Source organism: Acidovorax sp. NN32 (assembly GCF_057597245.1).
Window position 1 is genome coordinate 1,012,133 of record NZ_CP199679.1, and the last position, 115,343, is coordinate 1,127,475.

At 62.4% G+C, this 115,343-nt stretch carries 95 protein-coding genes (2 of these 95 running past the window's edge); 65 read left to right on the plus strand and 30 right to left on the minus strand.

Features of this window, described 5'->3' with window-relative positions; all coding sequences use genetic code 11:
• From ACT89O_RS04705 to ACT89O_RS04740, 8 genes are all read left to right on the plus strand, one after another.
• A protein-coding gene (locus ACT89O_RS04705; RefSeq protein ID WP_121422331.1) for a porin crosses the window boundary here: on the plus strand, window positions 1-742 show its 3' portion. 311 nt of this gene lie to the left of the window's left edge; the window shows 742 of its 1,053 coding nt (coding positions 312-1,053); its start codon lies off the left edge, out of view; the stop codon is at window positions 740-742.
• 361 nt (window positions 743-1,103) lie between these two features.
• Window positions 1,104-2,684, plus strand: coding sequence for an ABC transporter substrate-binding protein (locus ACT89O_RS04710; RefSeq protein WP_487261977.1), 1,581 nt, complete (start codon window positions 1,104-1,106; stop codon window positions 2,682-2,684).
• Window positions 2,685-3,002: 318 nt separating this feature from the next.
• On the plus strand, window positions 3,003-3,983 hold the full coding sequence (locus tag ACT89O_RS04715; RefSeq protein ID WP_055398533.1) for an ABC transporter permease: 981 nt from the start codon (window positions 3,003-3,005) through the stop codon (window positions 3,981-3,983).
• Between the two features lie 148 nt (window positions 3,984-4,131).
• Window positions 4,132-5,349 carry a M20 aminoacylase family protein gene (locus ACT89O_RS04720; protein WP_121507524.1) on the plus strand — a complete coding sequence of 406 codons (1,218 nt, stop codon included), beginning with the start codon at window positions 4,132-4,134 and terminating at the stop codon, window positions 5,347-5,349.
• Window positions 5,350-5,434: 85 nt separating this feature from the next.
• Window positions 5,435-7,015 (plus strand): ABC transporter substrate-binding protein, encoded by a 1,581-nt coding sequence (locus ACT89O_RS04725; RefSeq protein ID WP_029413932.1) that lies wholly within the window; start codon window positions 5,435-5,437, stop codon window positions 7,013-7,015.
• Window positions 7,016-7,146: 131 nt separating this feature from the next.
• Window positions 7,147-8,058 carry an ABC transporter permease gene (locus ACT89O_RS04730; protein ID WP_055398531.1) on the plus strand — a complete coding sequence of 304 codons (912 nt, stop codon included), beginning with the start codon at window positions 7,147-7,149 and terminating at the stop codon, window positions 8,056-8,058.
• Window positions 8,059-8,084: 26 nt separating this feature from the next.
• Complete coding sequence (locus ACT89O_RS04735) at window positions 8,085-9,071, plus strand: ABC transporter ATP-binding protein (protein ID WP_121422335.1); 987 nt, start codon at window positions 8,085-8,087, stop codon at window positions 9,069-9,071.
• Window positions 9,068-10,078, plus strand: a complete 1,011-nt coding sequence (locus ACT89O_RS04740) for an ABC transporter ATP-binding protein (RefSeq protein WP_121422336.1) — start codon at window positions 9,068-9,070, stop codon at window positions 10,076-10,078. The genes ACT89O_RS04735 and ACT89O_RS04740 overlap by 4 nt, the downstream gene beginning before the upstream one ends.
• Window positions 10,079-10,231: 153 nt before the next feature.
• On the opposite strand, the gene ACT89O_RS04745 is transcribed toward ACT89O_RS04740, so the two are convergent.
• Window positions 10,232-11,152 (minus strand): LysR family transcriptional regulator, encoded by a 921-nt coding sequence (locus tag ACT89O_RS04745; protein ID WP_056745237.1) that lies wholly within the window; start codon window positions 11,150-11,152, stop codon window positions 10,232-10,234.
• Between the two features lie 161 nt (window positions 11,153-11,313).
• Between ACT89O_RS04745 and ACT89O_RS04750 the strand changes: the two genes are divergently transcribed.
• The 11 genes from ACT89O_RS04750 to ACT89O_RS04800 all read left to right on the plus strand — a co-directional run bounded on the left by ACT89O_RS04750 (window position 11,314) and on the right by ACT89O_RS04800 (window position 24,168).
• Window positions 11,314-13,440, plus strand: coding sequence for a 3-hydroxyacyl-CoA dehydrogenase NAD-binding domain-containing protein (locus tag ACT89O_RS04750; protein ID WP_487261978.1), 2,127 nt, complete (start codon window positions 11,314-11,316; stop codon window positions 13,438-13,440).
• A 103-nt stretch (window positions 13,441-13,543) separates the two neighbouring features.
• Window positions 13,544-14,719, plus strand: coding sequence for an acetyl-CoA C-acyltransferase (locus ACT89O_RS04755; RefSeq protein ID WP_055398527.1), 1,176 nt, complete (start codon window positions 13,544-13,546; stop codon window positions 14,717-14,719).
• A 44-nt stretch (window positions 14,720-14,763) separates the two neighbouring features.
• Window positions 14,764-15,972 (plus strand): acyl-CoA dehydrogenase family protein, encoded by a 1,209-nt coding sequence (locus ACT89O_RS04760; protein WP_121507520.1) that lies wholly within the window; start codon window positions 14,764-14,766, stop codon window positions 15,970-15,972.
• A 10-nt stretch (window positions 15,973-15,982) separates the two neighbouring features.
• On the plus strand, window positions 15,983-17,116 hold the full coding sequence (locus tag ACT89O_RS04765; RefSeq protein WP_487261979.1) for an acyl-CoA dehydrogenase family protein: 1,134 nt from the start codon (window positions 15,983-15,985) through the stop codon (window positions 17,114-17,116).
• A gap of 4 nt (window positions 17,117-17,120) precedes the next feature.
• Window positions 17,121-17,957: an oxepin-CoA hydrolase, alternative type gene (locus ACT89O_RS04770; protein WP_218299088.1), complete on the plus strand. Its 837-nt coding sequence runs from the start codon at window positions 17,121-17,123 to the stop codon at window positions 17,955-17,957.
• Complete coding sequence (locus ACT89O_RS04775) at window positions 17,954-19,201, plus strand: CaiB/BaiF CoA transferase family protein (RefSeq protein ID WP_487261980.1); 1,248 nt, start codon at window positions 17,954-17,956, stop codon at window positions 19,199-19,201. Before ACT89O_RS04770 ends, ACT89O_RS04775 begins: the two co-directional genes overlap by 4 nt.
• Window positions 19,202-19,278: 77 nt before the next feature.
• Complete coding sequence (locus ACT89O_RS04780) at window positions 19,279-20,286, plus strand: Bug family tripartite tricarboxylate transporter substrate binding protein (protein WP_487261981.1); 1,008 nt, start codon at window positions 19,279-19,281, stop codon at window positions 20,284-20,286.
• 38 nt (window positions 20,287-20,324) lie between these two features.
• The gene (locus ACT89O_RS04785) at window positions 20,325-21,329 is read left to right on the plus strand and encodes a Bug family tripartite tricarboxylate transporter substrate binding protein (protein ID WP_487261982.1); all 1,005 of its coding nucleotides are present in this window, start codon (window positions 20,325-20,327) and stop codon (window positions 21,327-21,329) included.
• Window positions 21,330-21,376: 47 nt separating this feature from the next.
• On the plus strand, window positions 21,377-22,126 hold the full coding sequence (locus ACT89O_RS04790) for an electron transfer flavoprotein subunit beta/FixA family protein (RefSeq protein WP_487261983.1): 750 nt from the start codon (window positions 21,377-21,379) through the stop codon (window positions 22,124-22,126).
• Window positions 22,127-23,059 (plus strand): electron transfer flavoprotein subunit alpha/FixB family protein, encoded by a 933-nt coding sequence (locus ACT89O_RS04795; RefSeq protein ID WP_121419437.1) that lies wholly within the window; start codon window positions 22,127-22,129, stop codon window positions 23,057-23,059. It begins immediately after the preceding gene.
• Window positions 23,060-23,184: 125 nt separating this feature from the next.
• A complete protein-coding gene (locus ACT89O_RS04800) occupies window positions 23,185-24,168 on the plus strand; it encodes a tripartite tricarboxylate transporter substrate binding protein (protein WP_431151911.1) in 984 nt (327 codons plus the stop codon).
• A 36-nt stretch (window positions 24,169-24,204) separates the two neighbouring features.
• Here ACT89O_RS04800 and ACT89O_RS04805 read toward each other — a convergent pair whose 3' ends face one another.
• Window positions 24,205-25,050 carry a MurR/RpiR family transcriptional regulator gene (locus ACT89O_RS04805; protein WP_055394300.1) on the minus strand — a complete coding sequence of 282 codons (846 nt, stop codon included), beginning with the start codon at window positions 25,048-25,050 and terminating at the stop codon, window positions 24,205-24,207.
• A gap of 220 nt (window positions 25,051-25,270) precedes the next feature.
• On the opposite strand from ACT89O_RS04805, the gene ACT89O_RS04810 reads away from it, so the two are divergent.
• The 4 genes from ACT89O_RS04810 to tal all read left to right on the plus strand — a co-directional run bounded on the left by ACT89O_RS04810 (window position 25,271) and on the right by tal (window position 30,715).
• The gene (locus tag ACT89O_RS04810) at window positions 25,271-26,299 is read left to right on the plus strand and encodes an ABC transporter substrate-binding protein (protein WP_228898878.1); all 1,029 of its coding nucleotides are present in this window, start codon (window positions 25,271-25,273) and stop codon (window positions 26,297-26,299) included.
• A gap of 3 nt (window positions 26,300-26,302) precedes the next feature.
• Window positions 26,303-28,546 carry an ABC transporter permease gene (locus ACT89O_RS04815; RefSeq protein WP_487261984.1) on the plus strand — a complete coding sequence of 748 codons (2,244 nt, stop codon included), beginning with the start codon at window positions 26,303-26,305 and terminating at the stop codon, window positions 28,544-28,546.
• Window positions 28,547-28,677: 131 nt separating this feature from the next.
• Window positions 28,678-29,760, plus strand: coding sequence for an ABC transporter ATP-binding protein (locus ACT89O_RS04820; RefSeq protein ID WP_487261985.1), 1,083 nt, complete (start codon window positions 28,678-28,680; stop codon window positions 29,758-29,760).
• 7 nt (window positions 29,761-29,767) lie between these two features.
• A complete protein-coding gene (tal, locus tag ACT89O_RS04825) occupies window positions 29,768-30,715 on the plus strand; it encodes a transaldolase (protein ID WP_487261986.1) in 948 nt (315 codons plus the stop codon).
• Between the two features lie 223 nt (window positions 30,716-30,938).
• Here tal and ACT89O_RS04830 read toward each other — a convergent pair whose 3' ends face one another.
• From ACT89O_RS04830 to ACT89O_RS04845, 4 genes are all read right to left on the minus strand, one after another.
• On the minus strand, window positions 30,939-32,033 hold the full coding sequence (locus ACT89O_RS04830; protein WP_487260675.1) for an IS5 family transposase: 1,095 nt from the start codon (window positions 32,031-32,033) through the stop codon (window positions 30,939-30,941).
• A 640-nt stretch (window positions 32,034-32,673) separates the two neighbouring features.
• Complete coding sequence (locus ACT89O_RS04835) at window positions 32,674-33,768, minus strand: IS5 family transposase (protein WP_487260675.1); 1,095 nt, start codon at window positions 33,766-33,768, stop codon at window positions 32,674-32,676.
• 257 nt (window positions 33,769-34,025) lie between these two features.
• Window positions 34,026-35,420 carry a sensor histidine kinase gene (locus tag ACT89O_RS04840; RefSeq protein ID WP_121507508.1) on the minus strand — a complete coding sequence of 465 codons (1,395 nt, stop codon included), beginning with the start codon at window positions 35,418-35,420 and terminating at the stop codon, window positions 34,026-34,028.
• A 280-nt stretch (window positions 35,421-35,700) separates the two neighbouring features.
• Entirely contained in the window at window positions 35,701-36,420 is a 720-nt protein-coding gene (locus ACT89O_RS04845; RefSeq protein WP_055395176.1) for a response regulator transcription factor, read from the minus strand.
• A 224-nt stretch (window positions 36,421-36,644) separates the two neighbouring features.
• Here ACT89O_RS04845 and ACT89O_RS04850 point away from each other — a divergent pair, with 224 nt between their 5' ends.
• From ACT89O_RS04850 to gloA2, 7 genes are all read left to right on the plus strand, one after another.
• Window positions 36,645-37,895, plus strand: a complete 1,251-nt coding sequence (locus ACT89O_RS04850) for an ABC transporter substrate-binding protein (RefSeq protein ID WP_176888375.1) — start codon at window positions 36,645-36,647, stop codon at window positions 37,893-37,895.
• Between the two features lie 57 nt (window positions 37,896-37,952).
• Entirely contained in the window at window positions 37,953-39,137 is a 1,185-nt protein-coding gene (locus tag ACT89O_RS04855) for a carbohydrate porin (RefSeq protein WP_487257695.1), read from the plus strand.
• A 121-nt stretch (window positions 39,138-39,258) separates the two neighbouring features.
• The gene (locus ACT89O_RS04860) at window positions 39,259-40,140 is read left to right on the plus strand and encodes a carbohydrate ABC transporter permease (protein ID WP_121422357.1); all 882 of its coding nucleotides are present in this window, start codon (window positions 39,259-39,261) and stop codon (window positions 40,138-40,140) included.
• Window positions 40,130-40,999, plus strand: a complete 870-nt coding sequence (locus ACT89O_RS04865) for a carbohydrate ABC transporter permease (RefSeq protein ID WP_121422358.1) — start codon at window positions 40,130-40,132, stop codon at window positions 40,997-40,999. Before ACT89O_RS04860 ends, ACT89O_RS04865 begins: the two co-directional genes overlap by 11 nt.
• An 8-nt stretch (window positions 41,000-41,007) precedes the next feature.
• The gene (locus tag ACT89O_RS04870) at window positions 41,008-42,084 is read left to right on the plus strand and encodes an ABC transporter ATP-binding protein (RefSeq protein ID WP_121422359.1); all 1,077 of its coding nucleotides are present in this window, start codon (window positions 41,008-41,010) and stop codon (window positions 42,082-42,084) included.
• Between the two features lie 201 nt (window positions 42,085-42,285).
• Window positions 42,286-43,263, plus strand: coding sequence for a glucokinase (gene glk, locus ACT89O_RS04875; RefSeq protein WP_121422360.1), 978 nt, complete (start codon window positions 42,286-42,288; stop codon window positions 43,261-43,263).
• A complete protein-coding gene (gene gloA2, locus ACT89O_RS04880) occupies window positions 43,260-43,700 on the plus strand; it encodes an SMU1112c/YaeR family gloxylase I-like metalloprotein (RefSeq protein ID WP_487261987.1) in 441 nt (146 codons plus the stop codon). Before glk ends, gloA2 begins: the two co-directional genes overlap by 4 nt.
• Before the next feature lie 77 nt (window positions 43,701-43,777).
• Here gloA2 and ACT89O_RS04885 read toward each other — a convergent pair whose 3' ends face one another.
• From ACT89O_RS04885 to ACT89O_RS04910, 6 genes are all read right to left on the minus strand, one after another.
• A complete protein-coding gene (locus tag ACT89O_RS04885) occupies window positions 43,778-44,782 on the minus strand; it encodes a transketolase family protein (protein WP_487261988.1) in 1,005 nt (334 codons plus the stop codon).
• Window positions 44,779-45,633, minus strand: coding sequence for a transketolase (locus tag ACT89O_RS04890; protein WP_121422363.1), 855 nt, complete (start codon window positions 45,631-45,633; stop codon window positions 44,779-44,781). Before ACT89O_RS04890 ends, ACT89O_RS04885 begins: the two co-directional genes overlap by 4 nt.
• A gap of 37 nt (window positions 45,634-45,670) precedes the next feature.
• Window positions 45,671-46,930 carry a TRAP transporter large permease gene (locus ACT89O_RS04895; protein WP_487261989.1) on the minus strand — a complete coding sequence of 420 codons (1,260 nt, stop codon included), beginning with the start codon at window positions 46,928-46,930 and terminating at the stop codon, window positions 45,671-45,673.
• Between the two features lie 29 nt (window positions 46,931-46,959).
• On the minus strand, window positions 46,960-47,475 hold the full coding sequence (locus ACT89O_RS04900; protein WP_487261990.1) for a TRAP transporter small permease: 516 nt from the start codon (window positions 47,473-47,475) through the stop codon (window positions 46,960-46,962).
• 84 nt (window positions 47,476-47,559) lie between these two features.
• Window positions 47,560-48,546 carry a TRAP transporter substrate-binding protein gene (locus tag ACT89O_RS04905; RefSeq protein WP_487261991.1) on the minus strand — a complete coding sequence of 329 codons (987 nt, stop codon included), beginning with the start codon at window positions 48,544-48,546 and terminating at the stop codon, window positions 47,560-47,562.
• A gap of 44 nt (window positions 48,547-48,590) precedes the next feature.
• Window positions 48,591-49,340, minus strand: a complete 750-nt coding sequence (locus tag ACT89O_RS04910) for an SDR family NAD(P)-dependent oxidoreductase (RefSeq protein WP_121422367.1) — start codon at window positions 49,338-49,340, stop codon at window positions 48,591-48,593.
• Window positions 49,341-49,517: 177 nt separating this feature from the next.
• Here ACT89O_RS04910 and ACT89O_RS04915 point away from each other — a divergent pair, with 177 nt between their 5' ends.
• The gene (locus ACT89O_RS04915; RefSeq protein ID WP_121422368.1) at window positions 49,518-50,402 is read left to right on the plus strand and encodes a LysR substrate-binding domain-containing protein; all 885 of its coding nucleotides are present in this window, start codon (window positions 49,518-49,520) and stop codon (window positions 50,400-50,402) included.
• A 50-nt stretch (window positions 50,403-50,452) separates the two neighbouring features.
• Here the strand turns inward: ACT89O_RS04915 and zwf are convergent, their stop codons facing one another.
• Window positions 50,453-51,907 (minus strand): glucose-6-phosphate dehydrogenase, encoded by a 1,455-nt coding sequence (gene zwf, locus ACT89O_RS04920; protein ID WP_121422369.1) that lies wholly within the window; start codon window positions 51,905-51,907, stop codon window positions 50,453-50,455.
• 187 nt (window positions 51,908-52,094) lie between these two features.
• Here zwf and pgi point away from each other — a divergent pair, with 187 nt between their 5' ends.
• From pgi to ACT89O_RS04935, 3 genes are all read left to right on the plus strand, one after another.
• Window positions 52,095-53,744, plus strand: a complete 1,650-nt coding sequence (pgi, locus tag ACT89O_RS04925) for a glucose-6-phosphate isomerase (protein ID WP_487261992.1) — start codon at window positions 52,095-52,097, stop codon at window positions 53,742-53,744.
• 110 nt (window positions 53,745-53,854) lie between these two features.
• On the plus strand, window positions 53,855-55,084 hold the full coding sequence (locus ACT89O_RS04930) for an AGE family epimerase/isomerase (RefSeq protein ID WP_487261993.1): 1,230 nt from the start codon (window positions 53,855-53,857) through the stop codon (window positions 55,082-55,084).
• A 45-nt stretch (window positions 55,085-55,129) separates the two neighbouring features.
• Window positions 55,130-55,561 (plus strand): GNAT family N-acetyltransferase, encoded by a 432-nt coding sequence (locus ACT89O_RS04935; protein WP_487261994.1) that lies wholly within the window; start codon window positions 55,130-55,132, stop codon window positions 55,559-55,561.
• A 90-nt stretch (window positions 55,562-55,651) separates the two neighbouring features.
• Here the strand turns inward: ACT89O_RS04935 and ACT89O_RS04940 are convergent, their stop codons facing one another.
• On the minus strand, window positions 55,652-56,581 hold the full coding sequence (locus tag ACT89O_RS04940) for an SMP-30/gluconolactonase/LRE family protein (RefSeq protein ID WP_487261995.1): 930 nt from the start codon (window positions 56,579-56,581) through the stop codon (window positions 55,652-55,654).
• A gap of 99 nt (window positions 56,582-56,680) precedes the next feature.
• On the opposite strand from ACT89O_RS04940, the gene edd reads away from it, so the two are divergent.
• The 4 genes from edd to ACT89O_RS04960 all read left to right on the plus strand — a co-directional run bounded on the left by edd (window position 56,681) and on the right by ACT89O_RS04960 (window position 62,189).
• Entirely contained in the window at window positions 56,681-58,450 is a 1,770-nt protein-coding gene (edd, locus tag ACT89O_RS04945) for a phosphogluconate dehydratase (protein ID WP_487261996.1), read from the plus strand.
• Window positions 58,451-58,611: 161 nt separating this feature from the next.
• The gene (gene eda / locus ACT89O_RS04950) at window positions 58,612-59,241 is read left to right on the plus strand and encodes a bifunctional 4-hydroxy-2-oxoglutarate aldolase/2-dehydro-3-deoxy-phosphogluconate aldolase (protein ID WP_121422374.1); all 630 of its coding nucleotides are present in this window, start codon (window positions 58,612-58,614) and stop codon (window positions 59,239-59,241) included.
• A gap of 221 nt (window positions 59,242-59,462) precedes the next feature.
• Complete coding sequence (locus ACT89O_RS04955; protein WP_121507494.1) at window positions 59,463-59,762, plus strand: DUF805 domain-containing protein; 300 nt, start codon at window positions 59,463-59,465, stop codon at window positions 59,760-59,762.
• A gap of 321 nt (window positions 59,763-60,083) precedes the next feature.
• Entirely contained in the window at window positions 60,084-62,189 is a 2,106-nt protein-coding gene (locus ACT89O_RS04960) for a TonB-dependent siderophore receptor (RefSeq protein WP_487261997.1), read from the plus strand.
• A gap of 147 nt (window positions 62,190-62,336) precedes the next feature.
• Here ACT89O_RS04960 and groL read toward each other — a convergent pair whose 3' ends face one another.
• Both groL and ACT89O_RS04970 read right to left on the minus strand, forming a co-directional pair.
• Window positions 62,337-63,989 carry a chaperonin GroEL gene (groL, locus tag ACT89O_RS04965; RefSeq protein WP_055395159.1) on the minus strand — a complete coding sequence of 551 codons (1,653 nt, stop codon included), beginning with the start codon at window positions 63,987-63,989 and terminating at the stop codon, window positions 62,337-62,339.
• 170 nt (window positions 63,990-64,159) lie between these two features.
• The gene (locus ACT89O_RS04970) at window positions 64,160-64,450 is read right to left on the minus strand and encodes a co-chaperone GroES (protein WP_055395161.1); all 291 of its coding nucleotides are present in this window, start codon (window positions 64,448-64,450) and stop codon (window positions 64,160-64,162) included.
• Window positions 64,451-64,947: 497 nt separating this feature from the next.
• Here ACT89O_RS04970 and ACT89O_RS04975 point away from each other — a divergent pair, with 497 nt between their 5' ends.
• The 12 genes from ACT89O_RS04975 (at window position 64,948) to ACT89O_RS05030 (ending at window position 81,174) form a co-directional block, all read left to right on the plus strand.
• Window positions 64,948-66,180, plus strand: coding sequence for a hypothetical protein (locus ACT89O_RS04975; protein ID WP_487261998.1), 1,233 nt, complete (start codon window positions 64,948-64,950; stop codon window positions 66,178-66,180).
• A gap of 458 nt (window positions 66,181-66,638) precedes the next feature.
• The gene (locus ACT89O_RS04980) at window positions 66,639-68,927 is read left to right on the plus strand and encodes a M12 family metallo-peptidase (RefSeq protein ID WP_487261999.1); all 2,289 of its coding nucleotides are present in this window, start codon (window positions 66,639-66,641) and stop codon (window positions 68,925-68,927) included.
• A 9-nt stretch (window positions 68,928-68,936) separates the two neighbouring features.
• The gene (locus ACT89O_RS04985) at window positions 68,937-69,263 is read left to right on the plus strand and encodes a hypothetical protein (protein WP_147433773.1); all 327 of its coding nucleotides are present in this window, start codon (window positions 68,937-68,939) and stop codon (window positions 69,261-69,263) included.
• A 626-nt stretch (window positions 69,264-69,889) separates the two neighbouring features.
• The gene (locus tag ACT89O_RS04990) at window positions 69,890-71,344 is read left to right on the plus strand and encodes a mannose-1-phosphate guanylyltransferase/mannose-6-phosphate isomerase (RefSeq protein WP_487262000.1); all 1,455 of its coding nucleotides are present in this window, start codon (window positions 69,890-69,892) and stop codon (window positions 71,342-71,344) included.
• Between the two features lie 29 nt (window positions 71,345-71,373).
• Window positions 71,374-72,465, plus strand: coding sequence for a GDP-mannose 4,6-dehydratase (gene gmd / locus ACT89O_RS04995; RefSeq protein WP_487262001.1), 1,092 nt, complete (start codon window positions 71,374-71,376; stop codon window positions 72,463-72,465).
• A 10-nt stretch (window positions 72,466-72,475) separates the two neighbouring features.
• Window positions 72,476-73,570, plus strand: coding sequence for a DegT/DnrJ/EryC1/StrS family aminotransferase (locus tag ACT89O_RS05000; protein WP_487262002.1), 1,095 nt, complete (start codon window positions 72,476-72,478; stop codon window positions 73,568-73,570).
• Window positions 73,570-75,090: a hypothetical protein gene (locus ACT89O_RS05005; protein ID WP_487262003.1), complete on the plus strand. Its 1,521-nt coding sequence runs from the start codon at window positions 73,570-73,572 to the stop codon at window positions 75,088-75,090. The genes ACT89O_RS05000 and ACT89O_RS05005 overlap by 1 nt, the downstream gene beginning before the upstream one ends.
• Window positions 75,091-75,094: 4 nt before the next feature.
• On the plus strand, window positions 75,095-75,877 hold the full coding sequence (locus ACT89O_RS05010; protein WP_121507487.1) for an ABC transporter permease: 783 nt from the start codon (window positions 75,095-75,097) through the stop codon (window positions 75,875-75,877).
• Window positions 75,874-76,623, plus strand: a complete 750-nt coding sequence (locus ACT89O_RS05015) for an ABC transporter ATP-binding protein (protein WP_121507486.1) — start codon at window positions 75,874-75,876, stop codon at window positions 76,621-76,623. Before ACT89O_RS05010 ends, ACT89O_RS05015 begins: the two co-directional genes overlap by 4 nt.
• Window positions 76,624-76,646: 23 nt before the next feature.
• A complete protein-coding gene (locus ACT89O_RS05020; RefSeq protein WP_487262004.1) occupies window positions 76,647-78,920 on the plus strand; it encodes a glycosyltransferase family protein in 2,274 nt (757 codons plus the stop codon).
• Window positions 78,921-79,102: 182 nt separating this feature from the next.
• Window positions 79,103-80,560 (plus strand): glycosyltransferase, encoded by a 1,458-nt coding sequence (locus tag ACT89O_RS05025; RefSeq protein WP_487262005.1) that lies wholly within the window; start codon window positions 79,103-79,105, stop codon window positions 80,558-80,560.
• Window positions 80,557-81,174, plus strand: coding sequence for a NeuD/PglB/VioB family sugar acetyltransferase (locus ACT89O_RS05030; RefSeq protein ID WP_487262006.1), 618 nt, complete (start codon window positions 80,557-80,559; stop codon window positions 81,172-81,174). The genes ACT89O_RS05025 and ACT89O_RS05030 overlap by 4 nt, the downstream gene beginning before the upstream one ends.
• Window positions 81,175-81,303: 129 nt before the next feature.
• Here the strand turns inward: ACT89O_RS05030 and ACT89O_RS05035 are convergent, their stop codons facing one another.
• Window positions 81,304-82,224, minus strand: a complete 921-nt coding sequence (locus tag ACT89O_RS05035; protein WP_121507482.1) for a right-handed parallel beta-helix repeat-containing protein — start codon at window positions 82,222-82,224, stop codon at window positions 81,304-81,306.
• 267 nt (window positions 82,225-82,491) lie between these two features.
• On the opposite strand from ACT89O_RS05035, the gene ACT89O_RS05040 reads away from it, so the two are divergent.
• Window positions 82,492-82,848 carry a DUF2304 domain-containing protein gene (locus tag ACT89O_RS05040; protein ID WP_487262819.1) on the plus strand — a complete coding sequence of 119 codons (357 nt, stop codon included), beginning with the start codon at window positions 82,492-82,494 and terminating at the stop codon, window positions 82,846-82,848.
• Window positions 82,849-82,985: 137 nt separating this feature from the next.
• Here the strand turns inward: ACT89O_RS05040 and ACT89O_RS05045 are convergent, their stop codons facing one another.
• The 3 genes from ACT89O_RS05045 to argC all read right to left on the minus strand — a co-directional run bounded on the left by ACT89O_RS05045 (window position 82,986) and on the right by argC (window position 87,998).
• Window positions 82,986-84,794, minus strand: coding sequence for a glycosyltransferase (locus ACT89O_RS05045; protein ID WP_121507481.1), 1,809 nt, complete (start codon window positions 84,792-84,794; stop codon window positions 82,986-82,988).
• 67 nt (window positions 84,795-84,861) lie between these two features.
• Window positions 84,862-86,856, minus strand: a complete 1,995-nt coding sequence (locus ACT89O_RS05050) for a tetratricopeptide repeat protein (protein WP_487262007.1) — start codon at window positions 86,854-86,856, stop codon at window positions 84,862-84,864.
• 191 nt (window positions 86,857-87,047) lie between these two features.
• Window positions 87,048-87,998 (minus strand): N-acetyl-gamma-glutamyl-phosphate reductase, encoded by a 951-nt coding sequence (argC, locus tag ACT89O_RS05055; RefSeq protein ID WP_487262008.1) that lies wholly within the window; start codon window positions 87,996-87,998, stop codon window positions 87,048-87,050.
• A 102-nt stretch (window positions 87,999-88,100) separates the two neighbouring features.
• Here argC and ACT89O_RS05060 point away from each other — a divergent pair, with 102 nt between their 5' ends.
• On the plus strand, window positions 88,101-88,988 hold the full coding sequence (locus ACT89O_RS05060) for a LysR family transcriptional regulator (protein ID WP_487262009.1): 888 nt from the start codon (window positions 88,101-88,103) through the stop codon (window positions 88,986-88,988).
• 153 nt (window positions 88,989-89,141) lie between these two features.
• Here ACT89O_RS05060 and ACT89O_RS05065 read toward each other — a convergent pair whose 3' ends face one another.
• On the minus strand, window positions 89,142-89,849 hold the full coding sequence (locus ACT89O_RS05065) for a TetR family transcriptional regulator C-terminal domain-containing protein (RefSeq protein ID WP_487262010.1): 708 nt from the start codon (window positions 89,847-89,849) through the stop codon (window positions 89,142-89,144).
• Between the two features lie 361 nt (window positions 89,850-90,210).
• Between ACT89O_RS05065 and ACT89O_RS05070 the strand changes: the two genes are divergently transcribed.
• The 5 genes from ACT89O_RS05070 (at window position 90,211) to ACT89O_RS05090 (ending at window position 97,399) form a co-directional block, all read left to right on the plus strand.
• On the plus strand, window positions 90,211-91,560 hold the full coding sequence (locus ACT89O_RS05070; protein ID WP_487262011.1) for an NAD(P)-dependent oxidoreductase: 1,350 nt from the start codon (window positions 90,211-90,213) through the stop codon (window positions 91,558-91,560).
• A 33-nt stretch (window positions 91,561-91,593) separates the two neighbouring features.
• Window positions 91,594-92,907 (plus strand): NAD-dependent dihydropyrimidine dehydrogenase subunit PreA, encoded by a 1,314-nt coding sequence (preA, locus tag ACT89O_RS05075; RefSeq protein WP_063460801.1) that lies wholly within the window; start codon window positions 91,594-91,596, stop codon window positions 92,905-92,907.
• Between the two features lie 221 nt (window positions 92,908-93,128).
• Window positions 93,129-94,586 carry an NCS1 family nucleobase:cation symporter-1 gene (locus tag ACT89O_RS05080; RefSeq protein WP_121507475.1) on the plus strand — a complete coding sequence of 486 codons (1,458 nt, stop codon included), beginning with the start codon at window positions 93,129-93,131 and terminating at the stop codon, window positions 94,584-94,586.
• A gap of 78 nt (window positions 94,587-94,664) precedes the next feature.
• A complete protein-coding gene (hydA, locus tag ACT89O_RS05085) occupies window positions 94,665-96,116 on the plus strand; it encodes a dihydropyrimidinase (protein WP_487262013.1) in 1,452 nt (483 codons plus the stop codon).
• 26 nt (window positions 96,117-96,142) lie between these two features.
• Window positions 96,143-97,399, plus strand: coding sequence for a Zn-dependent hydrolase (locus ACT89O_RS05090; RefSeq protein WP_121423045.1), 1,257 nt, complete (start codon window positions 96,143-96,145; stop codon window positions 97,397-97,399).
• Between the two features lie 79 nt (window positions 97,400-97,478).
• On the opposite strand, the gene ACT89O_RS05095 is transcribed toward ACT89O_RS05090, so the two are convergent.
• From ACT89O_RS05095 to ACT89O_RS05110, 4 genes are all read right to left on the minus strand, one after another.
• On the minus strand, window positions 97,479-98,516 hold the full coding sequence (locus tag ACT89O_RS05095) for a bifunctional nicotinamide-nucleotide adenylyltransferase/Nudix hydroxylase (protein WP_487262014.1): 1,038 nt from the start codon (window positions 98,514-98,516) through the stop codon (window positions 97,479-97,481).
• A 219-nt stretch (window positions 98,517-98,735) separates the two neighbouring features.
• Window positions 98,736-100,436, minus strand: a complete 1,701-nt coding sequence (locus tag ACT89O_RS05100) for an NAD+ synthase (protein WP_487262015.1) — start codon at window positions 100,434-100,436, stop codon at window positions 98,736-98,738.
• Between the two features lie 4 nt (window positions 100,437-100,440).
• Window positions 100,441-101,634: a nicotinate phosphoribosyltransferase gene (pncB, locus tag ACT89O_RS05105; protein ID WP_487262016.1), complete on the minus strand. Its 1,194-nt coding sequence runs from the start codon at window positions 101,632-101,634 to the stop codon at window positions 100,441-100,443.
• A 46-nt stretch (window positions 101,635-101,680) separates the two neighbouring features.
• Window positions 101,681-102,538, minus strand: a complete 858-nt coding sequence (locus tag ACT89O_RS05110) for a cysteine hydrolase family protein (protein WP_487262018.1) — start codon at window positions 102,536-102,538, stop codon at window positions 101,681-101,683.
• Between the two features lie 164 nt (window positions 102,539-102,702).
• On the opposite strand from ACT89O_RS05110, the gene ACT89O_RS05115 reads away from it, so the two are divergent.
• Complete coding sequence (locus tag ACT89O_RS05115) at window positions 102,703-103,374, plus strand: NUDIX hydrolase (protein ID WP_487262019.1); 672 nt, start codon at window positions 102,703-102,705, stop codon at window positions 103,372-103,374.
• Window positions 103,375-103,533: 159 nt separating this feature from the next.
• A complete protein-coding gene (locus tag ACT89O_RS05120) occupies window positions 103,534-104,775 on the plus strand; it encodes a diguanylate cyclase (RefSeq protein ID WP_487262020.1) in 1,242 nt (413 codons plus the stop codon).
• Window positions 104,776-104,809: 34 nt separating this feature from the next.
• Here ACT89O_RS05120 and ACT89O_RS05125 read toward each other — a convergent pair whose 3' ends face one another.
• From ACT89O_RS05125 to metK, 3 genes are all read right to left on the minus strand, one after another.
• Window positions 104,810-105,268: a hemerythrin domain-containing protein gene (locus ACT89O_RS05125; protein ID WP_055399304.1), complete on the minus strand. Its 459-nt coding sequence runs from the start codon at window positions 105,266-105,268 to the stop codon at window positions 104,810-104,812.
• Between the two features lie 47 nt (window positions 105,269-105,315).
• A complete protein-coding gene (locus tag ACT89O_RS05130) occupies window positions 105,316-105,501 on the minus strand; it encodes a DUF1328 domain-containing protein (protein WP_010462162.1) in 186 nt (61 codons plus the stop codon).
• Between the two features lie 386 nt (window positions 105,502-105,887).
• Window positions 105,888-107,069, minus strand: a complete 1,182-nt coding sequence (metK, locus tag ACT89O_RS05135; protein ID WP_056060126.1) for a methionine adenosyltransferase — start codon at window positions 107,067-107,069, stop codon at window positions 105,888-105,890.
• Window positions 107,070-107,201: 132 nt separating this feature from the next.
• Between metK and ACT89O_RS05140 the strand changes: the two genes are divergently transcribed.
• The gene (locus ACT89O_RS05140) at window positions 107,202-108,056 is read left to right on the plus strand and encodes a lysophospholipid acyltransferase family protein (RefSeq protein WP_487262021.1); all 855 of its coding nucleotides are present in this window, start codon (window positions 107,202-107,204) and stop codon (window positions 108,054-108,056) included.
• Window positions 108,053-108,922 (plus strand): lysophospholipid acyltransferase family protein, encoded by an 870-nt coding sequence (locus ACT89O_RS05145; RefSeq protein ID WP_055399296.1) that lies wholly within the window; start codon window positions 108,053-108,055, stop codon window positions 108,920-108,922. The genes ACT89O_RS05140 and ACT89O_RS05145 overlap by 4 nt, the downstream gene beginning before the upstream one ends.
• A gap of 52 nt (window positions 108,923-108,974) precedes the next feature.
• Here ACT89O_RS05145 and ACT89O_RS05150 read toward each other — a convergent pair whose 3' ends face one another.
• Both ACT89O_RS05150 and yihA read right to left on the minus strand, forming a co-directional pair.
• Window positions 108,975-109,880: an alpha/beta fold hydrolase gene (locus ACT89O_RS05150; protein ID WP_487262022.1), complete on the minus strand. Its 906-nt coding sequence runs from the start codon at window positions 109,878-109,880 to the stop codon at window positions 108,975-108,977.
• A 50-nt stretch (window positions 109,881-109,930) separates the two neighbouring features.
• Complete coding sequence (gene yihA / locus ACT89O_RS05155; protein WP_121422409.1) at window positions 109,931-110,680, minus strand: ribosome biogenesis GTP-binding protein YihA/YsxC; 750 nt, start codon at window positions 110,678-110,680, stop codon at window positions 109,931-109,933.
• Window positions 110,681-110,752: 72 nt separating this feature from the next.
• On the opposite strand from yihA, the gene ACT89O_RS05160 reads away from it, so the two are divergent.
• From ACT89O_RS05160 to msrP, 4 genes are all read left to right on the plus strand, one after another.
• Window positions 110,753-111,382, plus strand: coding sequence for a c-type cytochrome (locus tag ACT89O_RS05160; RefSeq protein ID WP_055399289.1), 630 nt, complete (start codon window positions 110,753-110,755; stop codon window positions 111,380-111,382).
• Window positions 111,383-111,541: 159 nt separating this feature from the next.
• Window positions 111,542-113,695: a cytochrome c biogenesis protein ResB gene (locus tag ACT89O_RS05165; RefSeq protein ID WP_487262023.1), complete on the plus strand. Its 2,154-nt coding sequence runs from the start codon at window positions 111,542-111,544 to the stop codon at window positions 113,693-113,695.
• Entirely contained in the window at window positions 113,692-115,041 is a 1,350-nt protein-coding gene (gene ccsB / locus ACT89O_RS05170) for a c-type cytochrome biogenesis protein CcsB (protein WP_121507460.1), read from the plus strand. Before ACT89O_RS05165 ends, ccsB begins: the two co-directional genes overlap by 4 nt.
• Window positions 115,042-115,186: 145 nt before the next feature.
• On the plus strand, window positions 115,187-115,343 hold the 5' end (the start) of the coding sequence (gene msrP / locus ACT89O_RS05175; protein ID WP_055399284.1) for a protein-methionine-sulfoxide reductase catalytic subunit MsrP. It continues 848 nt past the right edge of the window; the window shows 157 of its 1,005 coding nt (coding positions 1-157); it begins with the start codon at window positions 115,187-115,189; its stop codon lies off the right edge, out of view.

The following is a 115,343-nucleotide window of genomic DNA, read 5'->3' on the forward strand; positions in this document are numbered from 1 at the left end:
GACCTTCAACCGTCGTTCGACCGTCAGCCTGAACGGCGGCTTCGGTGAAGTGCGTCTGGGCCGTGACTACACGCCCCAATTCTGGAACCTGACCGTGTTCGATCCGTTCGGCACGAACGGTGTTGGCACGACCCAAACCCTGAACTCCAGCCTGGGTGGCCCAACCACCGTGCGCGCTTCGAACTCCATCGGCTACTTCCTGCCTGGCAACCTGGGCGGTTTCTACGGCCAAGCCCAGTACTACATGGGTGAAAACCTGAGCAACGCAGCCAACAAGAAGGACGGCAACGGCCTGGCTCTGCGCGCTGGTTACGCCAATGGCCCCATCAACGTGGCTCTGGCTTTCTCTGACACCAAGTTCCTGTCGGGCAACATCAAGGCTGTGAACCTGGGCGGTCAATACGACCTGGGCGTGGCCAAGATCATGGCTCACTACAACCAAGACGACGTCAAGGGCGGCGCTGAAGGTAAGGGCTTCCTGATCGGTGGTCTGGTGCCCGTGGGCGCTGGCGAAATCCGTCTGGCTTACTCCACCTACAAGATCGACCAAGTTGGTGCTGACCCACGTTCGAACAAGATCGCTCTGGGCTACGTGCACAACCTGTCCAAGCGCACGGCTCTGTACGCAACGTACGCTCACGTGAGCAACAAGAACGGCGCTGCTCAGTCCCTGAACGGTTCCGTGACTGCTGCTGGCGACAACTCCAACGGCTACGACTTCGGTATCCGTCACAGCTTCTAATATCGAGACTGGCTTCTGGCCAGTTACCGGTATCAAAGCTAAAAAAGCCGCCTTCGGGCGGCTTTTTTTTGTCTGCTGATTTGTGCTTGGTGGTTGGTTGTTCGGACTTCCTGTATGTAACTCCGGGTACATCCTCCCTACAGATCGGTCGGTTGACGTCGGGCAATGGCATCCTTCGCACTGTCTCCGAGGTTTCTTCCTCTTGTTTGCTTTGGTGCAGATTCTTGGCACCATCCTTGCGTGCTGCTTCCCTACAAAATCAGCCCTTAGAGGCCCTTCGTAGTGCCCGGGATTCAGGGATTTCCCGTTGGCTATAGAGCAACCTTTACTGCATAGTAAAACTTTTATTCAAGAGGGTTCCATGAAACTCAAATACAGTCTTTTGTCGGTGGCCGCGGCTGCTGCACTGCTTGCAGCACCAGCCCTGCATGCCAAGCCCTTCAAATGGGCTAGCCAGGGGGAAATCGCGACCTGGGATATCCATTCCCAGAACAACGCGCTCCAGAATGGCATCCATGCGAATGTGTATGAAAGCCTGGTTTACTACAACAGCAAGACCTTTGACGTAGAACCCGTGCTGGCAACGGCCTGGAAAGAAATCAGCCCCACGCAGGTGCGTTTCACGCTGCGCCAAGGCGTGAAGTTCCATGATGGTTCAGCCTTCACCGCCGACGACGCGGTGTATTCGCTGCAGCGCGCGATGGCCAAGACATCGAACTTCACTCCCTACATCCAGGGCATCAGCAAGATCAACAAGGTGGATGCGCAAACCATCGACGTCATCCTGACCGCGCCCAACCCCGTGCTGCTGCGCCAGATGACCGAACTGCGCATGATGAGCAAGGCCTGGGCGGAAAAGAACAAGTCGGTCGACCCCAAAGACATCAAGGGCAGCGATGAAAACTTTGCCCACCGCAATGCCATGGGCACCGGTCCCTACACGCTGGAATCGTGGCAGCCTGATGTGAAGATGGTGTTCAAGCGCAACCCCAACTGGTGGGGCAAGATGGACGGGAACGTGACTGAAATCGTCTACACCCCGATCAAGTCTGCTGCCACACGCATTGCAGCCCTGCTGTCGGGCGAAGTGGACATGGTGCTCGACCCCACTCCCCAGGATCTGGGCCGCTTGCGCGCCAGCCCCGACCTCAAGGTGATTGACGGCATTGAGAACCGCACCATCTTCCTGGGTATGGATCAGTTCCGCGACGAACTGCCAGGCTCCAACATCAAGGGCAAAAATCCGCTCAAGGACGTGCGCGTGCGCAAGGCCCTGTACCAGGCGATTGACGCAGAAACCATTTCCCGCAACATCATGCGTGGCCTGGGCAAGCCCACGGGCACCATCGTGGCCCCACAGGTGGCGGGTTATACCGAGGCCGTTGGCAAGCGTTTCCCCTACAGCGTTGAAGCCTCCAAGAAGCTGCTGGCCGAGGCTGGTTACCCCGATGGTTTTGAGGTGGACTTTGCCTGCCCCAACAACCGCTACATCAATGACGAAGCCATCTGCCAGGCCGTGACCGCCATGTGGTCGCGCGTGGGCGTGAAGGCCAAGCTGCGCACGCTGCCCCTGGTCAATTACTTCCCGATGATCCAGCGCTACGAAGCCAGCATCTACATGCTGGGCTGGGGCGTGCCGACCTTCGATGCGCTGTACAGCCTGCAATCGCTGGTCCGCACTGTGGGCCAAGGTGGTGACGGCAACTACAACGTGGGTCGCTACAGCAACCAGCGCATGGACTATCTGGTGGACCGCATCAAGGCAGAAACCGATGCACCCGTGCGCGCCCGCATGCTGACGGAAGCGCTGCAACTGTCCAACGACACCGTGTCCCACATTCCTCTGCATGACCAGGTGATCCCATGGGCCGTGAAGAAGAACATTGAACTGGTTCACCGCGCGGATAACCGCGTGGACATGCGCACCGTCAAGGTGAATTGACCGGTGCCTGACACACTGAGAGCAAGGGCCTAGGGATGACCTGCATAACCCTCGTGAGGCTGTGGTAGTGCGGATCGGGATGGGCCGCAAGGCGTCTTTTTGCAGCCAATAGCCAAGCTATTGGCAAGAAAAGCAACGCGGCGGACCGCCCGAGGCCGCGCTATCACAGACCGCAGGGAGTGATACAGGTCATCCCTAGAGGCCCTTGCTTTCTTTGTTTTGTTTTCTGGTCCGGTTTGACGACCGCATATTGCCTGCCAGCGCCCTGCCATCAAAAGTGGCTGTGGCGTTCCCATCGAACACTCAATCGACTCTCCGATGCTCGCCTTTATATTGCGCCGCCTGATACAGGCTGTGATTGTCATGGTCACGGTGGCCTTCATCTCCTTCATGCTGTTCCAGTACGTGGGAGACCCTGTGGTGTTCCTGCTGGGCCAGGACGCCACTCCCGAGCAGATCCGCGAACTGCGCGCCTCGCTCGGTCTGGACAAGCCCTTTTTCATACAGTTCTGGCATTTCTTGGTCAACGCAGCCCAGGGCGAATTCGGCCTGAGCCTGCGCCAGGGTGCCAAGGTTTCGCGGCTGATTGCAGAGCGTTTTCCTGCCACACTGGAGCTGGCCTTGGTGGCTGCTTTCCTGGCCCTGGTCATTGGCGTGCCCATGGGCGTGTATGCAGCCCTCAAGCGCGGCACCTTCACAAGCCAGCTGTTCATGACCATCTCACTGCTGGGCGTGTCGCTGCCAACGTTCCTGATCGGCATCCTGCTGATCCTGGTGTTCGCTGTCACCCTGGGCTGGTTCCCCAGCTTCGGGCGCGGTGAAGTGGTACAGATGGGATGGTGGAGCACGGGCCTGCTCAAGGCCAAGGGCTGGCACCACATCACGCTGCCTGCCATCACGCTGGCGATTTTCCAGCTCACGCTGATCATGCGGCTGGTGCGCGCAGAAATGCTGGAGGTGCTGCGCACAGACTACATCAAGTTCGCACGCGCCCGGGGCCTGTCCAATCGCGCCATTCACTTCGGCCATGCGCTCAAGAACACGCTGGTGCCCGTGATGACCATCACCGGACTGCAGCTGGGTGGTCTGATTGCCTTCGCCATCATCACCGAGACCGTGTTCCAGTGGCCCGGCATGGGCCTGCTGTTCATCCAGGCCGTGACCTTTGCCGACATTCCGGTGATGGCCGCCTACCTGTGCCTGATCGCCTTGATCTTTGTGGTGATCAATCTGGTGGTGGACCTGTTGTATTTTGCGGTCGACCCACGCCTGCGCGTAGGCAAGGCAGGAGGGCATTGAATGAACTCCCCCTTGAGTCGCTTCGCGCCATCCCCCCAAAGGGGGGACGCTCCCAGCGCGGCGGGGCGGCCCTTGCGCGGGAGCGCTGGCCTGTGCCGCGCCGGTTTTGCCGGCTGCTGGCGCTGCACGAGCTTTCGGGACGCCTGACATGCAGTCGCTTCGATACAAAGCCGGAGGCCGGGCGTTTGCGCACATTGCGCAGTACCACCCCGAGCTGACCGCGCTGCGCCGGGACCTGCATGCCCACCCTGAGCTGGGTTTCGAGGAGATCTACACCAGCACGCGCGTCAAAGAGGCCCTGAAGCTCTGCGGCGTGGACGAGATCCACGACGGCATTGGCCGCACGGGAGTCGTGGGCGTGATCCGCGGCCGCAGCACCTCCAGTGGCAGCATGGTCGGCCTGCGTGCCGACATGGATGCGCTGCCGCTGGCCGAGCACAACGATTTCTCCTGGAAGTCGTGCAAGCCCGGCCTCATGCATGGCTGCGGCCACGACGGCCACACCGCCATGCTGGTGGGGGCTGCGCGCTACCTGGCCGAGACCCGCAACTTCGACGGCACAGCCGTGCTCGTGTTTCAGCCGGGTGAAGAAGGTTTTGCTGGCGCCCGCGTCATGATGGAAGACGGGCTGTTTGACCGCTTCCCGGTGCAATCCATCTACGCCATGCACAACTGGCCCGCGATGAAGCCCGGCACCGTGGGTATCAACTCCGGCCCCATGATGGCTGCGGCGGATCGCTTCACCATCGAGATCACGGGACGTGGCGGCCACGGTGCCCATGCCTATCAGACGGTGGACGTGCTGGTTGTGGCCGCGCACATCATTACGGCCGCGCAAAGCATTGTCTCGCGCAATGTGCGCCCCATTGAAAGCGCCGTGGTCAGCATCTGCGCCGCACAGGCTGGCGACCTGGGGGCCTTCAGTGTGCTGCCGGGCTCTGCCACGCTGGTGGGCACCGTGCGGACATTCGATCCGGTCGTGCAGGAGATGGTGGAAAAGCGCCTCAAGGAGCTGTGCAACGCCATCGCCCTGGGCTTTGGCGCCACGGCCACGGTGCACTACGAGCGCATCTACCCGGCCACGATCAACAGCGAAAGCGAAGCCATCTTTGCCGGCGACGTGGCCGAATCCCTGCTGGGTGCCGACCATGTGGTGCGTGACCTGGAGCCCAGTATGGGCGCCGAGGACTTCGCCTTCATGCTCCAGACCCGCCCCGGTGCCTATCTGCGCATCGGCCAGGGCACAGGGGCCAGTGGCAGCGCCTTGCACAACAGCCGCTACGACTTCAACGACGACATCCTGCCCCTGGGCTCAGCGCTGCACGCAAGCCTTATCGAGCAGGCCATGCCTTTGGCGGCAGCTTGAAGCACCGTCCAGCCAGCCTGCCCATTTGCACGACCGTGCCACGGCCCAACCCTTTCACCCCGCTTTCCCCAACCTGGAGGTTTCCATGAAATTCCATAAAAAAATCGCTCTGACCGCTCTCTTTACCGCGTTGGCGGCGGCGAGCCTGGTGGCCCAAGCTCAGACCATCCGCATCGCCAACCAGGGTGACTCGCTGTCGATGGACCCCCACTCGCTCAATGAGTCGCTGCAGCTGAGCGTCACCGGCAACGTCTATGAGCCGCTGGTCGGCCGCAACAAGGACCTGAGCCTGGCGCCTGCCCTGGCGACGAGCTGGAAGCAGACGTCGCCCACCGTGTGGCGTTTCGAGTTGCGCAAGGGCGTGCAATTCCACGACGGCACCCCTTTCACGGCCGATGACGTGGTGTTCAGCTTCGGGCGCACCCAGGTGGAAGGCTCGGACATGAAGAGCTACACCAACGACTTCAAGGAAGTGCGCAAGATCGACGACCACACGGTCGAAATCGAAACCAAGACCCCCTTCCCGATCCTGCCGGATGTGATCTCGCTCGTGTACATGATGAGCAAGAAGTGGTGCGAGACCAACCAGGCCCTGGGCCCGGTGGACCGCCGCAAGGGCATCGAGAACGCCGCCTCGTTCCGTGCCAACGGCACGGGCCCCTTCCGCCTGCGTGAGCGCCAGCCCAACGTGCGCTCGGTGTTTACACGCAACGGCAGCTACTGGGGCAAGATCGAAGGCAACGTCAGCGAAGTCGTTTTCACCCCCATCGGCAACGATGCGACCCGTGTGGCCGCCCTGCTTTCGGGCGAGGTGGACGTGATGGAACCCGTACCCGTGCAGGACATCGAACGCGTGAACGGCAGCGCCAACACCCGTGCCATCACCGGCCCCGAACTGCGCACCATCTTCCTGGGCATGGACCAAAAGCGTGACGAGCTGCTGTACTCCAACGTCAAGGGCAAGAACCCCTTCAAGGACAAGCGTGTGCGCCAGGCCTTCTACCAGGCCATCGACATCGAAGGGATCAAGAAGACCGTGATGCGTGGTGCATCCAACCCCTCGGCCCTGCTCGTGGGTCCCGGCATCAATGGCTTCCAGCCTGACGCGAAGCGCCTTCCCTACGACGTCGAAGCTGCCAAGAAGCTGATGGCCGAAGCCGGCTATCCCAACGGCTTCGAAGTGGCCATGAACTGCCCGAACGACCGCTACGTGAATGATGGCCGCATCTGCCAGACGGTGGCCGCCAACCTCTCGCGCATCAACGTCAAGATCAACCTGCAGGCCGAAACCAAGGGCACCTACTTCCCCAAGGTGCTGCGCCGCGACACCAGCTTTTACATGCTGGGCTGGACGCCCGCCACCTACGACTCGCACAACGCGCTCAACGCCCTCATGCGCTGCGTGGATGACAAGGGGTCCGGCCAGTTCAACCTGGGCGCCTACTGCAACCCCAAGGTCGATGAGCTGACACTCAAGATCCAGGCCGAGACCGACAAGGTCAAGCGCAACGCGATGATCAAGGAAGTCTTCGATCTGCACGCTGCCGATGTTGGCCACATTCCCCTGCACCAGCAAGCGCTGGCCTGGGGCGTGGGCAAGAACGTCAAGCTTGTGCAGCTGGCCGACAACTTCATGCACTTCAAGTGGATGAGCATCACCAAGTAAGAAGGGGTGCAGAAGTCCCTACGTTAGTCGATCGCAGAGAAAAGAGAGAACGACCGGTTCTTTGAAAGTCCACACCAACGCATGGCCGCTACCCGGGCTCTGCGTTGGTGCTTGTTTACTGGTTTCCCACAATGAAAACAACCCTTGCCCGCTGGTTTGACAGCGATGTTGGCTACAGCTTCCGCACATCGCCCATGGCGATGGTGGCCGCTGCCATCGCGCTGATCTGTGTGTTCTGTTCGGTATTTGCCGGATGGGTCGCGCCCCATAACCCCTTTGACCTGGCCACGCTCGAACTCAGCGACGCGCGGCTGCCACCGGCCTGGAGCGCCGAGGGCTCCATGAAGTACCCCCTGGGCACCGACGACCAGGGCCGGGACATCCTTTCCGCCCTCATCTATGGAGCGCGCATTTCCCTTGTGGTGGGCCTCGCCTCGGTGGTGCTCTCCGTGGTGGTGGGCGTGGCGTTTGGACTGCTGGCCGGCTTTCGCGGCGGCTGGATCGATGCCGTGCTCATGCGCCTGTGCGACGTGATGCTGTCGTTCCCCGCCATCCTGGTGGCGCTGCTGATTGCGGGTGTGGGCCGTGCGCTGTTCCCCAACGCGCACGAGTCGCTGGCATTTGGTGTGCTGATCATCTCCATCTCGCTCACGGGCTGGGTGCAGTACGCGCGCACGGTGCGCGGCTCCACCCTGGTCGAGCGCAACAAGGAATACGTGCAGGCTGCCCGCGTGACGGGCGTTTCGCCGCTGCGCATCATGCGCAAGCACGTGCTGCCCAACGTCATGGGCCCTGTGATGGTGCTGGCCACCATCCAGGTGGCCACGGCCATCATCACCGAGGCCACATTGTCCTTCCTGGGCGTGGGCGCACCGCCCACCTCGCCTTCGCTGGGCACGCTAATCCGCATCGGCAACGACTACCTGTTCTCCGGCGAATGGTGGATCACCGTGTTCCCCGGTGCCATGCTGGTGCTGATCGCCCTGAGTGTGAACTTGCTCGGCGACTGGTTGCGTGATGCCCTCAATCCGCGCCTGCGCTGAACAAGAACAAGAAAAGCGATATCCCCATGAGTCTCCTAGAAGTCAAAAACCTCGTTGTCGAATTCCCGGGCCGTCGCGGTACCCTGCGCGCCCTGGACGACATTTCCTTCTCCATTGCACCCGGCGAGATCCTGGGCGTGGTGGGGGAGTCCGGCGCGGGCAAATCGCTCACTGGCGCTGCCATCATCGGCCTGCTGGAGCCCCCGGGCCGCGTGGCATCTGGCCAGATACTGCTCGAAGGCCAGCGCATCGACAACCTGAGCAATGAGGAAATGCGCCACATCCGTGGCCGCCGCATCGGCGCGATCTTTCAAGACCCGCTGACCTCGCTGAACCCGCTGTACACCGTGGGCCGACAGCTCACCGAAACCATCCTGGCCCACCTGCCGGTCACGCCCGCCGAGGCGCGCCAGCGTGCCATTGCGCTGCTGCAAGACACCGGCATTCCGGCCGCTGCAGAGCGCATCGACCACTACCCGCACCAGTTCTCCGGTGGCATGCGCCAGCGCGTGGTGATTGCCCTGGCCCTGGCGGCCGAGCCCAAGCTCATCGTGGCCGATGAGCCCACCACGGCGCTCGACGTGTCCATCCAGGCGCAGATCATCACGCTGCTGAAAAACATCTGCAAATCGCGCGGTGCCGCGGTGATGCTGATCACCCACGACATGGGCGTGATCGCCGAGACCTGCGACCGCGTGGCCGTGCTGTATGCCGGGCGCGTGGCCGAGATCGGCCCCGTGCACGACGTCATCAACAAGCCCTCGCACCCGTACACCAGCGGCCTCATGGCCTCCATCCCCGACATGACGGTGGACCGTGAACGCCTGAACCAGATCGACGGCGCCATGCCCCGTCTGAACGCCATTCCCCAGGGCTGTGCCTACAACCCGCGCTGCCCCCAGACTTTTGACCGCTGCATGACTGATCGCCCCGACCTGATGGACGCAGGCTCCACCCGCGCCGCCTGCTGGCTGCACGCTGGTGCCACGACAAAAACCGAGGTGACCGCATGAGCGCAGCAATGAAGAGCAAGGCTTTGGTGCAGGCGCACGACCTGGCCAAGACTTTTGACGTGTCCGCCCCCTGGCTCAACCGCGTGATCGAGCGCAAGCCCCGCACGCTGCTGCATGCGGTGGACGGCGTGAGTTTCGAGATCGAAAAAGGCAAGACCCTGGCCCTGGTGGGTGAGTCCGGCTGCGGCAAAAGCACCGTGGCGCGCCTGCTGGTGGGTTTGTACGAGCCCACACGCGGCGGCCTCACGTTTGACAACCAGGATGCGCACGCCGCCTTCAAGGGCAACGACGCCAAGGCCATGCGCCGCCGCATCCAGATGATCTTCCAGGACCCGTATGCCAGCCTGAACCCCCGCTGGCTGGTCGAAGACATCATTGGCGAGCCGCTCAAGGAGCATGGCCTCATTACCGACAAGGCTGAGCTCAAGCAGCGCGTGGGTGAACTGCTCAAGTCCGTGGGCCTGTCGCCGCTGGACATGGTGAAATACCCGCACCAGTTCTCCGGCGGCCAGCGTCAGCGCATCTCCATCGCGCGCGCCTTGGCCACCGAGCCCGAGTTCCTGGTGTGCGACGAGCCGACGAGTGCACTTGACGTGTCGGTGCAGGCCCAGGTGCTCAACATCATGAAGGACCTGCAGCGCGAGCGGCATCTCACCTACCTGTTCATCAGCCACAACCTGGCCGTGGTGCGCCACGTCAGCGACCAGGTCGGCGTGATGTACTTGGGCCGCCTGGTGGAGCTGGCCGACAAACACACGTTGTTTGACACGCCCCGCCACCCGTACACCCGCATGCTGCTCGATGCCATCCCCAAGATGCACGACACCGGCAAGGCCCGCACCCCCGTGCAGGGCGAGGTGCCCAACCCGCTGAACCCACCACCCGGTTGCGCCTTCAACCCCCGCTGCCCGCATGTGAACGACCGCTGCCGCACCGAGCGCCCCCAGCTCAAGAGCATTGGTGGCATCCGCATTGCGTGCCATGCGGTGGAGGAAGGGCGGATCTGATGCCAGCCGCCACGCGGGTTTGCTGACGCGCGGCGGAGGGACTCATCCGGCATTGCTACTGTCGCAGTAGCGATTGCTATCAATAAAATAGCTGCTAGCGCAATGAATACCTGCGCTTGCGGCTATTTTTTCTTGTAAACGCGCAGAAGATGCTCATCCTGGCTCCGCAGTCACTCCTTGGCCGGCTGCCGGCAGGGCCCGCCCCAGCAGGTAGTCAATGCAGGTGCGCACCGCACGCGTCTGGTGGCGGTTGGGCATGTAGAGCATGAACATCTGGGTGCCAAAAATGCTCAACCGCCAGTCGTCCAGCGTGGTCAGCACTTCCCCACTGGACACGGCGTCCTGCACCACGTAATCCGGTACCAGCCCTACGCCCAGCCCTGCCAGGATGCCTTGGCGCAGAAACGGAAAGTGCTCCGAAATGAGGGTGGGCTCCAGCAGGGCTTCCTGGCGCTGGTCACCCCGGTACCCGCGCAGGCGCAGCTGCTTGCCCACCACCCCTGCGGTGATCACCGGCGCGGCCTGCAGCGCTTCAAAGCTTTGGGGCAGCCCATGCGCCTCGGCGTACCCCCGCGATGCGCAGGCGATGTAGCGCACGCTGCCTAGGTCGCGCGCCACCAGCGTGGGTGGGGGCTCGGGCATCACGCGGATGGCGATGTCCACCTCATCGCGGATGAGGTCGTCCACCCGATTTTCAAAGCGCACATCCAGCACGATGCCAGGGTACAGCCGCTTGAAGTCGATCAGCCAGTCTGACATCACCATCTGCCCGTAGCCACTGGGCACGCTCAGGCCCACGCGGCCCTGCAGGCCCTGGCCCAGCGTGGCAATGGTCTCGCGCGCGGCCAACATCTCGTTCTGAATGGCGCGGCCATGGGCATACAGGCGCAGGCCCACCTCGGTGGGCTCCACCCGGCGCGTGGTGCGGCGCACCAGCTGCACACCCACTGACTTTTCGAGCTGGTGCAGGTGGTAGCTGACGTTGGCACGGGACATCTTCAGGTTGCGGGCGGCCTGGCTGAGGTTGCCGGCATCGAGGATGTCGACCAGCACGGTGAGGGAGGTGAGTTCCATTGAACAGGGAGGTGGCGCGGGATGCCGTTGCGGGGGTGTTTGTCAAAAGGCGTTTGACAGTCTGTCAACGGGCTATGTAATTGTCAAGATAACTTCACGCATCAACAATCACCGAGTCATTCACAGGCAGTCAATAGCCATCGACCAGGAGACTTTCCAGCATGGGCGCCGCCATTCCCGCATCTTCCGTTGTCACCACCGCGCTGCAGGGCGATGTGCTTGTCGTCACCATCGACAACCCACCCGTCAACGCCCTGGGCGCCGCCGTGCGCCAGGGCCTGTTGGCCGCCATGCAGCAGGCGCAGGCCGACGCCGCAGTGGCGGCCGTGCTGCTGGTGGGCGCTGGCAAGGCCTTCATTGCCGGGGCGGATATCCGCGAATTCGGCAAGCCACCGGTTGCCCCCATCCTGCCCGAGGTCTGCCGCGCCATCGAAAACCTGAACAAGCCCGTGGTGGCCGTGCTGCACGGTGCGGCGCTGGGCGGCGGTCTCGAAGTGGCTCTGTCAGCCCATTACCGCCTGGCATTGCCTGCCGCTACGCTGGGCCTGCCCGAGGTGAACCTGGGCCTGCTGCCCGGCTCGGGAGGCACCCAGCGCGCCCCGCGCTTGATGGGCGTGCAGGCCGCCACCACCCTCATGCTCAGCGGCCAGCCCCTCAAGGCCCAGGCCGCGCTGCAGGCTGGGCTGGTGGACAAGCTGGTGGAAGGCACCGACCCGCTGGCCGCAGGCCTGGCCTACTTGCGCGAACTGCTGGCTGCCAATGCCCCCGTGCGCCGCACGCGTGACCTGGCCATTGCCGAGCCGCAGGCTGCACTGGCCTGGCTGGACGCACAGAAGGCTGAGACCGCCAAAAAGTCGCGCGGCCTGTTCTCACCCCTCAAGATCATCGAATGCGTGCAGGCCGCCGTGCAGCTCCCGTTTGACGGAGGCTTAGCGCGCGAACGCGCCCTGTTCATGGAATGCATCGACAGCCCGCAGCGCGCCGGTCTCATCCACGCCTTTTTTGCCGAACGCGAGGTCGTCAAGGTGCCCGAAGCCCAGGCCACACAGCCGCGCCCCGTGGCCAGCATTGCCGTGATCGGCGGCGGCACCATGGGGGCGGGCATTGCCGTGGCCGCACTGGATGCCGGTTTGCCCGTGACCATGATCGAGCGCGATGCCGAGTCCATCGCCCGTGGCCGCGCCAATGTCGAGAAGGTCTACAACGGCCTGGTGGCCAAGGGCCGCATGACCGATGCCGCCAAGGCCGCCGTGATGGCGCGCTACAGCGGCAGCACCAACTACGCCGACATCGCCCAGGTGGACCTGGTGATCGAAGCCGTGTTTGAAGACCTGGAGGTGAAGAAGGCCGTGTTCCGCGAGCTGGACCGCGTGTGCAAGCCCGGTGCCGTGCTGGCCACCAACACGTCTTACCTCGATATCGACGCGATTGCCGCAGCCACCAGCCGCCCGCAGGACGTGATCGGCCTGCACTTCTTCAGCCCCGCCAACATCATGAAGCTGCTGGAGATCGTGGTGCCCGCCAAGGTGGCGGCCGACGTGGTGGCCACGGCGTTCGAGCTGGCCAAGAAGCTCAAGAAGGTGCCCGTGCGCGCCGGTGTGTGCGACGGCTTCATCGGCAACCGCATCCTGGCCGTGTACAAGCAGGCGGCTGACTACCTCATGGAAGACGGCGCCAGCCCCTACGAAATCGACGCGGCTGTGCGCGGCTTTGGTTTCGCCATGGGCCCGTGCCAGGTGACGGACCTGGCCGGTGGCGACATTGGCTGGGCCACGCGCAAGCGCCGCGCTGCCACACGCGACCCGAAGGCCCGGTACGTGGAAATTGCCGACCGCATCTGCGAGCGCGGCTGGTTCGGCCAGAAGACCGGGCGCGGTTTTTACCTCTACCCCGAAGGCGCCCGCGTGGGCCAGCCCGACCCTGAAGTGCTGGCCATTGTGGATTCCGAACGCGCCAAGAAGGGCATCACGCCGCGCAGCTTCAGCGCCGACGACATCATGCGCCGCTACATGGCCGCCATGGTCAACGAAGGCGCCAAAGTGGTGGCCGAAGGCATTGCCCTGCGCCCGCTGGATGTGGACGTGACCTTCGTCGCGGGCTACGGCTTTCCGCGCCACCGTGGCGGCCCCATGAAGTGGGCCGACATGACCGGACTGGACAAGGTGCTGGCCGACATCCAGGCCTTTGCCAAGGAAGACCCGCTGTTCTGGAAGCCCTCGCCCTTGCTGGTGCAACTGGTGCGGGAAGGGCGCAACTTTGACAGCCTGAACCAGGCTGAAAAGAGCTGAGCCCGCCTCGCGATTCGATTTTTCAGATTCATCAAATTCAAATCATTTTGGCCTCTAGCGCTTGATTAATAAGCGCAAGCAGCTATTCAATCAGGAGCAAATCATGCGTGAAGCCGTCATCGTTTCCACTGCCCGCACCCCGCTGACCAAGTCGCACCGGGGCGAGTTCAACGCCACGCCCGGCCCGCAGCTGGCGGCCTTTTCCGTCAAGGCGGCGGTCGAGCGCTCGGGCATCGACCCCGAGCTGATCGAAGACCTGGTGATGGGCTGCGGCTACCCCGAGGGCATCACGGGTAAGAACATTGGTCGTCAGACGGCACTGCGCGCCGGCTTGCCGCTGTCGGTGGCGGGCATGGTGGCCAGCCGGTTTTGCGCATCGGGTCTGCAGTCGGTGGCGATTGCCGCAGGCCGCATCGTGGCCGAGGGCGTACCCGCCATGGTGGCCGGTGGGGTGGAAAGCATTTCGGCCATCCGCGCAGGCAACCCGGCAGACATCGACCCCTGGCTGCAAGAGCACAAGCCCGACCTCTACATGGCCATGATCGATACCGCCGACATCGTGGCCCACCGCTACGGCATCAGCCGCGAAGACCAGGACCTGTTCTCGCTGCAAAGCCAGCAACGCACCGCCGCCGCACAGCAAGGCGGCGTGTTCGCCGACGAGATCGTGCCCTGCACCACGCGCATGATGGAAAAGAACAAGGAGACCGGCGAGGTCACCTACCGCGAAGTGACGGCCACGCACGACAACTGCAATCGCGCCAGCACCACGCTGGAAGGCCTTGCCAAGCTGGAGCCGGTGAAAGGTCCGGGCCAGTTCATCACCGCAGGCAACGCCTCGCAGCTGTCCGACGGCTCCAGCGCCTGCGTGCTCATGGAAGCGAAAGAAGCCGAGCGCCGGGGCCTGCAGCCCCTGGGCGCGTTCCGTGGCTTTGCGGTGGCCGGTTGCGAGCCCGACGAAATGGGCATTGGCCCCGTGTTTGCCGTGCCCAAGCTGCTGGCGCGCCACGGCCTCACGGTGCAGGACATTGACCTGTGGGAGATGAACGAAGCCTTTGCCTCGCAGGCCCTGTACTGCCAGCGCCGCCTGGGCATTCCGTCCGAGCGGCTGAACGTGAACGGCGGAGCGATTGCCATTGGCCACCCCTTCGGCATGACCGGCGCGCGCCTGGTGGGCCACCTGCTGCTCGAAGGCCGCCGCCGCAAGGCCAAGTACGGCGTGGTGACGATGTGCATTGCCGGTGGCATGGGCGCTGCAGGCCTGTTTGAAATCTTCTGACCGTGCGCCACACCACCGAACTCTGAAACTGCAAGCGACCCGATATGGACCTGAATTTCACCCCCCAAGAGGAAGCCTTCCGCGCCGAGGTGCAGGCTTTCTTGAAAGCCAAGCTGCCCGAACGCATCGCCACCAAGGTCAAGGCCGGGCAGCGCCTGTCCAAGGCCGACCAGGATGAGTGGCACGCCATCCTGAACGAGCGCGGCTGGCTTGCCAACCACTGGCCCGAAGCCTATGGCGGCCCCGGCTGGGGCGCGGTCGAGAAGTTCATTTTCGACACCGAATGCGCGCTGGCCGGTGGCCCGCGCATCGTGCCCTTTGGCGTGAACATGCTGGGCCCGGTGCTCATCAAGTTTGGCAACGAAGCGCAGAAGCAATACTGGCTGCCGCGCATCCTGAGTGGTGAGGACTGGTGGTGCCAGGGCTACTCCGAGCCCGGCGCGGGCTCGGACCTGGCTTCCGTGAAGACCACGGCAGTGCGAGTCACGGACGAAACAGGTGACCACTACATCGTCAACGGCCAGAAGACCTGGACCACCCAGGGCCAGCACGCCAACATGATCTTCTGCCTGGTGCGCACCGACCGCGAGGCCAAGGCGCAATCGGGTATCAGCTTCTTGCTGGTGGACATGCAATCGCCCGGCGTGGAGCTGCGTCCCATCCGCACGCTCGATGGCGACAAGGAAGTCAACGAAGTGTTCTTCACCGACGTGAAGGTGCCCGTGGAAAACCTGGTGGGCGAGGAAAACAAGGGCTGGACGTATGCCAAGTACCTGCTGACCTACGAGCGCACCGGCATCGCAGGCGTGGGCTTCTGCATTGCCGCACTGGCCAAGCTCAAGGTGGTGGCCGCCAAGGTGATGAAGAACGGCCAGCCGCTGGACCAGGACCCGCTGTTTGCCGCCCGCATGGCCCAGGTCGAGATTGACCTGGAGAACATGAAGACCACCAACCTGCGCGTGATTGCCGCCGTGGCGGGTGGCGGAGTGCCGGGGGCTGAAAGCTCCATGCTCAAGATCCGTGGCACCGAGATCCGCCAGGAAATCCTGTCGCTCATCCGTCGCGCGATGGGTCCGTATGCGCTGCCTTTCATCGAAGAAGCGCAGTACGAAGGCTATGCCGATGAACCCGTGGGGCCGAAGGAGGCAGCGACGGCAGCCGCGAATTACTTCAACTACCGCAAGCTGTCGATCTTTGGCGGCTCCAATGAAATTCAGAAGAACATCATTTCCAAAATGATCCTTGGTTTGTGAGGTTGCCGCGATGAACTTTGAACATACCGAAGACCGCCGCATGCTGGCGGACACCCTGAACCGTTTTGTGGCCGAGCAGTACGGGATCGAAATCCGCAACCACATCGCCTACGGCGACAGCGGCATGGACGCAGCGCTGTGGGGACGCTTTGCGGAGCTGGGTGCGATTGGCGCGCTTTTCCCCGAGGCCGATGGCGGCTTTGGCGGTGCGGGCTTTGATGTGGCCGTGGTGTTTGAAGCCCTGGGCAGTGGCCTGGTGGTCGAGCCGTTTGTGGGTGCACTCATGGTGGGCCGGGCATTGGGCCTGGCGGGCAGCGCTGCGCAAAAGGAACACATCGCCAGCATCATCGACGGCAGCACCGTGGTGACCCTGGCGCACGAGGAAGCCGGCGCGCACTACGCCCTGAACCGCGTGACCACCCGCGCCGTGCGCAATGGCGACGGCTGGTTGCTCACCGGCCACAAGGCCGTGGTGCTGCATGGCGACCAGGCTCAACTGCTGTTGGTCAGTGCCCGCACAGCGGGCGCCGTGGACGATGAAGAGGGTATCTCGCTGTTCCTGGTGCCCACCGATGCCGCGGGCCTGAGCCGCCGTGGCATGGGCCGTGTTGACGGAGGGCGTATGGCTGAAATCACGCTGCAAAACGTGCAAGTCGGCGCCGGCGCGCTGGTGGGCTCGGAAGGCCAAGGTTTTGCCACACTGGAACATGCCGCGGGCTGGGGCATTCTGGCCGTGTGCGCCGAGGCGCTGGGCGCCATGGATGTGGCCAAGAAGCACACGCTGGAATACCTGCAAACGCGCAAGCAGTTTGGTGTGCCCATTGGCAGCTTTCAGGCCCTGCAGCACCGCATGGCCGACCTGCTGCTGGAAGTGGAGCAGGCGCGCTCTGCCGTCATCAACGCAGCGGCCGCGATGGACAGCACCGACCGCACCGAGCGCGAGCGCGCGCTGTCGGCCGCCAAGGTCACCATGGGCCGCATCGGAGCGTTGGTGGCTGAAGAAAGCATTCAGCTGCACGGCGGCATTGGCATGACGTGGGAGCTGCCCCTGTCCCACTACGCCAAGCGCCTCATCATGGTGGACCACCAGTTTGGCGATGAAGACCACCACCTGGCGCGCTTTATCGCGCTGGGTCGGAGCTGAAGCCATGGAGCAGCCACTGCCTCTGCTGCAACGCCGTGAGGGCGCGGTGCTCGTGCTCTCCAACAACAACCCTGCCGCGCGCAATGCGCTGTCGCCCGCGTTCTATGCGGCGCTGACCGAGGCACTGGCACAGGCCGAGGCCGACCCCACCGTGGGCGCCATCGTGCTCACGGGTGAAGGCGGGCACTTTTGCGCGGGCGGCGACCTGCGCCAACTGGCCAAGCGGCGCGAGCTGCCCGTGGAAGAGCGCCGCGCCAAGCTCGAAGGCCTGCACGACCTGATCCGCACCGTGCGCGATTGCCGCAAGCCGGTCATTGCCGCGGTGGAGGGCGCTGCGGCGGGCGCCGGCCTGTCGCTGGCGCTGGCCTGCGACATGCTGGTGGCTGCGCGCAATGCCGTGTTCTCGGTCGCGTATGTGAAGGTGGGCCTCACGCCCGACGGCGGTGCCACCGCCTTCCTGGCCGAGTTTGTGTCCCGCCAGGTGTTGACCGAGCTGTGCCTCACGGGCGAACGCATCTCCGGCGAGCGGCTGCATGCGCTCGGCCCCGTCAACCGCCTGGCCGAGCCGGGCGAGGCACTCGCCCAGGCCGTGGCCCTGGCTGCGCAAGTTGCCACCGGGCCTGACACCGCGATGGCGAACATCAAGGCCCTGTGCCGCAGCGCCTATGTGCAGCCGCTGGCTGACCAGCTGGAGCTGGAGGCACAGCTGATGGTGCTGTCACAGGCCACCGAAGAATCCCGCGAAGGCATCGCTGCGTTTCTGGAAAAGCGCCCGGCCGATTTCGCACGCTTGCGCCAGGCTCCTGCCACTGCCGCTACCCAACCCGACACTACGAAATGACCACTACAACACCGACACCCCCGCTGCCCGAGGGCATGGACTTCCCGCTCGACGGCGTGCGCGTGCTCGACCTCTCGCGCGTGTTTGCCGGGCCGCTGTGCGGCCAGGTGCTGGCCGACTTTGGCGCTGACGTCATCAAGGTGGAGCACCCCGGCCGGGGCGACGACACCCGCGACTGGGGCATGCGCATCGGCAAGACCGAGACCACCTACTACAACAGCATGAACCGCAACAAGCGGTCCATCACGGTGGATTTGCAGACGCCCGAAGGCGTGAAGATCATCCGCGATTTGCTGCCGCAGTGCGATGTGGTGATCCAGAACTTCAAGACCGGTGGTGCCGAGAAGCTGGGCCTGGGCTACGAGCAGCTCAAGGCCATCAAGCCCGACCTCATCTACTGCTCGGTGGCGGGCTACGACAGCTCCGGCCCCGAGGCCAAGCGACCCGGCTACGACCTGGTGATTCAGGGCGAGGCGGGTCTGATGGCCATCAACGGTGAGGCCAGCCAGCCCCCGCTGAAGTTCGGCGTGGCCGCGGTGGACATGATGACCGGCATGTATGCGGCGCAGGCCGTGCTGGCCGCGCTGTTCCGGCGGGAGCGCACGGGCAAGGGCCGCCACATCGAGATGGCGCTGTACGACTGCGGTCTGATGATCACCGGCTACTACGGCCTGGACGCCATGCTGCTGGGCCACGACCCGCAGCGCTACGGCAACGCCCACCCGTCCATCGTGCCCTACGGCATGTTCGAGGCACAGGATGGTCCGCTCATCATCGCCGTGGGCAACAACAGCCAGTTCGACAAGTTCTGCCGCCAGGTGGTGATGCGTCCGGATATCGTCGAAGACCCCCGTTTTGCCACCAATGTCGAGCGTGCCCGCAATCGACTGATCCTGCTGCCCCAGATGAAGGCGTTGATTGCCAGCTTCCCGCGTGATGTGCTGCTCGAACGCCTGACCGCTGCTGGCATCCCTTGCGGCAGGGTGGCCGGCCTGCACGAGGCGCTGACCAGCGAGCGCACGCGCCGCGGCGGCCTGCTGCAGGAAATGCCCCACCCCGTGGCGGGCACTACGCATGTGTTCGCGCCGCCTTATCGACTCGATGGGCAGCGCCTGCCCATCCGCAACGCCCCGCCCACGCTGGGCGCCGCCACGCGGGAGGTGCTGCAGCAACTGCTGCAGCTGCCCGAGGCAGAGCTTGAAGCCCTGCGCGACAAGGGCGTGCTCACGCTTCCATCGCTCTAAATACTATAAAAATAATAGCTTCAATCGCTTGTTAGGTAAGCGCTAGAGCAAATTTCAACCTCAACCAGGAGACAAACATGAACATCACCCGCATTCACCGCCGCCGCGTCCTGCAGGGCTTGGCCGCCTTGGCCAGCACCGGCCTGCTGGGTTCCGCACTGGCCCAGTCGGGCAAAGATGCCTGGCCCAGCAAGCCCATCAAGCTGATCGTGCCCTACCAGGCCGGTGGCGCCACCGACATCACCGCCCGCACGCTGGGCGAGAAGCTCTCGGCCCGCCTGGGCCAGCCCGTGTTGGTAGACAACCGTGGCGGCGCTGGCGGTGTGACCGGCACCGACCAGGCGCTCAAGTCACCGGCCGACGGCTACACGCTGCTGGTGTCGCTGGGCACCACCATGCTGATCAACCAGTACCTGTACGAGCGCCTGCCGTACCAGCCGCAAAAGGACCAGGCCCTCATCACGCAGATCGCCCTGGCTCCGGTGGTGCTGCTGGTGCATCCGCAGCTGCCGGTGTCCACCGCGGCCGAGCTGATGAGCTATATCGACCGCAACAAGGGCAAGGTCGCCTACGGCTCGTGGGGCATGGGCTCGTATGCCCACCTGGCTGGCGCCTGGCTGTCCGACAAGCACAAGGCCGACATGAATCATGTGGCCTACAGGGGCGAGGCGCCCATGCTGCAGGACCTGGTGGGCGGGCAGTTGCAAATGGCATTTGCCAGCCTGCAGTCGGCCCGGCCGTACATTGATTCGGGCCGTCTCAAGCCGCTGGCCGTGACGGGCACCCAGCGCATGGATGCGCTTCCCAAGCTGGCCACCATGGCCGAGCAGGGCATCAAGGACGAGGTGTTCCAGGTGACAGGCTGGTTGGGCATGAGCGCCCCGGCCAACACCCCGCCGGAGGTCGTGGCCCGCCTGGGCCGCGAGCTGCAGGCCGTGATTGCGCTGCCTGAGGTGCGTGAGCGCATCCAGCAGATGGGTTTCATCCCCGTCGGCAGTAGCCCCGAACAGTTCGGCGCCCAGTTCAAAAAAGATGCACCCGTCTGGGAGCGCGTGGTCAAGGTGTCCGGCGCCAAGCTGGACTGATGCAACCCCTCCAACAACCTGTGCCCGTTTTGACCCCAATGTTTGTCTCTCGCACCTTCGCAGCCCGCCGCGCCGTGCTGGCCGTGTCCGCCGCTCTGGCGGCCAGCGTCCTGTGGGGCACGGCCCCGGCACACGCCCAAGCCTGGCCCACCAGGATGATCAAGCTGGTGGTGCCCTTCCCGGCAGGCGGCCCTACCGATACTGCCTCGCGCATCGTGGGCCAACGCCTGGCCGAACGGCTGGGCCAGCCCGTGGTGGTGGAAAACCGTGCAGGGGCTTCGGGCTCCATCGCTGCCGCCCAGGTGGCCAAGAGCCCGGCCGACGGCTACACGCTCATGATGCTGGCCACGCCCACGCTGCTGGCGCCGCATCTGTACAAGAAGGCGGGCTACGACACGGTGAAAGACTTCACGCCCGTGGCCACGGTGTACGACCTGCCCATCGTCGTGGTGGTCAATCCTGCCCAGATGCCTTCTGTGACCGACCTGCAAAAGCTCATTACCCATGCCAAGGCCCGGCCAGGTCAGCTCAACTACACCAGCTCAGGTGCGGGCAGCTTTGGCCATTTGAGCATGGAGCTGCTCAAGCAGATGGGGGGCTTTGAAATGCAGCACATTCCCTACAAAGGGGGCGTGCCCGCCATTACCGACACCATCGGCGGCCAGGTGCCGCTGATGTACGCCGATCTGGTGGCTGCGCTGCCGCACATCCAGACGGGGAAGCTGCGCGCCATCGCAGTAGGATCACCCCAGCGCGTGGCCATGCTGCCCGATGTCAAGACCATCGCCGAGCAGGGCTTCAAGGGCTACGAGGCCGTCTCGTGGGGTGGTCTGCTGGCGCCGCCCGGTACGCCCAAAGCCGTGGTGGACCGCATCGCAACCGAGGTGCAGCAAATCCTGGCCGAGAAGGACACGCAGGACAAGTTGTTGAATGCAGGCGCCATCGCTGCATACCAAGCGCCCGACAAGATGGCCCGCCGCATTCAGCAGGACTACGTCAAGTGGGGTACTGTGATCCGCGACAAGGGCATCTCGAACGAGTAAGCCTGCGCACCCGCACTCCCACAACAAAAATCAAGGAAAACAATCCCATGAAAGTTCTCGTCCCTGTCAAGCGCGTGGTGGACTACAACGTGAAGGTCCGCGTCAAATCGGACAACTCGGGTGTGGACATCGCCAACGTGAAGATGAGCATGAACCCCTTTGACGAAATCGCCGTTGAAGAGGCCGTGCGCCTGAAAGAAAAAGGCCTGGTGACCGAAGTCATCGCAGTCTCCTGCGGCGTGGCCCAGTGCCAGGAAACCCTGCGCACTGCCATGGCCATCGGTGCAGACCGCTCCATCCTGGTGGAAACCGACGTCGAGCTGCAGCCCCTGGCCGTGGCCAAGCTCTTGAAGGCCCTGGTCGACAAAGAACAGCCTTCTCTCATCATCTTGGGCAAGCAAGCCATCGACGACGACGCCAACCAGACCGGCCAGATGCTCGCGGCCCTGGCAGACCTGCCCCAGGCCACGTTCGCCAACAAAGTCGAACTGTCGGCCGACAAGGTCAGCGTGACGCGCGAAGTGGACGGCGGCCTGGAAACCCTGCAGCTGTCGCTGCCAGCGGTCATCACCACCGACCTGCGCCTGAACGAGCCCCGCTACGTCACCTTGCCCAACATCATGAAGGCCAAGAAAAAGCAGCTCGATACCGTCAAGCCCGAAGACCTCGGCGTGGACGTGGCTCCGCGCCTGAAGACCCTGAAGGTGACCGAGCCCGCCAAGCGCGGTGCTGGCATCAAGGTGGCCGACGTAGCGGCACTCGTTGAAAAACTCAAGAACGAAGCGAAGGTGATCTAAATGTCGGTACTCGTGATTGCTGAACACAACAACGCGTCCATCAAGGGCGCCACGCTGAACACCGTGACGGCCGCTGTGGCCTGCGGTGGCGACGTGCACGTGCTGGTGGCCGGCCACAACGCCGGTGCAGCCGCCGCCGCAGCCGCCCAGATCGCCGGTGTCGCCAAGGTCATCCACGCCGACGCCCCTGGCCTGGAACACGGCCTGGCCGAGAACGTGGCCGCGCAAGTGCTCGCCATCGCAGGCAACTACAGCCACATCCTGTTCCCGGCCACCGCCAGCGGCCGCAACGTGGCGCCCCGCGTGGCCGCCAAGCTGGACGTGGCGCAGGTCAGCGACATCACCAAGGTGATTTCTGGCGACACCTTCGAGCGCCCCATCTACGCCGGCAACGCCATTGCCACCGTGCAAAGCGCCGACAGCGTAAAGGTCATCACCGTGCGCGCCACGGGCTTTGACGCCGCAGCCGCCACGGGCGGTTCCGCAGCCGTTGAAACCGCCGCAGCCACCGCAGACGCTGGCAAGAGCAGCTTCATGGGCAGCGAAATCGCCAAGAGCGACCGCCCCGAACTCACGGCCGCCAAGATCATCGTCTCCGGTGGCCGAGCCCTCGGCAGCAAGGAAAAGTTCGACGAAGTGATGACGCCGCTGGCCGACAAGCTGGGCGCCGCTTTGGGTGCCAGCCGGGCCGCAGTGGACGCAGGCTACGCCCCCAACGACTGGCAAGTGGGCCAGACCGGCAAGATCGTGGCGCCGCAGCTGTACATCGCAGCGGGTATCTCGGGCGCCATCCAGCATTTGGCGGGCATGAAGGACTCCAAGGTGATCGTGGCGATCAACAAGGACCCTGAGGCGCCGATCTTCAGCGTGGCCGACTATGGGCTGGAAGCGGATCTGTTCACGGCCGTGCCGGAGCTGGTGAAGGCGCTGTAGGGGCAGCGCATACGGAGCAAGGCATCCGGCACCGCGATTCGGGTGCTATTGAAAACATAGCTGTTTGCGCCTGATTGGAAAGCGCTACAGCCTGTTTTGACTAAAAAAACCAAGGAGACAAGACCATGAACGCTTCCCTTTCCCGCCGCCGTGTCGTGCAAGCCGCTGGCGCAGCGCTGGCCAGCGCTGCCCTGCCCGCGCTGGCACAAACGGCCTGGCCGAGCAAGCCGATCAAGATCATCGTGCCCTACACGGCGGGCGGCTTTACCGACCAGATGGCGCGTCTGCTGACTTTGGGCCTGCAAAAGCAGTTCGGTCAGTCGGTTGTCATCGACAACAAGCCCGGCGCCAACAGCATCATCGGCGTGGATGCTGTCGCCAAGTCCACTCCGGACGGTCACACCTTTGGCGTGGTCATTCCGGCCTTTACCGCCAACACCACGCTCTACCCCAAGCTGCCCTACAACCCGCGCAAGGACCTGGTGGGGGTGTCGCTGCTGGGTGTTTCTCCACTGGTGGCAGCGGTGGCCCCCAATGCACCGTTCAAGACGGTGAAGGAACTCGTGGCCTATGCCAAGGCCAACCCGGGCAAGGTGAGTTTTGCCTCTTCAGGCACGGGCTCTGCCGCGCACCTGACCAGCGAGTTGCTCAAGTCACTCACCAAGACCTTCATGGTCCATATACCCTACCGCGGCGCCGCGCCGGCGCTGACGGATTTGCTCGGCGGCCAGGTGCCTTTGTTCCTCGACCCTCCGCCCAACCTGATTCAGCCCGCCAAGGCAGGCCGCATCACTCTCATCGGCGTGGCCAGCGAAAAGCGCTTGCCCATGTTGCCCGACGTGCCCACCTTCATCGAGCAGGGCGTGCCCGGCATGCTGGGCAGCACCTGGGCCAGCATGATTGCTCCCGCCGGCACGTCGCGCGACGTTGTCAAGCGCATGTCGGACGCGGTGAACGCCATCATCCAGAGTGAAGAGACCAAAGCCAAGCTCGAAACCATGGGTACCTTCGGAGAGGGCACCACACCGGAGGCGTGCGATGCCTTCTTGGCTGCTGAAACGACCAAGTGGGGCAAGGTGATCCGCGACGCGGGTGTCACGCTGGACTGAGAAGGTGTGCACCCGGCCTGGCCTGACGGCCAGGATTTACGCGTAGCGCTTGGCCCGCAGGTTCTCTTTCATCTGCTGCAGGATCGGCTGCAGCGAGCTGCCAATGCGCAGCGCCACGCAGGTGGCCAGCACGTCGATGATGAGCAGGTGCATCAGCCGCGACACCATGGGGCTGTAGCGGTCGTAGCCCTCGGGGTGGTCGGCGGCCAGGTGGATCTGGCAGGTGCTGGCCAGGGGCGAGCCGCTGGCGGTGATGGCGATGGTGGTGGCGCCGTTCTTGCGGGCGATGTCGGCGGCGTCCATCAAATCGCGGGTGCGGCCCGAGTTGGAGATGATCACCGCGCAATCGCCCGGGCCGAGCAGGGTCGCGCTCATCACCTGCATGTGGCCGTCGCTGGTGGCAATGGACGTGACGCCCAGACGGAAGAACTTGTGCTGCGCGTCCTGTGCCACGATGCCCGAGTTGCCCACGCCGTAGAACTCGATGCGTTTGCCGGTTTTCCAGGTGGCTGCAATCGCCTCGGCCGCACGCTCCAGCGCCACGGTGCTGGCGGCATTGCGGTATTGCAAAAAGGCCGCCACGGCGTTGTCCACCACCTTCACCAGCACGTCGCCGGTCTTGTCGTCGGCGTCCACGCTGCGGTGGATGAAGGGCACGCCTTCGCTCACGCTGCCTGCCAGCTTGAGCTTGAAATCTGCCAGTCCGTCATACCCCATGCTGCGGCAAAAGCGCACCACAGTGGGCTTGCTCACGTGCGCGCGTTCGGCCAATTCACGCACGGGCAGGCGTGCAAAAGTGCGTGGGTCGGTCAGCACCAGCCGGGCAACGCGCTGTTCGGCGGGGGCCAGGGAGGGCAGGGAGGCGGTGATGCGGTCGAGCATGTCTCGGTCAGGGTGTGCAGCGCGGGTTGCTCAGGTGAGGCCTTCGAACAGGTTTGGGGGAACCATTCTTAATGTAACTTGGTTCCCAAGGCGGCGGGGAGGGCGCCATCCCTGCCTTTCAACCTGCTTGCACCCGGTCTGGGAGTTTCCCCCCTGACCCTGGCCTGCCTGCAGGACTAGCATCCTTGCATCACGTTATCCAGATACTGAGGAGACTCCCATGCGCAAACATTTGCTGACGAAACTTCTGGCCGGTGCGGCCCTGGTGGCCACCGCCTCCGGCAGCTGGGCCCAGGGCCAGGTCAACATCATCTGTTCGGTGCAGGCCGAGTGGTGCAACCTGATGTCCACGGTGTACGCCAAGACCACCGGCACCAAGGTCAACATGACGGCCAAGGGCTCAGGCGAGGCCCTGGCGCAACTCAACGCCGAGCGCGCCAACCCCAAGACCGACATCTGGTTTGGTGGCACAGGCGACCCGCACCTGCAGGCGGCCGAGCAGGGCCTCACGCTCGAATACAAATCGCCCCAGTTGCCGCAGCTGTACCCCTGGGCGCAAAAGCAGGCGGCGGATTCCAAGTACCGCACGGTGGGCGTGTACCTGGGCCCGCTGGGCTTTGGCTACAACAAGGAGCTGCTGGCCAAGCGCAAGCTCAACCCCCCGCAGTCGTGGGCCGACCTGCTCAAGCCCGAGTTCAAGGGCGAGGTGCAGATGGCCAACCCGGCATCGAGTGGCACGGCCTACACCATGATCGCTACGCTGGTGCAGATCATGGGCGAGGAAAAGGCGTTTGAATACCTCAAGGCCCTGCACCCCAACATCAGCACCTACACCCGCTCGGGCACGGCGCCCGTCAAGGCGGCCGCCCGGGGCGAGACCACGGTGTCGGTGAGCTTCGTGCACGACGTGACCACTGAGGCGGTCAACGGCTTCCCCGTGGGCTCGGTCACGCCTTCGGAAGGCACGGGCGCCGAGGTGGGCTCCATGAGCATCGTCAAGAACGGCCCCAACACCGAGGCCGCCAAGAAGTTCTACGAATGGGCACTCACGCCAGGCGGCCAGCAGTTTGGCCTGGCGGCCAAGCAGTTCCAGCTGCCCAGCAACACGCAGGTGCCCAAGGACCCGCGCATGACCGACCCTTCCAAGATGAAGCTCATCAACTACGACTACGCCAAATACGGCGCCAGCGCCGAGCGTCGCCGCCTGATTGCGCGCTGGGAAAAAGACGTGCAGAACGCGGCGCGCTAAGGGGTGGTGGTGTCGGCAGCAGCAGCGGCGGCGCACGCAACCCTCCGAACCACGGCACCCAGCGCCTCGGTCAACCGGCCCCTGTGGGTCTGGCTGGTCGTGGGCGTGCTGGGTTATCTCGTGTTTCCCTGGTATGCGCAGCAGGATGCCAATGGCCTGCTCGCGGTGGGCCAGATTTTCAGCGGCGAACAGGCGGCCAACGGGCTCATGCAGGCGGCATTGTTTGGTCGGCCCTGGCTCTGGCTAGGCCTGGCCGGTCTGGCCGTGGCGGGGCTCGGCGCCTGCCTGCCTGCGGGACGCAAGCAGGGCGCCGTGCTTGCGGCGGGGGGCGCGCTGGGGCTTGTGGCCTTGTTGCTCAGTGGCTTTGCGATTGGCGCACGAGGCTGGGCCTTTGAGTGGATGAACACCAGCCTGGGTGAACTGGGCGCGCGCCAGCCCGGCATGGGCTGGGGCGGGTTTGTGGTGTTGTCAGCACTGCTGGTGCTGCTGTCGTTCGGCGTGGCACGGCGAGGATTTTTCAAAGGCGATCTGTTCGTAGCGGCTGCGGTGGTGGGCTGTGGAAGCCTGCTCGCGCTGTTCATCGTGTTCCCCGTGCTCAAGGCGTTGTCGGCTGCGTTTTTTCTGGAGGACGGCCCGTTCTCGCTGGCCGTGGTGTGGGAGCGCATTGCGCACGAGCGCAACTTTGGTCTCTCGTGCCTGGCCAACCTGGGTGGAGGCCAGCGCTGCGGCGTGGCCTGGAACACGCTGTTCCTGGGGCTGATGACCGCCACCAGCACCACGCTGCTGGGCACTTTCATGGCGCTGATGGCCGAGCGCGCGTCGCGCCGCTATGCGCGGCCTTTGAGCATCGTGGCGCTGCTGCCCATCATCACGCCACCGTTTGTGGTGGGCCTGGGGCTCATCCTGCTGTTTGGCCGTGCCGGGGTGTTCAACCAGTTTCTGGAATACGCATTTGGCATCACGCCGTCGCGCTGGTTCTACGGCTGGCTGGGCGTGTGGGTGGCGCAGACCTTTGCCTTCACACCCATTGCTTTCATGATCATGCGTGGCGTGGTGCAGGGCGTGGCGCCCAGCCTGGAAGAGGCCGCGCAAACGCTGCGTGCCAGCCCGCACCGCACCTTCATGACAGTGACCCTGCCGCTGCTCAAGCCGGGCCTGGCCAATGCGTTCCTGGTGGGCTTCATCGAAAGCATGGCCGACTTCGGCAACCCCATCGTGGTGGGCGGGCAGTTCTCGGTGCTGTCCACCGAAATCTTCTTTGCCATCGTGGGTGCGCAGTACGACCAGGGCCGTGCCGCGTCGCTGGCCTGGATCCTCACCTTCTTTGCGCTCACCGTGTTTGCCATCCAGCGCGGCTTGCTGGGCAAGCAGAACTTCACCACCGTCTCGGGCAAGGGTGATGCAGGCATTGCCATGCCGCTGCCCACCGGTGTGCGCCGCGTGGTGCACTCGATTGCACTGCCCTGGATGGCGTTCACCCTCATCGTGTACCTGTTTGCACTGGCCGGTGGCTTTGTGCAGACCTGGGGGCGTGACTACACGATCACGCTGGCGCATTTCCGTACCGCGTTCAGCGTGGAATGGGGCGAGTTTGGTGTGGTGTGGGCGGGTACGGCGTGGAACTCGTTCTTCACCACGCTCAAGCTCGCCGCCATCTCGGCGCCGCTCACGGCCACGCTGGGCATCGGCATTGCGTGGCTGCTGGCGCGCACCGAGTTCCGGGGGCAGGGCGCGTTCGAGTTTGCAGCGCTGCTGGCTTTTGCCATTCCGGGCACGGTGCTGGGCGTGAGCTACATCCTGGCCTTCAACGTGCCACCGTTCGAGCTGACAGGCACGGCGCTCATCATCGTGCTGTGCTTCATGTTCCGTAACCTGCCGGTGGGCGTGCGTGCGGGCACGGCGGCGTTCAAGCAGCTGGACCGGTCGCTGGATGAAGCGTCCGTCATGCTGCGCGCAGGCAGTGTGCAGACGCTGCGCCATGTGGTGCTGCCGCTGCTCAAGCCCGCCCTGGTGGCGGCGCTGGTCTACAGCTTTGTGCGCGCCATCACCACCGTGAGTGCGGTGATCTTCCTGGTCACGGCCGAAAACGAGCTGGCCACCACCTACATCATTGGCCGCGTGGGCAATGGCGACTATGGCGTGGCGCTGGCGTACTGCACGGTGCTCATCATCCTCATGTCGGCCTCCATCGGGCTCATTCAGCTGCTGGTGGGTGACCGCAAACTCGGTCGGCGCGGTGGCTTATGAGCCCCCCTGAGTCGCCTTCGGCGCCTTCCCCCCAGGGGGACGACGCCCTCGCTGCGGGGCGGCCCTTGCTCGGCGTCCCACGCCTGGACCGCGCCAGTTGCCAGGCGCAATCGTCAATTGAGAAGACAACCATGAACAACAACGACGCGGGCATCGTGTTCCGCAACATCACCAAGCGCTACGGCAGCGACAGCAGTGCGGCCCTGGCCGTCAAGGGCATCAGCTTTGAGGTGCCGCGCGGCACGCTCACCACCATCCTCGGCCCCTCGGGCTGCGGCAAGACCACCACCTTGCGCATGATCGCGGGGCTGGAGTCGCCCACCTCGGGCGAGATCTTCATTGCCGGCAAGGACGTGACCACACTCGGCCCCGCGCAGCGCAACGTGAGCATGATGTTCCAGAGCTACGCGCTGTTCCCACACATGAGCGTGGTGGAAAACGTGATGTACGGCCTGCGCATGTCAGGCCAGCCCAAGGAGCAGGCACGGACCAAGGCGGTGGAGGCGCTGCGCGGCGTGGGCCTGGTGGGCTATGACGACCGCCTGCCCAGTGAACTCTCGGGCGGACAGCAGCAGCGCGTGGCCCTGGCCCGCGCGCTGGTGCTGGAGCCCGAGGTGCTGCTGTTCGACGAGCCCCTGTCCAACCTCGACGCCCGCCTGCGCCGTGAGATGCGTGAGGAAATCCGTGCCTTGCAGCAGCGCCTGTCGCTCACCGTGGCTTACGTCACACACGACCAGGCCGAGGCCATGGCCGTGAGCGACCAGATCATTGTGATGAACCAGGGCCTGATTGCGCAAAAGGGCTCGCCGCGCGCGCTGTACGAAACCCCGCACAGTGAGTTTGTGGCCGGTTTCATGGGTGAGGCGATGCTGTTCCCCGCCGTGGCCGACGCGGACGGCACGGTGGCACTCGGCCCGCTGGTGCTGCGCCCCCGCATGGCGGTGAAGAGCGGCCCGGTAAAGGTGGCGGTGCGGCCGGAGGCCTGGCGCATTCATCGCCAGGGCGCGGGCCTGCTGCCCGCCCGGCTGGACAAGCGGGCCTATCTGGGCGCGGTGCACGAATACACCTTTGACACCACGCTCGGCCACATCTTTGTGGTGTCGTCCGACCTGGATGATGTGCTGGCCGTGGGTGATGACGTGCAGCTGAGCCTGGGTGCCCACGGCGTATCGGTGGTTGGTAGTACCGAAGGTGCCCAACGTGATGCGGAATAATGGCGCCATGAACCAACTCGACGCCCTCAAACAGTTCACCACCGTGGTTGCCGACACTGGCGACTTTCTGCAACTGGCCCAGTTCCGTCCGCAGGACGCCACGACCAATCCCTCGCTGATCCTCAAGGCGGTGCAAAAGCCAGAATACGCGCCCCTGCTCAAGGACACCGTCGCCAAGTGGCAAGGGCGCGCCATGGACGAGGTGATTGACCGCCTGCTGGTGCGTTTTGGTTGCGAAATCCTGACCCACGTGCCCGGCCGCGTCTCCACCGAAGTGGATGCGCGTCTGAGCTTTGACACCAGCGCCACCGTCACGCGCGCCGAGCGCATCATCGAGCTGTACCAGGCCGAAGGCATCCACATCGACCGCGTGCTCATCAAGATCGCCGCTACGTGGGAAGGCATCCAGGCCGCTGCCCAGCTCGAGCGCAAGGGCATCCATACCAACCTCACGCTGCTGTTCTCGTTCGCCCAGGCCGTGGCTTGCGGCCAGGCCAAGGTACAGCTGATTTCCCCGTTTGTGGGCCGCATTTACGACTGGTACAAGAAGCAGGCGGGCGCGAGCTGGGATGAGGCCGCGCGCGCGGGCGCCAACGACCCGGGCGTGCAGTCGGTCACGCAGATCTACAACCACTACAAGCGTTTTGGCATTGCCACCGAGGTGATGGGTGCAAGCTTCCGCAACGTGGGCCAGATCACGGCGCTGGCTGGGTGCGACCTGCTGACCATTGCGCCCGAACTGCTGGCGCAGCTGGCGGCGAGCGAGGCGCCGTTGCAGCGGGCGCTGGATGCAGAGGCTGCCAAGGCGATGGATTTGCCTGCGGTGAACTATGGCGAGGCGGGGTTCCGTTATGCGTTGAATGAGGACGCGATGGCGACTGAGAAGCTGGCCGAGGGGATTCGGGCGTTTGCGGTGGATGCGGTGAAGCTGGAGAAGCTGATTCTGGCGGCTTGAGGTCAGCATTTTTAGTGGTTTTGGCGGCTAGCGCTTGTGTAGAAAGCGCTAGCCGCTATTGTTTTTATAGCTACGCGGTTTGCCCCATAGCGTTCGGGCTGAGCTTGTCGAGGCCTTGGCGCGCTGGTTTGAAAAGCATGCTTGTGTTGAGGGCGGAGGCCGGGTTGTCGCCCCGGCGGGCGACTCACTTTTCTTTGCTTCGCCAAGAGGGTGTAGAAGAAATCTATCTCAACCGCCCCAGCAGCATCCGCGCCTGCGCCAGCCACACCCATGCCTGCGCATAGAACGGCTTGCGATCATGGTGCATCACAAGCCTTCGGTTACGCTCCAGCCATGCATGGGTGCGCTCCACCACCCAACGCTTCTTGGGCATGGCCACCGGCTGCTCTTCGCTCCACAACGATTGCTGAGCGTCATCCCAACGGTGACGGCCACTGTTTCGCACTATCTGCACCTGCACCCGGTGCACCTTTTCGATCTCCTGAGCACATTGCCCGGCATATGCACTGTCGGCCCACAACACCTTCAACGACCCGCCTGTGCGTGCGCACGCCTGTGCCACTGCTTGCCCAGCCGCTGCGCGGTCCGGTACAGCGGCGCTGGTGACCACCACCGCCAGCAGCAATCCCAGCGTATCCACGACCAGATGGCGCTTGCGCCCTTGAACCTTCTTGCCCGCATCAAAGCCCAGCGTTCCGCCCTGAGGGCTGCCACGGTTGGATTGGGAGTCGATCACGGCTTCACTGGGCTGCTCTGCGCGCTCCACACGTTGCCGCCACTGCTGGCGCAGACGCTCGTGCAGCGCTTCAAACTTGCCTTGACGGGCCCAGCGTACAAAGGCTTTTTGCACCGACTGCCAGGGAGGATAGATCTGGGTGGGCAGGTTGCGCCAGGACGAGCCGGTGCGCAGCACGTAGCAGCACGCTTCAACCACGCTGCGTCGAGAGTACGTTGCAGGCCGACCTCGCGCGCCGGGCTCTGGTTCGAACAAGTCCTGGGCCAGTGCCCATTCAGCGTCTGTGAGGGCAAGGGCCATGCCCGAGTCGCTGCTGGGGCGATGCAGGGCGGTGTAGCCGTAGCGGGTGCCAGGCTGCTGGGGGTTGGCGCGTGCCAGTTGCTGCTTGGGTCGTGTCCGCTGTAACCCAGCGGCCTTGAGCGCTGCACGCAGGGTCACTGTGCTGGGGGCGTTGCGGCCCATGCGTTCGCCCCAGACCAGGGCCAACTCCGGCAGTGTCGCCTGGGGGTTGTCGCGCACTACCTCGCGCAAGGCTGCGTACTCCCCAGTGGATATCACGGGCGGTCGGCCTGTCTTTGCCATTGCATTGCTCCTGCTTGGTCAGTGCGACAGGATTTTAATTTATTTCTTCTACACCCTCCAAAGAAAAGTAAGCAAAAGAAAGGCGCCCCCCAGTCTGCGACCCCTGCGCTTCGCTACGGGGTAAACCTGCGCCGGGGCGGTTGCGGGGTGCGCCGTGGAACTCGCTTTGCGCTGGCGCGCGCCGCTCGGACAACCACGGCGAGTCAGTTAGCGAGGCATGGGCGCTCCGACGCCCATGCTCACCCCCCAACCGCCCCGCCGCAGGCGCAGCCAGCAGGGGGGTTGGGCAGCCGAACATCCACACGGGCCGTTGCTGCGCTCGGCCCAGGTTGCGCAGCGCGTGGCGCTTGCGCCCGCGAGACGCGGCCGAGCGCAGCAATGGCCCGAATGGATGTTCTGGGTTCCCTTCTGTATGCGCCTGGGGCGCGCAGGGCGCGGGGTGGCATGCGCGTCGGAGCGCGCATGCTTCGTGAACTGACTCACCGCAGTTGTCCGAGCGGAGCGCCGCAGGCGCGCAGCGAGTTCTGCGGTGCACCCCGTGACCGAGCACCCCAGGTTGCCCCGCAGCGCAGCGAAGGGGTCGCAGACAGCAGGGTCGCCCTTTCTTTGGTGACTTTCTTTCGGAGGGTGTAGAAGAAATCTATCTCAACCGCCCCAGCAGCATCCGCGCCTGCGCCAGCCACACCCATGCCTGCGCATAGAACGGCTTGCGATCATGGTGCATCACAAGCCTTCGGTTACGCTCCAGCCATGCATGGGTGCGCTCCACCACCCAACGCTTCTTGGGCATGGCCACCGGCTGCTCTTCGCTCCACAACGATTGCTGAGCGTCATCCCAACGGTGACGGCCACTGTTTCGCACTATCTGCACCTGCACCCGGTGCACCTTTTCGATCTCCTGAGCACATTGCCCGGCATATGCACTGTCGGCCCACAACACCTTCAACGACCCGCCTGTGCGTGCGCACGCCTGTGCCACTGCTTGCCCAGCCGCTGCGCGGTCCGGTACAGCGGCGCTGGTGACCACCACCGCCAGCAGCAATCCCAGCGTATCCACGACCAGATGGCGCTTGCGCCCTTGAACCTTCTTGCCCGCATCAAAGCCCAGCGTTCCGCCCTGAGGGCTGCCACGGTTGGATTGGGAGTCGATCACGGCTTCACTGGGCTGCTCTGCGCGCTCCACACGTTGCCGCCACTGCTGGCGCAGACGCTCGTGCAGCGCTTCAAACTTGCCTTGACGGGCCCAGCGTACAAAGGCTTTTTGCACCGACTGCCAGGGAGGATAGATCTGGGTGGGCAGGTTGCGCCAGGACGAGCCGGTGCGCAGCACGTAGCAGCACGCTTCAACCACGCTGCGTCGAGAGTACGTTGCAGGCCGACCTCGCGCGCCGGGCTCTGGTTCGAACAAGTCCTGGGCCAGTGCCCATTCAGCGTCTGTGAGGGCAAGGGCCATGCCCGAGTCGCTGCTGGGGCGATGCAGGGCGGTGTAGCCGTAGCGGGTGCCAGGCTGCTGGGGGTTGGCGCGTGCCAGTTGCTGCTTGGGTCGTGTCCGCTGTAACCCAGCGGCCTTGAGCGCTGCACGCAGGGTCACTGTGCTGGGGGCGTTGCGGCCCATGCGTTCGCCCCAGACCAGGGCCAACTCCGGCAGTGTCGCCTGGGGGTTGTCGCGCACTACCTCGCGCAAGGCTGCGTACTCCCCAGTGGATATCACGGGCGGTCGGCCTGTCTTTGCCATTGCATTGCTCCTGCTTGGTCAGTGCGACAGGATTTTAATTTATTTCTTCTACACCCTCTCGGCGACGCGAAAGAAAGTTACTCGCATGCCGGGCGACTCCCGGCCTTCGCCCTTGACCCAAGCACGCTGCATAAACCAGAGAACGAGCTTGCCCTGGCTTTGACAGGCTCAGTCCGAATGGTACGTGCAAGATGCTATGAAAAAAGCAGCTTCCCGCGCTTGTAGGTCAAGCGCCAGACCCCAAAAAAGCCAAAAATTCACCCCGCAGGCAGCCGCATCCCCACCCGCAACCCCCTCGGCACCACCCCCTCCGCCACCGTCCGGCCGCCATGCCGCAGCGCGATCTCCTCCACGATCGACAGCCCGAGCCCACACCCCCCCGCCTTGTCCGACCCGCGCCAGAAGCGCGCAAACAGATCGCCCAGGTGTTCGGCTGGCACGCCCGGCCCGTCGTCCTCCACCAGCAGCAAGGCCCAGCGCCCGGGCTCCTCGTGGCCCACACGCACTGTCACCGTGGCGCCGGGGCCTGCGTAGTGCAGTGCGTTGTCGATGAGGTTGTTGAGCGCCTCGCGCAGCAGCACCGGGTGGCCTTGCACGGGCAGGCTGTCGTCACCCTCGTAGCCCAGGTCCATGCCTTGCGCCAGGGCGCGGGCTGCCCATTCGCGAGCGACTTCGCGGGCCAGGCAGGCCAGGTCGATGGCCTGCATCTCCACGTTCGATTCGGAGCGCGCCAGCTGCAGCAGCTGGTGCACCAAGTGGGCGCTGCGCTGGGCGGCCGAAAGCACTTTCTGCAGCCGTTCCTGCACGGCGGGCTCATGGCTTTCGTGCAGGGCCAGCTCGGTCTGGCCGATGAGCCCGGCCAGCGGGGTGCGCAGTTGGTGCGCAGCGTCGTTGAGAAAGCGCTTTTCCTTTTGCTGGCCGCGCGCCACGGTCTCCAGCAGCCGGTTGATGGTGCTGGCCAGCGAATGCACCTCCTGCGGAGCCGAGGTCAGCTCGATGGGGGGCAGCGGCGTGGTGCCAGCCTGCGGCAGGGCGCCGGCGCGCTCGATCTGGGCCTCCAGGCGCTTCAAGGGCTGCAGGCCGCGCAGCACGCCCGCATACACCACGGCGCTCAGCGCCAGGCCCATCAGCCCCATGGGGAACACCATCTGCTCCAGCAGCTCCTGCGCGATGCGCTCGCGCACGGTGAGGCTCTGCGCCACCTGCACGCGCAGGGTCTGGCGCGTCTGGGGTGTGCCGTAGTCCACGTCCAGCAGCGCCACGCGCACGGGGCGGTCATCCACGCGGGCGTGGTACAGGTAGGGGTCGCCCACGCGCACCTCCACGGGCGGCGGCGGAGGCAGCTGGGCATTGCCCAGCAGAAAGCGGCCGGGCGGGGACGACACCATGTAGGTGATGCGGTCGGCCGGGTCCTGCTCCAGGATGTCCTGCGCGGCCTTGGGAAAGTCCACCAGCAACCCGTCCCCGATCGGCTTGATCTGCCGCGCGAGCGCCCGCACCGACTGCGTCAGCGTCTGGTCAATGCCCTTCTCGCCGTTCTGCAGCGCAATGCGCCACGCCAGAAACCCGCCAGACAGCCACAACACCAGCTGCGGCAGCAACAGCCACAGCAGCAGCTTGCGTTGAAGAGAAACCCCCGGTACGTGGCGCATGAATTACCAATACAAGTTTGTCTGATGGAAGACTTGCCGCAGAGGGAGTATTCGCCCTGAGGTTGTCGAAGGGCTGTTTGCAAAAACACTCCCCGGCTTCGACAGGCTCAGCCCGAACGGGTGGGGGCAATTTGGGTGATGCAGCCAGTCAAGTGAGTTTGCGGCACAGCGGGCGAAACCGGTGCGGCCTGGCCAGGGCCGCCGCGCAAGGGCCGCCCCGCCGCGCTGGCGGCGTCCCCCTGGGGGGAAGGCGCGCAGCGACTCAGGGGGGCACTCCACTTCACGGCCTGTTCAGCATGTACCCCAGCCCCCGGATGTTGCGGATGGCCAGCGGCGAGGTGTCGAGCTTCTTGCGCAGGCGGTGCACATAAACCTCCAGCGCGTTGGAGTTGAGCGGGGGCGCGGCGGTTTGTCCGGGCTCCGGGGGGCTGGCGCGCCAGGCGGCCAGCACATCGTCGCGCGTGACGACTTCGCCACAGCGGTTGACCAGCAACTCCAGCAGCTCCCATTCGCGCTGGGTCAGGTCGAGCAGGTCGCCATTGAGCGCCGCCGAATGGCTGGCGTGGTCCAGCACCAGCGGGCCGATGGTGGTGCTGGCGCCGCCTGCGGCGCTGCTGGCCTGGGTAAAGGCGGGCTGGCGCGCACGGCGCAGCATGGCCTGCAGGCGGGCCTGTAGCTCCTGCATGTTGAAGGGCTTGGTGATGTAGTCGTCAGCCCCGGCATTGAGACCCAGCACGCGGTCTTCCACGCCATCGCGCGCGGTCAGAATCAGCACGGGCAGGCCGGCAATGTGGGTGCGCGCCCAGGTCAGAAGCTCCATGCCGTCGGCGCCGGGCAGGCCCAGGTCCAGGATGATGCCGTCCACCGCCTGCGACTGCAGCAGCGTGGTGGCCTCGGCCACACTGGAGGCCGTGTGCACGCCGAATTCCAGCTGCTGGAGCTGGCCAGTCAGCGCGTCCAGCAGCAGGGCATCATCTTCAACAATCAGTATCGTGGCCATGGGATTGAGCATAACAAAGCACCCCGCCAGCGGCTCCTGCAGCACGGCAATGCTTGCACCCGCAGCGGTTGGTAATTCAATAACGGGCCAATGGCGTTGGTATGTAACCCACACCCGGGAAAGCCCTGATATGTTCATTAATTATTGTAATTAAAGTACCGACTGCGCTGAACAGCACCGGATTGCGGCGCACCAACGGATTCAAACATCGAGGAGACACGGGTATGTGGAAGATGACAAAAATCGCCGCAGTGGCGGTGGGCCTGGCGGCAGCGATGTCGGCCAGCGCGGGGGAGGTGGAGGTCCTGCACTACTGGACTTCGGGCGGCGAAGCCAAGTCGGTGGCCGAGCTCAAGAAGATCATGCAGGGCAAGGGCCACACCTGGCGCGACTTTGCCGTGGCCGGTGGCGGTGGCGACAGCGCCATGACCGTGCTCAAGAGCCGCGTGATCTCGGGCAACCCACCGTCGGCTGCGCAGACCAAGGGCCCGGCCATTCAGGAGTGGGCGTCCGAAGGCGTGCTGGCCAACATGGACACCCTGGCCAAGGCTGAAAAATGGGATGACCTGCTGCCCAAGGTGGTCGCCGATGTCATGAAGTACAAGGGCGCTTACGTGGCCGCCCCGGTCAACGTGCACCGTGTGAACTGGATGTGGGGCAGTTCTGAGGCCCTGAAGAAGGCTGGCGTGGCCGCCATGCCCAAGACCTGGGACGAGTTCTTTGCGGCGGCCGATAAGCTCAAGGCCGCAGGCCTGGTGCCCGTGGCCCACGGTGGCCAGAACTGGCAGGACTTCACCACGTTTGAATCGGTGGTGCTCGGCGTGGGTGGCCCCAAGTTCTACCAGGACGCCTTGGTCAAGCTTGACGACAAGGCCATCAACAGCGACACCATGAAGAAGTCGCTGGAGACCTTCCGCCGCATCAAGGGCTACACCGACCCCGGCGCCCCTGGCCGCGACTGGAACCTGGCCACGGCCATGCTGATCCAGGGCAAGGCAGGCTTTCAGCTGATGGGCGACTGGGCCAAGGGCGAGTTCCTGGCCGCAGGCAAGGCGCCGGGCAAAGACTTCCTGTGTGCTGCTGCACCGGGCTCGGCCAACGCGTTCACCTTCAACGTCGATTCGTTCATTCTGTTCAAGCTGAAGGATGCTGCCGCACAGAAGGCGCAGAGCGACCTCGCCAGCGCCATCATGAGCCCGGCTTTCCAGGAAGTGTTCAACCTGAACAAAGGCTCCATCCCCGTGCGTGCGGGCCAGCCCATGGACAAGTTTGACGACTGCGCCAAGGCCTCGGCCAAGGACTTCGTGGACACCGCCAAGAGCGGCGGCCTGGTGCCCAGCGCGGCCCACGGGATGGCAATTGCCCCGGCCACCGAAGGCGCCATCAAGGACGTGGTCAGCCAGTTCTGGAACGACGACAAGGTCAGCGTCGCCGATGCCATGAAGAAGATCGCGGCCGCCGCGAAAACCAAGTAAGCCGTGCAAGACACACGCGCACACACGCACTAAAACCAACCCCAGAGGGATCCCATCATGAAGACAAGAAACCGCCTTACGGCGGTGGCTTTGGCCGCCGCATGCGCGAATGGCGCCTTTGCTATGGATGTAGCAGGCTTTGAGTTCAACGGTTACTCGCGGGGCGGCCCGGTGTTCAACCACTCCGACGGCGTCAAGGGCAACCTTTCGCTCGGTGGCGAGCTGCAAAAATACCGCCTGGGCAACGAGGGTGACAACGGCATCGAAGTCAACTTTGCACGCGGTTTTGAAGCCGGCGGTGTCAAGTGGAAGGTCAACTACATGCCCGCCAAGTGGGGCAGTGGCGACATCAGCACCGAACAGGCATTTGTGGAAATGAGCGGCTTCTCGTTCTCACCCGAAGCCAAGTTCTGGGTCGGCCAGCGCCGCCTGCGGATCCAGGACGTGCACATCGTCGACTACTTCCTGCTGAACTACGGCGACAACATCGGCGCCGGTGTGACCGACGTGCCCGTCGGCGGCATGAAGCTGGGCCTGGGTGTGTTCACCGGCGACAAGTTCGACGGTGGCCTGCCCAACAACGTGAAGGCACACCGCATCAACGCCGACCTGTCGGAGATCAACACCAACCCGGGCGGCAAGCTGCGGGTGCTGCTGACGGCGGTGGGGGGCAAGGGCCAGGTCAATGGCGGTTCGGGCTCGGGCATCTCCTTCATGCACACGCAAAAGGAATTCCTGCTGCCCAGCATCACCAACACGCTGTACCTGCAAACATCGCGGGGCCATGCGCGCATCGACGGAGAGTTCGAGGCCATCGAGGGCACCAGCGCTGGCAAGCGCGCCACCCGCATCGCCGACTCCATCAATTGGCAAAGCGGCCCGTTTGGTGGTCAGGCCCTCATTGGCTACCAGACCAACAAGGCTGATCTGACGGGCGTGGAGACCAAGGACTTCTCGCTGGGCGGCCGTGGCTCCTATGCGTTCACCAAGAACTTCAAGGGCCTGGTGGAACTGTCCACCACCACCCGCAAGGGCACTGGTGCTGACCAGCGCCTGTCCAAGGTCACGCTGGCGGGCGCCTTGGCCCTGTCGGAAGACTTCTGGTCACGTCCCGAGTTGCGTCTGTACGTGACCAAGGCCAACTGGAACCAGGCAGCGGCACTGGCCAATGCCGCAACCTTTGGCGCCAATGGCAAGACCTCGCGCACGCTGGTGGGCGTGCAGTACGAGGTGTGGTGGTGATCCGTTGAGTAGGTAGTGAGTTAGCGAGTTAGTCAGAGGTTACTTTGTTCATTTGGGGGGCACTCCTGCGTGTCCCCCGCTTTTTTTACATGCAGGACGATGACAAACACATACCGTGGCCATGAGCAAAAACACGTTTGAAACATGGCTGCCCAAGCTGGTCGTGACACCGGCTTTTGTACTGGGCTTTGCCTTCATCTATGGCCTGATGGTCTGGAATGGCGTGCTGAGCCTCTCCGCATCGCGCATGCTCCCCAACTACGAGTGGGTGGGCCTCGCGCAGTACGAAAAACTCTGGGAGATGGACCGCTGGTGGGTCGCGCTCAAGAACCTCGGCATCTTCGGCGTGGGCTACGTGGGCGGGTCCCTGGCCATCGGCGTCGTGCTGGCCGTGCTGCTGGACCAGAAGATCCGCGCTGAGGGCGCGCTGCGCACCATTTACCTGTACCCCATGGCCCTGTCGTTTGTGGTCACGGGCACGGCCTGGAAGTGGCTGCTGAACCCGGGCCTGGGCATCGAAAAAATGGTGCGCGACTGGGGCTTTCCGAATTTTGAGTTTGGCTGGCTGGTGGACACCGAGATGGCCATCTACTGCGTGGTGATTGCAGGCATCTGGCAAAGCGCTGGTTTTGCGATGGCGCTGTTCCTGGCGGGCCTGCGGGGCATCGACGACAGCATCATCAAGGCCGCGCAGGTCGATGGTGCATCCTTGCCACGCATCTACTGGCGCATCGTGCTGCCAGCACTGCGGCCCGTGTTCTTCTCCACGGTCATGGTGCTGTCGCACCTGGCGATCAAGAGCTTTGACCTTGTGATGGCGCTCACCGCCGGTGGCCCTGGTTTTTCCACCGACGTGCCCGCAACGTTCATGTACACCATGTCGTTCTCGCGCGGCCAGATCGGCCTGGGCGCCGCCAGTGCCACCATGATGCTGGCCACCGTGGCGGCACTGGTCATCCCTTACCTTTACAGCGAACTGCGGACCAAGCCCCATGACCGCTAAGCCCTCCCTCTTTCCATCGCTTGGCCGCTTGCTGGTCTATGCCGTGCTGGCCCTGGCCACCGCGTTCTTCCTGCTGCCGCTGTACGCCATGCTGGTCACCTCGTTCAAGGATGCCGAGGAGATCCGCAGCACCTCGCTGCTGGCGCTGCCCGCTGCGCTGAACGGGGCAGCCTGGGGCACGGCCTGGTCCAGCGCCTGCACGGGCGTGGACTGCAATGGCCTGCGCCCGTTCTTCTGGAATTCGGTGGCCATGGCCGTGCCGGCCGTGATGATCTCCACCGTGTGGGGTGCGCTCAATGGTTATGTGCTGAGCCTGTGGAAGTTTCGCGGCAGCGATGCGCTGTTCGGCATGCTGCTGTTTGGTGTGTTCATGCCGTTCCAGGTGGTGCTGCTGCCCATGAGCCAGGTGCTGGGATGGCTAGGGCTTTCGAGTTCCATCACCGGGCTGGTGCTGGTGCACTGCCTGGCGGGGCTGGCGGGCACCACGCTGTTCTTTCGCAATTACTACGCGGCGATCCCGAAGGAGCTGGTGAACGCGGCGCGCATGGATGGCGCCAGCTTCTTCCAGATCTTCTGGCGCATCGTGCTGCCGCTGTCCACGCCCATCATCATGGTCACGCTGATCTGGCAGTTCACCAACATCTGGAACGATTTCCTGTTCGGTGTGGTGTTCTCGGGCACGGACTCGAAGCCCGTGACGGTGGGCCTGAACAACCTGGCCAACACCAGCAGCAGTGTGAAGGCCTACAACGTGGACATGGCGGCCGCGATCATCGCAGGCTTGCCCACCATGGTGATCTATGTTCTCGCAGGCAAGTTTTTTGTGCGCGGCCTGACGGCTGGCGCGGTGAAAGGTTAAGGAAAATCATGGCGTCTTCATTGGACATCGCGGGCATCAACAAGCGCTTTGGCAAGGGTGACAAGAGCGTGGAAGTGCTGCGCAAGATCGACATCCACGTGGCACCGGGCGAGTTCCTGATCCTGGTCGGCCCCTCGGGCTGCGGCAAATCCACGTTGCTCAACATCATTGCGGGCCTGGACGAGCCCACCGAAGGCGAGATCCGCATCGGTGGCAAGAACGTGGTGGGCATGCCCCCGCGCGACCGTGACATCGCCATGGTGTTCCAGAGCTACGCGCTGTACCCCACGCTCTCTGTGGCCGACAACATTGGCTTTGCGCTGGAGATGCGCAAGATGCCCAAGCCAGAGCGCCAAAAGCGCATCGACGAAGTCGCAGCCATGCTGCAGATCAGTCACCTGCTCGACCGCCGCCCCAGCCAGCTCTCGGGCGGCCAGCGCCAGCGCGTGGCCATGGGCCGGGCCCTGGCGCGCCAGCCGCAGCTCTTCTTGTTTGACGAACCGCTGTCCAACCTCGACGCCAAGCTGCGCGTGGAGATGCGCGCCGAGATCAAGCGCCTGCACCAGGCCAGCGGCATCACCAGCGTGTACGTGACGCATGACCAGGTCGAAGCCATGACCCTGGGTTCGCGCATCGCGGTGATGAAGGGCGGCGTGGTGCAGCAGCTGGGCACGCCCGACGAGATCTACAACCGCCCGGCCAATACCTACGTGGCCACCTTCATCGGCTCGCCCACCATGAACCTGCTGCGTGGCGCGGTCACGGGCGGGCAGTTTGGCATCCAGGGCGCGGCGTTGAACCTGGCACCTCCATCCCCCCCACAAAGCGGTTCCAACGAAGTGCTGCTGGGCGTGCGCCCTGAGCACCTGGTGATGCAGGAGACTGCCCCCTGGCGCGGCAGGGTCAGCGTGGTGGAGCCCACGGGCCCCGACACCTATGTGATGGTGGACACCGCCGCAGGCAGCGTCACGCTGCGCACCGATGCGCAGACCCGTGTGCAGCCCGGCGACGCCGTGGGCCTGGCGGTAGAGCCCGCCAACGCCCACTGGTTCGACGCCAAGTCCGAAGATCGATTGACAGGCTGAGCGGTTGGGAACCCCGGCCCCTGGGTCGCTGCAAGAAGGGGCTTTGGTCTTTGCCTGAAGCGGTAATTCAGGTAAAAAGAGGCTCCATCGCTTATCCATCAAGCGCCAATAGCTATATAAATAATAGCGTTAGCGATCCGCAGGCCGCCGTCTGCCGCAGGGCAACGGGGGCGTGTGACCTTTGGTTTTCATCTTTTTCCCATGCACCCTCAGCGCCTCCTTGCCGACATCGGCGGCACCAATATCCGACTGGCCTGGCAGAACGAACCGGGCGGCCCCTTGCACGACACGCGCGTGTTGCCCTGTGCGCAGTTCCCCACCGTGGATGCTGCGCTGGCGGCCTATCTGACAGAAGTGGGCGTACCCACCCCGCGCGAGGCGGCGTTCGGCATTGCCAACCCCGTCACGGGCGACGCCATCCGCATGACCAACCACAGCTGGAGCTTCTCGCAGCGCGCGGTGCGCGAGGCGTTTGGTTTTGAGCGCCTGGTGGTCATCAACGACTTCACCGCGCTGGCACTGGCGCTGCCCCTGCTGACGCCCGACCTGCTGCGCCCCGTGGGCGGCGGCGAGGCCGTGCCGGGCGCTGCCATCGCGCTGCTGGGCCCGGGCACGGGCCTGGGCGTGTCGGGTCTGGTCTTCCCGCCGGGGTCTAGCAACGGTGTGCCCTTGTCGGGCGAGGGCGGGCACGTGTCGCTGGCCGCGCAGACGCAGCGCGAATTCGACGTGCTGGCCATCCTGCAAGAACGCTATGGCCATGTGTCCGCAGAGCGCGCGGTGTCGGGTGCGGGGCTGGTGGACCTGTACCACGCGCTGCGCAGGCTGGCCCAGCGCGGCGGCAAGGAGATCAGTTCGGCCGCCGAAGTGACCGAGCTGGCCCTGCAGTCCAACGATGCCTTGGCGCTGGAGGCGCTGGACCTGTTCTGCGGCTTTCTGGGCAGCGTTGCGGGTAACCTGGCGCTTACCCTGGGCGCGCGCGGCGGCGTGTTCATTGGCGGCGGCATGGTGCCGCGCTTGGGCACGTGGTTCGACAAATCCTCGTTCCGCGCACGGTTCGAGTCCAAGGGGCGCTTTCAGCCCTACCTCGCGTCCATCCCCTGCTGGATCATTGACCCGAGCGCCACGCCTGCGCTGTATGGCGCTTCGCGTGCGCTCGATATTGCCGGCTCCGAAGGATGAGCAGCGAAGTTGCCGCACCGCCCGCGCCGGGGCCTGCGCTACAGGTCAGCGGTGTGCACCATGTGGCCATCATCGCCAGCGACTATGTCCGCTCGCGCCGCTTCTACACCGAGGTGCTCGGCCTGCGGGTGGTGCACGAAGTCTTTCGGGCGGAGCGGCAGTCGTACAAGCTGGACCTGCAGTTACCCGATGGAACGCAGGTGGAGCTTTTTTCCTTCCCCCACCCACCCGCACGCCCGTCCTACCCCGAGGCCTGTGGCCTGCGCCATCTGGCGTTGCGCGTAGCCGATATGGAAGCCAGCGTGGGCACGCTGGTAGCGCATGGCGTGGCGGTGGAGCCGGTGCGGGTCGATCCGTTTACCGGCGCGTTGTTCACCTTTTTTGCCGACCCTGATGGGTTGCCGATCGAGCTGGTGGAAGAAGTCCGGGCGCGTTAAGCGGCACATTGCCGCGAGGCTGTGCGGCGCCTTGACCAGACGCCGCGGGTGCGGACCTGCCCCCCTGAGATGCCGTCCTATTGCAACCACGCCTTGACGCGCGTCGACAGCGCCTCGGTGCTGATGCCGTAGCGGTCGTGCAATGTGGGCAAGGCGCCCGCATCGAGGTAGGCATCGGGCAGCCCCGCCAGGCGGAACCGTGTGGGCTGCACACCGTTTTGCAGCAGTGCGCTGGCCACGGCTTCACCCAGGCCGCCGACCACTGAGTGGTTCTCGGCCACCACCACCAGGCGCGGCTTGCGCTGCACCTCGGCCAGGATGGTCGCAACATCGAGTGGCTTGATGGTGGGGCAGTGCAGCACGCCCACGCCGATGCGGTCGGCCTGCAGCGCCTTGGCCACCTCCAGCGCGCGCATGGTCAGGAAGCCGCTGGAGATGATGAGCACCTCGTCGCCATCCACCAGGCGCTTGGCTTTGCCCAGTTCGAACTGGTAGTCGTACTCGTCCAGCACCAGAGGCACGTTGCCGCGCAGCAGGCGCATGTAGACGGGGCCGTTGTGGGCGGCCATCTGCGGCACGGCCTGCTCGATGTCGAGCGCATCGCAGGGGTCGATGATGGTCAGGCCCGGGATGCCACGCATCATGGCCAGGTCTTCGGTGGCCTGGTGGCTGGGGCCGTAGCCGGTGGTCAGGCCGGGCAGCGCGCAGCACATCTTCACGTTCAGGTTTTCTTCGGCGATCACCTGGTGAATGAAGTCGTACGCACGGCGCGTGCCGAACACGGCATAGGTGGTGGCAAAGGGAATCAGCCCTTCCTTGGCCATGCCGCCCGCCGCGCCCATCAGCAGCTGCTCGGCCATGCCCATCTGGTAGAAGCGCTCGGGGTAGGCCTGCGCAAACAGGTGCAGGTCGGTGTACTTGGCCAGGTCTGCGGTCATGCCCACGATCTCAGGGCGGGTGGCGGCCAGTTCGACCAGGGCCTTGCCAAACGGTGCGGCCTTGACGCGCTGCCCCTCACCCGCGATGGAGGCGATCATGGCGGAGGTGGTCAGGCGCGGTTTTTTCTCGGCGACGGTGTTCATACGGCGGCTCCTTCGGGTGCGTTCTGGTCGAGGATGGCGAGGGCCTGCTGCCACTCGGGCGGATCGACGCGGATGAAGTGGTTCTTGTCGCGCGTCTCCAGGAAGGGCACGCCCTTGCCCATGAGCGTGTTGAACAGGATCACGCGCGGCTTGGCTTCTTTCAGGTGGCGCGCGGTGTCGAAAGCGGCCAGCACGGCGGCCAAGTCGTTGCCGTCCACGCGCTGCACGTGCCAGCCGAACGCGGCCCACTTGTCGGCCAGCGGCTCGAAGCCCAGCACTTTGCTGCTGGGGCCGTCAGCTTGCTGGTTGTTGATGTCCACCAGGCAGATCAGGTTGTCGAGCTGGTGGTGGGCGGCCGACATGGCGGCCTCCCAGGTCGAGCCTTCGTCCAGCTCGCCGTCGCTCATAGAGTTGTAGACGAACGCGGGGTTCTTTTTCTGCTTCAGGCCCAGTGCCATGCCCACACCGATCACCAGGCCTTGGCCCAGCGAGCCACCCGAGATTTCCATGCCTGGCGTGTACGTGGCCATGCCGCTCATGGGCAGGCGGCTGTCGTCGCTGCCGTAGGTTTCGAGTTCGTCCTGCGGGATCACGCCCGCTTCGATCAGCGCCGCGTAGTGCGCGATGGCGTAGTGGCCGTGCGACAGCAGGAAGCGGTCGCGGCCCTCCCATTCAGGGTTCTGCGGCTGCAGGTGGAGGGCATGGCCGTAAGCCACGGCCAGCACGTCGGCCCAGCCCAGGGCCTGGCCGATGTAGCCCTGGCCCTGAACCTCACCCATGCGAACGGCGTAGCGGCGGATGCGATGGGCGCACCGGGCCAGCGCCTGCAGTTTGTCTGCGGCGGAAGTCATGGAGTTCTCCTGTGTGAAAGCGTGGGAAGAAAAGCGTTTAGCGAAGGATCGAGGCGGGCACGTAAGACACCAGCGCCAGCACCAGGAAGGCCACGAAGTAAAACGGCCCCAGCTCGCGCACCGTCTGGCCCACCTTGACCTTGGCCAGTGCACTGGTGATGAACAGCGTGGTGCCCACCGGCGGGGTGTAGAGGCCCACAGCCAGGTTGACCACCATCATGATTCCCAGCTGCACCGGGTCCATGCCAATGCTCTGGGCCAGGGGCAGGAACACCGGGGTCAGCAGCAGCACAGCGGCTGGCAGGTCGATGAACATGCCGATGAACAGCATCAGCAGGTTCATGATCAGGATCACGATCCAGCCCTGGCTCACGTTCTGCTGGATCCAGTGGGCCACGCCCGTGGGCATCTGGTCGTAGGTGAGCAGCCAGCCGATGGCGGCGGACGCCATGATCACCAGCAGCACCACACCGGTGGCGAGGCCAGCGGACACCACGGCGTCGTTCAGGCGCTTGAACGAGAGGTCGCGGTACACCACCACCGACACGACCCCGGCGTACAGCGTGGACAGCACGGCCACCTCGGTCGGCGTTGCAATGCCAAAGCGCAGGAACAGCACGATCAGCACCGGCAGCAGCAGCGCGGGTGACGAGTACAGCAGGTGCACGCGGAATACGCGCCAGTCGATGGGCGTGAGATCCCGGGGGAAGTTGCGGCGCTTGCCGACCCACCAGCACATGAACATGAAGCCACCGCACATCAGCATGCCGGGCAGGATGCCCGCGACAAACAGTGCCGCAATGGAGGCATTGGCCGTCAGCGCGAACAGGATCATCGGGATCGAGGGTGGGATCAGGATGTCAATGGTGGCGGCCGCAGCCAGCGTGGCCGCAGAGAAGGCGGGCGGATAGCCCAGGCGCTTGTGCCAGGGGATCAGCAGCGAGCCGATGGCCGAGGCGTCGGCCACGGCCGAGCCCGAGACACCGCCGAACAGTGTGGACGACAGCACGCCCACCTGCGCTGGCCCGCCATGAAAGCGGCCGATCAGCGTGCTGAGCACGCCCACCAGCGCGGCCCCGAGGCGACCGCCCATCATGAGCGAGCCGGTGAGCATGAAGAACGGGATCGCGATCAGCGGAAAGCTCTGCACCTGCGCCACCATCTGCTGCACCAGCAGGTCAAGCGGCACGCGGTCGGAGGTGGCGGCTGCGGCCATGGCCGCGACCAGCAGCGCATGGGCGATGGGCATGGCCAGCACGGCCGCACCGAGAAAGACGAAAAGAATGAGGGCGCTCATGGTGAGATCCTTGGCGTGGGTGGCGGGGCTTACCAGTGCGCCTCGGGCACGGCGGTCTCAGCATTGGGGGCACTGGGCACCGGCGGCGTGGCCCACGCATTCCAGGCCGACTTGAGTGCCAGCAGCGCCAGCATCACCAGCCCACCCATCACGCAGCCGTAGGTCAGCGACCCGGGCACCTGCAAGATGGGCGACTTCTCGTCGTGCACGATCTCCAGCATCTGGTACGTGGCCCGGGCAAGCGTGCCGTACAGCGCAGCCACCACCAGCCAGCTGCCAATGGACGCCCAGCGGCGCAGCGCGGGGGGCACAGCGTCCATCAGAAAGCTGGTGGTGATATGGGCGCCGTGCGCAGCCGCCAGCACCACACCGGACATGACCAGCCAAGGGAATAGCAGCTCTGGCACCTCATTGGCCCATTGCAGGCTGGTGCCGGTGGCGTAGCGCAACACGGTGTTGGCCACCAGGATGATGAAGATGACGGACGTGCTGATCCACAGCAGCACTCGGCACACGCCGACAACGGCCCATTCGATGAAGTTCATCGGGAGACTCCTTGGGCTGCAAGGGCCGGGGCCCATGCAGCGGCTTCGGGGAAATGAGGACAGGCGCAGCAGCGGCCAGAACAATCAGCGCGCGGCGGCGATGACTTTCTTGAGGTAGGGTCCGATGGGCGTGGTCAGCCACTTGGCGTCCACCGCAGACGTGGCCTTGGCAAACGCGGTCTTGTCCACCGTGGTCACCTGCACGCCCTTGGCCTTGAGGTCGTCCAACAGCTTGTCGTCGGCCTCTTGCGACATCTTGCGCTGCAGCGCTGTGGCTTCGGCAGCGGCCTCGGTCACGGCCTTGCGGTCGGCGTCGGACAGGCGGTCCCAGGTGCGCTTGCTCATCAGGAACGGCGTCATCTGGAACATGTGGCTCGTCAGGGCCAGGTGCTTTTGCACTTCGTAGAGCTTGCTCGCATGGATGTTGACCAGCGGGTTCTCCTGCCCATCGACCACACCCTGCTGCAGCGCGACGTACAGCTCGGCAAACTTGATCTGCTGCGCCTCGGCGCCCAGCGCCTGCATGATGTCCACCAGCACCGCGTCGGGCGGAGTGCGCATCTTCAGGCCCTTCATGTCTTCGACCTTGGTGATGGGCCGCTTGCTGTTGGTCATGTGGCGGATGCCGTTGTCCCAATAGCCCAGCACCACCATGCCCTTCTCTGCGGATTTTTGCGCCAGCTCCTGGCCCAGCGGGCCGTCCAGCAGCTTGAAGGCCTGCGCGGGAGTGGAGAACATGAACGGCATGCCGTAAGCGGCGTACTCGGGCACGGCCACCGACACGGCGCCTTGCGAGTTCGCCGTCATGTCCAGCGCGCCGGTACGCACGGCCGTGACCATGGCAGCGTCGTCGCCCAACTGGGCGGAGGGCGCCACCTGCACTTCGATGCGACCCGCCGTCTTGGCCTTGAGGGTTTCGGCGAACTTGACGGCGGCCTCGTGGCGCGGATTGCCGGGCGCGGCGCCATGGCCCAGCGTGAGCTTCATGGTTTGCGCCTGCGCGAGCCCGGGCAGTGCCACCGCCAAGGCAGCGGCTGCCAACAGGGTGCGGGTGAAGGTTTTGCGTTGCATGGTTTGTCTCCTGGTTTATGTTTGTTGACAGGTCGTGAGGGCGGTCAGTGAATGAGCATGCCGCCGTTCACGTCCAGCGTGATACCGGTGCAGTAGGTGGATAGCGGGCTGGCGAGAAACACGCAGGCTCCGGCAATGTCATCGGCCCGGCCCAGGCGGGCGAGCGGAATCGTCTCTGCAATCTCCGCCTTCTTCTCTTCTGTCAGCTTGCCCTTGATGATGTCCGTGCCGATCAGGCCGGGCGTGATGCAGTTGACGCGAATGTTCTCAGGACCAAACTCGCGGGCCATGGCGCGGGCTAGGCCCAGCACACCTGCCTTGGCGGCCGAGTAGTGGGGCCCGCCCAGAATGCCGCCGCCGCGCTGGGCCGACACCGACGAGATGCAGATGATGGAGCCACTTTGCTGCGCGCGCAGCGTGGGCAGCACAGCCTGGGACATGTACAGCGTGCCACGCAGGCTGACGTTGAGAATGCGGTCGTAGTCGGCGCCGGTGATCTCCAGCGTCTTGACGGGCTGGGTGATGCCCGCGTTGTTGACCAGCGTGTCGATGCGGCCGAAATGGGCGCGCACTTGGGCCGCCGCCGCTTCGCACGACGCCTTGTCCGTCACATCGGCTACCAGGCCCAGATGACCCTCGCCCAGCCGAGCGGCGGCGCCCGCTGGGTCGGCATCTTCGAGGTCGAGGATCGCGACCTTGGCCCCTTGCTCGGCCATCAAACGGGCGGTGGCAAACCCGAGGCCATTGATACCCGCCCCTCCGGTAATGATGGCAACCTGGTTCTTGAGCAGCATGTGTCTTGTCTCCTGTGGTGTGAAGGCGTCAGGAGACGCGGACGCTGCCCGATGGGCCGCTGTCAACGCGATGTCTCCTGTTCTGGGAGCCGATTCTCAAAGCCGCTCAAGATGATGACAAGCGATGAATCATCAGCGTAAGATGATATTCCGTCATCTAACGTCAGGGTTCACCCCATGCCCACCTTGCCGCCCATTGCCAACCTGCAGGCCTTCGAGGCCGTGGCGCGCCGCCGCAGCTTTGCGCTGGCAGCGGCGGAGCTGAACCTCACGGCGTCGGCCATCAGCCACCAGGTTTCCAGGCTGGAGGCCCAACTGGACATTCGCCTGTTCGAGCGCAGTGCCCACGGGGTGCGCCTGAGCCCTGCGGGCGAGCACTACCTGATGCACGTGGGCTCCGCGCTCAACGCCATTGCCACGGCCACGGATGATTTGCGGCATGGCATCCGCAACAGCCTGTATGTGCACTCGGCACCCAGCATTGCCAGTCTGTGGCTCATGCCGCGCCTGCACCACTTTGCGCAGGCCTACCCGGAGATATCGCTCAACCTCTCGGCCGCTCACACACCCAGCGATTTCGCGCTTGGCCAGGCCGACATCGACATCCGCTACGGCATTCCGCAGTGGGGCGATCTGGTGGTGGAGCCGTTGTTTGAGGAGGCGATCGTGCCGCTGGCCAGCCCAGCATTCATCAAGGCGCACAAGCTCAAGCGCGCGGAGCAGCTGCTGGACCTGCCGCTGATCCAGAGCAACGTGAGCATCGTGCAGTGGTCCGACTGGTTTGGCCGGTTCACCAAACTGCGGGCGCCCGACCGTTTCTCCCTGCGGTTTGACCGCGCCCAGATGTCGCTGGATGCTGCCACGCAGGGCCTGGGCGTGGCGCTAGAGAGCGCCGTCAACGCAGGCGGTCACCTGGCCGATGGCAGGCTGAAGGCCCCGTTCGGCATGGAGCAGGCCGTGCGGGTGAAGGCGCATTTCGCGGTGTATCCCGAGCGGCACGCCAAGCGCCCGGCGGTGGAGGCGTTTCTGTCGTGGCTGCACAGCGAGGCTGCGCAGACCTAAAGGCCCAGCAACCAGGACTGCGATGGTCTGCAGCCCCGGTGGCGAGGCTCTCACATCTCCTCGCTCCAGCAATACCCATCGCGCGCAATCATCGCGCTGGCCGAGCTAGGCCCCCAACTGCCCGCCGTGTACGGGCGCGGCCCCACGGGGTCGTTTTTCCAGTGCTGCAGGATGGGCTCGACCCAGCGCCAGGCTTCTTCCTGCTCGTCGCTGCGCACAAACAGGTTCAGGCGGCCTGCAATCACGTCGAGCAGCAGGCGCTCGTAGGCGCCCACGCGCTCGGTGCCAAAGCGCTGGTCGAAGTCCAGGTTCAGGTGCACCTGCGACAGCGCGGGCTCCGTCTGGTGCTGGGCGGCGCCTTGGGCCAGCAGGTGCAGCTCCAGCCCGTCCTTGGGCTGCAGGTTGATCACCAGGCGGTTGGCGGCGCCCACCGGGGTCTTGAAGATGGGATGCGGCACCGGGCGGAAGTTGACGACGATGTGCGCGTCGCGCCCGGCGAGGCGCTTGCCGGTGCGGATGTAGAACGGCACTCCGGCCCAGCGCCAGTTGCTGATCTCGGTGCGCAGCGCGACAAAGGTTTCGGTGGTGCTGCCGGGGGCCACGCCTTTTTCCTGCGCGTAGCCGGGCACTTGCGCGCCGTGCACGTTGCCCGCCGCGTACTGACCGCGAATCACGTGCTGGCCGATGGTCTCCATGCTCCATGGCTTGAGCGATTGCAGCACCTTGAGCTTTTCATCGCGGATGGCGTTGGCGCTGGAGTTGATGGGCGGCTCCATGCCGATGGCGCACAGCAGTTGCAGCGCGTGGTTCTGCACCATGTCGCGCAGGGCGCCGGTCTGGTCATAGAACGCGCCGCGCGTTTCCACGCCCAGTTCTTCGGCAATGGTGATCTGGATGTTGGCAATGGTTTCGCGCCGCCACAGGGGCTCGAACAGTGCGTTGCCAAAGCGCATGGCAAACAGGTTCTGCACCGAGGGCTTGCCCAGGTAGTGGTCGATGCGAAAGACCTGCTCTTCCTTGAGCACGCGGCGCAGCGTGTCGTTGATGGCCTGGTTCGATTGGAGGTCGTGGCCCAGCGGTTTTTCCAGCACCACGCGGGTAGTGGGGCCGTTCAGGCCCACGGCGGCGATCTGCTCGCACACGTTGGTGAACAGGCTGGGCGCGGTGGCCACATACATCACCACCGAGTCGGCGCCGCGTTCATGCAGCATGGCGGCCAGCTTGGTGTAGTCCTCGGTTTTGGACAGATCCATGCGCAGGTAGTGCAGCAGCGCGCCAAAGCGTTCGAACTCGTCCGGGGTGGGGCGCTTGGCCAGTTCCACGCTGTCAAACCGCGCCTTTATCAGGCTGCGGTATTGTTCGTGGCTCAGCTCGTCACGCGCCACGGCAATGATGCGCCCCCCCTCGGGCAGCGTTCCGTGCCGGAACGCCTGAAACAATGCGGGCATGAGCTTGCGCCAAGCCAGGTCACCTGTTCCACCAAACAGGACAAGGTCAAAACTCATGGGGTCTCCGTATCAGGGTGTTGTTGTGCGTCTGAGGCTGGAAATTGTAATCTCGTTACATTGAATTGTGTAGCTGTAGAGGCTGTAAAACGTTTTTTGACAGTTCGTGCGCAGAAAATTATTAGATAAATTGTGTAATCAAGTTACTATCTCGCCGGTTTTCACCTCCCCACATCCTGAATCCACCATGTCCTCCCTCCGTTGCGACCAAACTCCGCAGTGGCCTCAGTTGCAGGCCGCGTTCTCCGCAGATGGCAGCCGTCTGGACCTGCGGAAGGCCTTTGCCAGCGATGCGCAGCGCTTTGAGCGCTTCAGCCAGCATGCGCCCGAGGTGTTTGCGGATCTTTCCAAGAACCTCTGGGACGCCGCCACCGAAGCGCTGCTGCTGGACATGGCCCGTGCCAGTGGACTCACCCGGCACCGCGACGCCATGTTCGGCGGCCAGCCCATCAACAGCACCGAAGGCCGCGCCGTGCTGCACACGCTGCTGCGCCGCCCCCGGGGCCTGGCGTTGCCCAGCGACGGGCCAGACATTGCACACAAGCTGGCCCAGGTGCACACCACGCTGGATGCCATGCTGGCCTATGCCGACACGGTGCGTGCTCATGAGTCCATCACCGATGTGGTGAACATCGGCATCGGCGGTTCGGACCTGGGCCCGCACATGGCCGTGCTGGCGCTGGAGCAGTTCCGTGCACCGGGCAAGCGGCTGCACTTTGTCTCCAACGTGGACGGGCATGAGCTGCACACCACACTGCGCACGCTCAAGCCCGAGAGCACGCTGTTCCTCATCGCCTCCAAGACCTTCACCACGGCAGAGACCATGACCAACGCGCGCTCGGCGCTGGCCTGGTTTGCAGCGCAAGGCGGTCAGGATGTGGGGCGCCACTTTGCGGCACTGACCACCAATGTCGATGCCGCGCAGGCGCTGGGCATCACCACCAACTTCGGCTTCTGGGACTGGGTGGGTGGGCGCTATTCGCTCTGGTCCGCCATTGGCCTGCCGATCGCGATTGCGATTGGCTCGGCGGGCTTTCGCGATCTGCTGGCCGGTGCCCATGCCATGGACGAGCATTTCCGCACAGCTCCGCTGGCGCAGAACCTGCCGGTGCGGCTGGGTCTGCTGGACATCTGGTACCGCAACTTCCATGGCTTCACCAGCCGCTGCATTGCGCCCTACCATGCCGCATTGCGCCGCCTGCCGGCCTATCTACAGCAACTGGAGATGGAGAGCAATGGCAAGCGCGTGGGGCTGGACGGCCAGCCGCTGCCCTATGCCACGTCGCCCGTGCTGTGGGGCGAGCCGGGCACCAACGGCCAACACGCGTTCTTCCAGATGCTGCATCAGGGCACCGATGTGCTGCCGCTGGAACTCATCGCCGTGCGCCAGCCCACCCACCCACTCCCGGGCCACCACAACAAGCTGCTGGCCAACGCCCTGGCGCAGGCCCAGGCGCTGATGGTGGGCAAGGAGAGCGTCGCCGCCGGGCCGCCCCAAGGCGGTGCAGCCCCCTCGGGGGGCAGCGAGCCACACGAAGTGGGCAAGCGTGGGGGCGACATCCAGGATGGGCACCGCCACTTCCCGGGCAACCGGCCCAGCACCTTCTTGCTGCTGGATGCGCTCACCCCCGCATCGCTGGGCGCGCTGATTGCGCTGCAGGAGCACCGCGTGTTTGTGAGCGGCAGCCTGTGGGGCATCAACAGCTTTGACCAGTGGGGCGTGGAGCTGGGCAAGGTCCTGGCCAAGGACCTGGAAGCGCGGCTGGAGAGTGGCGATGTGGCGGGGCTGGATGGCTCGACCGCCGGCCTGCTGGGCCTTCTGCGCAGCGCGGCCTGACCCCCGGAACATTGCTCGTTTTGGGGCAGCGCTGGCGGCAGACCAGGCCCCCACCGACAGAGGCCTGCACGGTTTCTGGCCTACAGCTAACGCATCAGGAGACACCCCCTATGGCGATTCCGCCCTATCCGGACTTCCGCTCCGCAGCCTTTTTGCGCCAGCATCTGCGTGACACCATGGCGTTCTACGACCCCGTGGCCACCGACGCGAGCGGCGGGCAGTACCACTTCTTCCTGGATGACGGCACGGTGTACGACACGCGCACCCGCCACCTGGTCAGCGCTACCCGTTTTGTGGTCACGCACGCCATGCTGTACCGCACCACGGGCGAGCAGCGCTACCAGGCCGGCATGTTGCACGCGCTGCAGTTTCTGCGCACCGCGTTCCTCGACCCCGCCACGGGCGGCTACGCCTGGCTGATCGACTGGAATGAAGGGCGAGCCACCGTACAAGACGCCGCGCGCCACTGCTACGGCATGGCCTTTGTGATGCTGGCCTACGCCCGCGCCTTTGAAGCCGGAGTGCCCGAAGCCCGCCAGTGGCTGGCCCAGGCCTTTGATACCGCCGAACAGCATTTCTGGCAACCCGCCGCAGGCTTGTACGCCGACGAGGCCAGTCCCGATTGGCAGCTCACAGGCTATCGGGGCCAGAACGCCAACATGCACGCCTGCGAGGCCCTGATCTCGGCCTTCCGCGCCACGGGCGAGCGCCGCTACATCGAGCGTGCCGAGCAACTGGCGCAAGGCATCTGCCAGCGGCAGGCGGCGTTATCCAACCCTGCCAGCGCCCCGGCTGCGGAAGGCTGGGTGTGGGAGCATTTCCACGCCGACTGGTCGGTGGACTGGGACTACAACCGCCACGACCGCAGCAACATCTTCCGCCCCTGGGGCTACCAGATCGGCCACCAGACCGAATGGGCCAAGCTGCTGCTGCAACTTGATGCCCTGTTACCCGCCGACTGGCACCTGCCCTGCGCACAGCGCCTGTTCGATGCCGCTGTAGAACGCGGCTGGGATGCCGAACACGGCGGCCTGTACTACGGCATGGCGCCTGACGGCAGCATCTGCGACGACGGCAAATACCACTGGGTGCAGGCCGAGAGCATGGCCGCCGCTGTCGTTCTGGCTGTGCGCACGGGCGACGATCGGTATTGGCAGTGGTACGACCGCATCTGGGCCTACTGCTGGGAGCACTTCGTGGACCACGAACATGGTGCGTGGTTTCGCATCCTGCATCGGGACAACCGCAACACCACCCGCGAGAAAAGCAATGCGGGGAAGGTGGACTATCACAACATGGGGGCGTGTTGTGACGTGTTGGGGGCGCTGGGAGGGGTGTGAGTAAGAATGATGGCTATGGGCCAATTTCGGGCAAGGGAGTCACAAGTGTCACTCGAATGGAAACACTCTACTGATGGGATCGACTGGGAAGAACTTTCTGCCCTTTATCGAGCAGCCCCTCTGGGCGAGAAGAGCCCGCTTCATCTGCAGAAGGTCTTCTCAAACAGCATGTTCAAGTGTTTCGTCTACGAGAATGAGAAGCTCGTAGCGGTGGGGCGCGCGCTCGCGGATGGGGCAGATTGCTCGTATATCTGCGACATTGCGGTATCGCCTGGTCATCAAGGTACAGGCCTCGGCAAACAGGTTGTCAGCAAGTTGATGGAAATGTCATGCGGACACAAGAAAATCATCTTGTATGCAGTTCCTGGCAAAGAGCCTTTCTATAGAAAGTTTGGCTTCTTGCGAATGAAGACTGCCATGGCCATTTTTGATAATCAGAAGCAGCAAGTTGAGAAGGGCTACCTCAGTGAAGCCTAGTTCTTCTGTCGTGAGGGTCGGCGTACGTGGTAGGTGCCAACCTTCAGGGAAGCCAAACGTCTGCAATGGTCCTTGAACTGCCAAGCGTCCTTAATACGTGAAGAGGTTCACTGGTAGTCCAGCAGTCTCCACCCGCACGCTGAACAGCGACCCTGCCGGCACCGCCGCCTCCTGCTCCTCCACCGGCCTCCCCGCCCGTGCCGACGTGATGTACAGCGTCCGCAAATCCTCCCCCCCAAAACACACCATGGTCGGGCACTGCACTGGCACTGCAATGCGCTGCAGCACCTCACCCGATGGCGAGAGTTGCAACACACAAGCGCCTTCGTACATCGCCACCCAGTAGTTGCCTTCCACATCCACCGCCGCGCCATCGGGCCTGCCGCCGTAAGGCTGGCCTTCCACCTTGCGGTCAAACTGCACCCAGAGGCGGCGGTTCGTGATCTCACCCGTGGCCACATCAAAGTCAAACCGGTCAATGCGGTGCTCGGGCGTGTTGGACCAGTACAGCGTGCGGTTGTCGGGGCTGAAGGCCAGGCCGTTGGCGGTGAAGTTGTCGCCTGCCATATGGCGCACGCGGTAGCCCGTGGCGCTGGCCGGGTCGGCCTGCAGGCGCCACAGCGCGGCATGGGGCGCAATGCGGGGCGTGACGACGGAGCCCGCCCAGAATCGCCCTGCGGTGTCGCAGCGGCCATCATTCAGGCGCAGCACAGCGGTGTCGTGCTGCTCAGGTGGCAGCAGGGCCAGGCAGGTGAGGGCGGTGGGGTCGGCACTGTCCTTCGCCGTATCCAGAAGGTAGAAACCGTTTCGTAACCCGATTACCAATCGCCCGCCCGCTGCAGGCGCGCAGCAGCCGGGCTCACTGGGCATGCGCCATTGCCGGTGGCGACCGCTTTCAGGATGCCATGCGTGTACTGCTTGTCCCTGAATGTCACACCAGTAAAGGGATTTTTCCGTGGGGTGCCAGAAGGGTGATTCGCCCAGTTCGGAGGGCGGCAGGGGCAGGGTTTGCAGGGGCATGGGTTGAAGTGGGGTGGTTATCGAGTTACATTCTAGGGCCTCAGACAACGGGCTCCGGCGCCATGCACGGGGTCCTGCCACCCACCGATGGAGACTTCCATGCACCCAGTTGTAGCGCGCGTGACCGAGCGCATTGTCCAGCGCAGCGCAGACACCCGCGGCGCTTACCTCGCAGGCATCGACGCCATGATCGCCCGCAAGCCCGCACAAGACCGCATGGGCTGCGCCAATCTGGCCCACGCCTATGCCGCGCTGCCCGGCGCTGACAAGTTCAAGGTCACGGTCGAAAAGGCGCCCAACATCGGCGTGGTCACGGCCTACAACGACATGTTGTCGGCCCACCAGCCCTACCAAAGTTACCCCACCGTGCTGCGCGATGAGGCCACCCAGCACGGCGCCACGGTGCAGGTGGCAGGCGGTGTGCCTGCGATGTGCGACGGCGTGACGCAGGGCACGCCCGGCATGGAGCTGTCGCTGTTCTCCCGCGATGCCATTGCCATGGCCACTGCGGTAGCGCTGTCCCATGACGTGTTCGATGGCGCGCTGCTGCTGGGCGTGTGCGACAAGATCGTGCCCGGCCTTTTGATCGGTGCGCTGCACTACGGGCACCTGCCTTGCGTGTTTGTGCCCGCAGGCCCCATGGGCACGGGCCTGTCGAACAAGGACAAATCCAAGGTGCGCGAACAGTACGCGCAAGGGCTGGTGGGGCGCGATGAGCTGCTGAAAGCCGAATCGGCCGCGTACCACAGCCCCGGCACCTGCACGTTCTACGGCACGGCCAACAGCAACCAGATGCTGCTGGAAGCCATGGGCCTGCACGTGCCCGGCGCGGCTTTTGCGCCGCCGGGCACCGAAGAGCGCGAAGCCTTCACGCGCAAGGCGGTGCGCACGGTGCTCGACATTGGCAAGCGCGGTGCGCGCTTCACGCCCATCGGGCGCGTGGTGGACGAGCGCTGCATCGTCAACGCCATGGTGGCTTTGCTGGCCACGGGCGGCTCTACCAACCATTTGATCCACTGGGTGGCCATTGCGCGCAGTGCGGGCATCTTGATCGACTGGTCGGACTTTGACGAACTGTCGTCCGCCGTGCCGCTGCTGGCCCGCGTGTACCCCAATGGCGATGCCGACGTGAACCAGTTCCAGGCCGCAGGCGGCCCCGCGTGGATCCTGCGCGAGCTGCTGTCCGGCGGCTTCATGCACCCCGATGTGATGAGCGTGAACACCGGCGGCATTGCCGCAGGCGGGCAGGGCGCCCCGGCGGTGTCGGGTGACGAAACCGTGTTGCGCCCCGTGACCCGGCCGTTCTCGCCCACCGGCGGGTTGCGCCTGCTGCAAGGGCGCCTGGGTCGCGCGGTGATCAAGGTGTCGGCCGTGCCCGAAGACCGCCACATCATCGAAGCGCCTGCGCGCGTGTTCGATTCGCAAGAGGCTTTGCTCGCCGCCTTTGCTGCGGGCGAGGTGCAGCAGGACATGGTGGCCGTGGTGCGCTTTCAGGGCCCGCAGGCCAATGGCATGCCCGAGCTGCACAAGCTCACCCCGCCGCTGGCCGTGCTGCAGAACCAAGGCTTCAAAGTGGCGCTGGTCACCGACGGCCGCATGAGCGGCGCATCGGGCAAGGTGCCTGCCGCCATCCACGTCACGCCCGAGGCGCTGGCCGGTGGCCCGCTGGCCAAGGTGCTGGACGGCGACATTGTGCGGGTGGACGCCGTTGCCGGCACGCTGGATGTGCTGGTCGATGAAGCCACCTGGGCGGCACGCCCCGTGGCGCCTTACACCGCCCCTCCCGCGACCGGCTTTGGCCGTGAGCTTTTCACCAACTTTCGCCGCCACGCAGGCGGTGCCGAACAAGGAGCCTGCACATGGTTGTAGCAGGATGCACCCCCTGAGTCGCTGCGCGCCTTCCCCCTCTCTCGCTGCGCGGGAGGGGGACGCACCCGGTGGCCTGGCGAAGCCAGTTCCACGGGTGCACTGGTATGGGCCGCGCCCCTGTCATACGCCGCGTGCGGCATCCAACATCAAGGAGTATTTCCATGAATCCCATTGACATCGCCAGCCATGGCCCCGTCATCCCCGTCATCGTGATCGACCGCGTGGAAGACGCGCTGCCCCTGGCCGAGGCGCTGCTGGCCGGTGGCGTGAAGGTGCTGGAAGTCACACTGCGCACCGCTGCTGGCCTGCCCGCCATCGAAGCCATTGCGCGCAATTTGCCCGAGGCCGTGGTGGGCGTGGGCACGGTGCTCAACGCCGACGATGCGCGCCGCGCGAGCGAGGCCGGTGCACGTTTTGCGGTGAGCCCTGGCTACACCTCCGAAGTGGGCGGCGCCTGCAAGGGCCTGAATTTGCCGCTTCTGCCCGGTGTGGCCACGTCCAGCGAAATCATGGCCGCGCTGGCCGATGGGTTCTCGTTCCTCAAGCTCTTCCCGGCCGAGGCCGCGGGCGGCATCCCTTTGCTCAAGGCCTGGGCCAGTCCGTTTGGCCAGGTCAGCTTTTGCCCCACGGGTGGCATCAGCCTGGCCACTGCGCCCAACTACCTGGCGCTGCCCAATGTGCGCTGCGTGGGCGGTTCGTGGCTGACGCCCGCCGACGCCGTGCGTGCGGGCGACTGGGCGCGCATCACCCAGCTGGCGCGCGAGACGCATGCGCTGCGCAAGGCCGTGTGAGTTTTCCAGGATTTGAGGCGAAATAGGGCTCTAGCGCTTTTCCTGTAAGCGCTGATAGCTATAAGAATAGAAGCATCCGTTGTTCCCTGGTCTGCCTGCAGAGAGAGGCGTAGTCGGTGGGGTGACTGGGCGTGTGGACTTGCTGCCCTGCGCGCCCCTATCATGGCGCGGGGCTTGGCCCTGCCACAACGGCTTTACGTTTCAAAGAGAGGGAGTTCAGTATGGATTTTGTTTCGGCTATCAAAAGCTGCCTGGGGCAGTACGCGGGTTTCTCGGGTCGCGCCGTGCGCTCCGAGTTCTGGTGGTTTTTCCTGTTCCAGGTCATCGTCATGGTGATCGCCAGCTTCCTGGGTGACGTGGTCTCCGGCATCGTCTCCATTGCACTGCTGCTGCCCGCATTCGCCGTGGGCGCGCGCCGACTGCACGACATTGGCCGCTCGGGTTGGTGGCAACTGCTGACGCTGACCGGCATCGGCGTGCTGCTGCTGATCTACTGGTGGGTGCAGCCCAGCGAGGGCTGATCTTTGCGACGCCGCTGCGGGCTCTCTCTGAGTCCGCCCGCGCCAAGCCCGCTGGTCTTACGGTCAGCGGGCTTTTTTGTGGGGGTGTGGCGGGGGCTCCGGGGTGCCAGAGAGGTACCGCAACCTTGTGCAGCGCGAATATTGGTCAAAAGTGGCTCTGACGGTTTCTTGATAAGCGCAAACAGCTATAAAAATAGAAGCAATCTCACTACAACCCGAGCACAAATTGTTGCTGTTGTACGACATCTTCTGTCTGAAACGCGCACCTGTGTGGTTTGATTTTTAGAATAGTAATCATTCTTATTTCTATTCTTGAAAATCATGAAACTCCAGCATCAGCGGACCGCAGTCTGCATGGGTATTGCGTTGGCTTTTGGAGGCGTCCCCGCCTGGGTCGCGGCCCAGGCCCAGGACGTGGGGGCCACCTTGTCCGAGGTGCGTGTGGACGCGAGCGCCGAGAAAGAATCGGCCACCGCGCCGGTGGTAGGCTACCGTGCCCGCAACGCGGCCACGGCCACCAAGACCGACACGCCCCTGGCCGAAACCCCCCAGTCCGTCACCGTGGTCACGCGCGACCAGATCGTGGACCAGGGCGCGACGACCTTCCAAGAGGCGCTGCTGTATGCCGCCGGGGTGCGCAGCGACGCCTATGGCCTGGACAGCCGCGCCGACAGTGTGCGGGTGCGCGGCAGCTCCCCCGACACGTACCTGGATGGTTTGCGCCAGAACTACAACTGGTACACCAGCACCACCCCCGCCGAACCCTACACGCTCGAGCGCATTGAAGTGCTGCGCGGCCCGTCGGGCATGCTGTTTGGCGCGGGCACGGTGGCGGGCGTGGTCAACATGGTCAGCAAGCGCCCGTTGCAGGAAGCGCAGCGCGAAGTGGGCGTGCAGCTGGGCAGCTGGAGCCGCAAGCAGCTGCAGGCCGACCTGACCGGCCCGCTCACGAAGGACGGCGAATGGTCCTACCGTTTGGTGGCCGTGGCGCGCGATGCGGACACGCAGACGGACTATGTGCAGAACGACCGCCGACTGATCGCGCCATCGCTGGCCTGGCGCCCCAATGCCGCCACCTCGCTGGTCCTGCAGGCCCACTGGCAGCAGGACCGCACGGGCACCACGGCGCAGTTCCTGCCCTGGTCGGGCACGCTGTTGCCCAACCCCAATGGCCAGCTTCCTATCAACCGCTTTATCGGCGAGCCGGGCGACTATTACGACAGCGACCGGCAATCCCTCGGCTACCTGTTCGAGCACCGCTTCAACGACGCATGGGCGGTGCGCCAGAACCTGCGCCTGGCACGCAATGAGAACCGCGGTGGCTACCACTATGCCGATTTCTTCACCATCCCGGGTGGCTGGGGCGCAGACCCTGTCAACCAGCGGCTGATTGACCGCGTCTACGGCAAGAACGTCACGCGCACCCGCATGGCAGCGGTGGACACCCATCTGCAGGGCAACCTCACCACCGGCGCCCTCAGCCACCAACTGCTGCTGGGTGTGGACTGGAACCGGCAGACCGAGAACAAGAACGAGGCCGACGATGCGTACAACACGCCCATCGATGCCTACGCCCCGGTGTACGGCAACGTTCTGAACCCGACGCTCATCGCACGGCCCGAGAACGTGCAGCGCCAAAGCGGCCTGTATGTGCAGGACCAGATGAAGTGGGGCAACTGGATGTTCATCGCCGGCCTGCGCCACGACCGTGCTGTGAACAGCCTGGCGGGCCAGTCCGACGACCGCACCAGCGACACCACCAAACGCCTGGGTGTGATGTACCAGTTGGGGGGCGGCTGGACGCCCTACATCAGTTATGCCGAATCCTTCAGCCCTGTGAGCGGCACCAACGCCTCGGGCCAGCGCTTCAAGCCGCTGGAGGGCGAACAGATCGAGGTGGGCGTGAAATATGCCCCCTCAGGCGGCACCACCCAGTTCACGGCGGCGGTGTACGACCTCAAGGAAAAGAACCAGAAGGTGGCCGACCCGACCAACCCCGACAACTCGCTGCAGGTGGGCCAGACCCGCAACAAGGGCCTGGAGCTGGAATACAAGGCGCGCGTGGCCACAGCGTTTGACCTGACCGCCCACTACAACTACACGGACGTCGATCCGCTGCTGGAAAACCTGCCGCGCCACCAGGCGGCCGTGTGGGGCGTGTACCGGTTCTCCATTGGCGGCGTGCGCGGCTTCTCGGCCGGTGCGGGGTACCGCTGGCTGTCGTCGTTCCGCGACGGCACGGGGCCGAAGGTTCCGGCGGCCGGTGTGGTGGATGCGCTGCTGGCCTACGACAGCCAGGACTGGCGCTACGCGCTCAATATCAGCAACCTGGCCGACAAGAAGTACATGAGCACCTGTCTGGCGCGTGGTGACTGCTGGTGGGCGACACGGCGCAATGTGGTGCTGAGCGCGACCTACAGGTTCTGACCGACCCGTTGGGGCGATCTGCTGCTCCGGCGGCATTCACCCGTGGATGTCGGCCCGGCAAGGAAAAACCCCGCAGGTTTTGCAACCTGCGGGGTTTTTTTTGGGGCTACCGGGCAGAACCTGGGTTCCACCCGGAGCGGCCGGCCATTACATGCCCATGCCGCCCATGCCACCCATGCCACCCATGTCGGGCATGCCGCCGCCAGCACCGGCCTCGTCCTTGGGTGCTTCAGCAACCATGGCTTCGGTCGTCAGCAGCAACGATGCCACGGAGGCAGCGTTTTGCAGGGCCGTACGGGTGACCTTCGTGGGGTCCAGAATGCCCAGTTCGAGCATGTCGCCGTAGGTGTCGTTCGAGGCGTTGAAGCCGTAGTTGCCCTTGCCGGCCAACACAGCGTTCACCACGACGGAGGCTTCGCCACCAGCGTTGTTCACGATTTCGCGCAGAGGCGCTTCGATGGCCTTCAGAACCAGCTTGATACCGGCTTCCTGGTCAGCGTTGTCGCCCTTGACCGAGTCGCCCACAGCTTGCTTGGCACGCAGCAGAGCCACGCCGCCGCCAGCCACAACGCCTTCTTCCACAGCTGCACGGGTAGCGTGCAGTGCGTCTTCCACGCGGGCCTTCTTTTCCTTCATTTCGACTTCGGTGGCAGCGCCGACCTTGATCACGGCCACACCGCCAGCCAGCTTGGCCACGCGCTCTTGCAGCTTTTCGCGGTCGTAGTCGGACGTGGCTTCTTCGATCTGCACGCGCACTTGCTTGACGCGGGCTTCGATGTCAGCAGCAGCACCGGCGCCGTCGATGATGATGGTGTTTTCCTTGCCCACTTCGATGCGCTTGGCTTGGCCCAGGTCGGCCAGGGTCACCTTTTCGAGCGTCAGGCCCACTTCTTCAGCGATGACCTTGCCGCCCGTCAGGATGGCGATGTCTTCCAGCATGGCCTTGCGACGGTCGCCAAAGCCTGGAGCCTTCACAGCCACAACCTTCAGGATGCCGCGAATCGTGTTGACCACCAGCGTAGCCAGGGCTTCGCCTTCGACTTCTTCGGCAATGATCAGCAGGGGACGGCCAGCCTTGGCAACTTGCTCCAGCGTAGGCAGCAGGTCGCGGATGTTGCTGATCTTCTTGTCGAACAGCAGCACGAAGGGGTTGTCCAGAATCGCGGATTGCTTTTCTGGGTTGTTGATGAAGTAGGGCGACAGGTAGCCGCGGTCAAACTGCATGCCTTCCACGACGTCCAGTTCGCTGTCCAGCGACTTGCCGTCTTCCACGGTGATCACGCCTTCCTTGCCAACCTTGTCCATGGCGTCAGCGATCAGCTTGCCAATGGTTTCGTCGGAGTTGGCGGAGATCGAACCCACTTGGGCGATTTCCTTGGAGGTGGTGGTGGGCTTGGAAGCCTTCTTCAGCTCGGCAACCAGGGCCGTCACAGCCTTGTCGATACCGCGCTTCAAGTCCATCGGGTTGATGCCGGCGGCCACGTACTTGAAGCCTTCGCGAACGATGGCTTGTGCCAGCACCGTAGCGGTGGTGGTGCCGTCACCAGCGTTGTCGCTGGTCTTGGAGGCCACTTCCTTCACGAGCTGGGCGCCCATGTTCTGCAGCTTGTCCTTGAGTTCGATTTCCTTGGCCACGGACACACCGTCCTTGGTCACGGTAGGGGCGCCGAACGAGCGCTCCAGCACCACATTGCGACCCTTGGGGCCCAGAGTCACCTTAACCGCGTTGGCCAGGATGTTCACGCCTTCAACCATGCGTGCGCGGGCTTCGCCGCCGAAAACTACGTCTTTTGCTGCCATGTTTGGCTCCTAAATTCTGAAAATCGTTAAACGGATAACGGGTTGTGGGGAAAGAAAGCGTAGCGAGCAGGTGTCAGGCTAGGCGCACGGAGTGCAGCAACCGGAACGTACTTCCTGTACGTGAGGATTGCGAGCACCGCGCAACGACGCCTGGCGCCTGCGCAGTAGCTTTATTTCTCCACAACTGCGAACAGATCGTCTTCCTTCATGACCAGCAGCTCATCGCCGTTGACCTTGACAGTCTGGCCCGAGTACTTGCCGAACAGAACGCGGTCACCGACCTTCACGTTCAGGGCGATCACGTCGCCCTTGTCGTTCTTCTTGCCGGGGCCGACGGCCAGCACTTCACCTTGATCGGGCTTTTCAGCGGCGTTGTCAGGGATCACGATGCCGGAGGCCGTCGTGGTTTCGCTTTCGATACGCTTGACGATCACGCGATCGTGCAGAGGGCGAAGGTTCATTGCAATGCTCCTGTTTTCAGTAAAAAGCTGACGTACTCAGCGCCTGGAGGCCCAGGCGCTACCAAACTTCCGGCAGCCGAGGCGGTGTTAGCACTCGTCTGCGGTGAGTGCTAATGATACGGGCATTTGTGGCGGTTTCAAGATGCCCTACAGATTTCGGAACCTCGTGGGCGGTGCGGTGGCTGCTTGCACAGGTGCGCTGCAGAGGGGGTTTGCGATCTGGCGGACGATGGGTTCAAAGATATAGTGAGTGGCCCCTGCCTGCATTGATTCATGAGCCCTTGCTGTCAGTCGAGAGGTTCCACATGCTGGTCTGTGGGCCTTCATTCGGCGGGGTTGGGGCGCGTGTTGCGCCATCCGCCGTTGCATAGCTAGGCCAGCTTTTGAGAAGTGCATAAGAGGTGCGTTGAATGGCTCCCCTCTCGCCATCATCTTGATGTCCATTTCCGTTCTGATCGTGTCTCGAATTCTCTAATCTTCGAATAGATATATTTGTTATGAAATTCTCAGATATCCGCTGTACCGCGGACGGCGATCAGCATGGCGAACTATCCGGCTTTAAGACTCCATTTGCGTTCGTGCACATACCGAAATGCTCCGGGACCGCATTCGAAAACTATATTTTGTCTCAAGGCGTAGGTTTTGAGAAATCTCGGGCTTTTACTGGACTTGACAGAAATGACAAGCCGGAGTCGCTTGAAATGTATTTTCGAAATGAAGGGGCATCGCCATTTGTTTTTGGTCACTTTTACTATAAAGATCTCCTGCGATTCTGCCCGGGCGCGTTTTTGGCAACTTTTGTTCGTGATCCGTTGAAGCGCACTATTTCTCAATATAAATCTTGGCACGACGAGAAAAACTTCCAACCTGATGATCCTCATTATAAGGTTGCAAATACCGTGGAGCGTGACGCGCTTGTCTTTGCGCAGCGGGCCTCCCTGGAGGAGTTTGTGTGTTCAGATAATGCCGTGATTGTGGGTGGTGCATTGGGTAATCAGCAAACCATGTATCTTTCTACCTATTCCGGTGATGATCTGGCGCAGCATCTTGAGAGTGCCAAGAAGAATCTGGCAGCTTTGGATTTTTTTGGAATCACTGAGAGTTTTCCAGAGTCGCTGGAACTTTTGCGTTGCATGATTCCAGATCTGAGTGATTATAAAATCGGCCCTGAAATGGAAAACAGATCTCGAATTTCAGTCGATCAAGTGAGTAATCGAGCAAGGGAAATAATTGCCGGGCAGGTTGAATACGATCAAAAGTTGTATGAGTACGCGTGCCAACTCTTCAAGGAGCGTCTTCAGGAGTGGCGTGCTAGCCCGCAGTCAACCTATTCAGTGAAGGGGTTTGGCCGAAGGGCCGAGGACACCCAGGAATATGCGCCCGACGGCCAGCCATCCGGGGGTAAAAATGAGGCCACGCAATTAGAGATTTCAGCGTTGAAATCCGAAAACGAGAGAATTGAGACTGAAAACAGGATGTTGCGTTCTCAATTGGAGCAACTGGAAGTAGCGCACTTGCGGGCGTCAGAACTGAATCAAAATGCCGTGAGGGTAGCGCAGGAGAGCGCCGCAGAGGTTGACGCGGAGAATGGTTTGCTTCGCACTCAGCTGGCGCATCTCGGTGCAAGTCACATGCAACTTCAGCAGGTTTACCGGGATATTGTGGGATCGCGATCGTGGCGCGTGATGCAAACACTTCAGTCTGTGTTAAAGCCATTCCTGAAAAAGTAGGCTACTAAGTAAGCTGAATTTGAATGCGCGAATTTTCTGAATGCATTAAAACTATATTTAAAATCTATTGGCATTAAAAATGCTGTTCACATGGCAGTGCATTTTTTGCGCGTCTGAGAGTCTGGCGTCTTGGCGCGAGCGTAGCTGGGTTGGGCTTTGGATGGTCCTGGGGCCGGGAAGGGGTGGGAGGCGCAGGCGCACTCAGACTGGGTGTGGTGGACGCCACTGATAAGTGGCTTGCAGATGTTGCGGGATGGGCGTTGTTCCGTGAACATAGGAATTGCCTTTTTGCCTGATTTGGACCGCATCTCAGGAGCGCCTGGCTAGTGAAGATGCTCTTGCTGTTCTTACGCATTTGCGCTAGATTTTTGAGCTGCAGTCTTTGGGGTGCAAATCCTCACGTGTTGGGGTTGAGCGACCATGGGTGTGCTAAATTAATTTGGTGATCGTTTATCACTATGAAAAATAAAACAATGTTCGATAAATTGAGTTGGCGATTCACCAAATCTCTGGCAGTTGCTGCGTTTGCCTTCTATTTGGTGGGGGCTCATGCCCAGCAGATTCTGGAGCTTACGCCGGGAGAGGCACCGTCTGAAAAACTAGCGCTTACGGCCATGAGTATCAAGCCTGGCGAAGCCCTTCATATTCAAAATCTCAAAATTAATGATGAACTTCCTTCTGTTGTTAATCTCATATTGCGTCGCTCGGAAGTAATAAACGGGGATACGCAGTTCATTGTTGTTGATGAAAAGGGTTCTAGGGCATTTCCGCTTGCTGCCAGTGCTCATTTCGTGGGAGCACTCGAGGGCAATTCTGATAGCTACGCCTTCGTCACGGTGAACCCTAGTGGCGAGATCAGGACAATCATTCACCGAGGAAAAGAAACCGTTGTCAATGAATTATTGCCTGCAAGGGGCGGCGGCTCAGGGGGAGCTGTTTCGCGCCTTGTCGATCATCAAAAGGATTTTGTCAACAGAGAATTCTCTTGCGGAGTAAGCCCGGAATTTCTTCAATCCGATCCTGGGCAGCGGAAGCTCGGCATTGAAAATCTACTGAAAACCGGCAGAGAGAATTCACAAAAGATCCTGGGTGAAGAGAAAGCGGGAAGCCCACGGCGTGCTGACATAATTATCGATAGCGACTACGAGTTCTATCAAAATTTTGGCTCTGAATCGGCTGCGTTCACATACGTCACGGACCTGCTTACTTATGTCGGCAGTAGGTACCAGGCCGAAGTGGCTACCCGCTTCAATCTGAAGCAAATTGTGATCAGAACGACATCGGCCGACCCGTGGACCCAGACTGCCACAAGTGCAATGCTCGATGAGTTGCGGACTTTTTGGAACGCAGGGGCCAATGCATCTATTTCCCGGCACCATGTTCACTTGCTAAGTGGTAAAAATTCTGGAGGTGGCATTGCCTATGTAGGTAGCCTGTCCAACCAGGCGATCGCTTACGGGGTAAGTGCAAATATCGAAGGAAATTTCAATCCGTCAAATCCGCAAGTCATTTGGGATTCGGTTGTAGTTGCCCATGAAATCGGGCATGCGTTTGGTAGCTCCCATACGCATGATTACGATAATCCCTATATTGCACCAACTCCCAATACCGGTGGCGCGATTGATTGCTGCTATTCGGGCAACTCCACTGGGCAGTGTGGAATCGCCCTCGGGGGGGCAGGTCGTTTTGGCTTTTTACCGGGCCTGTCGTCAACTACGGGCGGTGGAGCCGGCCAGGGCAATGGGACCATCATGAGCTACTGCCATTTGCTCAGTGGCGGGATGAGCAATATCGCATGGACGTTTGGAACCAATCACGCCTATGGAGTGAATGCTGGTCGGGTTCCCACTGTGATGTCAGATCAAGCGCAGACAAAGCTGCCCCTGGATACTTCGGGCACCTTTGACCTGAGTGTGAGCAAAACGGGGACGGGCACGGTAACCAGCTCCCCAGCGGGTATTAATTGTGGCGTGGACTGCAACGAAAGCTACGCAGCGGGCACTGTAGTCACGCTGTCTGCAGTCGTGGGAACTGGGTACACCTTCTCTGGGTGGGGTGGCGATTGTTCAGGAACTGGGTCTTGCACCGTAACCATGAGTGCGGCAAGGAATGTGACCGCCACGTTCATTCCAACTCCCCAAGGCGTACTTTCCGTAGCCAAGATCGGCACGGGGACGGGCACAGTAAGCCGTACAGGGGGACTGCTCAATTGCGGTAGCACCTGTAGCGAATCACTGACCCCAGGCACCATCGCGACGCTGACTGCAAGCCCCTCGGCCGGAAGTGCTTTTGTTGGATGGAGCGGAGGTGCTTGTAGTGGGACGGGCGCTTGCTCATTCACGGTCAATGCCAATACCACCGTGACCGCGAACTTCAAGTCAAACAACGCAGGTGGCCCTGCCACAACGCCTCTTCTGGAGACAAATCTGACAGGGGCTGCGGGCTCTGTTCTCTACCGCACTGTAACCATTCCAGCAGGTGCCAAAAACCTGATTGTCCAGATAAGTGGCGGAATTGGGGATGTGGATCTCTTCGTCAAGTTCGGGCAGGTACCAACGACCACTTCATACGATTGCCGGCCCTATTTGCCAGGAAACGAGGAGAGCTGTACGTTCCCAACACCGGCTGCGGGTACGTACCATGTGATGCTGCGCGGGTATAGTCAATATAGTGGAGTTACATTGGCGGCGTCATATCACAAAAAACCAATTAATCTTGCTCCGATACTGCAACTTCTTTTGGACTGAGGGATTTATATGAAAATAGTTAAAAAAGCTTCGTTCGCCGCTTGTGCCATACTGCTTGCATTTAATGTTCAGGCAGGAACGTCTTCTGGCAAAGTCACTACGATGATTATTAATGCCAGTAATTTTCTTTTCTTTACTGCTGGTACCAAGACGGGATCTCCTACTTGTGGAAACAACAATCAGTGGGCTATCAATCTAGCTACTGCGCAAGGAAAGACGATATACGCGTTGTTGCTTTCTGCGCAAGCACAAGACAAGACCGTATCTGTTTTTGGTAATAACACCTGCAACAATTGGGGTGATCGTGAAGATGTTCTTTATGCCATTTCAGAGTGAATATCTGTTTGGTTGAAGGAGCGCCGTGACGGGAGTTGGGGGCAGGCCACGCTACATCGAGACCCGTGCGCAATCCCCCCTGCTGGCGATTTGCGCGAAGATTCAATAGTGGCACGCTCAATTGCAAGGGACGCCTCTGCGAACCTCGGCGTGTGCCTCCCCTTGAGGGCGGGCTTCAATGGTTGTTCGGCCCTGACTTAGCAGTTGGCACAGATCAGCAGGGCCACAGCGCGGTTTTCGTACGGGCAGGTCGTGTGCTTTACAGTCGAGTCGAGCGCTGTGCGATTGCCGGGGCCACACGGGTCTGAAAAACAATGCAGAGCGGCACACTTTTTGGTGGCCGATATCCCGTCGCAACGAGGTCTTGTGGATTGATCCGCTCGGTCATAGCGGACAGCCGAACCTTCAGACTGGGGGAAGGAAACCCGATGTAACCTTGGCTGGCGCGTATAGGGGCAAAGATACAATGCGTTAAAGAAGTGCCGGACCGCTAGACCGGTGTCAAGTCTTCTTCTACGCGTGCGGCGCAGAGTCTGCCGCCATGGCTCCCCCAATTTTGAACGGGTCAGTTTCCAAGCGGTTAGGGCCGCAGCGAACACTGAAGCGCTCCTTTTTTGTCCCTTTTCATGAAGCACACACTGGTTCCTGTCGTCTTGTGTGGAGGTTCCGGCACCCGGCTGTGGCCTTTGTCGCGTGAAACCTATCCGAAACAGTTTCTGGCTTTTAACGGTGAGTTCACCTTGCTCCAGGACACCGTGTTGCGTCTGCACGGACTGCCAGAATGCGTTTCGCTGACACCGCCTGTGCTCGTATGCAACGTCGAGCACCGTTTTCTCGCCGCTAGTCAGCTGGTTGCCGCCAAAATAGACAGCGCAAGCATCGTCCTGGAGCCTTCGGGGCGGAACACGGCCCCTGCCCTTACCCTCGCAGCCTTGCAAGCTTGTCGTGACGGGGGTGACCCGATACTGCTGGCCATGCCTGCGGATCATGTGTTCACTGATCGGCCCGCCCTGCACGCTGCAATCCTTCGAGCTTTGGGGATAGCTGCGCAAGGTGCCATGGTCACGTTTGGCATCGTGGCGGACAGGCCCGAGACGGGTTATGGATACATTCAGCGGGGCACAGAGTATGAGCCCGGGACTTACCGTGTCGCCAATTTTGCGGAGAAGCCTGATGGTGATACCGCCCAAAGGTACATCGACTCAGGAGAGTATCTGTGGAACAGCGGGCTCTTCATGGTGCGTGCAAGTGTCTGGCTGAAAGCGTTGGGCGCTTGCAATCCGGAGATCCTCCAGGCGTGCACCCGTGCGATGGCGGAGGCGAAGTGCGATCTGGATTTTGTACGGCCTGAGGTGAGCGCCTTCTCGGCTTGCCCGTCGGATTCCATTGACTACGCCGTCATGGAGCGTCTGCCGAAACGCCCAGACCTGGATATTCCTGCGTGTGTCGTACCGCTGCAGGCCGGGTGGTCTGACCTTGGCGCCTGGGATGCCTTGTGGGAAGTCCTGGGCCATGACGCCAATGGCAATGCCGTAGTCGGCGACGCAGTGTTAACCGATTCGACTGGGTCACTAGTAATGACGAGCAGCCGTCTGGTTGCAGGCGTTGGCTTGAAGAATATCGTGGTGATTGAAACTCCCGACGCCGTACTTGTTGCCGACAAGTCACAGACCCAGAGCGTCAAACATGTCGTGGCTCACCTCAAAGCGCACAAACGCGCTTTGGCGGACACCCACCGGAAAGTACATCGGCCTTGGGGTTGGTACGACAGTATCGACAGCGGTGAGCGGTTCCAAGTCAAACGCATCGTGGTCAATCCTGGTGCAAGCCTCAGTCTGCAAATGCACCACCACCGCGCCGAACACTGGGTGGTTGTTAAGGGGACGGCTCAGGTCACCAATGGGGACAAGGTCTTTCTCTTGGGGGAGAACGAATCGACTTATATCCCAGTGGGCCACATTCACCGACTTTCTAATCCCGGAAAAGTACCGCTTGAGATTATTGAAATCCAATCGGGAAGTTATTTGGGGGAGGATGATATCGTGAGATTTGACGATACTTACGGGCGGATGTGCTCCTAATCTAAGAAATCTATATTCTGGAGAGTGAATTGAAAAAGAAAATAGCACTTATTACTGGCATTACAGGGCAGGATGGAGCGTATTTGGCCGAGTTGTTGCTCAGCAAAGGCTACTCTGTTCATGGTATTCGCCGGCGTGCTTCGTTGTTCAATACGGATCGTATTGATCATCTGTATCACGACCCCCATAGCGAAGGGCTGGATTTAACGCTCCATTATGGGGATCTCACAGACTCCTCCAGTCTTATTCGTATTGTCCAACAGGTTCAACCAGACGAAATTTATAATCTCGCGGCCCAAAGCCATGTCGCGGTGTCGTTTGAAGAGCCCGAATACACAGCCAATTCCGATGCCTTGGGTACGTTGCGCATACTAGAAGCCATACGTATTGCCGGTTTGGAAAAGAAGTCCCGCTTTTATCAAGCATCTACCTCTGAGCTTTATGGCTTGGTGCAGGAGGTTCCCCAAAAGGAAACCACCCCGTTTTACCCTCGATCTCCTTATGCGGTCGCAAAGATGTACGCCTATTGGATCACGGTGAACTACCGTGAAGCATACGGAATGTACGCTTGCAACGGTATTTTGTTCAATCACGAATCTCCCTTGAGGGGTGAGACTTTCGTAACACGCAAGATCACGCGCGCACTTGCGAGAATCAAACTTGGATTACAGGAATGCCTGTACCTCGGGAATATGAACGCTCTGCGCGACTGGGGTCACGCGCGCGATTATGTAGAGATGCAATGGCTAATGCTGCAGCAGGAAACAGCGGAAGATTTTGTAATTGCGACCGGAGAGCAGCACTCAGTTCGCGAATTTGTGGATCTTGCAGCGAAAGAGATCGATATCCAAATCCAGTGGCAGGGGCAGGGTGTGGAGGAAAAAGGCTACGACACGGCAACGGGTAAGTGTATTGTGGCGGTCGATCCCAGGTATTTCCGTCCCTCAGAGGTTGAAACACTCCTTGGCGATCCAACCAAGGCCAAGCAGAAATTGGGCTGGGTACCGACTACCACTTTCGCCGAGCTGGTTTCAGAAATGATGCGGGAAGACCTTAAGGAGGCACAACGCGACGAGCTGGTCAAGCAGAATGGTTTTAAATACTTCAACCATCACGAATGATCGGCCAGACATGATTCCGGTATACCAACCTTATTTCAACGGACGCGAAAAAGAGTACGTCAATCAGTGCCTGGACTCCACTTGGATTTCCTCCAAGGGGGAATTCATTGGCAAGTTCGAGTCGGCCTTTGCAAATTATGTGGGTGCGCAAGGAGGTGCAACCAGTGTCTGCAATGGCACCGTGGCCATTCATCTGGCCCTGGCCGCATTGGGCATTGGTCCTGGCGATGAGGTCATTGTGCCAACCTTCACCTACATTGCTTCGGTCAACACCATCATCCAAACGGGCGCAACTCCCGTATTTGTGGACTCGTTGCAAGCTACATGGCAGGTAGACCCCGAAGATATACGGAAAAAAATAACACCAAGAACCAAGGCGGTGATGGCCGTTCATTTGTATGGGCAATCCTGTGACATGGATCCGATTGTTCAAATTTGCAAAGAGAACAATCTTCTCTTGGTTGAGGATTGCGCTGAGGCCTTTGGTAGCTATTACAAAGGGCGACATGTTGGCACCTTTGGTGATGTCGCCACTTTCAGCTTCTTTGGCAACAAAACCATTACCACGGGCGAAGGAGGTATGGTAATTGCCAAAGATGCAGCAGTGCTAGCGAAAGCATTTCACCTGAAAAATCAAGGCGTATCGTCAAGCCGGGAATATTGGCACGATATCGTTGCCTATAACTACCGAATGACTAATATCTGTGCCGCGATTGGATTGGCACAGCTGGAACAAGCAGACGTCATTCTTGAAAAGAAACGCCAAATTGCACTTTGGTATGAAGAAGCCCTGCAGGGATTGCCGCTGGAGGTGCATCGTGAAGAGTCCGGAACGACACATTCCTTCTGGATGTGCTCCGTTCTGGTGAACGATGCCACCCAACGTGACGGGCTTCGCCAGCACCTGCGCGAGCAAGGCGTTGAAACACGGCCCGTTTTCTATCCTGCGCACACCATGCCTCATTGTCAGGCTGAAGGCGTATTTCCTGTTGCTGAATATCTAGGGGCTAGAGGAATCAATCTGCCGAGCTTCCCCGCGCTTGCGTTTGAAAATGTACAAGATATCGCTAAGCACTTGCGACTGTTTTTTGAGAATCTTGTGTAATGAAGTATGCGCTAGTCGCCACCACTGGCTATATTTTGCTGGTCGATCTAGATTCGAAGCGCGTTACCCCTTTGAAAAAAGATCAGCCAGAATATTATGGAATATCCTGGTTCCCGGGAGATTCGGAGCTGGTTCTTTCACATTCAGGTGTGAATAATTCAGATCTCATCGACATAGCATCTTATGCCCAATCTGAACAGGGCTGGCTCTCCAAAGGTAATCAGAGTGGGAGGCGTTTCTTATCTGCTCCTCACCAGATATTGTGTGCGCCTGATGGTCGAATTATTTGTACGAACACGGGCAGAAATGTTATTTCGATAGTTGACTTGAATCGTCTTAATCTATTTCAAGAGGCGGGTATCAGTAACGCGCGATGGGACCGATTGTCGCTGGAAAAAATTACAGGCGATCACCTGAATTCCGTATTTCTCCAGGATGATCAACTGTTTGTAGTAGCGCATGGCCACAATAAAGGCTCTAAGTTGGCTGTTTTTTCATACCCGGATCTTGACTTGTTATCAGTCACTCCTCTCGGTGAGAGAACGGGGCTTCACAATATTTGGATCACCTCTGAAGGCCAGCGTATAAGCTGTCATTCCGAAATTGGGGCCCTGATCGATATCGATTGCGCAGAGCCTCTTTGGGAATCAGGCTCACCTGTATATACGCGCGGGCTGGCTGCTACCGATGATTACGTGCTTGTAGGAGAGAGCCAAAAGACCGGGAGAGATTTGCGTCGCAATTCGCTGAGTGCGATTTGGGTATTGGATCGAAAGCAATGGCAAGCGATTGACTACATCTGCTTGGGGCCTTATGGAGCAGTGAATGAGGTGAGATTGTTGGATGTACCCGATCTAGCCCACCATGGCACTCCATTGCATAATATCCAGAATTTCCTCGCGGAAAGTGGGTTCCGGGATCTTCCCCCGGCTGAAATGGAAAAAAGCGAAAAAAATGGCCAGAATTTTGCAATGTCTAATGCCGATTTGGTTCAGGGCAAGCTTGATTTGGCTCGCGCTGTTTGGGGCGGGAAAGCCACCTGGTCGTCATACCCTTTGGTCCTCGGGTCACCAGAAACGTTAAATGATGGAAGTAAGCGAGCCGCTGTAGATAACCTGTGCCTAGCTTTGAAAAAGGACTCTGATAATCAATCTATGGCGTGCTTTTCCTATGCCCTTGAAGCTGGGCAGGTGTCGCATGTCTCTGCAGTGCTTGGTTACACGGGTAAGGGTGGGGATACCCATATGGCTGCATTACTGATTCAGAGTTCGGTCGGAGGAGGGGTATTGTCTGCATGGCGCCACAAAGGAGACGGGTGGAGGCAGTTGACGGAAATTGCAAATGTATTTGGACTTCCTCTGGAGGGAGATGTTCAGCTAAAAACTAGCCATTTGACGGCGATTCTATCTGTAGGAGGTACCGAGATATTGCGTCTGGATGCATCCACGTTGGGGCTGGACCACTGCAACAAAGGGCTGGGTATTCGATGGATAGGTGCAACGGTCAAACCACTGGATTAGTTTAATGAATCGATACTGGAAAGGGATATGGCAATCCCGCTATTTTTGGACCCATCTCGCTCTGGCTGATCTGCGCTCGCGTTGGCGGCGTTCCTTCTTTGGGGCCTTGTGGTCAATTATTCAACCCCTCGGCATGACGGCGTTACTGGCGGTGGTGTTCAGCCAGATGTTCAAGTCAGACATCACAACTTATGCCCCTTACATTCTCTCTGGCTTGATTGTGTGGGAATTTGTGGTTGCCAACGTTACGGGGGGAGCCCTATCGTTCGTTCAGGCAGATGCATATATCAAGCAGTGTAAACACCCATTGGCCATATATACCCTCCGCACCGTTTTAGGGAGCCTGGCTGTTCTGATGTTGGCAAGCGTTGCTCTGTTTGGATGGTCGCTGGTTGTGCTTCCGCAGAACTTCGGCTGGAGTTGGTTGGCGACGCTCACCATCTTCCCTGTTTTGGGTCTGATCGCGTGGCCCTTGGCTACGACACTGGCGTATATTGGTGTGCGCTTTCGGGACGTGCCCCACGCTATGGGGCTATTGATGCAGGCCTTATGGTTTATATCGCCGGTCTATTTTGAAGCCAAAATGTTTAGGCAAGGGGGGATGGGTTTTCTGGTGGACTTCAATCCCATTTACCACGTGCTCCAGTTGGTTAGAGCGCCGTTGCTGGAGGGGGCATGGCCTACCGTCGAAAACTACAGCTATTCCTTTGCAATAGCTCTGGTGTTTGGTCTTTTCGCCTGGTTGGTGGGGCGGAAGGCTGAGAGCAAGGTTATCTTTTATTTATGAACCAGCCTGAAATCAATCTTCAAGCAGTCAATCTGCATTATGCATCGGTTGCGTTCAAAGAGCGTTCGCTTAAATCTTTATTATCACGGCCGTTTGGGAAAAGTGGTGCACGTGAGATCAAAGATGTTCATGCGCTCAAGAATATAACTCTTGAAATCAAAGGTGGAGAGCGTGTGGGGCTCCTGGGGCACAACGGCGCTGGAAAAAGCACTTTCCTCAAAACCGTTGCCGGTTTGTATCCAGTCTCCAGTGGCCAGGTCAATGTTCGAGGGCAGGTGCGTTCGCTATTTGATTTGAGCTTAGGGTTCGAGCCGGATGCTACCGGTCGTGAAAATATTCTATATCGGGGACTGTTGTTGGGATTAACGCCGCGGTTCATGCGTGAAAAACAGGCCGAGATCGTTGAATTCGCAGATCTCCGGGAATTTATAGATTATCCTATTAAGACATATTCTGCAGGCATGCAAGTGCGATTAGCATTTGCTATATCTACTGCGGTTGGTGGGGATATATTATTGCTGGATGAAGTTATTGGGGCGGGGGATGCGAATTTTATGGGTAAAGCGAGGCAGAGAATTGCGGAGTTGATTGAGCGCGCAGAAATTCTTCTGCTGGCTTCTCATGATTTTGGCGCCCTTAATAGCCTTTGCCAGAGAGGATTGGTTTTTCACCGTGGTGAGATAGTTTTTGACGGCTCCATTTCCAAGGCGGTAGTCGAGTACAAGAAGGTGAATAATATTCCATGAGGAATGATCAGCCCTTGCGTGTAATGTGGTTGCTTAACCACACGTCAGCACGAAAATTCGAGATTCCAATGCTGAAACGCATTGGCGTGGAGCAGATATTCCAGCCAAAAATATTTCCAGCTGACCCAAGCTTTCGGAGTGCAAATGTTGACTTCTCAGAGGACGATAGACTGGCTATATCAGTGCATGATCTGCAGGTTTTAAATGCGGCGGATTGGTATGCTGGAGCAAGTCAAGATGCCTGGGAGATTGCAAATCGACACTTTGATGTTGTTTTCTTGATATTGCATTCAGCGGAGGTTTTGGTATCTGCTGCGAAGTATTTTCGTGGGGCCATCGTTTTAAGGGCGTTCGGGACGGAAAAACCAGTCACTTATGAGAAAATAATAGCGCACTACGGAATCGCTTCAACTGTGAGGGGTTTGGGTGGGCGATTCTATTTTGGTGAGGCCTATCCACATCTGGGGGATCAAGAGGCTAAGTATCTTCGTGACAGAAGATGCTATCTGCCTTTGGGTATGGAAAGTGTTGATTATAAGGATAGCTGGGAAGGTGCGCTAAAACAGGTTGTTTTTGTCTGCCCAGATATTGGATTCAATTTTTACTATCGGCAGATATATGAATCGTTTTGCCGAAGTTTTGGGGATCTACCCTATATCGTCGCTGGCGCACAACCGATTCAAGTGGATGACCCGAGGGTTCTCGGCTTCGTGAGCAATGAGCAGCATGCTCATAACATGACTCAAAGCCGCGTTATGTTTTATCACAGCCAAGAATCACATCATATTCATTACCACCCCTTTGAGGCTGTTCGCATCGGCATGCCGCTTGTATTCATGGGGGGCGGTATGTTGGATCGGATGGGCGGCTCGAAGCTTCCGGGGCGTTGCGAAACCATCCGTGAAGCGCGGCTAAAAATTGAACGTATCCTGAATGACGACCAAGATCTGATCCGGAGCATCCGAGGAAGTCAAACGATGCTTCTGGATGCGATGAATCCAGCGAACTGTGAAGGTGCATGGCAGGCTGGTTTTGCCCGCATCGCCTCAGAACTCGCCCTGGCGCGCGCAGAACAAGCGCGTCGACCCCTCGTGACGAAGCGCAAACGCATTGCGGTGATCTTGCCTGTGGGGTATCGCGGTGGCAGCCTACGAGGCGCGTTGTTGCTAGCCAAGGCGCTGTATATCGGCAGTCGCCAAGCAGGAGAGCCGACAGATGTTGTGTTTCTGCATCTGGACGACCCTGCGGTGTATTCGACAACTGATTTTGATGACTTGGCCGAAGGGGTCCAGCGAAGACCATATAAGTGGAAGTCCCTGCGAGCTGGCGAGGCACGCCGTGCCATGCGGTACGCGGGCTTTCCGGAGTGGGAGCCCCTAGTGCAGCAATACCTCGTGCCCGACGACGGAATTCAGCAGCTGCAAGATTGTGACCTTTGGCTTGTCGTCAGCGACCGTTTGTCGAGTCCTTTGCTTCCACTGAAGCCCAATGTGCTCATGGTGTATGACTATTTGCAGCGCTATGAAGCCGTCATGCCGCAGGGCGCGGACTACTTTTTTCTACTGGCTGCTCAGTCTGCTGCGCGCGTGCTTGTGACCACAGACTTCACTTGGCGAGACGCAACCCAATATGCGGGTCTTCAGCCTCGCTTGGTTCGTCGGGTTCCTATGTTGGCGCCTGAGTTTCCCATACGTAGGGCAGCCCACAATAAGGAACGAGGTTCGGGTCGGGGCTACTTTATCTGGACCACCAATGCTTCCCTGCACAAGAATCATGCTCGCGCGGCGCAGGCCTTAGAGATCTACTACGGCGAATTGGGCGGAAAGCTGGATTGCCGCGTTACGGGGGTCAACACCCGGGACATGCTGACCAGTCAGACTCCTCATTTGCGAGAAATGGCCAAGGTCTTTGAACGCAGTGAACTGTTGAAGGCGCGGGTTCAGTGGTGCGGCGAGTTGTTAGACGCCACTTATCGCGAACTCGTGGAAGGGGCCGTGTTCCTATGGCATGCAGGTAATATTGATAACGGAACGTTCAGCGTGATTGAGGCTGCTTGCTTGGGGGTTCCATCGCTGTCCAGCGACTATCCCGCTATGCGTGAGATGGATACGCAGTTTGCACTGAACCTCGCGTGGATGGACGCCAAGTCTCCCCGCGATATGGCGGTTCAGCTTAAGCAAATGGAGTCTGACGCCCCTGGCAGGCGTGCCCACCTGCCTTCACCACAACAACTTGCCGGCCAGAGTGTGGAGGCGCTTGCACGCCAGTACTGGGAAGAGGTGCGCTCGTGCCTGTAAAAGAATACGGAATTTACGTCGCATATCCCCCCACGGTTGATTTGAGGGTGGAAGGTCTAGGTAGATACTTGGCGGCATTTCTCAAAGGGGCGGAGGGGCGCACTGACGTGCGCTTCACGATTGTTTGCCCCAGTTGGTCTCATGATTCATTGGAACAGCTATTCCTGAGCGAGGACGTTCCCATGGATCGCGTGCGCGTCATTGGACCTAAAGGAAAGCCGTACGCGCTCTACGTTTATGAGGCCTGGAAAAGTTACCTGAAACGCGAGCGAGGTTCGAGCTGGCTTCGGCGTCTGTCTCGTGGCATGGATAAAGTAGCCACTAGGGCGCAGATGCGCTTAGAGCGGCGGGGCATCACGGTAAACAGCTTATCCACGCTTTTGATGTTCTGCGTGGAGGCGCTGCCAGTGGGGGCCCTGCTTCTGATGCTGGCTCCCCTGTGGATTCCCATGCTGCTGGTCAATCGCTGGAAACCTCTCCTTCAACGCGGATTTCAGCGGCTGGCTCCCAGAATTGCTGTCAAAAGAGCTCGGCTGAAAGCTTTGCTGGATGAGCCGCAAGGGATAGGACTTGTTCAGCGTCTGTTTGCTGACATGGAGCACTCTGAGTCCCAGCGCATGCAGAAAGTCATTGAGCGGCTGCACGAGGTAACAGCTTGGTACTGCCCTACGGCCTTCTGGCCAGCGTTCAATGAGATCAAGGCCCCAAGGTTGATGTGTGTGCCGGATGTTGTATTGACTGATTTTCCCGTGGGTTTCTCATCGGTCAATGGAAACTACACTCTGCAGGTTTTTGAGAAGGTTCAAGAATCGATTCATTCTGCACACAACTTGGTGACCTACAGTGATGCAGTGAAATGGGGTACGCTGGTGGATCGCTATGGCGTTGATGCGGAAAAAATTTCTGTGATTCATCATGCTGCCAATAAATTGAACCGCTCTGTGGAAATTACAGGGTTTCCCGACACCAAAAAAACGGCAAAGCACCATTGTCAGAAGCTGCTATTCCAAGCACTACTACGTGCCACCAATATTGACTATACCTCTGGACTGGTCAATGGAGAGCTGCAGTTTATATTCTATGCGAGTCAGTTCAGGCCGAATAAAAATATTATTACCCTGCTTCGGGCATATGAGTATCTTTTGCGTAATCGCTATATTTCGCATAAACTGATATTGACTGGGCATCCGCGTTCGGCACCTGAGATACAAGATTTTATTTCTATCAATCGATTAGAGAATGATGTTCTATGCTTGCCCAAGCTCAGTATTGCTGAGTTGGCTGCTTGTTACAAGCTGGCGACATTGGCTGTTAATCCAAGTCTGAGCGAAGGAGGATGTCCCTTTACCTTTACTGAGGCGCTGTCCGTTGACACTCCAGTGGTTATGGCGCGTATACCGGTCACAGAGGAAGTTTTGACAGATCCTCAATTGCAAGAGATTAGTTTTTTTGACCCTTATGATTGGCAGGACTGCGCACGGCGCATTGAATGGGGACTTGCTCATCCGCAGGAGTTGCTAGCACGGCAGCGCATAACCTATGATCAACTTAGCCAGCGTTCCTGGTCTGATGTTGTGAATGAGCACATCGAAGTTCTGGACCGAATTTCCAGGGTAGATCGAATCAAGAATCTGCAATGATGTCTCAAAAACTGATAATTTTCGGATATGGTGGCCATGCGCGTAGTGCAGCCGATTTGGCGCTGGCATGCGGGTACATCAGTTTATTGTTTGTCGACGAAAATGCACGGCCTGGGGAGAGTTTTTTAGGGCATTCCGTAGTTTCGTCTCTGGCGATAGATGATTTTCAAGAATATAGCGCTTTTCCCGCTGCCGGTGACAATAAACGCCGAAGTCAGCAGTGTCTGGCTATTGAGCAGCTGGGTTTGCCTTTGGTTTCCCTTGTTTCTCCGCTCGCCAGTGTGGGGGTTGGAAGTTCCATCGGAGCAGGCTGCTTCGTAGGCCATCATGCGCACATCGGTCCTTTGGCGTCCATAGCCACTGGTTGTATTGTCAATACGGGAGCTGTCGTTGAGCATGAAGCTCAGGTTGGCGAGTATGCCCATATCTCAGTGAATAGCACGATTGCCGGAAGAAGCAGCTTGGGAGCATATTCAATGCTGGGGGCTGGCGCTGTCATCATCGATGGCGTGTCAGTTGCCAGCGGAGTTATGGTGGGTGCGGGAGGCGTGGTGCATCGATCAATAGCCGAGCCAGGCATCTACACAGGTGTTCCGGCTCGAAAGAGCAAGTAGATGGATGAATTGACTTAGGTGGCGTGTGCTGGATGTTTGCGAGAAGTCGGAAAAGCCATCAGCATGATGTGCGGGCACGGCAGCATCACATAAAAAAGGCTCCTTGATGGAGCCATTTTTATTCGCTGCTTACTGCAGACTCAACGTGCTTGTAGGTGCTCCGTTGCCGCCATAATTTCCAGAATTCCTATTGTTCCCAAAACTCCGGATTTGTCCTCCCGATAATGTTTCTAGGCCCAGTCCGGTGTTGTTGGTAATGGTGCTGGACGAAATGCGAATTGACGATTGCGCACCAAACGAGCGCACACCACTTTGAATATTGCCGTCGGAGACCGAATTTTCGATGCTCATGCTGACAGGGCGCGATACGCTATTCGAAATAAAACCTGCATTGGTATTGGAGCTCACGATCGTATTCACGATGGATACGTCGCTTCCGTCATCAGCCCGGATACCGCGTTGACTTTGGTCGATACGAGTGTCGGAAATAGATACGGTAGCCAATGTGGCCGGACCAGGAACGATCCAGATGCCCCCGCCACCACAGTGGTCACCGAGAAATTTGCGAATGGCGAGATTGCTATCTGCCGGGGTTGTAGGTGCAAAATTGACGCATTGGCCGGTAACTCGGGACACTCTGACATTGTCGAGGATGACTCCCGCCGCGCTCAAGACATTGATGCCGTTGATGCCCGTGCCCGCACCGTCGATGACAACATTGCGAATGACAACATGTGCCGCCGCGTTATTGATGATGATGCCATTTGTCCCGGCAGAGAGTATGCCTCCAGCCTGCCCACCTGCCCCATCAATAGTGATGCTCTTGGTGATTGTGACTGCCCCAAAACCACCTGGGTCAAGTACGTTGATGGCCCCGTTGGTTGCAGTTTTGGAGATTGCACCCGCAAAGGTTTTGCAAGGAGCCGTTCGGCTGCAGGGATTTGCGTCGTCTCCTACCCCAGACACCCACGTACGCGTGGCTTGAGCATGGGCTGCGGACGCGGCCAGAAGAAGGCCGCAGATGAAGATGTAAATGTTGGGTTTGCGCATCGGAACCTCCAGTTGGATATTTGCTATCACTACTCTCTGTAACGCGTGCTGAGCTTACGCTGAATTAACCGCTTTGCAAGTGATGTTGGTACCAGTTGGTGTCCTAACGATCTAGCGGCCTGAAGGAGGGAAACGGTTTGTGGGCGAACGTTAAAATCCATCGCTCCGTTCAGAGGTTTGGATGCCTAGGTGACGGGGCGCATTGCGAATGTGGCCGGCGGACGCACAGGCGTCTGCATGCAACTGGTTTTCTTACAACACTCAATCATGGCGCCACTTCAAATCACGACCACCTTGCTGGGCATCGGCCTTGCTGCCGTCATTCTGCTGCTCGTCCGGCGTGATCACCTCTACCTTCTGCACGGCCTGTTCTGGATATTGGTCGCGGGGGCTGCGGCCGTCTTGGGAGTCTGGCCGGGTCTGATTGATCGTCTCGCGGTGGTGGTGGGCATCAGTTACCCGCCCGCTCTGCTTTTGCTGGTGGCTGTGGTGATCGTCCTCGTCAAGACGCTGCACACCGACATCGTCAATACCCGGGTGGAAAGAGATGTGAGGCGCCTCAACCAGCGGCTTGCCATATTGGAGGCGGATAACGCTGCTTTGCGAGAACTCCGGCAGCGTTAGTTGTCGCCGAAAGCAGGCATCGGAGGGGCGTTGCTTGCGGTCCGCCGCTTAGTTGCGGCGCTAGCGTAGATAAACCGATGCCAAGGGGTGATGGTGGGCGAGTTTCCACGCCTTGGCCAATGAAACGCTGCTGAGAATCAAGGAGCAGCGCGACGGCTTGCTCGGCGCACTTGCCACCGCGCAAGGCATAGCAGCGTGGTGGCCGCCATGTACTTGGCCACACTGAACCATGAGTTGAAAATTCGCGACTTGCCGACCGCGCGCAGATTCATGGAAACGGGCACTTCGACAATACGCAAGCCAGCGCGGCGCACCAGTAGCAGGGCGCCCAGGTCCTGATAGTCCAGCAAGGTGGCTTCACGCGATGCGAGTACCTGCATGGCTTCGGCGTTGTAGAGCCTGAATCCCGAGGTGAGGTCGCGCAAGTCAAAACCTGCCAGGTGGCGAAACCAGTTCCAGGCCAGTTGCCGCGTGCGACTGGCGCGCTCTGGGTATGCTCCTATCACCAGGTCGGCCTGATCCCGCGCTCGCAGCAAAACAGGAATCTCGTTGACCTCATGCTGGCCATCGGCATCCATGGTGATGACTGCTTGGTAGCCATGCAGCAACGCATAGCGAATCCCCGCTTGCATGCCACCCCATGCGCCCATGGGGAGCACAGGATTCAGCACGCGGGCACCTGCCGCGCTGGCAATGGCTGCCGTATCGTCCGTGCTCTGGTCATTGATGACCAGCACATCGTGCCAGCCCTGCGCATGCAGATGCTGCAGCACGCTGCCGATGGTGCCGGCTTCGTTGCGCGCGGGGATTACCACCAGGAGGTCCTTGCCCCGAGCCGGTTTTTCCGCCTCTGGGGTCACCAGCTTATAGCTGGTGGCGAGCGCTTTTGCGCAGGCGGCAATCGAGAAATATTCAAGCAAGGCACGCTGTCCCGCCGCACCAAATGCCGCGCGTTGTTCGGGCAGGTCTTGCAAGTGCTGGAACGCCGCCCGCCAGCCCGAAATACCGTCTTCCGGGGGAACGCGCAAGCCAGCATCGGCCTTTGAGACGACCCAGGGCATGCCGGATCCGGGCAGGTCGCTCACGATGCAAGGCCGGGCATGGTGCATGGCTTCTAGCAGCACCATTCCGAAGGCCTCGGTCCGTTCGCACGAAGCAAGGCAGAAAACGTCACAACTCTGAAGCAGGGCATGTTTCTCGTTGTCACCCACGTTCCCCAAAAGGCGCACATTGGGCGGCTCGCCGGACCGGGTTTGGGTTGCAATGAGGGTCTCCAGCTCTTGGCGGGACTCGCCTTCTCCAATGATCAGCAGTTCCAGCCCTGGCTGGCCCGTCACAGCGCGGACCAGTGTCTCAAAACCTTTGTAGTAGGTGAGGCGCCCGATCGACAACAGGCGCAGTGCGCCGCCATCTTCGGCTGACCAGCTTTTCAGCGGTTCGGTGTCGTCGGGTGGTGCCGGGTTCGTGCAATCCAGGCCCAGGGGAACTACATCGCATTTGTCCCGCCATGTTCGAAGCGGCTCGCTGGCTTCCAGGTACGGCGTGGATGTGGCAATGACCCGCGCCGCCTGGCTGAGTACGGCTTGTTCAAAAGGCCTGTAAAGGCGGTAGGCGATGGCAACTGCCGTGCGGATGCGTGATACCACCACGTCGGAATGCCAGTGCACCACCCACGGAATGTCGCGCGCCTGCGCCAGGGTGAGCGCCCAGAAAACAGAGTTGTTGGGCATGTGCAGGTGCAGCACATCGGGCTGGATGCGCTGAATGGCCTGTGCCAGGGCTCTTCGAAATCCCAGTGCGATGGGTGCGTAGATCACGCTGAACTGCACAGGCACCCGCTGCAACCAGACGGGATCATCGGGCAGGGGATCGCCGTGCACCAATGCATGGACATCCAGGCCCTGGCGCCGCTGCTCTTGAATCAGGTCGGCAAGAAACACTTCCATCCCCCCTCGGTGCGGGGGATAAAACTTGCCAATGTGTAATACGCGCAAAGTCACAGCCTGCCTGTCGCTACTTCTTCGGGGCAGCGATGACGGCACGCATCTGGTTGTACTGCGGGTTCCGAGGGTCCAGCTTGATGGCCTGATCGATGTCACTCAAGCTTGCTGCCTGCTGGCCCGCCTGGTGGTGGGCGATGGCGCGGCCGTAGTAGACCGGGGCACCGGGGTTGGTGGCAATGAGTTGATCAAACACCTCAATGGCTGCCTTGGTCTCGCCTTTGCCCACCCGTGCCATGCCAAGGCCGAGCAGCAGGCGCGGATCTTTGGGGTTTGTCTGCAGCAGCACCTTAAAACCGCTGATGGCCTCGTCATACCTTTGCAGGGCCATCGCGGTCTCCACCAGCCGTATGCGCACTGTGGGTACCGTACTCCGCAGTTGAGGATCTTTTTCAGCCTTGGCCACGGCAGTGTTGAAGCTCTCCAGCGCGGGTGCAAGTTGCCCCAGCGCTGCTTGGGATTCGCCTCGGTGGTAATACAGGGCGGGCTCTGTGTACCCCTGCGCCTCTGCCGCGGCAAAAGCCTGAAGTGCTTCCGCGTGCTTTTTCTTGAGCTGCAGAACCACGCCCGCGTTAAAGCGTGCACTGCGTCCCAGTTCGCCCAGGTCTCCAAGGGCTGCCGCAGTAGACAGGTTCCACTGCGCTTGGTCTGTCATGCCCTTGCGCAGGTAGTAGGCCCCCAGATTCAGAAAAGGGCGGCTGCGCCCAACGGCATTGGCGGGGGCTTTGACATCAATCTTCTCGGCGGCATCGGTCCATGCGGCGACTTCGTCGCTCAAAGAAAGGTTGCGCTCCAGGGCCAGCGCCCCAAACAACAACCCCAGCACAGCGCCCAAGGCATAGATTGCTTTGGGCTTGAAGCCGGTGAGCACAATCGCCAGCAAGCCAGGAAGCGCCACTGCCCACAGGTAGCTGCGATAAAGCACAAAAGGGTCTTGCACCCAGACGGTGATGAACTCCGTGGCAAACCACAAAAGTGGAAAAAGAAGGAGTACCGCAGCAAGACTCAATGCGCCTGTGCGACGAAGCAGCAGCCACGCGGCCCCTGCAAAGAGCGCCAGATATGCCACCGCGCCAGCCAGGTGCCAGGACGATGCAAAGCCCAGCGGAAAGGCGGGACGCAGGTCGATAGACATCCAGCCAACATAGGGCACGATCCAGAGCAACCCGTATGCAAAGAAGAGCCCTGCTTGATTCAGGATGCTCAGGGGAAAAATCTGCTGCGTAATGCCCGGGCGAAGCGCTTCGAGCTGCTGCGCAAAGGCCACAGATTGCGCATCAAAGAGCTGACCAATCAAGTCGCCGCGAAAGTGCAGCAGTGCGGCAGTGGCCACGCCCATCAGCAAAAGTGCAGCACCCAACACGACGGCAATGCTCTTCCAGCTGGGGCGCCGTATGTGGATGTAGATAGGAATGGTCAGGGCGGCGGTCATCACAGCATGCTCTTTGGACAACATGGCCAGCAGATAGGCCAGCAGTGCGCCTGCGTACCAGACCATTCGCTTGGTTTGCAGCCCACGCACAAAGGCCCAGCATGCGAGCACGGCAAACAGGGTTGCCATGAGGATGGATCGTTGGATCAGGTAGCCCACCGCGTAAACCGCCATGGGGTGGAGTGCAAACAGTGCCACCCCAACCTGCAATGCAGCCCTTTGCGATGCGGCAAAGTGCGCCTGGTCCTCCATGTCCTGCGGGAAACGGGTGCTGGCCATCAGCGCTTTGAAGAACGCATACATGGCAGCCACCACACCCAGGTGCAAGGCAATGTTGACGATGCGTTGCTTCCACCAGCCAGCGCCTGCGATCTGCTCCACCCAGACGAAGCTGCCGTACGAGACCATGCGCGCCTTGAGGTCGAGCAGGCTGCCATAGCCACTAAAGATGGAGCCTTCCGTGAGCCGAATGTCGTCAAACAGCAGCTCGTTGTTCAGTCCTGGCACATACACGCCCAGCACAGCCAATACCAAAACCAGGGCGAAAAAGTAGGGGGCTTTGCCGGATTGGGCCATGGAAGGGCGTTTGGAGGAGGGCCAGAGCCCAGGTGGGACGGTAGACCGAACCAGTTTAGCAGACCAAAAAACGTCTCAAATCGTGAAAAATGTCGCAGAAGAGAGCCGTTAGATGGAGCGCGCTGCGGTGGTTTGTAGTGCCGGCCGCTTTGGGCGTGACCGCATATGTCTGTCTTGTCTCCGGAGGGCGGTTACGGTTGGGATTTCTGTGGGCCCCGTCCGATCATCAAATCCAGGTTCTGAACAGCCGCCCCCGATGCCCCCTTGCCCAGGTTGTCGAACACGGCAGTCAGCAGCACCTGGCCATGGCGGGCGTTGCTGAAAACGCCCAACTGCAGCTGGTTGGTGCCGTTGAGGGCCTGCGGGTCCAGGTGCTGGGTGTCTTGCGCTTGCGCCAGGCCCAGGACTTCAACATGGTCCGCACCGAGAAAGTGCTGGGCCAGGCAAGCGTGCAAACGCTCTCCGGTGGTGCCTGCGGGCAGCTGGCGCAGATGCAGCGCAATGGTGAGCGCAATCCCCTGGCGGAACGAACCATAGGCCGGAAGAAAAAACGGGCGTTGCGACAGCCCGGCATGCAGGGCGATTTCCGGCGTGTGCTTGTGTTCCAGGCCCAGGCCGTAGAGCTGGAAGGCCGGGGCGTTGGCAGCGTTCGTGCCTTCATGTTCGTCCACGCGAGCCCGTCCGCCGCCCGAATACCCCGACACCGCGTGGATGGTGATGGGAAGGTCAGCGGGCACGAGCCCCGCTTGCACCAGGGGCCGCAGCAGGGCGATGGCGCCCGTGGGGTAGCAGCCTGGGTTGCTGACCCGCTTGGCGCCAGCAATGCGCGCGGCCTGGGCAGCGCCCATCTCTGGAAAGCCATACACCCACTGCGGGTCCGTGCGGTGCGCCGAGCTGGCGTCGATCACGCGCACGGCGGGGTTGACGATGGAGGCGGCTGCTTCGCGGGCAGGGGCATCGGGCAGGCACAGGATGGCGATATCGCAGCTGTTGATGGCCTCGGCGCGGCGGGTGGCGTTCTTGCGTTCGGCCTCGGGCAGGGTCAGCAGCTGCAGATCCATGCGGCCACGCAGGCGTTCGTGGATCTGCAAACCGGTGGTGCCTTGGTCGCCATCGATGAAGACAAGGGGTGGGGTGGTCATGGGGCGGGTTCCTGCAATGGGGGGGATGTGGAATCTTCGGTCCCGGTCTAAACTTTGAAAAGTTGAATTTCACAAACATCAGGATCAGGTTTACTGAACGTCATGCGCGAACTCAATCTCGACCGGCTGCGCACCCTGGTCACCATTGCCGACCTGGGCTCCTTCGCAGAAGCCGCGCGCACGCTGCACCTGGCGCCACCCACGGTGAGCCTGCACATCGCGGACCTGGAGGCCCACATCGGTGCGCCATTGCTGGTGCGCAAGCGGGGCGAGGTGCGTCCGTCCGCCGTGGGTGAGGTGCTGGTCGAACGTGCCCGGCGCTTGCTGGCGGACGCGGATGAAGCGATGGACCTGGTGCAACGCCAGGTGCAGGGACTGGCGGGGCGTGTGCGCCTGGGCGCCTCCACGGGGGCCATTGCGCACCTGCTGCCCCAGGCCCTGGAGGCGCTGGGCCAGCACCACCCCGGCATCGACGTGCAGGTGGCCGTGCTCACTTCGCACGAAACCATGTCGCGGCTGGCCAATGGTGTGCTGGACGTGGGCCTGGTGGCCCTGCCACAGGCAGCCCTGCGCGGTGTGGCGGTGCTGCCGTGGCGGCGCGACCCCGTCATGGCGTTTGTGCCGTCCACCTGGCCTTTGCCCACGCGGGTCACTCCCGGCTGGCTGGCGAGCCAGCCGCTGATCCTCAACGACGATGGCACCAGCCTGTCACGGCTGACGGGCGAGTGGTTTGCGCAAGCCGGCGAACACCCGAAGGCGCGCATCCAGCTGAACTACAACGACGCCATCAAAAGCCTGGTGGCGGCAGGCTATGGTGCAACGCTGCTGCCACAAGAGGCTTCCACCTCCGTGCCACGGGACCCCCGCATCCGCATGCTGCCGCTGCAGCCCCGCCTGTGGCGGCCGCTGGGTATCGCGCACCGTGCAGGGCCAGTCGAGCGGGCCACCCAGCATGTGCTGGATGTGCTGTGGCAGCAAAAGCAGGGGTAGGGCAGTGGCAAGGCGGGGGCGGTACCGCCCATGCCCATCGTGTTGCTCACCATGCGGCGCAAGATCGGATGCGCAAATTACAGATAAAAATCGGCTCTAGCGCTTATCTATAAGGCGCAAGTAGCTATCAATATAGTAGCGTTGGTGGCTGCTTCAGAGGGGGTTCTCGGGCGCCAGCGCGCTGAGCACCATGCGCACGATCAGGTCCTCGGCCTTTTCGTAGTCGCGTTCTGTCAGTGCCGGTTTGCCCAGCAGCAGGGCGAACTGGGCCTCCTGCTCCGCATAGGCCTGCGTGACCGACCAGATGATGAACATCAGGTGCGTGAAGTTGACCTTGGCGATGCGGCCTTCTCGGGCCCAGCGTTCGAAGGTGCGCACCTCGGTCTTGAGCAGCGGCGCCACGCGCTCGATGATGGCGTTGCCATAACGTGGTGCACCGGCAATCACCTCTTTGGTGAAGACCTTGGCGCCCTGGGGGCGCGTGCGCGAATACTGCAGCTTGGCGCGGATATAGCGCCGCAGCGCCTGCTGGGGGTCGTCGCTGTGCGACAAGTCTTCCATCCCGGCCAGCCACTGGGTGAGCACGTCGTCGAGCACGCGTTGGTACAGCGCCTCTTTGCTCGGAAAGTAATACAGCAGGTTGTGGCGGCTGATGCCGATGGCGGCTGCGATGTTTTCCAGCGAGGCGCCCTCAAAGCCGAACTGCGCAAAATGGTTCTCGGCCTCAGTGAGGATGCCCTGTTCCTTGAGCAAGCGCGAGGCGGTGGGCGCGCGGGGCGTTGTCTCGTCGCTGGAAGTGGCGCGCGTTGTCCTGGGAGCGCGGGGGGCTGTGTCTGCGGGGGACGGGCGGGCGTCGGTCATCGCACCATTGTGGAACAAGCCAGGGGCCAAAAACTGGCATTTCGCTGGCGTGGGACGGAGATTTGTGGCGATTTGGCTGGCACGGGGTTTGCTGTAGGGATTTTACCAATTGGTAAATTTTTACGGGTTGGTAAATTGACCCACCACACAGGGCACCGCTGCGCCAAAGCAGCGGGCACCTGAATCCTACAGCGAGGCCCACGATGAAACCTCCGAAGTTAGCAAGCACAGGCGCCTGCGCCTGCGCTGCATTGGCTGGCCCCAGCCGCATGCGCAGCCAGCGCTGCGTGGCACGGGCGCATTGGAGCGTCTGCATGGCCTGCGCCCAGACCCTCACCCTGACCCTCTCGGAGGAAACCTGATGGACACACCCGCAAGCCGTGCCTGCGGCATTCATGCCGCACGCCTGAACCTGGCCGACTACGCCGCCAACTTCAGCGACGCGCACCCGCCGCTCACCCGCCCTCAGGCCCTGATCGAGGCCGAACGCTGTTACTACTGCCACGACGCCCCCTGTGCCACGGCCTGCCCCACGGGCATAGACATCCCCTCGTTCATCCACCGCATTGCGCAGGACAACAACCGGGGCGCAGCCCGCGCCATCCTGGAGGCCAACCCGCTGGGCGGCATGTGCGCCCGCGTGTGCCCCACCGAAGTGCTGTGCGAACAGGCTTGCGTGCGCAACACCAACGAGGACAAGCCGGTGGAGATCGGCTCGTTGCAGCGCTATGCGACTGACGCATTTTTTGAAAAGCCCGGTGCACCGTTGTTTCATCGCGCAGCCGCTACCGGCAAGCGCGTGGCCGTGGTGGGCGCAGGGCCGGCGGGCCTGGCCTGCGCGCATGGTCTGGCCGTGCGGGGGCATGACGTGGTGTTGTTCGAGGCGCGCCCAAAGCTGGGCGGCCTGAATGAATACGGCCTCGCCAGCTACAAAACCACCAACAACTTCGCGCAGAAGGAGGTGGAGTGGCTGCTGTCCATCGGCGGCATCGAGGTGCGCACGGGCCAGCAACTGGGCCGTGACATCACGCTCGACAGCCTGCTGGGCGCTTACGACGCGGTGTTCCTGGGCCTGGGCCTGCAGGGCGTGAATGCGCTGGGCGTGGCCGAACCCACGGCCACAGGCTTGCGCAATGCCGTGGATTTCATTGCCGAGCTGCGCCAGAGCGTCGACCTCTCGACCCTGCCCGTGGGCCGCCGGGTGGTGGTGATTGGTGGCGGCATGACAGCGGTGGATGCCGCCGTGCAGTCGCGCAAGCTGGGCGCCGAAGAAGTAACCATCGTCTACCGCCGGGGCGCGGAGGCCATGTCGGCATCGGCCGTGGAACAGCAATGGGCGCAGACGAACGGCGTGACCATCCGCCACTGGGCTGCACCGAAAGAGGTGCTGAGCGAAGGCGGCGCTGTCAAGGGCGTGCGTTTTGCCGCCACGGCGCTGAGCGGCGGCAAGCTGGTGGAAACCGGCGAAACCTTCACGCTCGATGCCGACATGGTGCTCAAGGCCATCGGCCAGACCTTTGTGGCCGAGCCTGTGGGCAAAAGCATTGCGCTGGAGGGCGGGCGCATCGCCACCGATGCCGAAGGCCAAACCAGCCTGCTGCGCGTGTGGGCCGGTGGCGACTGCCGTGTGGGCGGCCGCGACCTCACGGTGGAAGCGGTGGAGCACGGCAAGGTCGCCGCTGTCTCCATCCACGCCGCATTGATGGCTTGAACCCCTTCACCCCAGTTTTCACGGGAGCACCCCATGGCAGACATTCGCAGCAATTTCCTGGGCATCCAGAGCCCCAACCCCTTCTGGCTCGCGTCCGCACCACCCACCGACAAAGAGATCAACGTCACCCGCGCCTTCGAGGCGGGCTGGGGCGGCGTGGTGTGGAAGACGCTGGGTGAGGACCCAGCCGTGGTGAACGTCAACGGCCCGCGCTACTCCACGCTGATGTCGCAAGACCGCCGCGTGATCGGCCTGAACAATATCGAGCTGATCACCGATCGGCCGCTGCAGACCAACCTCGAAGAGATCAAACGTGTCAAACGCAACTGGCCGGACCGCGCCATGATCGTCTCGCTGATGGTGCCGTGCGAGGAGCAGAGCTGGAAGGCCATCCTGCCGCTCGTGGAAGACACCGGCGCCGACGGCATCGAACTCAACTTCGGCTGCCCGCACGGCATGAGCGAGCGCGGCATGGGCGCGGCCGTGGGCCAGGTGCCTGAATACATCCAGATGGTCACGGCCTGGTGCAAGCACTACAGCAAGCTGCCCGTGATCGTGAAGCTCACCCCCAACATCACCGACGTGCGCCAGCCCGCACGCGCCGCCAAGGCGGGCGGGGCGGATGCCGTGTCGCTCATCAACACCATCAACTCCATCATGGGCGTGGACCTGGACCGCATGGTGATGAGCCCTAGCACCGACGGCTGGGGCTCGCACGGCGGCTACTGCGGACCGGCCGTCAAGCCTATCGCGCTGAACATGGTGGCGGAGATTGCACGCGATGCGCAAACTGCGGGCCTGCCCATCAGCGGCATTGGCGGCATCACCACCTGGCGCGATGCGGCCGAATACATTGCGCTGGGCTGCGGCACGGTGCAGGTGTGCACGGCGGCCATGGTGTACGGCTTCAAGATCGTGCAGGACATGTGCGACGGACTGTCCAACTTCATGGACGAGCACGGCTACGCCACCTTGGATGACTTCAAGGGCCAGGCCGTGCCCACGGTCAAGGACTGGAAGAACCTCAACCTCAACCACATCGAAAAAGCCGTCATCAACCAGGATGCCTGCATCCAGTGCGGCCGCTGCCATGTGGTGTGCGAGGACACCTCGCACCAGGCCATCACCTTCACCAAAGAGGGTGGCGTGCGCAAGTTCGAGATCAACGAGGCCGAGTGCGTGGGTTGCAACCTGTGCGTGTCGATCTGCCCCGTGCCCGAGTGCATCACCATGCGCGCGCTGGAGCCGGGCGAAGTCGATGTCCGTACGGGCAAGAAGGTGACGGGCGAATACGCCAACTGGACCACGCACCCCAACAACCCGCAGCGCGTGTCTGCCGCAGCTTGATATGTGCCCCTGCGTGCGTGTGCCACAGACCCTGCAAGGCGTTGTGACAGCACCCGTTGTGGTGCTGATTTGCAACGCATGCTGCACTGCATCTGGTGCAGTTCTTGCGTGATCTCTAGCATCGCTCGCTTCCCTTTGCCCGCCATCTGCCAGCGTGAGGGCGCTGAAACAGACGGCGGGTTGTGTGCAACCCCAACGACGTCTTTGACAGGAGTACAGGCATGACCAACAGTACCGGCAGCGCTGCCCACGTGGCGGGGCTAATGCCCGGCGGAGCCTCCAACACGCTCGCCAATGAAGATCTGCTCCCCACCACCGCCGCGCAGCGACACTGGACCTGGAAAGACTTCGCTGCACTCTGGGTGGGCATGGTGGTGTGTGTGCCCACCTACACCATGGCCAGCTCCATGCTCGACCAGGGCTTCACCTGGCAGATGGCGGTGTGGCTGGTGTTCCTGGCCAACTGCATCGTGCTCGTGCCCATGGTGCTGATCGGCCGTGTGGGACCCAAATATGGTGTGCCGTTCCCGGTGCTGGCGCGCGCTTCGTTCGGTGTGAAAGGCGCCAACCTGCCTGCCGTGTTGCGGGGCCTGGTGGCGTGTGGCTGGTTCTCCATCAACTGCTATTTCGGCGCGCTGGCGCTGCATGGCTTCCTGAACATCCTGGGCATGGGGCTCGCGGGCCCGGCCGAGGGGCAGACCATCAGCACCTCGCAGTTCATGTGTTTCCTCGCGTTCTGGGCAGTGCACATCTACTTCATCTGGAAGGGCCCAGAGTCCATCCGCAAGCTCGAAGTGATCGCCGCGCCGCTGATGATCATTGCGTCCATCGTGCTCGTCGTGGTGCTGATGATGAAGGTGCCTTCGGGCCAGCTCTTCAACCTGCCTGCCAAGGTGGTCGAGGGTGGCCCCAAGACCTGGGCGGCGCTGACGGGCCTGGTCGGCTTCTGGGCTACGCTTGCGCTCAACATCCCGGACTTCACGCGCTTTGCCAAGTCGCAAAAGGACCAGGTCATGGGCCAAGCCATCGGCCTGCCGATTCCCATGGCACTGTTCTCCATGGTGGGTGTGATTGGTTTCTCGGCCTCAGCCATCCTGTATGGCAAGGCACAGTTGTTCCCCGACGGCCTGCTCACGCAAATGGGCAGCGTGGCTGCGGGCGTGGGCCTGCTGGTGATCCTGCTGGCCAACCTGACCACCAACGTCGCCGCCAACCTGGTGTCGCCGTCGTATGACTTCAGCCAGGTCGCACCGTCCAAGATCAGCTTCCGCATGGGTGGCCTGATCGCCGCGCTGATTGGCCTGGTGTTCATGCCCTGGAAGCTGCTGGCCACCTCGGGCGGCTACCTGTTCACCTGGCTGGGCGGCTACGGCACGCTGCTGGGCGCCATCGCGGGCATCCTGCTGGTGGACTACTACCTGGTGCGCAAGAGCGAGCTGAAGGTGGACGACCTGTACCGCCGCGGCGGCGAATACGAGTACAGCAATGGCTGGAACGTGCAGGCGCTGATTGCCTTTGCGCTGGGTGTGCTGCCCTGCCTGCCGGGCTACTTGGCCGTGTCGGGCGTGATCGACAAAGCGGCTGTGCCCGGCCTGCTGCTCGCGCTGTTTGACTTTGGCTGGTTCTTCAGCCTGGCCGTGGCCGGCACCTATTACTACCTGACTGCCAAGAAAAAGTGACCCCTTGGCCCTGCCTGGGCCTGGTGCCAGTGCAGGGCCTTTTTTTTGATCTGATCCGCATCCTTGAAGGAGACCCCCATGACCCAAGCCCTTGTGATCCGCGGTGGTACCGTGGTCAACGCCGACCGTGAACAGCGCGCCGATGTGTTGTGCGTCGATGGCCGCATCGTGGCTGTGGGCGATGGGGCGGCTGCGCAGGCGCCGGTAGGGGCGCAGACGCTGGACGCCAGCGGCCAGTACGTGCTGCCCGGTGGCATCGACCCGCACACCCACATGCAGCTGCCGTTCATGGGCACCGTCACCATGGACGACTTCTACACTGGCACGGCCGCCGCGCTGGCCGGCGGCACCACGAGCATCATCGACTTCGTGATCCCCGATCCGCAAGAACCCATCCTGGATGCTTATCGCAAGTGGCGCGGCTGGGCGGAGAAATCGGCCGCCGACTATTCCTTCCACGTCGCCATCACCTGGTGGAGCGAGCAGGTGCGCGCCGACATGGGCACGCTGGTGCAGGACGAGGGTGTGAACAGCTTCAAGCACTTCATGGCCTACAAGAACGCCATCATGTGCGACGACGAAACCCTGGTGAACAGCTTCAAGCGCGCGCTGGAGCTGGGCGCAATGCCCACGGTGCATGCCGAAAACGGCGAGCTGGTGTACCTGCTGCAGCAGGAGGTCGCCAAGATGGGCATCACCGGCCCCGAGGGCCACCCATTGTCGCGCCCACCCATGGTCGAGGCCGAGGCCGCCAACCGCGCCATCGCGATTGCCGACGTGCTGGGCGTTCCCATCTACGTGGTGCATGTGAGCTGCATGGAGTCGGCCGACGCGATTGCCCGCGCCCGTGCGCGCGGCCAGCGCGTGTACGGCGAGGTGCTGGCGGGCCACCTGCTGGTGGACGACAGCGTCTACCGCGACCCCGATTTCGCCAAGGCCGCCGCCTATGTGATGAGCCCGCCCTTCCGCCCCAAGGGCCACCAGGAGGCGCTGTGGCGCGGCCTGCAGTCGGGCCAGCTGCACACCACGGCCACGGACCACTGCACCTTCTGCGCCGCGCAAAAGGCCATGGGCAAAGAGAACTTCGCAAAGATTCCCAACGGCACCGGCGGCGTGGAAGAACGCATGGCCGCGCTGTGGGATGGTGGCGTGAACACCGGGCGCCTCACGCCCAGCGAGTTTGTGGCCATCACCTCGGCCAATGCGGCCAAGCTGTTCAACATCTATCCGCGCAAGGGCTACATCGGAGAAGGTGCCGATGCCGACCTGGTGCTGTGGGACCCGCAGGGCACCAAGACCTTCTCGGCCAAGACGCAGTTCAGCAAGGGCGACTTCAACATCTTTGAAGGCCGCACCGTGCGCGGCATCCCCAGCCACACCGTGAGCCAGGGCCGCGTGGTGTTTGCCAACGGCGACCTGCGGGCTGAACAAGGCAAGGGCCGCTACATCAAGCGCCCTGCGTTTGGCGCCAACTTCCAGGCCGTGCAAAAGCGTGCACAGGACCTGGCCCCTACCGCCGTTGCGCGCTGACCGCCGCAATGTATCCGGAGAACACCATGGACACCAAAGTGAAGACTGACATCGAGAACCTGCGCATCAACGGAGACCGCCTGTGGGCGTCACTCATGGAGCTGGCGCAGATCGGCGCCACGCCCAAGGGCGGCGTCTGCCGCCTCACCCTCACCGACCTGGACAAGCAAGGCCGTGACCTCGTGACCCGCTGGGCGCGCGAAGCGGGTATGACCGTCACCATTGACAAGATCGGCAACGGCTTCATGCGCCGCCCCGGGCGCAACAACAGCCTGCCCCCCATCATGACCGGCAGCCACATCGACACCCAGCCCACGGGCGGGAAGTTCGATGGCAACTACGGCGTGCTGGCTGGCATCGAGGTGGTGCGCACGCTCAACGACCACGGCATCGAGACCGAGGCCCCCATCGAAGTCGCCTTCTGGACCAACGAAGAAGGCAGCCGCTTCGTGCCCGTGATGATGGGCTCGGGCGTGTTCGCCAAGGCCTTCACGCTGGAGCACGCTTACGCCGCCACCGACACCGAAGGCAAGACGGTGAAGGGCGAGCTGGAGCGCATCGGCTACATCGGAGACCAGGAACCGGGAGACCACCCCATCGGCGCCTACTTCGAGACCCACATCGAACAAGGCCCCGTACTCGAAGACAACGACAAGACCATCGGCGTGGTCAGCGGCGTGCTAGGCATTCGCTGGTTCGACTGCACCGTGACCGGCATGGAAGCCCACGCAGGCCCCACCCCCATGGCCCTGCGCAAGGACGCGATGCTGGCCGCCACGCGCATCATGCAAGACGTAGTCGCTGCCGCCCACCGCCACCCGCCGCACGGGCGCGGCACCGTGGGCATGGTGCAAGTGTTCCCCAACAGCCGCAACGTCATCCCCGGCCGGGTCAAGTTCAGCATCGACCTGCGCAACAGCACCGACGCGCTGGTCGATGCCATGGCCGCTGAGGTCAAGGCCTTCGCCGACCAGGTGGCCCAAGAGCACGGTGTGCAGGTTCATATCGAAATGGTGTCCAGCTATCCCGCGCAACTCTTCCAGCCCGAGTGTGTGGAGGCCGTGGGTCGCGCCGCAGCCAAGCTGGGCTACAGCCACATGCCCGCTGTCTCGGGTGCGGGGCACGATGCGGTGTACATGGCCAAGCTCGCACCCAGCGGCATGATCTTCATCCCCTGCAAGGACGGTATCAGCCATAACGAGATCGAGGACGCCAAGCCCGAGCACATCGAGGCGGGCTGCAACGTGCTGCTGCATGCCATGCTGGAGAGGGCTGGGACTTGATGCTATTCAAATAATAGCTTTATGCGCTTATTGGATAAGCGCTAGAGGCTGTTCTGGCTTGAAGTCTGGCTGCACGTTGTCAGTGCAGCTCCGTCAACCCCAGGAAGTGGTCCAGCATGTGGAAGTGGTCTTCAAAGAATTCCTCTTCCATCCCCGCCAGCTGGTCGATGCGTGTCCACTGCACCTGCAGCGCGTCGTCGTCTGCTTGCACGTTTGGAAACTGCGCATCTCCCAAATCAAAGTAGTGCGCATGCGTGATGGTGCGGCCACGCTGGCTGCGGTCGGGGTGGTCGAACACGGCCACGGACTGCAGCGCGGCGCGCATGGTGGCCTCGGGCAGGTGGCAGTGGGTTTCTTCCACCAGTTCGCGCAGGCAGGACTGCCACACCGTTTCGCGCTGTTCGATGAAGCCACCGGGCACGGCCAGCTGGCCCTTGCCGGGTGCGTGTGCGCGGCGGATCAGCAGCACATGGTCCTGGCAGCGCAGCACCGCGTCCACCGTCACGAAGACGGGTGGGTAGGGCGCGGCGGCCCAGGCCTGGCGGTAGCCGCGCAGCATCTGCCACTCCTGCTGCAGCGCCAGGTAGTGCGGGGTCTGCGCAAACTCGGTCAGCGTGGCCAGGGTGCTGGCAGGCATCTGGTCGGCCAGGGGGGCGAGGGCAGACTGCACCGTGTCGGGTGTGGCGCCAAACCAGGCGTCGCGGATGGCGGTGGCGTCGATGGGGCCCTGGCGCTCCACATGGATCAGCTCCCAGCCCGGGAACGCGCTCAGGTAGCCGCTGGTGGCGTCCTTGAAGTGGCCCACCAGACCGATCCGCGCACCGGGTGTCGTCAGCCGCGTCACGCCCTGGCGCACGGCCTGCACCCAGACCGCCTCGTTGTAGTAGTCGCGCATGGGCAGCACCACCATGCGGCTGCGGTCGGCCTCGGGCAGCGCATTGCGCAGCATGGCCTCGCGTTCTTGCCAAGTGAAGGGGTTCTTGGGCGAGCGCGCCTGCCAGGCCGAGCCCACCACCACGATGACCTGCTGCGCGCTGTCGAGCGCGCGCTGCAGCAGCGCCATGTGGCCGTTGTGCACGGGTTCAAAACGCCCGATGTAGATGGCGGTATCGACCATGTGTCTCCAGTCGTTGTCGGGTTCTAAGAGCGGCTCACAAAACCCCACTGGCGTCGTTGTTCCGTCTTGTCGTACCGCTTGTACTGCCTGCGACGGAACGCCTAGCCAGGGCCGCTGCGCTGAGTTTTGTGAGCCGCTCCCAATGTTCTTGGCCGCTAGCGCTTATCCATAAAGCGCTAACAGCTATCGTTTTAGTAGTGATTTTACCGTGGACCGATTTCACACATACCGCGCTGCAATCGGCATCTGCCGCCCGCTGCCAAAAGCCCGCGCCCGCACGCGCACGATGGGCGGGGCCTGACGGCGCTTGTATTCGTTGCGCGCCACCATCATGCGCACGCGCTGCACCAGGGCGCGGCCCGCGTCGTCGGTTTGCAGCTGGGCCACAAAATTCTGCGCCGCCTGGTGCTCCGCGGCAGAAAGTCGGTCGCCTTCGATCAGCAGCTTGAGCACTTCGTCGAGCACGGAGTAGGGCGGAAGGCTGTCCACATCGCGCTGGCCGGGGGCCAGTTCGGCAGAGGGTTCCTTGTCGATGATGGCCTGTGGAATCAGCACGCGCCCGGCGTGTTCGTTGACGTGGCGCGACAGGGCAAACACCTCCGTCTTGTAGAGGTCGCCAATCAGGCCCAGCCCACCGTTGGTGTCGCCATACAGCGTGCAGTAACCCACCGAGATCTCACTCTTGTTGCCCGTGGTGAGCAGCAGGTGGCCGAAGGCGTTGGAGTACTCCATCAGCACCGTTCCGCGAATGCGCGCCTGCAGATTTTCGAGTGGCAGGCCCGCCAGTGGCTTGCCAAAGCTGGCCTCGAACTGCTGCGCATAGCCCGCCACCAGCTCGGCAATCGGGTGGGTGTGCAGCTGTACACCCAGGTTCCGGCACAGCGCCACCGAGTCATCGACCGAGCCGCTGCTGGAGTAGCGCGAGGGCATGGTCACGCCCACCACGTTGTCCGCACCCAGAGCCTCCACAGCAAGCGCCAGCGTGAGCGCGCTGTCGATGCCGCCCGAGCTGCCCACCACCACCTGCGTAAAGCCGCAACGCCGTGCGTAGTCGCGCAGGCCCAGCACGATTTGCTGGCGGTAGAAGTCCATGGTGGGCAGACCTTGTGCGGGCACGGGGGCGGGGCGTGCGCCTTCCGCGCTCAGAAAATGCCCGTTGTCGAACTGCAGCGTGCGCACGTCTTCCACAAACCGCTGCGCTTCAAAGACGACACCCGCATCGGGCTCGGCCGCGAACGATGCGCCGTCGTACACCACCTGGTCATGCCCACCGATTTGGTTCACGTACAGGATCGGCAGGCCGTGGCGGCGCGCGGCGTCGGCAAAGATCTGGTGGCGCTGCTCGCGTTTGCCGGTGTGGCTGGGACTGGCGTTGATGCTCACCACCAGGTCGGGCGCGGCGTCGCGCATGCGCTCGAAAGGGTTGGTGGCGTAGTCAGCGCCGTGGTCGTTCCAGCCGTCTTCGCAGATCAGCAGGCCCACCTGCGTGCTGCCCACACGCAGCACCTTGGCGACGTCCGGGCCGGGCTCGAAGTGGCGGCGCTCGTCAAAGATGTTGTACGTGGGCAGCAGCTGCTTGGCGTATTGCAGGCGCACAGCCCCGCCTTGCAGCACCAGCAGGCTGTTGTGCAAGCGCTTGCCGGGGCCGCGCGCGGGCGTGGGCGCGCCCAACACCCAGTGCAGCTGGGGTAATTCAGCAGAGGCCTGTTGTAACGCGGAGATACCGGCTTCGATTCGTTGCTGAAAGCCGGTTTCCTCTAGCATGTCGCCGGGGTAGTAGCCGCACAGCGACAGCTCGCTGAACACGACGAGGTCGGCCTGTTCGCGCGCCGCCTGCTGCGCGGCGGCCACCATGCGGGCCACGTTGCCTTCGATGTCGCCGACAGTGAAGTTGAGCTGTGCAAGGGTGATGCGGAGCATGGTGTCAGTCCTTCACGTTGAAAACCTGACGCAGGTAGGCCAGGTAGGTTTCATCGTCGCACAGCGTCTTGCCGGGTGTGTCTGAGAGTTTCGCCACAGGTTGTCCGTTGGCGCGCACAAGTTTCATCACGATGTTGAGCGGCTTGTGGTCTGCACCCATGTCGTTGGTCAGGTTGGTGCCAATGCCAAACCCGAGCTGCGTGCGGTCGCCAAAGTGGCGGTACAGCATCAGGGCGCGTTCCAGGTCGAGGCCGTCGGAGAACACCAGCCGCTTGGTGTGCGCGTCGATGCGCAGGCGGGTGTAGTGCGCGAGGGCCTTTTCGCCCCAGGCCACCGGGTCGCCTGAGTCGTGCCGCAGGCCGTCGAACAGCTTGGTGAAGTACAGGTCGAAGTCGGCCAGAAAGGCGTCCATGCCCACGGTGTCGGTCAGCGCAATGCCCAGGTCGCCCCGGTACTCCTGCACCCAGTCTTCGAGCGCGGCCTTTTGAAAGTCGCGCAGCCGCACGCCCAGCGCCTGGTAGGTCTGCAGGTATTCGTGCGCCATGGTGCCGATGGGCACTAGGCCCAGGTCGCGCGCCAGCAGCACGTTGCTGGTGCCCTTGAACCACTGCGGCGTTTGTGTGGCAAAGGTCTGCACCACCTCGCGCTGCCAGGCGCCGCTGTAGCGGCGGCGCAGGCCAAAGTCGAACAGCTCGAAAGGGTGGCGCAGCGTGGCCTGCCGGGCCAGGGCCTGCAGCTGATGCACTTTGGCGGCCAGCCGTGCGCGGCCGCTGGCGAGGGCCTGGGCCGCGTCAAAACGGCGAAAGTACAGCTCGTTCACGATGGCCAGCACGAAGATCTCAAACCCCATCACATGCACCTGTGGGCCTTGCGCCACGATGTGCAGTTGCTCGCCCTCGGCCCAGGCGCTGATGAAACTGCGCTGGAACTGGAAGATGCGCAGAAAGTCCACGAAGTCGCTCTTGATGTAGCGCAGTCCGCCCACGTAGGCCAGCTCGCCCTGCGTGAAGCGCAGGGTGCACAGGTGGTCCAGCGCGGCGTTCACCTCGGGCAGCAGCTCGGCCAGCGGGTAGGCCGGGGTGTTGCGGCACACAAAGCGATATTCGCTTTGTGTTTGTGGGTGGCGGTGCAGCAGCGCCTGCCACATCGTGAACTTGTAGAGGTCGGTGTCGAGCAGGCTGGTGATGACGGGGTTCATGGTGTTGCTCCAAAATTGGTAGCTAATAGCGCTTTATGGATAAGCGCTAGAGCCTGATTTCATTCATATTGGCGAGCTGTGCACCGGCTGTGCGCATGGCGTCCAGAAACGCCCGGTGTTGCGCCTCGAAGCCGCCCACGGGGCTCATCCCGTCGGTCAGCAGCACGATGCGGCTGGCTTGCCAGCCGGGCAACAGGCGGGGCAGGTGCCGCACGATGTGTTCGGTGGTCGAGCGCACGCAGTGGCTGCTGGCCTCGCCCGCAATCAGCAGCACATCGGCCTGGCCCAGCGACTGCAGCAGGGCGGTGTTGAGTGCGGTGCCTTCGTCGTCCGCATCGGGCACCTCGGCCTCGATGGCGCTGTAGTGCTCCGTCCAGGGGTTGGTGCCCTTGAACACATTGCGCACCGCGCGCTGGCGCTGGAGCTGCCAGGCCCCGCAGGCGGCCAGTACATCGGCGTGCACGCCATGGCCCCAGCTGCCCACCTCGCAGTGCACCGGCCACACCATCAGCGTATAGCGGCCCTGGGCTTCGAGTGCGTCCAGATACCCCAGGGTGCGGGGCAGGGCCGTGGTATCGCGCGGTGTGTAGTCGCCTGCGCGCACCTGGGCGGCGGTGATGGGGGTGAAGGGCGCCACATCGGCACCCGCGCCGGTCTGCCAGAAGCCAGGGTGGGCGATATCAAAGCGCTGGTGCGAATCGAGCGTGACGATGATCCCATCAAGCTGGTCGCCCTGGTTGCGGATGAACTGGGCCAGGCGCTGCATGTCGGCATGGGCACCCGGCACGGGCAGTGTGGGGGCGGTGTGCTGGCCGGTGAGCGCATCCACAGGCTGCCATGCGGCAGGCAGGTCGCAAAAGTCGTTTTGCGGGTCAATCACCAGCAGCTGGATGTTGCGGGGCATGGTCTTCTCCTGGGTTGTTGGATGCAGTGTAATCTTGTTAGTAAAAAAAATAAACTAACTAAGTTGAAAGCACTTGTTTCGTATTGGTCTCAAAGAATTTGCGCTAGGGAATGTGGTTCGCGATCTGGGTGCCGGTTTGTTCATGCTTGTGACAAACTCGGTGCATGACCGAATCCGCTTTGCCCACTGTGATCTGTACCGTCGATGTGGTGTTGCTGACCTTGCAGCAAGGGGCGTTGCAAGTGGCCCTGTTGCGCCGTGAGCGCGCGCCGTTTGCCGGGGCTCTGGCGCTGCCGGGTGGCTACATCCATGCGCAAGAAGATGTCGATGCCCAGGCCAGCGCGGCCCGGGTGCTGCGCGACAAGGCGGGCTTGCAGAGCCCGTACCTGGAGCAGTTGGCCACCTTCTCCGGCCCGGTGCGCGACCCCCGGGGCTGGTCGCTGGCCGTCGCTTACTGTGCCCTGGTGCCGCCTGAGGTGCTGGAGCAGGCACCGCTAACGCTGGTACCCGTGGCCGAATTGCCTGCGCTGCCTTTTGACCACCGTGCCATGGTCGATGCCGCCGTGGCCCGCGTGCGCAGCAAAAGCCAGTATTCGTCCATGCCCGTGCACCTGTGCGCCGAGCCGTTCACGCTGCCGCAGCTGCAGGCTGTGTACGAGGCGGTGCTGGGCGAGCCGGTCAACAAGGTGAGTTTTCGCCGCAAGATGGACGAGTTGGCCATGCTGGAGCCGGTGCCGGGAGCGCTGCAAGGCGGAGGCGCCCACCGCCCCGCGCAGCTGTACCGGGTGCGCCCGGCCTACCGGCGCAATCTGTCGCTGAGCGCACGCGGGCTGTAGCGCGGGCGCAGCGCACAAACTATTGGACCGCCGCACGGAAATCTGGCACAAACGCAAACTTTGTGTCCCACGAACGGTGGGTGCGTCGCGCGGGCCAGGGTGGCTGCCGTTGCATCACCAACAACAAGCCGGCACAACGCTGGCACCTGAGGGAAATCCATGTCTTTGCGGCTCAAATTCAACCTGGTGCTGGCGGCCGTGCTGCTGGTGGCAGCGGCGGGGGCGGGAGTTTATGTACACCGCTTTCTGCAGCAGTCGGCCATCGAGGAGGTGCAGCACAACTCGCAGATCATGATGCACGCGGCCATGGCGATCCGCGACTACACGACAGAGCTGGTCAAGCCCCACCTGGACGTGACGCTGGCCGAGAAATTCCTGCCGCAGACGGTGCCTGCCTATGCGGCCACCGAAACCCTGCGCCGCCTGCAGAACCGGTTTCCGGGCTATGAGTACAAGGAGGCGGTGCTCAACCCCACCAACCTGCGCGACCGTGCCAACGAGTGGGAAGAGCGCATCATCAGCGACTTTCGCGAAGGCCGGTCCGACCTCAAGAAAGAGGTCACCGGCGAGGTGGGCGAGGGCATGCACCGCGCCATGTACGTGGCCCGCCCCATCACCATCAAGCAGGCGCAATGCATGGCCTGTCACAGCACACCGGCCGTGGCGCCGCCCACCATGCTCAAGGTCTATGGCGACAAGAACGGCTTTGGCTGGGGCATGAACGAGACGGTGGGCATCCAGGTGGTGAAGGTGCCGATGTACTTCCCGCTGGAGAAGGCGCGTCAGACCTTCAACACGGTGATGGCGGCGCTGGTGGGTAGTTTTGTGCTGCTTTTCGTCGGGCTCAACCTGTCGCTGTCGTCGCTGGTGATCGAGCCCATGGCGCGGCTCAACCGCAAGCTGGAAGACTTGGCCACCAAGGACTTCCTGACGGACTTGGTCAACCGCCGCCGCTTCTTTGAGAGGCTGGAGACCGAGATGGCCGACACCCGCATCAAGAAGGGCAGTCTGTCGGTGGTGATGTTTGACATCGACTTTTTCAAACGCATCAACGATACCTTTGGGCATGACTCGGGCGATGTGGTGCTCAAGAGCACGGCGCTGCGCGTGCGCGAGCTGCTGCGCTCGTCCGACTGCGCTGCGCGTTTCGGGGGCGAGGAGTTCATCATCCTGCTCAAGGAAACCCCGGTGGATGCCGCCATGGCCATGGCCGAGGCGGTGCGCGCGCGCATTGCAGGCGTGCCGTTCGACGCGGTGGGCCATGTCAGCGCCAGTTTTGGCGTGGCCACCTGGGACCACAAGGAAGACAGCCACGCCCTGATCAAGCGCGCGGACACGGCGCTGTACAAGGCCAAGTCCAGCGGTCGTAATTGCGTGGTGCAGGCCGAAGAGTCCGTATGACCCCTTGCGTGTCTCCGGGCAGAGCCCGGCACGCTCAGGCCATGGCGGCCTTGGCCTCCTCATAGTCAGCCCGGTAGTCCGCCGCCAGCGCGGTTTTTTGCTTCTCCGTCAGCAGCTTGCCAGCCATCTGGAAGAAGCGGTGTTCTTCTTCCTTGAGGTGGTGTTCCACCTTCTCCGCCAGTTTCTTGGCCAGCGGCAGCCAGCTGGGGGTGGCCGGATCTGCCTCTTCCAGTGACTCCAGCAGTTCATCGAGCTGGTGGTGCTCTGAAATTGCGTGGCGGGACAGGTCGATGCCCGCGTCGTGCGCCATCAGCGGAATATAAAAATGCCGTTCCTCAGCCCGTTCATGGGCCGTCAGTTCCTGCTTGAGCTGGTCAAACAGCTCGCGACGCTCGGGGGTGTCTCCGCTGGTGTCGGTGAGTGCGGTGTACAGCGCTCGCTGGCGTTCGTGGCTCTCGCGCAGGGCTTCAAAGATATTGGTGGTGTCGGTCATGGTGCGGCTGTGTGGGGAATGTGGGGCTGTGACAAAGGTGCGCTGGGCTACTTGAGGACCTTGCGCGCGGCACCCACGCCGATGGCGGCCAGCACCACAAACACCACGGCAATCACCAGGAACAGCACAAACAGGACCTTGGCGATGCCCGCCGCGCCTGCGGCGACTCCGCTGAATCCCAGGGCGCCGGCGACCAGGGAGATCAGGGCAAAAATGATGGCGTACTTCAGCATGGTGGTCGCTCCTTGCAGTGGATGTTCAGGCAGCGTGGGGCTGCGAAAGGGTGTGCAGGAACGATACCGAGGGGCCGTCGGCAGCGCCGTCAGTGCGGGCGGGCGGTGGGTGTAGGAGAGGGCCGCTGGCGGGCAGTGGTGAAGGGTCAAAAGAAAAGCCGCAACGCGGAGCGTTGCGGCTTTGGAGGTGGGACGGCTCTGACGGTCTTTTGGTCTGCGCTCACATCGCTGACGCGATATGAGCTTCGTCACGTACGGAAAGCTGCACGTGCCGCGCAGCAGCCTTGTCCGTACGTTGGCTGCGGCACGGGCCTTGCGGCCCTTCACATCGCTGCGCGATATGAGCCTGCGCCGAAAGCCGGACAAGCTCGCTTCGCTCGGGGCCTTTACAGGCCCGCTGCTGCGCGCAGCGCAGCAGCCTTGTCCGTCTTTTCCCAGCTGAACTCCGGCTCTTCGCGGCCGAAGTGGCCGTAGGCTGCGGTCTTCTCATAGATCGGACGTAGCAGGTCCAGCATCTGGATGATGCCCTTGGGGCGCAGGTCGAAATGCTCACGCACCAGCGCTGCCAGACGCTCGTCCGACACCACGCCCGTGCCTTCTGTGTAGACCGTGATGTTCATCGGCTCGGCCACACCAATGGCGTACGCCACCTGGATCTGGCACTGGCGTGCTAGGCCCGCAGCCACGATGTTCTTGGCCACATAACGGGCAGCGTAGGCTGCCGAGCGGTCCACCTTCGTTGGGTCCTTGCCGCTGAAGGCGCCGCCGCCGTGGGGGCAGGCACCGCCGTAGGTGTCCACGATGATCTTGCGGCCGGTCAGGCCACAGTCACCTTGTGGACCGCCGATGACAAAGCGGCCGGTGGGGTTGATCAGGTAGCGGGTGTTTTGCAGCCATTCCTTGGGCAGCACGGGCTTGATGATCTCTTCGATGATGGCTTCGGTGAACGAGGCCTTCATCTTGGTTTGCGTTTCGCTCTGGTCGGGGTGGTGCTGAGTGGAGAGCACCACGGTGTCGATGCTGTGGGGCTTGCCGTCCACGTAGCGCATCGTCACTTGCGACTTGGCATCGGGGCGCAGGAACGGCAGGCGGCCGTCCTTGCGCAGCTGGGCCTGGCGCTCGACGAGGCGGTGCGCGTAGTAGATGGGCGCGGGCATCAGCTCGGGCGTTTCGTCGCAGGCGTAGCCGAACATCAGGCCCTGGTCGCCAGCGCCGGTGTTCAGGTGGTCGTCGCTCGCGTGGTCCACGCCCTGGGCGATGTCGTTGGACTGCTTGTCATAGGCCACGAGCACGGCGCAACCCTTGTAGTCGATGCCGTAGTCGGTGTTGTCGTATCCGATGCGCTTGATGGTGTCGCGCGCCACCTGGATGTAGTCCACGTGGGCGTTGGTGGTGATTTCGCCCGCCAGCACGACGAGGCCGGTGTTGGTCAGCGTTTCGGCCGCCACGCGGCTGCGGGGGTCTTGTTTGAAGATCGCGTCGAGAATCGCGTCCGAGATCTGATCGGCCACCTTGTCGGGGTGGCCTTCGGAGACGGATTCCGAGGTAAAGAGAAAGTCGTTCGCCATTTGAATAAACTCCAGTGTTCCGGCATTTGGGGCGTTGCCCTCACCCCGAAGGAGCTTTGGCGAACGCTTTAGCAGATTTTTTTAACGTCGCCCTGCAAGTTGCTCATTTAACTCAGCGACCCCGTCATTTTAATGCCAGTCGTCTTTCGATTCTTTTCCGTGTTTCCACTGTGGTTGCTGCACATCATGGGCGCGGCCATGGGCTGGGTGGCGTTTGTCGCATCCCCCACGTACCGGCGCCGGTTCCTCGCCCATTCGGCGCTGGCGGGGTATGCGTTCGGGGATGTGCGTGCCGCCGTGGCCCACGCCGGCCGCATGGTCGCCGAGCTGCCGCGCCTTTGGCTGGGGGCGCCACTGCCCTGCCGCATCGAAGGCGAGGCCTGTGTGGAGCAGGCGTATGCGGCCGGGCGCGGCATTTTGTACCTCACGCCGCACCAGGGGTGCTTCGAGCTGTCGGCCCAGGCAGCGGCCCGGCGCTGGAGCGCGGAGCGCGGCCCCATCACCGTGCTGTACCGCCCCGCGCGCCAGGCCTGGCTGGCCAAGGTGATGGAGACCGCACGCAACCGGCCCGGCATGCTGGCCGTGCCCACCACGCTGGCGGGTGTGCGCCAGATGATCAAGGCCCTGCGCCGGGGTGAGGCCGTGGGGCTGCTGCCCGACCAGGTCCCGCCGGACGGGCAGGGCCTTTGGGCGCCGTTTTTTGGCCGCGATGCCTACACCATGACCCTGGCCGTGCGCCTGGCGCAGCAGACGGGTGCTGCCGTTGTGCTGGTGCGCTGCGAGCGGCTGCCCTGGGGCCGTGGTTTTGTCACCCATTTCGAGCCGCTGGCGCAACCGCTGTCGGACCAGCTGGACGTTGCCGTTGTGCAGATCAACCAGGCCATTGAACACCTTATCCGCCAGTGCCCCGAGCAATACCTGTGGGGCTATGCCCGCTACAAGCAGCCGCGCGCCGAGGCAGCGCCTGCTGCGGGAGCTGCCGTATGACGGGCCGCCTGGGTGTGTGGTTCATGCGGGTGCTGGCGCACCTGCCGCTGCCCGTGCTGCGCGGCATGGGGTGGCTGCTGGGGCAGGTGGCCTTTGTGCTGGTGGCGCCCCGGCGCAAGGTGGCGCTGCGCAACCTGGAGTTGTGTTTTCCGGACTGGACCGAGGCGCGCCGCCGCGCCGTGGCGCGCGCCAGTTTTGTGGTGTTCTGCCAGACCTGGCTGGACCGCAGCTGGCTCTGGGCCGCGCCCCGCGAGGTGGTCGAGCGGCGCGTGCAACTCAGAGGTGCCGTGCACGAGCTCGACGGCGACACGCCCACCATCCTGTTTGCCCCGCACTTCTATGGCATGGACGCGGGTGGCCTGGCGCTGCCGCTGCATTCGGGCCGAGCGTTCACGTCCATTTTTGCCACCCATCCCGATCCGGCGGTGGACGGCTGGTTCATGGCCGGGCGCCAGCGTTTTGGCGACGTGCGCATGCTCAACCGCTCGGACGGCGTCAAACCCATCATCGCCAACCTGCGCAAGGGCGGCCTGCTGTACCTGCTGCCCGACATGGACTACGGGCGCAATGATTCGGTGTTTGTGCCGTTCTACGGCGTGACGGCGGCCACCATCCCGTCGCTGTCGCGGTTTGCGCGGCTGGGGCGGGCCAAGGTGGTGGGCGTGTATTCGCGCATGACGCCCACAGGCTACGTGGCCGAGGTCTCGCCCGCCTGGGCGAACTACCCCACCGACGATGCCGAGGCCGACACCCTGCGCATGAACCACGAACTGCAGGCCGTCATCAACACCATGCCCGAGCAGTACTACTGGGTGCACAAGCGTTTCAAGACACGGCCCGAAGGCGAACCGTCTTTTTACGCCTGAAAATTTGAGTCAAATCAGCATCTAGCGCCTATCTGTCAAGCGCTGGTAGCTATCATTTTGATTGCAAAAATCGCTGCAGTTCCAGGGCCACGCGCTCAGGGTGCTCGTGCACGATCCAGTGCGAGGCCTTCTCCACCTGCCGTAGCTGCAGCTGTGGCACCCAGCCCGGCAGGCCGTCGAGCAGGCCGGGCAGCAGGGCCGGGTCGTCCATGCCCCACAGGACCAGCGTGGGCACCGTCACCGTCAACATGGATTCGGGCAGGGTGATGGCCTGCGCGCCCGGGTCACCATCGCGGGGTGGGCGCAGGGGGCTGGCGCGGTAGTAGTTGCAGGCACCCGTCAGGCCCTGCTGCCACAGCGCGCGGTACTGGGCGCGCACGCTCTCGGTCAGCCACGTGGGTGCGCTGCCGTCTGGGGCGTTGAAAAATGCGAACAGGCGGCGAAAGTCGTCCTCGGCCAGCAGGGCCTCGGCATCAGGCCTGCACAGGAAGTGCATGTACTGGCTGCCCGCCTGCTGCGCAGCGTTGTGTGCCAACTCCCGCACAAAGGCGCCAGGGTGGGGGGAGTTGATGATGGCCAGCCGCTTCATGAGCTGCGGCTGCTGGTTGGCCAGGTTCCAGGCCACGGCGCCACCCCAGTCGTGCGCCACCAGGCATTCCAGCGCGCCGCCGGGGCATTCGTGGGCAATCAGCGCCACCAGGTCCTGCACCAGATGCTTGGCACGGTAGGCATCCACTTCGGCGGGGCTGCTGGAGGGGCCAAACCCGCGCAGGTAGGGCGCCACGCAGTGGTAGCCACCGTTTTCGGGGCGGGCAAAGTGCAGCAGCAGCTCATCCCAGATGAAGGCACCCTCGGGGAAGCCGTGCAAAAACAGCAGCACTGGGCGGCCCGCCACGCCGCTTACGCGGCAGTGCAGGGTGGTTCCGTGGGGCAGGGGAGCGGAGACGGTCTGGATCATGGCGCTATGCATTTAATAGCTGGTAGCGCTTGATGGATAAGCGCTAGGGCCTAATTTGACTGAATATCCTCAGAATCACCGAGCTCTGGGGGCTCAACGGCGGGGGCAGGGGCTGCGTCGCCCGAGGCTTGCACCGGGTGCGCCCACTGCCACAGCAGCTGTGCCACCTCGTCCACGCCTTGTTTCTTGAGGGCCGAGAACATCATCACCTCTCCGCCGGCCGCGTTCAGTCGCGTAATCGACAGGATCTTGGCTTGCTCCGAGCGTGTGAGCTTGTCCGCCTTGGTCAGCACGATGAGGAATTTCAGGCCCTCTTCGACCCGTGGTCGCAGCACTTCAAGCAAGGCCTCGTCCAGCTCGGTCAATCCCAGCCGGGGGTCACACAGCAAGACGATGCCGGTGAGTCCAGGGCGGCTCACCAGGTAATTGACCATCACCTGCTGCCAACGCACCTTGTCGGACCGCGACACCTTCGCGTAGCCGTAGCCGGGCAGATCGGCCAGCACCGCATCGGTCGCGCCGTGCTTGCCCAGCGAGAAAAGGTTGATGTGCTGCGTGCGCCCGGGCCGTTTGGAGGCGAAGGCCAGCTGCTTTTGCTGCGTGAGCGTGTTGATGCAGGTGGATTTGCCCGCGTTGGAGCGGCCCACAAAAGCGATCTCGGGCACATGGATGGGCGGCAGGTGGTGCAGCTGGGCGGCCGTGGTCAGGAACCTGGCGGTGTGCATCCAGCCCATGGCGATCTTGGCGTCGGGAGCGGGCGGAAGGGAGCCAGCAACTGGCGCGGTGGAAGAGGTCGTCATGGAATATTGGGAGGCTTGGGAGCCTCATTGTAGAATCGCGAGGTTTTGCGCACATAAACACAGACCCTCGATATGAAGTTGCTCGCCTCTTTGCTGACGGCTGCCGCACTGGCAGCACCTGTTTTTTCGGCCTATGCGGCGGGCGATGCCCCCAAAGCGGCCAAGCCGGATCTCGTCAAAGGCGAGGCCAGCTACACCGCAGTGTGTGCTGCCTGCCATGGCGCCGATGGCAATTCGGCCATTGCGGCCAACCCCAAGCTGTCGCAGCAACACCCCGAATACCTGGTCAAGCAGTTGCAGGAATTCAAGTCCGGCAAGCGCAACAACGCCATCATGAAGGGTTTCGCCACCGCGCTGTCGGACGAGGACATGAAGAACATTTCGTACTGGGTGGCTTCCAAGGCGGCCAAACCCGGCTTCGCCAAGGACAAGAACCTGGTCTCCCTGGGTGAGCGCATCTACCGTGGCGGCATCGCCGACCGCCAGATCGCTGCCTGCGCTGGCTGCCACAGCCCCAACGGCGCGGGCATCCCTGCCCAGTACCCCCGCCTGTCGGGTCAGCACGCTGACTACACCGTGGCCCAGCTCAACACCTTCCGCGATGGCTCGCGTGCCAACAGCACCCAGATGACGCAGGTGGCGGCCAAGCTGAACGACAAGGAAATCAAGGCCGTGGCGGACTACATCGCTGGCCTGCGCTGATTGACTTGATTTTCGTCAATCTTGTGGCCCGCTAGACCGGGTTGCACGGAACCTACCGCCAATAACAATCCCAAAACGGGCGGGCCCATCGCACAGATGGTCCCGCCCTTTTTCTTTCCTTCTCTCGCGCCTCCTCGCCGTCTCCTTTCTTTTTCATCCATGTCCGATAACACCCAAGGCCTTCGCATCCAGTCTGGTTCCCAGGCCTGGCGCGCCGGGATCGAGCTGCTGTCCTCCATGCGGTTCGCGATCTCGCTGCTGACGGTGATCTGCATTGCCTCGGTGATCGGCACGGTGCTCAAGCAGCACGAGCCGGCGGTCAACTACGTCAACCAGTTCGGTCCTTTCTGGGCGGAGTTGTTTGGCGCCATCCAGCTCAATGCCGTCTACAGCGCCTGGTGGTTCTTGCTGATCCTGGCGTTTCTGGTGATCAGCACATCGCTGTGCATCGCCCGCAATACACCCAAGATCCTCATCGACCTCAAGGTCTACAAGGAAAACATCCGCGAACAAAGCCTGAAGGCTTTTCACCACAAGGCCGAGGCAACGCTTAGCGGCTCTGCCGAGGTCGAGGCGCGCCGCATTGGCACCCTGCTGGCCGGTGGCGGATGGAAGGTGCGCCTGCAGCAGCGCGACACCACCTCTGGCCCCGGCACTGGCTGGATGGTGGCGGCCAAGGCGGGTGCTGCCAACAAGCTGGGCTACATCGCCGCGCACAGCGCCATCGTGCTGGTGTGTGTGGGCGGTCTGCTGGACGGAGATCTCATCGTGCGCGCCCAGATGTTGCTGGGGGGCAAGACACCGTATCAGGGCGGCGGCCTGATTGCCGATGTGAAGCCCGAGCACCGGCTTTCCGAGCGCAACCCCACCTTTCGGGGCAACCTGCTGGTGGCTGAGGGCACACAGTCGAGCACAGCCATCCTGAATCAGTCCGACGGCGTGCTGCTGCAGGACCTGCCGTTTGCCATCGAACTCAAGAAGTTCATCGTGGAGCACTACTCCACCGGCATGCCCAAGCTGTTTGCCAGCGAGATCATCATCCACGACAAGGCCACGGGCGAGAAGACGCCCGCGCGTGTGGAGGTGAACCACCCGGCCAGCTACAAAGGCATCGAGATCTACCAGTCGAGTTTTGACGACGGCGGCTCGCACCTCAAGCTGCGCGGCGTGCCCATGGTGGCAGGCGCCAAGCCCATTGAGGTCGAAGGAGTGGTCGGCAATTCCACCCAGCTGACCAACAACAGTGGCGGCCCGGGCAGCGAGACGCTGACGCTGGAGTTCACAGCACTGCGCACCATCAATGTCGAGAACTTCGGGGGTGCAGGCCCCGGAGGCAGCGGTGTGGATGTGCGCAAGGTGGACCTGCGCGAGTCGGTGGAATCCCGCCTGGGCGCCGCCAACAAGACCGTCACCAAAAAAGAACTGCGCAACGTGGGCCCGAGCGTGAGCTACAAGCTTCGGGACGCAGCGGGCCAGGCGCGTGAGTTCCACAACTACATGCTGCCTGTGGACACGGGCGATGGCGTGCCGGTGTTTCTGCTGGGTGTGCGCGAAACCCCTGCAGAGCCATTCCGGTACCTGCGGGTGCCAGCCGATGACAAGGGCAGCATGGATGGCTTCGTTCGCATGAAGGCCACCTTGGCCGACCCCGCAGCGCGCGAGCAGGCCGTGCGCCGCTATGTGGCGCAGGCCATCGACACCTCGCGCCCGGATCTGGCCGAGCAGTTGCAGCAGTCTGCACTGCGGGCCTTGGCCCTGTTTGCGGGCCAGGGCATGGTCGATGGCAAGCCCACTGGTGGCCTGCAGGCGGTGTCGGACTTCATGGAGGCCAACGTGCCCGAGGCCGAGCGCGCGCGGGCGGGTGAGGTGCTGGTGCGCATTTTGAACGGCACGCTGTTCGAGGTGGCGCAGTTGTCGCGCCAGCGTGCCGGCCTGCCGCCGCTTCCCCAGGACGATCAGACGCAGGGCTTCATGACGCAGGCCGTGCTCTCGCTCAGCGACGCGCAGATCTACCCCGCACCGCTGGCGTTTGAACTCAAGGACTTCACCCAGGTACAGGCCAGTGTTTTCCAGGTGGCGCGAGCCCCTGGCAAGAATGTTGTCTATCTGGGATGTGCCTTGCTGATCCTGGGCGTTTTTGCCATGCTCTACGTCCGCGAACGGCGCGTCTGGGTCTGGGTGGCGCCGCAGGACGGGCGTACCCACGCCACCATGGCCCTGTCCACCAACCGCAAGACCATGGACGGCGACCAGGAGTTTGTCCAGCTCGCACAAAAACTGATCGGGGCATCGCCCCGCGAAGGCACTGCATGAATACCGCGACTTCTTCCTCCACGGCCACCACGATCACCCTGAACGAGGGTTTTTTTGCCCGCCGCAACTGGTTCGACTGGCTGTTTGCCGCCATCGTGGCCGTGGGCGGGCTGTATGCGTTGCAGCGCTACGGCGCCTTCATGGACGTCTACGAGAAAGGTATTTTGCTGGGTGCCATTCCGTGCACGATCTGGCTGGGCTGGTTCTGGCGCCCCTTGCGTGCGCTGATGCTGATCGTGGCTGCGGTGGCGCTGTTGGCCATCGGCCTGTACCAGCAAGACGGTGCGGGTAGCCTGGCGCGGGCCGATACGGTGTTCGGCCTCAAGTATTTCCTGTCGAGCCAATCTGCCATCCTGTGGATGAGCATGCTGTTCTTCATGAGCACCATCTTTTACTGGGTGGGCATGTTCTCCCGCGGCGAGGGCCGCACCATGAGCATGCTGGGCTCGCGCATTGCCTGGGTGGCTGTGGCCATGGCGCTCATTGGCACGCTGGTGCGCTGGTACGAAAGCTACCTCATCGGCCCGGACATCGGCCACATTCCTGTGAGTAATTTGTACGAGGTGTTCGTGCTGTTCTGCTGGATGACGGCGGCGTTCTACCTGTATTACGAACAGCAGTACGACACGCGTGCACTGGGCGGGTTCGTGATGTTGGTAGTCAGTGCTGCCGTGGGCTTCCTGCTCTGGTACACCGTGGTGCGCGAAGCGCACGAGATCCAGCCCCTGGTGCCTGCCCTCAAGAGCTGGTGGATGAAGCTGCATGTGCCCGCCAACTTCATCGGCTACGGCACGTTTGCGCTGGCCGCCATGGTGGCCTTTGCCTACCTCATCAAGCAGCAGGCCACCGAAACCCGCTGGTACAAGCTGGCGCCGCTGTGGCTGCTGGGCGTGGTGCTGTGTTTCGAGCCCATCGTGTTCCGCCAAGGCGCGACCGAGAACGGTGGCAGCTACTGGATGGTGTACTTCGGCATTTCGGCTTTCATCGTGGCTGGCATCCTGCTGGGCCGCAAGCGCATCGCGGCGCGCCTCCCCTCGTTTGAGATCCTGGACGACGTGATGTACAAGTCCATCGCCGTGGGCTTTGCGTTCTTCACCATTGCTACCGTGCTCGGCGCGCTGTGGGCGGCCGAGGCCTGGGGCGGCTACTGGAGCTGGGACCCGAAGGAAACCTGGGCGCTGATCGTCTGGCTCAACTACGCCGCCTGGCTGCACATGCGACTGATGAAGGGGCTGCGCGGCACCGTGTCGGCCTGGTGGGCGCTGGTGGGCCTGGCGGTGACCACGTTCGCGTTTCTGGGGGTGAACATGTTCCTGAGCGGTTTGCACAGCTACGGCACGCTGTGACGGGGTGAAGGCTCAGTCGGGCATCGGGGTGGGGCCGACAACTATTGCGTCTTCGGTGTAACCTGCGCGGTCTAGGGAACGAACTAACAGTTGTGCTGCTCTACTGTTGCAGCTGTTTCCACAAGACCATGACCGGAGCCTCCCCATGCTGATCCCTTCGCGCGATTCGGGTTTCAACCACCCCCACTCCTCCGAAATCACACCCCGCGCGGTCTACGAAGACCGGCGCCAGATGCTCAAGCTCATGGCGGGCGGCGCTGCAGGTGCCGCGATGGCGGCCTGGGCAGGCCGCGAGGCGCTGG

Coding starts and splice junctions, on each gene's coding strand:
- ACT89O_RS04820 (WP_487261985.1), top strand. CDS start 28,678: ATGAACAACAACGACGCGGGCATCGTGTTCCGCAACATCACCAAGCGC.
- ACT89O_RS05115 (WP_487262019.1), top strand. CDS start 102,703: ATGACCGAATCCGCTTTGCCCACTGTGATCTGTACCGTCGATGTGGTG.
- ACT89O_RS04715 (WP_055398533.1), top strand. CDS start 3,003: ATGCTCGCCTTTATATTGCGCCGCCTGATACAGGCTGTGATTGTCATG.
- ACT89O_RS04990 (WP_487262000.1), top strand. CDS start 69,890: ATGAAGCACACACTGGTTCCTGTCGTCTTGTGTGGAGGTTCCGGCACC.
- ACT89O_RS04770 (WP_218299088.1), top strand. CDS start 17,121: ATGGAGCAGCCACTGCCTCTGCTGCAACGCCGTGAGGGCGCGGTGCTC.
- ACT89O_RS04910 (WP_121422367.1), bottom strand. CDS start 49,340: ATGCTGCTCAAGAACCAGGTTGCCATCATTACCGGAGGGGCGGGTATC.
- ACT89O_RS04980 (WP_487261999.1), top strand. CDS start 66,639: ATGAAAAATAAAACAATGTTCGATAAATTGAGTTGGCGATTCACCAAA.
- ACT89O_RS05045 (WP_121507481.1), bottom strand. CDS start 84,794: ATGGAAGTGTTTCTTGCCGACCTGATTCAAGAGCAGCGGCGCCAGGGC.
- ACT89O_RS05100 (WP_487262015.1), bottom strand. CDS start 100,436: ATGCTCCGCATCACCCTTGCACAGCTCAACTTCACTGTCGGCGACATC.
- ACT89O_RS04890 (WP_121422363.1), bottom strand. CDS start 45,633: ATGACTTCCGCCGCAGACAAACTGCAGGCGCTGGCCCGGTGCGCCCAT.
- ACT89O_RS04855 (WP_487257695.1), top strand. CDS start 37,953: ATGAAGACAAGAAACCGCCTTACGGCGGTGGCTTTGGCCGCCGCATGC.
- eda (WP_121422374.1), top strand. CDS start 58,612: ATGAATCCCATTGACATCGCCAGCCATGGCCCCGTCATCCCCGTCATC.
- ACT89O_RS04785 (WP_487261982.1), top strand. CDS start 20,325: ATGTTTGTCTCTCGCACCTTCGCAGCCCGCCGCGCCGTGCTGGCCGTG.
- ACT89O_RS04795 (WP_121419437.1), top strand. CDS start 22,127: ATGTCGGTACTCGTGATTGCTGAACACAACAACGCGTCCATCAAGGGC.
- ACT89O_RS04755 (WP_055398527.1), top strand. CDS start 13,544: ATGCGTGAAGCCGTCATCGTTTCCACTGCCCGCACCCCGCTGACCAAG.
- yihA (WP_121422409.1), bottom strand. CDS start 110,680: ATGACGACCTCTTCCACCGCGCCAGTTGCTGGCTCCCTTCCGCCCGCT.
- hydA (WP_487262013.1), top strand. CDS start 94,665: ATGACCCAAGCCCTTGTGATCCGCGGTGGTACCGTGGTCAACGCCGAC.
- ACT89O_RS04960 (WP_487261997.1), top strand. CDS start 60,084: ATGAAACTCCAGCATCAGCGGACCGCAGTCTGCATGGGTATTGCGTTG.
- preA (WP_063460801.1), top strand. CDS start 91,594: ATGGCAGACATTCGCAGCAATTTCCTGGGCATCCAGAGCCCCAACCCC.
- ACT89O_RS04975 (WP_487261998.1), top strand. CDS start 64,948: ATGAAATTCTCAGATATCCGCTGTACCGCGGACGGCGATCAGCATGGC.
- ACT89O_RS04860 (WP_121422357.1), top strand. CDS start 39,259: ATGAGCAAAAACACGTTTGAAACATGGCTGCCCAAGCTGGTCGTGACA.
- ACT89O_RS05090 (WP_121423045.1), top strand. CDS start 96,143: ATGGACACCAAAGTGAAGACTGACATCGAGAACCTGCGCATCAACGGA.
- ACT89O_RS05130 (WP_010462162.1), bottom strand. CDS start 105,501: ATGCTGAAGTACGCCATCATTTTTGCCCTGATCTCCCTGGTCGCCGGC.
- ACT89O_RS04895 (WP_487261989.1), bottom strand. CDS start 46,930: ATGAGCGCCCTCATTCTTTTCGTCTTTCTCGGTGCGGCCGTGCTGGCC.
- ACT89O_RS04730 (WP_055398531.1), top strand. CDS start 7,147: ATGAAAACAACCCTTGCCCGCTGGTTTGACAGCGATGTTGGCTACAGC.
- glk (WP_121422360.1), top strand. CDS start 42,286: ATGCACCCTCAGCGCCTCCTTGCCGACATCGGCGGCACCAATATCCGA.
- ACT89O_RS05040 (WP_487262819.1), top strand. CDS start 82,492: ATGGCGCCACTTCAAATCACGACCACCTTGCTGGGCATCGGCCTTGCT.
- ACT89O_RS04905 (WP_487261991.1), bottom strand. CDS start 48,546: ATGCAACGCAAAACCTTCACCCGCACCCTGTTGGCAGCCGCTGCCTTG.
- ACT89O_RS04725 (WP_029413932.1), top strand. CDS start 5,435: ATGAAATTCCATAAAAAAATCGCTCTGACCGCTCTCTTTACCGCGTTG.
- ACT89O_RS04955 (WP_121507494.1), top strand. CDS start 59,463: ATGGATTTTGTTTCGGCTATCAAAAGCTGCCTGGGGCAGTACGCGGGT.
- ACT89O_RS04790 (WP_487261983.1), top strand. CDS start 21,377: ATGAAAGTTCTCGTCCCTGTCAAGCGCGTGGTGGACTACAACGTGAAG.
- tal (WP_487261986.1), top strand. CDS start 29,768: ATGAACCAACTCGACGCCCTCAAACAGTTCACCACCGTGGTTGCCGAC.
- pgi (WP_487261992.1), top strand. CDS start 52,095: ATGTCCTCCCTCCGTTGCGACCAAACTCCGCAGTGGCCTCAGTTGCAG.
- ACT89O_RS04830 (WP_487260675.1), bottom strand. CDS start 32,033: ATGGCAAAGACAGGCCGACCGCCCGTGATATCCACTGGGGAGTACGCA.
- ACT89O_RS04800 (WP_431151911.1), top strand. CDS start 23,185: ATGAACGCTTCCCTTTCCCGCCGCCGTGTCGTGCAAGCCGCTGGCGCA.
- ACT89O_RS04940 (WP_487261995.1), bottom strand. CDS start 56,581: ATGCCCCTGCAAACCCTGCCCCTGCCGCCCTCCGAACTGGGCGAATCA.
- ACT89O_RS05145 (WP_055399296.1), top strand. CDS start 108,053: ATGACGGGCCGCCTGGGTGTGTGGTTCATGCGGGTGCTGGCGCACCTG.
- groL (WP_055395159.1), bottom strand. CDS start 63,989: ATGGCAGCAAAAGACGTAGTTTTCGGCGGCGAAGCCCGCGCACGCATG.
- ACT89O_RS04775 (WP_487261980.1), top strand. CDS start 17,954: ATGACCACTACAACACCGACACCCCCGCTGCCCGAGGGCATGGACTTC.
- ACT89O_RS05110 (WP_487262018.1), bottom strand. CDS start 102,538: ATGCCCCGCAACATCCAGCTGCTGGTGATTGACCCGCAAAACGACTTT.
- ACT89O_RS04915 (WP_121422368.1), top strand. CDS start 49,518: ATGCCCACCTTGCCGCCCATTGCCAACCTGCAGGCCTTCGAGGCCGTG.
- ACT89O_RS05060 (WP_487262009.1), top strand. CDS start 88,101: ATGCGCGAACTCAATCTCGACCGGCTGCGCACCCTGGTCACCATTGCC.
- ACT89O_RS05160 (WP_055399289.1), top strand. CDS start 110,753: ATGAAGTTGCTCGCCTCTTTGCTGACGGCTGCCGCACTGGCAGCACCT.
- ACT89O_RS04750 (WP_487261978.1), top strand. CDS start 11,314: ATGGGCGCCGCCATTCCCGCATCTTCCGTTGTCACCACCGCGCTGCAG.
- ACT89O_RS05150 (WP_487262022.1), bottom strand. CDS start 109,880: ATGATCCAGACCGTCTCCGCTCCCCTGCCCCACGGAACCACCCTGCAC.
- ACT89O_RS05010 (WP_121507487.1), top strand. CDS start 75,095: ATGAATCGATACTGGAAAGGGATATGGCAATCCCGCTATTTTTGGACC.
- ACT89O_RS04835 (WP_487260675.1), bottom strand. CDS start 33,768: ATGGCAAAGACAGGCCGACCGCCCGTGATATCCACTGGGGAGTACGCA.
- ACT89O_RS05125 (WP_055399304.1), bottom strand. CDS start 105,268: ATGACCGACACCACCAATATCTTTGAAGCCCTGCGCGAGAGCCACGAA.
- ACT89O_RS05015 (WP_121507486.1), top strand. CDS start 75,874: ATGAACCAGCCTGAAATCAATCTTCAAGCAGTCAATCTGCATTATGCA.
- ACT89O_RS05025 (WP_487262005.1), top strand. CDS start 79,103: ATGGATCGCGTGCGCGTCATTGGACCTAAAGGAAAGCCGTACGCGCTC.
- zwf (WP_121422369.1), bottom strand. CDS start 51,907: ATGAGTTTTGACCTTGTCCTGTTTGGTGGAACAGGTGACCTGGCTTGG.
- ACT89O_RS04810 (WP_228898878.1), top strand. CDS start 25,271: ATGCGCAAACATTTGCTGACGAAACTTCTGGCCGGTGCGGCCCTGGTG.
- ACT89O_RS04735 (WP_121422335.1), top strand. CDS start 8,085: ATGAGTCTCCTAGAAGTCAAAAACCTCGTTGTCGAATTCCCGGGCCGT.
- ACT89O_RS04805 (WP_055394300.1), bottom strand. CDS start 25,050: ATGCTCGACCGCATCACCGCCTCCCTGCCCTCCCTGGCCCCCGCCGAA.
- ACT89O_RS04765 (WP_487261979.1), top strand. CDS start 15,983: ATGAACTTTGAACATACCGAAGACCGCCGCATGCTGGCGGACACCCTG.
- ACT89O_RS04840 (WP_121507508.1), bottom strand. CDS start 35,420: ATGCGCCACGTACCGGGGGTTTCTCTTCAACGCAAGCTGCTGCTGTGG.
- argC (WP_487262008.1), bottom strand. CDS start 87,998: ATGACCACCCCACCCCTTGTCTTCATCGATGGCGACCAAGGCACCACC.
- ACT89O_RS05000 (WP_487262002.1), top strand. CDS start 72,476: ATGATTCCGGTATACCAACCTTATTTCAACGGACGCGAAAAAGAGTAC.
- ACT89O_RS05140 (WP_487262021.1), top strand. CDS start 107,202: ATGCCAGTCGTCTTTCGATTCTTTTCCGTGTTTCCACTGTGGTTGCTG.
- ACT89O_RS04900 (WP_487261990.1), bottom strand. CDS start 47,475: ATGAACTTCATCGAATGGGCCGTTGTCGGCGTGTGCCGAGTGCTGCTG.
- gloA2 (WP_487261987.1), top strand. CDS start 43,260: ATGAGCAGCGAAGTTGCCGCACCGCCCGCGCCGGGGCCTGCGCTACAG.
- ccsB (WP_121507460.1), top strand. CDS start 113,692: ATGAATACCGCGACTTCTTCCTCCACGGCCACCACGATCACCCTGAAC.
- ACT89O_RS05165 (WP_487262023.1), top strand. CDS start 111,542: ATGTCCGATAACACCCAAGGCCTTCGCATCCAGTCTGGTTCCCAGGCC.
- ACT89O_RS04780 (WP_487261981.1), top strand. CDS start 19,279: ATGAACATCACCCGCATTCACCGCCGCCGCGTCCTGCAGGGCTTGGCC.
- ACT89O_RS05005 (WP_487262003.1), top strand. CDS start 73,570: ATGAAGTATGCGCTAGTCGCCACCACTGGCTATATTTTGCTGGTCGAT.
- ACT89O_RS04845 (WP_055395176.1), bottom strand. CDS start 36,420: ATGGCCACGATACTGATTGTTGAAGATGATGCCCTGCTGCTGGACGCG.
- ACT89O_RS05020 (WP_487262004.1), top strand. CDS start 76,647: ATGTGGTTGCTTAACCACACGTCAGCACGAAAATTCGAGATTCCAATG.
- ACT89O_RS05120 (WP_487262020.1), top strand. CDS start 103,534: ATGTCTTTGCGGCTCAAATTCAACCTGGTGCTGGCGGCCGTGCTGCTG.
- ACT89O_RS05080 (WP_121507475.1), top strand. CDS start 93,129: ATGACCAACAGTACCGGCAGCGCTGCCCACGTGGCGGGGCTAATGCCC.
- ACT89O_RS04985 (WP_147433773.1), top strand. CDS start 68,937: ATGAAAATAGTTAAAAAAGCTTCGTTCGCCGCTTGTGCCATACTGCTT.
- ACT89O_RS04710 (WP_487261977.1), top strand. CDS start 1,104: ATGAAACTCAAATACAGTCTTTTGTCGGTGGCCGCGGCTGCTGCACTG.
- ACT89O_RS05070 (WP_487262011.1), top strand. CDS start 90,211: ATGGACACACCCGCAAGCCGTGCCTGCGGCATTCATGCCGCACGCCTG.
- ACT89O_RS04970 (WP_055395161.1), bottom strand. CDS start 64,450: ATGAACCTTCGCCCTCTGCACGATCGCGTGATCGTCAAGCGTATCGAA.
- ACT89O_RS04885 (WP_487261988.1), bottom strand. CDS start 44,782: ATGAACACCGTCGCCGAGAAAAAACCGCGCCTGACCACCTCCGCCATG.
- ACT89O_RS05065 (WP_487262010.1), bottom strand. CDS start 89,849: ATGACCGACGCCCGCCCGTCCCCCGCAGACACAGCCCCCCGCGCTCCC.
- ACT89O_RS04850 (WP_176888375.1), top strand. CDS start 36,645: ATGTGGAAGATGACAAAAATCGCCGCAGTGGCGGTGGGCCTGGCGGCA.
- ACT89O_RS04760 (WP_121507520.1), top strand. CDS start 14,764: ATGGACCTGAATTTCACCCCCCAAGAGGAAGCCTTCCGCGCCGAGGTG.
- ACT89O_RS05030 (WP_487262006.1), top strand. CDS start 80,557: ATGATGTCTCAAAAACTGATAATTTTCGGATATGGTGGCCATGCGCGT.
- metK (WP_056060126.1), bottom strand. CDS start 107,069: ATGGCGAACGACTTTCTCTTTACCTCGGAATCCGTCTCCGAAGGCCAC.
- ACT89O_RS04720 (WP_121507524.1), top strand. CDS start 4,132: ATGCAGTCGCTTCGATACAAAGCCGGAGGCCGGGCGTTTGCGCACATT.
- ACT89O_RS04745 (WP_056745237.1), bottom strand. CDS start 11,152: ATGGAACTCACCTCCCTCACCGTGCTGGTCGACATCCTCGATGCCGGC.
- ACT89O_RS05050 (WP_487262007.1), bottom strand. CDS start 86,856: ATGGCCCAATCCGGCAAAGCCCCCTACTTTTTCGCCCTGGTTTTGGTA.
- ACT89O_RS04865 (WP_121422358.1), top strand. CDS start 40,130: ATGACCGCTAAGCCCTCCCTCTTTCCATCGCTTGGCCGCTTGCTGGTC.
- ACT89O_RS04870 (WP_121422359.1), top strand. CDS start 41,008: ATGGCGTCTTCATTGGACATCGCGGGCATCAACAAGCGCTTTGGCAAG.
- ACT89O_RS05035 (WP_121507482.1), bottom strand. CDS start 82,224: ATGCGCAAACCCAACATTTACATCTTCATCTGCGGCCTTCTTCTGGCC.
- ACT89O_RS05095 (WP_487262014.1), bottom strand. CDS start 98,516: ATGGTCGATACCGCCATCTACATCGGGCGTTTTGAACCCGTGCACAAC.
- ACT89O_RS04740 (WP_121422336.1), top strand. CDS start 9,068: ATGAGCGCAGCAATGAAGAGCAAGGCTTTGGTGCAGGCGCACGACCTG.
- edd (WP_487261996.1), top strand. CDS start 56,681: ATGCACCCAGTTGTAGCGCGCGTGACCGAGCGCATTGTCCAGCGCAGC.
- ACT89O_RS04930 (WP_487261993.1), top strand. CDS start 53,855: ATGGCGATTCCGCCCTATCCGGACTTCCGCTCCGCAGCCTTTTTGCGC.
- pncB (WP_487262016.1), bottom strand. CDS start 101,634: ATGAACCCCGTCATCACCAGCCTGCTCGACACCGACCTCTACAAGTTC.